Genomic DNA, 115,343 nt, shown 5'->3' on the forward strand with positions numbered 1-115,343 from the left:
CTTGCGGTCACCAGCACCTGAAGCTGGCGTGTCTACCAATTTCACCATCTGGGCATTCATCGCGAGCGTTGCCGCTGTTGATGTGGCGCACTATACGGAGAGCAATTTGATCTGTAAACCCCTGATTTTAAATTTAATTAATCAGAGTCCCAGAATGCAAAAAACCCGCTTTCGCGGGTTTTGTGTGAGCTTTGAAATTGAACTAATCTCAAGCTCGAAATTGGTGCCCAGAAGAAGACTCGAACTTCCACGACCTTGCGGTCACCAGCACCTGAAGCTGGCGTGTCTACCAATTTCACCATCTGGGCAGTATCGGCAACGTTGTCCGTCGTCGATGGCGCGCACTATACGGAGCGTCTTCTTAACTGTAAACCCCCGGCACCAAAAAAACCTGAAAAATTTCACCAGCGGTATTTAAATCAACATCCTGGTGTCGATATAGGGCTTTAGATGAGGCGTCTTAGCCTGAAATTTCCCGTTTCATTACGCCTATGCCAAACTAACCCGCATATAGACAAGGTGAAAACTCTCTAATGGCCGATTGGCAGTCCCTCGATCCCGAGGCCGCTCGTGAAGCGGAAAAATATGAAAACCCCATTCCTAGCCGCGAACTGATCCTTCAGCACCTTGCTGATCGAGGTTCGCCTGCTAACCGCGAGCAACTGGTCGAAGAGTTTGGTCTGACCACGGAAGACCAGATCGAAGCCCTGCGCCGCCGTCTGCGCGCCATGGAGCGCGATGCTCAACTCATCTATACCCGTCGCGGCACTTATGCGCCGGTGGACAAGCTCGACCTGATCCTGGGCCGCATCAGCGGTCACCGCGACGGTTTCGGCTTCCTGGTGCCGGACGACGGCAGTGACGACCTGTTCATGAGTCCGGCGCAAATGCGCCTGGTGTTTGACGGCGACCGTGCGCTGGCGCGTGTTTCCGGGCTGGATCGTCGCGGTCGCCGCGAAGGCATGATCGTCGAAGTGGTGTCCCGTGCTCACGAGACCATCGTCGGTCGTTACTTCGAAGAAGGTGGTATCGGTTTCGTCGTTGCGGATAATCCGAAGATCCAGCAGGAAGTGCTGGTGACACCGGGTCGTAACGCGAACGCGCAGATCGGTCAGTTCGTCGAAGTGAAGATCACTCACTGGCCGACACCACGCTTCCAGCCGCAAGGCGATGTGGTTGAAGTCGTGGGCAACTACATGGCGCCGGGCATGGAGATCGATGTTGCCCTGCGTACCTACGACATTCCTCACGTCTGGCCGGATGCCGTGCTCAAGGAAGCCGCCAAGCTCAAGCCGGAAGTCGAAGAGAAAGACAAAGAGAAACGCATCGACCTGCGTCATCTGCCGTTCGTCACCATCGACGGTGAAGATGCGCGCGACTTCGATGATGCGGTGTACTGCGAAGCCAAGCCGGGCAAGCTGCGCCTGTTCTCCGGCGGCTGGAAGTTGTACGTGGCGATTGCCGACGTTTCCAGCTACGTGAAGCTCGGTTCGGCACTGGATGCCGAGGCTCAGGTTCGCGGCAACTCGGTGTACTTCCCCGAGCGTGTGATCCCGATGCTGCCTGAGCAGCTGTCCAATGGCTTGTGCTCGCTGAACCCACAGGTCGATCGCCTGGCCATGGTTTGCGAGATGACTATCTCCAAATCCGGCGAAATGACCGATTACTGCTTCTACGAAGCGGTGATCCACTCCCACGCCCGCCTGACCTACAACAAGGTCAGCGCGATGCTGGAAACGCCCAAAGCCAGCGAAGCCCGCAAGCTGCGTGGCGAATACACTGACGTGGTGCCGCACCTCAAGCAGCTGTATTCGCTGTACAAGGTATTGCTGGCGGCTCGTCACGTGCGCGGCGCGATCGATTTTGAAACCCAGGAAACCCGGATCATCTTCGGCTCCGAACGCAAGATCGCGGAAATCCGTCCGACCATTCGCAACGACGCCCACAAGCTGATCGAGGAATGCATGTTGGCGGCCAACGTGGCCACCGCCGAATTCCTCAAGAAGCACGAAATTCCTGCGTTGTACCGCGTTCACGACGGCCCGCCGCCGGAGCGCCTGGAAAAACTGCGCGCATTCCTCGGCGAACTCGGCCTGTCCCTGCACAAAGGCAAGGATGGCCCGTCGCCTAAGGATTACCAGGCACTGCTGGCCGGGATCAAGGATCGTCCGGATTTCCACCTGATCCAGACCGTGATGCTGCGTTCGTTGAGCCAGGCGGTGTACAGCGCCGATAACCATGGCCACTTCGGCCTGAATTACGAGGCGTACACCCACTTCACCTCGCCGATCCGCCGCTATCCGGACTTGCTCACGCACCGTGCGATCCGCAGCGTGATCCATTCGAAGCAGGACACCCCGCACGTTCGCCGTGCCGGTGCGATGACCATTCCGAAGGCGCGCATCTATCCGTACGACGAAGCAGCCCTGGAGCAGCTCGGCGAGCAGTGCTCGATGAGCGAGCGCCGTGCCGACGAAGCGACCCGCGATGTCGTGAACTGGCTCAAGTGCGAGTACATGAAGGATCGCGTGGGCGAGTCGTTCCCGGGTGTGATCACCGCCGTCACCGGCTTTGGTCTGTTCGTCGAGTTGACCGACATTTATGTCGAAGGCCTGGTGCATGTCACCGCGCTGCCGGGCGATTACTACCACTTCGATCCTGTGCACCACCGCCTGGCCGGTGAGCGTACCGGCCGCAGTTTCCGCCTGGGCGATACCGTTGAAGTGCGGGTCATGCGCGTCGATCTCGACGAGCGCAAGATCGACTTCGAGATGGCCGAAAAAACCATCAGCGCGCCGATTGGCCGCAAGAAGCGTGGCGCCGAGACCGCAGCACCTGCCGCTAAAACCGAAGCGGAGCCGGCACCGGCGAAAACCGGCCGTCGTCCCGCCAAGGAAAAGGCGGTCGAGGCTTATCGTCCGAGTGATGCCGCGGCGAAAAACGCTGAAGTGCGCAAGAGTCGTGAAATGAAGCAGGCGTTGCTCGCCGGCGCGAAAAGCGGCGGTAAAGCGGCGTCTGCGGGAAAGACCGGACGGTCGGCGCCTGAAAAGGCTGCCGGCGGCAAGCCAGCCAAACCGAGCAAACATCGTAAAGGTCCGCCAAAAGCGGGCTCGGCCCCAGCCAAAAGCGGCGGGGCGCGTAAACCTAAGGCCAAGTCATGAGTCAGTTGGAAAAGATCTATGGCGTGCACGCTGTTGAAGCGTTGCTGCGTCACCACCCCAAGCGCGTCAAACAGATCTGGCTGGCCGAAGGCCGCGGTGATCCGCGGGTGCAGACGCTGATCGAGCTGGCCAACGAAAATCGTGTGCAGGTCGGTCAGGCCGAGCGTCGTGAAATGGACGCCTGGGTTGAAGGCGTGCACCAGGGCGTGGTTGCGGAGGTCAGTCCGAGCCAGGTGTGGGGCGAGGCGATGCTCGACGAGCTGCTCGATCGCACCGAAGGTGCACCGTTGCTGCTGGTGCTCGACGGCGTGACCGATCCGCACAACCTGGGCGCCTGCCTGCGTTCTGCCGATGCGGCGGGTGCGCTGGCGGTGATCGTGCCGAAGGACAAGTCCGCGACTCTGACGCCGGTCGTGCGAAAGGTTGCGTGCGGGGCGGCGGAAGTGATTCCGTTGGTGGCCGTGACCAACCTGGCGCGCACCCTGGAAAAACTCCAGCAGCGTGGCCTGTGGGTCGTGGGTACTGCGGGGGAGGCCGAGGTCAGTCTGTATGACCAGGACCTGACCGGTCCGACCATCCTGATCATGGGTGCCGAAGGCAAAGGCATGCGCCGCCTGACCCGCGAGCATTGCGATTATCTGGTGAACTTGCCGATGGCCGGTAGCGTCAGCAGTCTCAACGTATCCGTGGCGACGGGCGTATGCCTGTTCGAAGCGCAGCGTCAGCGTAGCGTCAAAGCCAAGGCTGCCGCCAAGAAGCCCTGATTGAAACACCAACTGTAGGAGCCGGCTTGCTGGCGATATCGGAGTAACATTCAGCATCAATGTTGAATGTAGTGCCCCCATCGCGAGCAAGCTCGCTCCTACAGTGTTTTGTGGTGTGGCATGAATTGAAGGTTGTTCAAATAATCACCAATTCCCTTGCGCCTCCCACGCCCCTTCTCTACAATTGCGCCCCTTGCTGTGATGGCAGGCACCAACGTGTCTAGCGTCCGCAAGTCCATAAGTGTCATTCACTCCTTGTCTGACCGCTTTTGAGCGGCAGGCTACAACCCGTAAGGAGCATTCATGCGTCATTACGAAATCATCTTTTTGGTCCACCCGGATCAAAGCGAGCAAGTCGGCGGCATGGTTGAGCGTTACACCAAGCTGATCGAAGAAGACGGCGGCAAAATCCACCGTCTGGAAGATTGGGGCCGTCGTCAACTGGCCTACGCAATCAACAATGTTCACAAGGCTCACTACGTGATGCTGAACGTTGAGTGCACTGGCAAGGCCCTGGCCGAGCTGGAAGACAACTTCCGCTACAACGATGCAGTGATCCGTAACCTGGTCATCCGTCGCGAAGAAGCCGTTACCGGCCAATCCGAGATGCTCAAGGCTGAAGAAAACCGCAGTGAGCGCCGTGAGCGTCGCGACCGTCCTGAGCACGAAGGCGCTGAAAGCGCTGATAGTGATGACAGCGACAACAGCGATAACGCTGACGAGTAATCCACGGACCTTTTAAGGAGCCTATCAAATGGCACGTTTCTTCCGTCGTCGTAAATTCTGCCGCTTCACCGCTGAAGACGTGAAAGAGATCGATTACAAAGATCTCAACACTCTGAAAGCTTATGTATCCGAGACCGGCAAAATCGTTCCAAGCCGCATCACCGGTACCAAAGCACGTTATCAGCGTCAGCTGGCCACCGCTATCAAGCGCGCCCGCTTCCTGGCCCTGCTGGCCTACACCGACAGCCACGGCCGCTGAGACCGGGCAGTCGACACGTAGCAAAGGATTGAATGTATGCGTGCCTTAGCTGAGTTCATCATGCGGGGCCGTATGCAGGCCACTCTCGTAGTGGCTGGATGCGCGGCATTGCCGTTGTTGTATTGGTTGGGTGCTGCCGCCGGATGCCTTGTGCTCCTGCGGCGCGGATTGAAGGACGCCCTGGGCGTTCTTGCTCTGGGACTGCTGCCAGCGTTGATCTGGTGGCTTTACTCCGACGACCCACGGGCACTTCTGGTGCTGCTGGGGTCTGCGAGCCTTGCGTTGGTTTTGCGCGCAAGCGAGTCCTGGAACCGCGTGCTGCTGGTCAGCATAGCGATGGGAGTGGTGTTTTCAGTGGTGCTGGGGGCGGTTTTTGGTCCCCAGATCGAGATGCTGGCGCAGGCTTTGATAAAGGTCATGCCGTCGCTACTCGGTGAGGTCTACCAGCAAATGTCGGTAGACGAGCAAGCGCGTTTCGCGTCCCTGATTACACCGATCCTGACCGGCCTGATTGCGGCGTTGTTGCAAATCGTCAGTGTGCTGAGCCTGATTGTCGGGCGCTACTGGCAGGCGTTGTTGTACAACCCCGGTGGTTTTGGTCGCGAGTTTCGCGCCGTCCGAATCCCGCTGGGTCCCGCGATGTTGCTGCTGGCGGGCATGGTTGTGACACCGAACCTTGGTGTCCAGATGTCCATGCTGGTACCGCTGTGCAGCGTACCGCTGGTTTTCGCCGGGCTGGCCCTGATTCACGGGTTGGTGGCGCAAAAGCGACTGGCCAAATTCTGGCTGGTGGGGTTGTACGTCACGCTGTTGCTGTTCATGCAGCTGATCTATCCATTGCTGGTGGTCTTGGCCATCGTCGACAGCCTGATTGATTTTCGCGGTCGTCTCGCGCCGAAAGACGCCGATGACGCGAACGGTGAAGGTTAAAAGTTAAGAGGATTTTCACATGCAACTGATCCTTCTGGAAAAAGTCACCAACCTGGGCAACCTGGGTGACAAAGTGAACGTTAAGGCTGGTTACGGTCGTAACTACCTGCTGCCTTACGGCAAAGCTACCGCTGCGACCCCAGCCAACCTGGCTGCGTTCGAAGAGCGTCGTGCTGAGCTGGAAAAAGCCGCAGCAGATCGTAAATCGTCGGCTGAAAGCCGCGCTGCCCAACTGGCCGAGCTGGAAGTGACCATCACTGCCACCGCTGGCGACGAAGGCAAGCTGTTCGGTTCGATCGGTACTCACGACATCGCTGACGCACTGACCGCCTCTGGCGTTGAAGTAGCGAAAAGCGAAGTTCGTCTGCCGAACGGCACTATCCGTAACGTAGGTGAATTCGACGTAGCCGTGCACCTGCACGCCGAAGTTGAAGCCACCGTACGCGTTGTCGTGGTAGCAGCTTAAGCAGCACTTGTCGGCTGGCACCCTCGGGTGCTTGCCGGTAACATCGGGCACGATCCTGTTCACAGGTCGTGCCCTTTGTCTTTCTGGTAACGCCCGTTTTCAATCCCTGCTTTTCCTCAAACAACCAAGTGGCCATGAACGAAATCTCTGCTCCCGAGCAATACGATCTGCAAACCGCCGCGCTGAAGGTGCCGCCCCATTCCATCGAAGCCGAACAGGCTGTACTCGGTGGTCTGATGCTGGACAACAACGCCTGGGAGCGCGTGCTTGATCAAGTCTCCGACGGCGATTTCTATCGACATGACCACCGTCTGATTTTCCGTGCGATCGCCAAGCTGGCCGATCAGAACATGCCGATCGATGTCGTGACCCTGTCCGAGCAGCTGGACAAGGAAGGTCAGACCTCGCAGGTCGGCGGCCTTGGTTACCTGGGCGAACTGGCGAAAAACACGCCTTCGGTCGCCAACATCAAGGCCTACGCGCAAATCGTTCGTGAGCGGGCCACCCTGCGTCAGTTGATCGGCATCAGCACCGAAATCGCCGACAGCGCCTTCAACCCGGAAGGTCGTACCGCCGCCGAGATTCTCGATGAAGCCGAACGGCAGATCTTCCAGATCGCCGAGGCCCGGCCGAAAACCGGTGGCCCGGTGGGTGTGAATGACCTGCTGACCAAGGCCATCGATCGCATCGACACCTTGTTCAACACCGATAACGCCATCACCGGCCTGTCCACCGGTTATACCGACCTCGACGAAAAGACCAGCGGCCTGCAGCCGGCGGACTTGATCATCGTCGCTGGCCGTCCGTCCATGGGTAAGACCACCTTTGCCATGAACCTGGTCGAAAACGCCGTATTGCGCAGCGAGAAGGCGGTTCTGGTTTACTCGCTGGAGATGCCAGGCGAATCGCTGATCATGCGTATGTTGTCGTCGCTGGGGCGCATCGACCAAACCAAGGTGCGTTCCGGCCAACTGGAAGATGACGATTGGCCACGCCTGACCTCGGCGGTCAACCTGCTCAATGATCGCAAGCTGTTCATCGACGATACCGCCGGCATCAGCCCCTCGGAAATGCGTGCACGAACCCGCCGCCTGGTGCGTGAGCATGGCGAAGTCGGCCTGATCATGATCGACTACCTGCAACTCATGCAGATCCCGGGCTCCAGCGGTGATAACCGGACCAACGAGATTTCCGAGATCTCCCGGTCCCTGAAAGCCCTGGCCAAGGAATTCAACTGCCCGGTCGTTGCGCTGTCCCAGCTGAACCGTTCCCTGGAACAACGCCCGAACAAGCGCCCGGTGAACTCCGACTTGCGTGAATCCGGAGCGATCGAGCAGGACGCCGACGTGATCATGTTCGTGTATCGCGACGAGGTGTATCACCCTGAAACCGAGCACAAGGGCATCGCCGAAATCATCATCGGCAAACAGCGGAACGGTCCGATCGGCTTTATCCGCCTGGCCTTTATCGGTAAATACACGCGATTCGAGAACCTGGCGCCGGGTAGCTACAACTTCGACGACGACGAATAACCTGTGGGAGCGGGCTTGCTCGCGAAAGCGGTGTGTCAGGCAGCATCAATGTCGACTGAAACACCGCCTTCGCGAGCAAGCCCGCTCCCACATAAGTTGCGCGCAATTTCCGACCACAGCCGTCGGAATTGGTCAAAATTTGTGCTATATTCCGCGCCCGCGAAATTCAATGAAAGCCAACACCGGTTATCGACATGCAAGCAGCCAAACCGTTATTTGACTATCCGAAGTACTGGGCCGAATGTTTCGGACCAGCACCATTCCTGCCGATGAGCAGGGAGGAGATGGATCAGCTCGGCTGGGATTCCTGCGACATCATCATCGTCACCGGTGATGCCTACGTCGATCACCCGTCGTTCGGCATGGCGATCATCGGCCGGCTGCTGGAGTCCCAGGGCTTCCGCGTCGGGATCATTGCCCAGCCGAACTGGCAGTCCAAAGACGACTTCATGAAGCTCGGCGAGCCGAACCTGTTCTTCGGTGTCGCGGCCGGCAACATGGACTCGATGATCAATCGCTACACCGCCGACAAGAAAATCCGTTCCGACGACGCCTACACCCCGGGTGGCCTGGCGGGCAAGCGTCCGGATCGCGCGAGCCTGGTCTACAGCCAGCGCTGCAAAGAAGCGTACAAGCACGTGCCGATCGTGCTGGGTGGCATTGAAGCGTCCCTGCGCCGCATCGCCCACTACGATTACTGGCAGGACCGGGTACGTAACTCGATCCTGATCGACGCCTGCGCCGACATCCTGCTCTACGGCAACGCCGAGCGTGCGATCGTCGAAGTCGCGCAGCGCCTGTCCTACGGTCACAAGATCGAAGACATCACCGATGTGCGCGGCACCGCGTTCATCCGTCGCGACACACCGAAAGACTGGTACGAAGTCGACTCCACGCGCATCGACCGTCCGGGCAAGATCGACAAGATCATCAACCCGTACGTGAACACCCAGGACACCCAGGCTTGCGCCATCGAGCAGGAAAAGGGGCCGGTTGAGGACCCACAGGAAGCCAAGGTCGTGCAGATCCTGGCCAGCCCGAAGATGACCCGCGACAAGACTGTGATTCGTCTGCCGTCGGTGGAAAAGGTCCGCAATGACGCAGTGCTCTACGCCCACGCCAACCGCGTGTTGCACCTGGAAACCAACCCGGGCAACGCCCGTGCCCTGGTGCAGAAGCACGGCGAAGTCGACGTCTGGTTCAACCCGCCACCGATTCCGATGACCACCGAAGAGATGGACTACGTCTTCGGCATGCCTTACGCACGTGTTCCGCACCCAGCGTATGGAAAGGAGAAGATCCCGGCCTACGACATGATCCGTTTCTCGGTGAATATCATGCGTGGCTGCTTCGGCGGCTGCACTTTCTGCTCGATTACCGAGCACGAAGGCCGGATCATCCAGAACCGTTCCCACGAATCGATCATTCGTGAGATCGAGGAAATTCGTGACAAGGTTCCCGGTTTTACCGGCGTGATCTCCGACCTGGGTGGTCCGACGGCGAACATGTACCGCATCGCCTGCAAGACCCCGGAAATCGAATCCGCGTGCCGCAAGCCGTCTTGCGTGTTCCCGGGTATCTGCCCGAACCTGAACACCGACCATTCGGCGCTGATCCAGTTGTATCGCAGCGCCCGTGAATTGCCGGGTGTGAAGAAGATCCTGATCGCCTCCGGCCTGCGCTACGACCTCGCGGTCGAGTCCCCGGAATACGTTAAAGAGCTGGTGACCCACCACGTTGGTGGCTACCTGAAGATCGCCCCGGAACATACCGAGGAAGGTCCGCTCAATCAGATGATGAAACCGGGCATCGGCAGCTATGACAAGTTCAAGCGCATGTTCGAGAAGTACTCCAAGGAAGCCGGGAAAGAGCAGTACCTGATTCCGTACTTCATCGCCGCCCACCCGGGCACCACCGACGAAGACATGATGAACCTGGCCCTGTGGCTCAAGGGCAACGGTTTCCGTGCCGACCAGGTGCAGGCGTTCTACCCGTCGCCGATGGCCACCGCCACCGCGATGTACCACTCGGGCAAGAACCCGTTGCGCAAGGTCACCTACAAGAGTGACGCGGTCACCATCGTCAAGAGCGAAGAGCAGCGTCGCCTGCACAAGGCGTTCCTGCGTTATCACGATCCCAAAGGCTGGCCGATGCTGCGTGAGGCGTTGACCCGCATGGGCCGCGCGGACCTGATCGGGCCGGGCAAGAACCAGTTGATCCCGCTGCACCAGCCGTCCACCGACAGCTACCAGAGTGCCCGTCGCAAGAACTCCACGCCGGCGGGCAGCCACAAGGTTGCAGGGGAAAAGACCACCAAGATCCTGACCCAGCACACCGGCCTGCCTCCACGCGCCAGCGATGGCGGCAATCCGTGGGACAAGCGTGAGCAGGCCAAGGCGGCGGCATTCGCGCGCAACCAGCAGGCGGCCAAGGAGCGCAAGGAAGCAGCCAAGGGCAAAGGGCCCAAGCCTGCGCGCAAGCCGGTCGTGCCGCGCTAAACCTCGCTTGAGCTGAACAGAACGCCAACCTTCGGGTTGGCGTTTTGCATTTCTGTACCGATGACACCTGTGGCGAGGGGATTTATCCCCGACGGGCTGCGAAGCAGTCCCAACAACCGGCAACCACAAATGATCAGGTGAACGACTCTGCGACTGCTTCGCAGTCGAACGGGGATAAATCCCCTCGCCACAGGTTTGGTGCTCGCCACCATCCCCTCGCCACAAATCCGTGCAATCGTCTCCAACCAATTTCCCGCATCGCCCGATTTTGGTGCTGTACTGCCTCCTGCAACGGGAGAAAGCGCCAGCACTGCTGGATGGCATAAGTCTTGCGCGCTTTCCAATACGCTTAGGGCTCGCAGGAGGCACGCCGTGTCGATTCATGTCGCATTGCACCACGTCACACATTACCGCTATGACCGCGCTGTCGAGTTGGGTCCGCAGATCGTTCGCCTGCGTCCCGCCGCCCATAGCCGCACGCGGATACTGTCCTATGCGCTGAAAATTTCGCCCGAGCAGCATTTCATCAATTGGCAGCAGGACCCCCAGGGTAATTACCTGGCACGGCTGGTGTTTCCGGAAAAAACCAACGAGTTGCGGATCGAGGTCGATCTGTTGGCGGAAATGGCGGTGTTCAATCCGTTCGACTTTTTCCTCGAGCCCTACGCCGAAAAGATTCCCTTCACTTACGCGACCGACGAGCGCAAGGAGCTGGCGCCGTACCTGGAAACCTTGCCCCTGACGCCAAAGTTCAAGGCTTATCTGGACGGCATCGACCGCTCGCCATTGCCGGCTGTGGATTTCCTCGTCGCGCTCAACCAGCGTCTTAGCGAAGATATCAACTACCTGATCCGCATGGAGCCGGGCGTGCAAACGCCCGAGCACACCCTGGAGCAGGCCTCCGGTTCCTGTCGCGATTCGGCGTGGTTGCTGGTGCAACTGCTGCGTCACCTGGGGCTGGCCGCGCGTTTCGTGTCGGGTTACCTGATCCAATTGACCGCCGACCTGAAAAGCCTCGACGGTCCTTCCGGGACTGAAGTGGACTTCACCGACCTGCACGCCTGGTGCGAGGTGTACCTGCCCGGTGCTGGCTGGATCGGCCTGGATGCAACCTCAGGGCTGTTTGCCGGTGAAGGGCATATTCCGTTGGCCTGTAGTCCCGATCCCTCTTCTGCGGCACCGATCAGTGGCTTGGTGGAACCGTGCGAGTGCGAGTTCAGCCATGAAATGTCCGTGGAGCGGATCTGGGAAGCCCCGCGGGTTACAAAACCCTACACCGAAGAGCAGTGGCTGGCGATCCAGGCCCTGGGCCGGCAGATCGATGCCGACCTGCTCGAAGGCGACGTGCGCCTGACCATGGGCGGTGAGCCGACCTTTGTGTCCATCGACGACCCGGACGGTGCCGAGTGGAACACCGCAGCGCTGGGACCGAACAAGCGTCGACTGTCCGCCGAACTGTTCCAGCGCATGCGAAAGCGTTATGCCCCGCAAGGCCTGGTGCATTATGGCCAGGGCAAATGGTATCCCGGTGAACAACTGCCGCGCTGGTCGCTCAATTGCTATTGGCGCCGCGACGGCGTGCCGATCTGGCACGACAGCGCGCTGATTGCCGACGAGCAACAAGATTATGGCGCCGATGGCGAGTTGGCCGGGCGTTTTCTGGCAAGTGTCGCCGAGCGCTTGAACATTCCTACGCGCTTTGTGTTTCCAGCCTACGAAGACAATTTCTATTACCTCTGGCGCGAAGGGGCTTTGCCGCAAAATGTCAGCGCCGAAGACTCTCGACTCGAAGAGCCGCTGGAGCGTGCGCGTTTGCGCAAAGTCTTCAGTCAGGGCCTCGACAAGGTGATTGGCCAAGTCCTGCCGTTAGCGCGCACCGCCAAGGGTGATCAGTGGCAAAGCGGCCGCTGGTATCTGCGTGACGAACATTGCCGCCTGGTGCCGGGAGACTCGCCATTGGGCTATCGTCTGCCGCTGGGTTCGCAGCCGTGGGTGAAGGCGGCGGAGTATCCGTTCATTCACCCCAATGATCCCAACCAGGATTTCCCGGCGCTGCCTGGCACTGAGCAAATGCAGCGCCAAGGTGCGGCGGCGCTGATTGAAGATCGGGCCCCCAAGGTCGATGAATCCGCCGATTGGCTGACCCGCACCGCCTTCTGCGCCGAAGCGCGGGAAGGCCGGTTGTACCTGTTCATGCCGCCGCTGGAGCGGGTCGAAGACTATCTGGAGTTAGTGACAGCCATCGAAGCCACGGCCCGGGAGCTCGATTGCCCGGTATTGCTGGAGGGATACGAACCGCCGGGCGATCCGCGCCTGGGCAACTTTCGCATCACCCCCGATCCTGGCGTGATCGAAGTCAACGTGCAGCCATCCGCGACGTGGGACGAGTTGGTCGAACGCACCGAGTTTCTTTACGAAGAAGCGCGCCAGACCCGACTCACCACCGAAAAATTCCTGGTCGACGGCCGACACACCGGCACCGGTGGGGGCAACCACTTCGTACTGGGAGGCGCGACACCGGCGGATTCACCGTTTCTGCGGCGTCCGGATCTGCTGCGCAGCCTGATCAGCTACTGGCATAATCATCCGTCCTTGTCTTACCTGTTTTCCGGCCTGTTTATCGGCCCGACATCCCAGGCTCCGCGGGTCGACGAAGCGCGCAACGACGCCTTGTATGAACTGGAAATCGCCTTCGCCCAGATGCCCGGGCCGGGCGAGGAGTGCGCGCCCTGGCTGGTGGATCGCCTGCTGCGCAACCTGTTGATCGATGTGACCGGCAATACCCATCGCGCCGAGTTCTGCATCGACAAGCTCTATTCACCGGATGGCGCGACCGGTCGCCTGGGCTTGCTGGAACTGCGTGCCTTTGAAATGCCACCTCATGCACGCATGAGCCTGGCCCAGCAGCTCTTGCTGAGGGCGTTGGTTGCACGGTTCTGGCGTGAGCCTTATGCACCGCCGAAGCTGGCGCGCTGGGGCACCGAGCTGCACGACCGGTTCCTGTTGCCGCATTTTATCGAGCAGGATTTTGCTGACGTTATTGCCGATCTCAATGTCGCCGGTTATCCAGTGCGGGCAGAGTGGTTCGCGGCGCACCTGCAGTTCCGTTTTCCCAAGGTCGGAGACTACGCCGTCAATGGCATCGCCCTGGAACTGCGCCAGGCACTTGAGCCGTGGCATGTGCTGGGCGAGGAGGGCGCGGTCGGCGGTACGGTGCGTTACGTCGACTCGTCCCTGGAGCGCCTGCAGGTCAAGCTCAGTGGATTGCCGCCACAACGCTACCTGCTGACTTGCAACGGCATACCCGTGCCGTTGCAGCCCACTGGGCGCGTCGGCGAATTCGTCGCCGGTGTGCGCTTCCGTGCCTGGCAACCGGCCAACTGCCTGCAACCGACCATCCCGGTCCATGCGCCGCTGGTGTTTGACCTGCTCGACACCTGGATGGGGCGTTCGCTGGGCGGTTGCCAGTATCACGTTGCCCATCCTGGCGGGCGCAACTACGAGGCATTGCCCGTGAACGCCAATGAAGCCGAGAGCCGGCGAATGGCGCGGTTCTTCCGTATCGGACACACGCCGGGGAAACTTCCGATACCGAAGATGGAAATTAACGACGAGCTGCCGATGACGCTCGATTTACGACGTTTCTAATTCGTACACGACGCCCGGATTTTTCGTCTATCCGGGTGTCATGAGCGTGCGTTAGTCTGACCGATCACTGCTGTCTGCCGAGCTTTCCATGCCTGACTTGCTAGACCGCTACCCGCTGACGGCGGGCACCTATCACGAACTGCTCGATGACAGCGGTGCCATTCGGCCGCACTGGCGTCGACTGTTCGACCAGTTGCAGCGCAGCACACCCGCGCAGTTGGTGCAGCGTCAGGCGTTGCTGACGCGGCAAATCCAGGAAAACGGCGTCACCTATAACGTCTATGCCGATCCCAAGGGCGCCGATCGGCCATGGGAGCTGGACTTGCTGCCCCATGTGATTGCCGCCGATGAGTGGGAGCAATTATCGGCCGGTATCGCCCAGCGTGCGCGCTTGCTCAATGCCGTACTGGCCGATCTCTATGGCCCTCAACGCTTGATCGCCGAAGGTCTGCTGCCGGCTGAACTGGTATTTGGCCACAACAATTTCCTCTGGCCCTGCCAAGGCATCAAGCCGCCTGACGGTGCTTTTTTGCATCTGTTCGCCGTTGATCTTGCGCGCACGCCCGATGGCCGCTGGTGGGTAACGGCCGATCGCACTCAAGCGCCGTCCGGGGCTGGCTACGCCCTGGAAAACCGCACCATCGTGTCCCGGGCCTTCCCCGAGTTGTACCGTGATTTGAAGGTGCAGCACCTGGCGGGGTTCTTTCGCACCCTCCAGGAAACACTGGCGCGTCAGGCGCCAAGCGACGATGAGGTACCGCTGGTGGTCCTGCTGACGCCGGGGCGGTTCAACGAAAGCTATTTCGAACACCTGTACCTGGCTCGCCAGCTCGGCTATCCGTTGGTGGAAGGTGGCGACCTCACGGTGCGCGATGCCACGGTCTACCTGAAGACCCTGAGTGGCTTGCGCCGGGTCCACGCGATCATGCGTCGGCTCGACGACGACTTCTGCGACCCGCTGGAATTGCGCACCGACTCGGCCTTGGGCGTTCCGGGCCTGCTCGAAGCCGTGCGCCAGGGGCGGGTGCTGGTGGCCAACGCACTCGGCAGTGGCGTGCTGGAGTCGCCAGGCTTGCTGGGTTTCCTGCCGAAGATCAACCAGTACCTGTTTGGCGAAGAATTGATCCTGCCGTCCATTGCCACCTGGTGGTGCGGTGAGGCGCCGGTGCTGGCCCAGGCCTTGGAAAAACTACCGGAATTGCTGATTAAACCGGCGTTTCCGTCCCAGAGCTTTGCTCCGGTATTTGGCCGCGACTTGAGTGAAAAACAGCGTCAGGTACTGGCCGAGCGCATGCAGTCGCGGCCCTATGCTTATGTTGCGCAAGAACTCGCGCAATTGTCCCAAGCGCCGATATGGCAAGCCGAGGACGGTCAACTGCAACCCCGGGCCATCGGCATGCGTGTGTATGCGGTGGCCAGTCGCGACGGCTATCGGGTGTTGCCGGGTGGCTTGACCCGAGTGGCCGCGCAGGCGGATGCCGAGGTGGTATCGATGCAGCGCGGCGGGGCGAGCAAGGACACCTGGGTGCTGGGCGAACGTCCACCGAACGGCGAACAGTGGAAAGCCCAGCGCAATATCGGCGTGCATGACCTGGTGCGCCGCGATCCTTACCTGCCATCGCGGGTGGTGGAAAACCTGTTCTGGTTCGGCCGTTACTGCGAACGCTGCGATGACAGCGCCCGATTGCTGCGAATCATGCTGGCTCGTTATGTCGACGGCGATGACCCGCAGGCCCTGGAGGCTGCGGTCGATCTTGGCGAACGATTGATGTTGTTGCCTGACGAAGGTGAGCTGCCGGAGCGATTGCTGGCGGCGATACTCGGCGATGACTGGCCGTTCAGCCTGCGTTCCAACTTGCAACGTTTGCAATGGGCGGCCTCGCAAGTGCGTGGCAAGCTCTCGCGGGAGAATTGGCAGGCGTTGGTGGAGCTGCAACGTGAAGCGATGGAGCTTGAGACCGAAGAACCGGACTTCGGCGAGTTACTCGACTTCCTCAACCGGCTAGTGATGTCCCTCGCGGCGCTGTCCGGTTTTGCCCTGGACGACATGACCCGGGACGAAGGCTGGCGATTCCTGATGATCGGTCGGCGGATCGAGCGCCTGCAATTTCTAAGCGCTAGCCTGGCAGCGTTCCTGCGTGGCGCCGGGACTTTCGATCAGGCCGGGCTGGAGTGGTTGCTGGAGCTGGGCAACAGCAGCATTACCTATCGTTCGCGGTACCTGGCGGTGGCGCAATTGATCCCGGTACTCGACCTGTTGTTGCTTGATGAGCAGAACCCGCACGCGGTGCTGTTCCAGTTGAAGCTGGTGACCCGCACGCTCAAGCGCCTGTGCGACGACTTTGGCGTACCTCGCGAAGCGGGCCTGCCACAGTTGGTGGAGCGTCTGGCGCGTTTCGATCTTGGCTGCCTGGAAAACCCGTTGTTTGGCGCTGCCAGCGTGCGCGCCGCCGTCGAAGGGCTGGCCGATCTGCTGCAAGAGATTGCCGATGCCAGCGGGCAGGTATCGGATCGCCTGGCCTTGCGTCACTTCGCCCACGTCGATGATGTCAGCCAGCGCACGGTGTCCGTCTGATGAGCGCTCACTACCAGATTTTCCACGATACCCATTATCACTACGACAGTCCGGTGTCCCTGGCCCAGCAACTGGCGCATTTGTGGCCCAGGCCTTGTGCATGGCAGCGTTGCTGCGACCAGCAGTTGCAGATCAGTCCGGAGCCGACTTCACGCCGAGATGAGCTGGATGTGTTCGGAAACCCTTTGACCCGGTTGGCGTTCGAGCGCCCCCATGATGAACTGCTGGTCAATGCCAGCCTGACGATTGAGGTACTGCCCCGGCCCCGGGTCGATTTCAATCGATCCCCAGCATGGGAAGACACCCGCAACGTACTGACCTACAGCAGCCAGCCGCTTTCGCCGCAATTGCTCGAAGCCTGCCGATACCGGTTCGAATCACCTTATGTGCATCTGAAGCGCAATTTCGTTGAATTTTCCGAGAGCTGTTTTCCGGCGGAGCGGCCGCTGTTGCTCGGGGTCCAAGCCTTGATGGAGAAAATCTTCAGTGAGTTCACTTTCGATGCCGAAGCGACGCAGGTAGCGACTCCTCTGGTGGAAGTGCTGGAGCGACGGCGCGGGGTTTGCCAGGATTTCGCCCACCTGATGCTCGCATGCGTACGCTCGCGTGGGTTGGCTGCGCGCTATGTCAGCGGCTACCTGTTGACTCAGCCGCCGCCTGGTCAACCACGATTGATTGGTGCCGATGCGTCCCATGCCTGGGTGTCGGTGTTTTGTCCGGTGTCGGGCTGGGTGGACTTCGATCCGACCAACAATGTGCAACCGGCGCTGGAACACATCACCCTGGCCTGGGGCCGGGACTTTTCCGATGTGTCGCCGTTGCGTGGAGTCATTCTGGGGGGCGGCAATCATGATCCCGAAGTTCGGGTCACAGTGATGCCGTTGGAGTAACGAAGATCTCAATGTGGGAGCGGGCTTGCTCGCAAAAGCGATCCTTCGGTTACATAAATACTGGATGTGCCGCCGTCTTCGCGAGCAAGCCCGCTCCCACAAAGGAATATGCAGTATTTCGGAATGGACAGTGAGGGCCGGCAGCATCGCCGCCAACCCCGGTCACAGATCCGTGGGCCCGATCAAATCATCCGGCCCGGAGGGGACTCAGGCGTCGGGCGCCTGATCTTTCGGTGCCTCTACATCACTTTCTGCCGCCACTTCACCTTCTGCATCCGGGTTCAGTGCCGCTGCGTCTTCTTCAGCCATTGCTTTCTTGCGCTGAAGCTTTTCCTCTTTCTTCTGTTCCTTGGCCAGGTCTCTCTGACGTTTGGCGAAGGAGTAATTGGGTTTGGCCATGGGCGATCCTCTGGGGTCGAAGGTGAGGTTTGAGCGGCGCGTATTCTGCCCTGTATCGGTGTCGAGTCGTTAGTCGGGTTTTTGCTCGACCCATTTTGGCGCAACGGTCGGTTGCCAACGATCCAGAGCGTCGAGCAGCGTCTGTGGCGATTCGCTCACCTGCAGCATGTCACGGTGTGCCGCGCGAACGAAGCCTTCGCCGACGATATGATCGAGAAAACCAGTGAGTTTGCTGTAGAAGCCGTTCACTTCCAGCAAGCCCAACGGTTTGCCGTGGTAACCCAGTTGGCCCCAGGTCCACACTTCGAACAACTCTTCCAGGGTGCCCAGGCCACCGGGCAACGCGATGAAAGCATCGCTGAGTTCAGCCATCCGCGCCTTGCGCGCATGCATGCCGTCGACCACTTCAAGGCGGGTCAGGCCACTGTGGCCGATTTCCTTGTCCTTTAAGCTCTGGGGAATGATGCCGATCACTTCGCCACCTGCCGCCAGTGCCGCATCGGCGACGACGCCCATCAGGCCAACCGCCCCGCCGCCGTAAACCAGGGTCAGCTTGCGTTCGGCCAAGGCCTGGCCAAGGGCCACGGCCGCTTCACGATAGGCGGGGTGGGTGCCAGTGCTGGCGCCGCAGAATACACAAACGGATTTTAATGACATGCCTTGCTCCAGGGTCGATCAGGACCACAGGTTAAAGGCAGGCGCGCTACGCTCCAAGGGCTAAACTTCGCGTTTGGGCGTTTCACAGGTTCCGCTGGCACCGCAGGCATACGCGGCGAGCAAGCTGCACAACAGGGTATTGATAGACATGACAGGCGCTCTGAAAAATGAGGACGCTCTGATGATAGGGCCGGGGCAGACACCTGGCTGGTAGATTGTCTCGATCGGTCCAATAGCCCGAAAGTTGTATACAGTTTTTGCTTCAGGTCATAGGAACTTGCGAAGTTTTCAGGCAGTCTTCTGTTCATTCGCATGTCCATTCACCCTGCCTTGGAGATTCACCATGTTTGCCAAACTCGTTGCGGTATCCCTGTTGACACTGGCCAGCAGCCAATTGATGGCTGCCGAGTGCAAAGTCACCGTTGACTCTACTGACCAAATGTCCTTCAACACCAAGGCCATTGAAATCGACAAGAGTTGCAAGACCTTCACCGTTGAATTGACCCATTCTGGCAGCCTGCCGAAAAACGTCATGGGCCATAACCTGGTGATCAGTAAAGAAGCCGACATGCAGCCGATCGCCACCGACGGCCTGAGTGCTGGCATCGACAAGAACTACCTGAAGGAGGGTGATGCCCGCGTCATCGCTCACACCAAGGTCATCGGCGCCAAGGAAACCGACTCGGTGACCTTCGACGTGTCCAAGCTCGATGCCAACGAGAAATACGGCTTCTTCTGCTCGTTCCCGGGCCACATCTCGATGATGAAAGGCACTGTGACCCTGAAATAAGCAGGTTCACCGCGTTATCGTTCTTCGCGAGCAGGCTCGCTCCCACAATTAGACCGCGATCAAATGTGGGAGCGAGCCTGCTCGCGAATGGGCCATCGGCTTCAGCAAATGTGCTGGCCAAAGAAAAGCCCGCTGAGAATCACTCCTCAGCGGGCTTTTCATTCAGTCACGCCTCAAGGCGCAAATGGCATCACGCGCTTGTGATGAGTCTTGTTGTACGTGTCGACAATGATCTTGAACGCTTCCTCGCGCACCGGCTCGCCGTGCAGGAAGGCGTCGATCTCAGCGTACGTCACGCCATGGGACGCTTCATCCGGTTTGCCCGGGGACAGGTCTTCAAGGTCGGCGGTTGGGATTTTCTCCACCAGCGCCTCCGGCGCGCCGAAGCTGCGGGCGATGGCACGGACCTGGTTTTTCACCAGGCCACTGAGCGGTGCCAGGTCGCAGGCGCCGTCACCGAACTTGGTGAAGAAACCCATCACCGCTTCCGCGGCATGATCGGTGCCGATCACCAGGCCATGGGCCGCGCCGGCGATGGTGTACTGGGCGACCATGCGCATGCGCGCCTTGGTGTTGCCGAGCACGAAGTCCACCGACACCGCGTGTTTGCCTTCGAATGCCGCGACTTCGTTGGCCAGGGATTTGACCGCCGGGCCGATGTTCACCGTGTGGCGCTCATCCGGCTTGATGAAATCCACGGAGGCCTGGGCGTCATGTTCATCGAACTGGGTTTCGTACGGCAACCGCACGGCGATGAATTTGTAGGCGGCATCACCGCTGCGCTGACGCAGTTCACGGATCGCACGCTGGGCCAGCAGCCCGGCAGTCAGGGAGTCGACGCCGCCACTGATGCCCAGCACCAGGGTCTTGAGCCCGGAATTGACCAGGCAATCCTGGATGAAGGTAATCCGCCGGGCGACTTCCGCTTCGAGGGCAGCTTCGTCGGCGAACGGCGGTTGAACCTTGAGCTGTTCAGCAATCTCACGCTGTACGGCTTGCATGAATTCACTCCTTGCTAGAGGGGGGCAGGAACTTGGAAAACGTGTCGCAGATAAGCGACGAAATTCGGGTCTTTGCAGTGAGTCTTGCCGGGCTCGTCGGAGATCTTCGCCACCGGCGCGCCGTTGCAGGCGGTCATTTTAAGCACGATGCTCATCGGTTCGACACCCGGAATATCACACGTCAGGTTGGTGCCGATACCGAAGCTGACGTTGATTCGACCCCGCAACGCCCGAAAAATCTCCAGGGACTTGGGCAGTGTCAGGCTGTCGGAAAAGGTCAGCGTCTTGCTCATGGGGTCGATGCCGAGTTTGTGGTAGTGCGCGATGGCTTTTTCCGCCCAAGCCACCGGATCGCCCGAGTCGTGGCGCAAACCGTCGAACAGCTTGGCGAAAAACAGGTCGAAATCGCCCAGGAATGCATCGATGGTGATGCAGTCGGTCAGCGCAATCCCTAGCAGGCCACGGTATTCGCGGACCCAGCAATCGAGGGCGGCGATCTGGCTGTCGATCAGCCGCGGGCCGAGTTGCTGGTGGGCCATGATCCATTCGTGGGCCATGGTGCCCAGCGGTTTCATGTCCAGTTCCCGGGACAGGTGCACATTGCTGGTACCAACGAAGCGCCCGGGGAAATCATGCTTGAGCACGTTCACCACTTCTTCCTGCACGCGGTAGGAAAAACGACGACGGGTGCCGAAATCGGCTACCTGCAATTCGGACAGTTCGTCGCTGCTGGCGTTGGCGGTCAGCCAGTCGAACTTGCGATAGAGCTGCTCGCGGGCCTGTTCCAGGACAATCTCCCGATAGCGATATCGGTTACGCACCTCACTGACGATTGCCAGAATCGGTACCTCGAACAGGATCACGTGCAACCACGGGCCCCGCAAGCGGATGAACAATTCGCCGTTTTCGATGCCGGTGTGGATATAGCGCAGGTTGAAGCGAAACAGCCCGAGAAAACGCAGGAAATCCGGCTTCAGGAAGCTGATGCGCTCCAGAAAACTCAATTGATCGGCGCTCAGGCTCAATTCGGCCAGCCGTTCGATCTGGAAGCGGATCTCTGCCAGATACGGGCGCAAATCTTCGCTGTTACGGCAACGAAACTCCCATTCGACCTCTACGTTCGGGTAGTTGTGCAGCACCGCCTGCATCATCGTCAGTTTGTAGAAGTCGGTGTCGAGCAGGTTCTGCACGATGCGATCGGCAAACACACTCTCGCTCATAACGGGGGTTCTCCACATGGAATAAGGCTAGTGGCGCATATCGGTGGTGGGTATTGCCAGCGATTTTTGCACCGCCCTACACCTGCTCCAGCATCCACTTGACGAAATCGCGCACCTTGGGCACTTCCGCCGAATGTTCCGGGTACGCCAGGTAATAGGCATCGGTGCTGGGCATTGCATGCTGCCAGGGAATGACCAGTTTGCCGTCGGCCAGTTCCTCTTCCACCAGAAATCGCGGCAGCAATGCCACGCCGCAGCCGACCTGCGCCGCGCGGATGCACATGTAGAAGGTTTCGAAGCGCGGGCCGTGGTAGCTGTGTTCGGTGTGGTAGCCCTGGCTGTCGAACCAGTCGTGCCAGGCCTGGGGGCGGGAAGCGTTTTGCAGCAGGACCAGGTCGGTGAGTTGTGTCGGGTCGGTGAATGGCGTGTCGGGCAGGCTGCCTGGCGCACAGACCGGCACCAGCTCTTCGCTGAACAACTTCAGGCATTCGGTACCAGGGCGTGAACCCTGGCCGAAGTAGAACGCCAGGTCGCTGCGCCCCTGTAGCAGGTCGTCGGCTTCCTGCTCATTGCACAGGTCCAGGTGGATCGACGGATGGCGCAGGCGCCAGCCCTTGAGGCGTGGCACCAGCCAGCGAGCGCCGAAGGTCGAGGGTGTCGAGACGCGCAAGACTTCGGTTTCACCACCGTAGGAACGCAGGTAATGGGTCGACATCTCAACCTGGGTGAGGATTTTTCGTACCTCCACCAGGTACAGATCGCCCGCTGGCGTCATTTGCAGGCGTCGGCGAACCCGGCGAAACAGCAGGTGCTGCAACAGCTCTTCCAGTTGCGCCACCTGTTTACTGACGGCGCTCTGGGTCAGGTTCAGCTCTTCCGCGGCCCGGGTGAAACTCAGGTGGCGGGTCACGGCTTCGAAACACTGCAGCGCAGCGATCGAGGGCAAATAGCGTTTGTTCAGCATGGGCGGTCCTTTGTACTTGTCTCTTTATTGCCAACAATGCACAGCATGAATAAACGGAATGATATCTCTCTTAATGGTCGTTTGTTGAGTAACCTCGGGAGCGCTAAAACTACAGGTCTGATCAGTCGTGATTCGGCGGCTGCACACGTTCCGTTTTTTGCTTGAGGAGTGACCCATGGTTGCCGCATTGCTTGATCGTCTTGGTGTGAACCCGGCCCTGTACCAGAACGGCAAAGTGCCGGTGCATTCGCCAATCGATGGCAGCACGATTGCCGCCGTCAACTGGGAAGGTGCCGCCGAAGTCGAGCAGCACATCAGTCGTGCAGATCATGCATTTGAATTGTGGCGCAAAGTGCCGGCGCCGCGTCGCGGTGAGCTGGTGCGGCAACTGGGTGACATCCTGCGCGAATACAAGGCCGACCTCGGCGAATTGGTGTCCTGGGAAGCGGGCAAGATCACCCAGGAAGGCCTGGGTGAAGTTCAGGAAATGATCGACATCTGCGATTTCGCCGTCGGCCTGTCCCGCCAACTGTACGGCTTGACCATCGCCTCCGAGCGTCCTGGGCACCACATGCGCGAAACCTGGCACCCGCTGGGCATCGTCGGCGTGATCAGTGCCTTTAACTTCCCGGTGGCGGTCTGGGCCTGGAACGCCACGCTGGCGCTGGTTTGCGGCAACCCGGTGATCTGGAAACCGTCGGAGAAAACCCCACTGACCGCACTGGCCTGCCAGGCACTGTTCGACCGCGTGCTGAAGAATTTCAGCGATGCGCCACCGCACTTGAGCCAAGTGGTCATTGGCGGTCGCGATGCCGGTGAAGCCCTGGTCGATGACCCGCGTGTCGCGCTGGTCAGCGCTACCGGCAGCACCCGCATGGGCCGTGAAGTGGCGCCAAAAATCGCCGCGCGTTTTGCCCGCAGCATTCTCGAGCTGGGCGGCAACAATGCGATGATCCTTGGCCCAAGCGCCGATCTGGACATGGCCGTTCGCGCGATCCTGTTCAGTGCCGTCGGCACCGCCGGTCAGCGCTGCACCACGCTGCGCCGCCTGATCGCCCATGAATCGGTGAAGGAAGAAATCGTCACCCGCCTCAAGGCCGCCTACTCCAAAGTGCGCATCGGCCACCCGCTGGAAGGTAACCTGATCGGCCCGCTGATCGACAAGCAAAGCTTCGACAACATGCAGGACGCACTGGAGCAGGCGCTGAGCGAAGGCGGTCGGGTGTTTGGCGGCAAGCGTCAGCTTGAAGACAAATTCCCGAATGCCTACTACGTTTCGCCGGCCATCGTCGAAATGCCGGAGCAGAGCGATGTGGTCTGCCATGAAACGTTCGCACCGATTCTCTACGTGGTCGGCTACAACGATTTCAACGAAGCCCTGCGTTTGAACAACGCTGTACCGCAAGGCCTGTCCTCGTGCATCTTCACCACCGACGTGCGTGAAGCCGAGCAGTTCATGTCGGCGGTGGGCAGTGACTGTGGCATCGCCAACGTCAACATCGGCCCGAGCGGCGCGGAAATCGGCGGTGCGTTCGGTGGTGAGAAAGAAACGGGCGGTGGTCGTGAGTCCGGTTCCGATGCATGGCGCGGGTACATGCGTCGTCAGACCAACACCGTGAACTATTCGCTGGAGTTGCCGTTGGCGCAGGGTATTACTTTCGACTGACTGTAGGAGCGAGCTTTTGTGGCGAGGGGATTTATCCCCGCTGGACTGCGCAGCAGTCCCATTTTTTGGGGCCGCTTCGCAGCCCAACGGGGATAAATCCCCTCGCCACATAGATCATCCACATTGAATGAAATGTGTTGGTTAGGTTTCTGTTGGAGTCTGGCAATGCCGTTACGCGAAGAGTGTCTGTGGGAAAAACTGACGCCGCAAAGGCCCGACAACTCGGCGCTCAAGGGTGAGGTGAAAGTCGATGTCTGCGTCATTGGCGCAGGGTTTACCGGGCTCTCGGCGGCGGTGCATTTGTTGGAGCAGGGCAAAACGGTGTGCGTGCTCGAAGCACACCGCGCTGGCCACGGCGGTTCGGGGCGCAACGTCGGGCTGGTCAATGCCGGCATGTGGATTCCCCCGGACGAGATCGAAGCCGGGTTTGGCGAGGCGGTCGGCAGTCAGCTCAACCGAATGCTCGGCGCAGCACCTTCATTGGTGTTCAGCCTTGTGGACAAGTACAACATCGATTGCCAGTTGCGCCGCGAAGGCACGCTGCACATGGCGCACAACGCCCGTGGCGAAGCTGACCTGCGCAGTCGTGAAGAACAATGGAAGCGCCGTGGCGCCCCCGTCGAATTGCTGACCGGTAAAGCGTGTGAGCATGCGACAGGCACCCAAAAAATCGCCGCGGCATTGCTCGACCGTCGTGCTGGCACGCTCAACCCGATGGCCTACACCACCGGCTTGGCCAAGGCGGCGATGGGCTTGGGCGGTCAGTTGTTCGATCATTCCCCGGTGACCCATCTCGAACGGCAGGGGCAGCGTTGGTCGGTGCAAACTGCGCAGGGGTCGGTCCTGGCCGAGCAAGTGGTGATCGCTTCCAACGCCTACACCGAAGGTGACTGGACCGAGTTGCGGCGCAATTTCTTCCCCGGTTATTACTATCAGGTGGCCTCGGTCCCGCTGACCGAAGACGCGGCCCGGCAAATCCTGCCCGGTGGCCAGGGCTCCTGGGACACCCGCCAGGTGCTCAGCAGCATTCGCCGGGACAAGGACGGGCGCCTGCTGCTTGGCAGTCTCGGCAATGGCAATCAGAAACCGGCCTGGTTTCTCAAGGCCTGGGCCGATCGCGTGCAGCAACATTACTTTCCTTACCTCAAGCCGGTGGAGTGGGAGTGCACCTGGACGGGTCGCATCGCCTTCACCCCTGATCACTTGATGCGCCTGTTCGAACCGGCACCCGGAATAGTGGCAGTGACCGGCTACAACGGCCGGGGCGTGACCACCGGGACGGTGGTCGGCAAAGCCTTTGCCGATTACTTGTGTAACGGAAATCCTCAAGCGCTACCGATTCCCTTCGCGCCCATGCAGCCATTAGCCGGGGCAGGATTGCGCAGTTGTCTATACGAGGCCGGGTTCTCGCTGTATCACGCGGGCCAGTGCTTGCGGATCGTGATCTGAATGTGGATTTTCGTTGTTGAAAGCGGCGCTTTTTTGATCAGCAGCTAGCCTGTAGTGGTGCGGGTTGTAGCAGTCCCGCACCAGCAGTGTGCACTTCGGTGACGCACGTTGTTACAGGCTGGTTGCACGTCGTTTAGTGCCGCGGTTGCAATGATGGCGCAGTTGGGTTGCGCCTCAAAAAAATAATGGTTTCACCTTCCGCGGTTTAGACGGTTGCACGCCCAATGAAAATGGGTCCGAGACAGTCGAAATAATAATAAAGCAGCGACTTTTTTCAGAATAAAAAACCGATGGCACGGCCCTTGCTCTGAGCAGTCAGTGAAGTCGCAGTGCCAATTAAAAAAACCATGGAGCACCACCTCATGTCCCAGACGTTTTACAAGAAAGGCTTTCTGGCCCTCGCAGTGGCAGCTGCGTTGGGTGTTTCTGCGTTTGCTCAGGCTGACATCAAGATCGGCGTAGCGGGTCCAATGACGGGCGCCAATGCGGCATTTGGCGAGCAGTACATGAAGGGTGCACAGGCAGCAGCCGATGCGGTCAACGCAGCAGGTGGCGTGAACGGGGAAAAAATCGTACTGGTCAAGGGCGATGACGCCTGCGAACCGAAACAGGCTGTGACGGTCGCCAAGGACCTGACCAACCAGAAAGTCGCCGGCGTGGTCGGTCACTTCTGCTCCTCGTCGACCATCCCGGCCTCCGAGATCTACGACGAAGCGGGCATCATCGCCATCACTCCAGGCTCTACCAACCCACAGGTAACCGAACGCGGCCTGAGCGCCATGTTCCGCATGTGCGGTCGTGACGACCAGCAAGGCATCGTGGCCGGCGACTACATCGTCGACGTGCTCAAGGGCAAGAAGGTCGTGGTTCTGCACGACAAGGACACCTACGGCCAAGGCCTGGCAGACGCCACCAAGGCCCAACTGGTCAAGCGCGGCGTAACGCCAGTGCTGTATGAAGGCCTGACCCGTGGCGAGAAAGACTTCAGCACCATCGTGACCAAGATCCGTGGTGCCGGCGCTGACGTCGTCTACTTCGGTGGCCTGCACCCGGAAGCCGGTCCTCTGGTTCGCCAGCTGCGTGAACAAGGCCTGAAAGACGTCAAGTTCATGTCCGACGACGGCATCGTGACCGACGAACTGGTGACCACCGCTGGCGGTCCGCAATTCGTGGATGGCGTGCTGATGACCTTCGGTGCCGACCCACGCCTGCTGCCAGACAGCAAGACCGTGGTAGACGCTTTCCGCAAGGCCGGTACCGAGCCTGAAGGCTACACCCTGTACGCCTACGCTTCGGTGCAGACCCTGGCGGCTGCCTTCAACGGCGCCAAATCCAACAAGGGCGAAGAAGCGGCTGCGTGGCTGAAGAAAAATCCGGTCAAGACCGTCATGGGCGAGAAGACCTGGGACAGCAAGGGCGACCTGAAAGTCTCCGACTACGTGGTATACCAGTGGGACAAGGATGGCAAATACCACCAGCTGGAAAAACAGAAGTAAGGGCTGACTCAATCACCTGAACCCCACAGATCCTCGTGGGAGCGGGCTTGCCCGCGATGGCGGACTTGCAGGAGACAACTTTGTCGAATGTTCAACCGCTATCGCTGGCAGGCCAGCTCCCACAGGGGACGGTGTGGGACGGGCTGATCGTGACTGACATTGCTCCGACGTATATCTGTATTTTCCTTAGAAGAACCGCACCGGCAGGTGGACAGGTTCTCATTGCGTGAGATTGCGTTATGGATGGTATTTTCCTGCAGCAACTGGTCAACGGCCTGACCCTCGGGTCGGTCTATGGCCTGATCGCCATCGGCTACACAATGGTCTATGGCATCATCGGCATGATCAACTTCGCCCACGGCGAGGTTTACATGATTTCCGCTTACCTCGCGGCAATCAGTCTGGCTCTGCTGGCATACTTCGGTATTGAATCCTTCCCTCTGCTGATGCTCGGCACCCTGATCTTCACCATCGTCGTCACGGCGGTGTATGGCTGGGTCATCGAGCGCGTCGCCTACAAACCCCTGCGTAACTCCACCCGACTGGCACCGCTGATCAGCGCCATCGGTATCTCGCTGATTCTGCAAAACTATGCGCAGATCGCCCAGGGCGCCAAGCAACAAGGTGTTCCAACCTTGCTCAGCGGAGCGTGGCGCGTGGAAGTCGGCACAGGTTTCGTGCAGTTGACCTACACCAAGGTGTTCATCCTGGTCGCAGCGTTTGTCGGGATGGCCCTGCTGACCTACGTCATCAAGTACACCAAGCTCGGCCGCATGTGCCGTGCAACCCAGCAAGACCGCAAAATGGCTTCGATCCTGGGGATCAACACCGACCGGGTGATTTCCTATGTGTTCATCATCGGTGCAGCGATGGCGGCCCTGGCCGGCGTGCTGATCACCATGAACTACGGCACGTTCGACTTCTATGCCGGCTTCATCATTGGCATCAAGGCGTTCACCGCCGCGGTGCTCGGCGGGATCGGCTCACTGCCAGGCGCCATGCTGGGCGGGATCATCCTCGGGATTTCCGAGTCGCTGTTCTCTGGCCTGGTGAACTCGGACTACAAAGACGTTTTCAGCTTCTCGCTGCTGGTTCTCGTACTGGTCTTTCGGCCCCAAGGCCTGCTCGGCCGTCCTCTTGTGTCGAAGGTGTAAGCGATGTCCTCAACCACTAAAAAAACCATTGATATCAAGAAAAGTCTGGTTGACGCGATTCTTGCCGGCCTCATTGCCCTGATCGTGTTCGGGCCGATTGTCGGTGTCGTTCTCGATGGCTACGGCTTCAACCTGGAAACTACCCGCGTGGCGTGGATTGTCGCCATTGTCATGGCCGGTCGCTTTGCCTTGAGCATGTTCCTGCAAACCCCCAAGGGCTTGAGCATCCTCGAAGGTTTTGAAAGCACGGGTTCCGGGGTGCATGTGCTGGCGCCGGATTACAAATCGCGGTTGCGCTGGATCATCCCGTTGATGATCGTCATCGCCGTGGTGTTTCCGTTTTTCTCCAACTCCTACCTGCTGGGCGTGGTCATCCTCGGGCTGATCTATGTGCTGTTGGGGCTTGGGCTGAACATCGTAGTGGGCCTGGCCGGCCTGCTCGACCTCGGTTACGTGGCGTTCTACGCCATCGGCGCCTATGGCCTGGCGCTCGGTTATCAGTACCTGGGGCTGGGCTTCTGGACGGTGCTGCCCCTGGCGGCGATCACCGCCGGGCTGGCGGGTTGCATCCTCGGGTTCCCGGTGCTGCGCCTGCACGGCGACTATCTGGCGATCGTGACCCTGGGCTTCGGTGAAATCATCCGGCTGATCCTCAATAACTGGCTGACCCTGACCGGTGGTCCGAACGGCATGCCGGCACCACTGCCGACCTTCTTCGGCCTGGAATTCGGCAAGCGTGCGAAGGACGGGGGCGTGCCGTTCCATGAGTTCTTCGGCATCGCCTACAACCCGGACGTGAAGTACTACTTCATCTACGCGGTACTGTTCATGGTCGTACTGGCTGTGTTGTACATCAAGCATCGCCTGACTCGCATGCCCGTTGGCCGTGCCTGGGAAGCGCTGCGCGAAGATGAAATCGCTTGCCGTTCCATGGGCCTGAACCACGTGCTGGTCAAGCTCTCGGCATTCACCATCGGCGCTTCGACGGCCGGCCTGGCCGGCGTGTTCTTCGCCACCTACCAGGGCTTCGTCAACCCCACCTCGTTCACCTTCTTCGAATCGGCCCTGATCCTCGCCATCGTGGTGCTCGGCGGCATGGGCTCGACCATCGGCGTGGTGATTGCGGCCTTCGTATTGACCGTTGCCCCGGAACTGCTGCGTGGCTTCGCCGAATACCGCGTATTGCTGTTCGGCATCCTGATGGTGTTGATGATGATTTGGCGACCGCGCGGCCTGATTCGGATCAGCCGTACCGGTGTGGCCCCGCGTAAAGGAGTAGCGCCATGAGCGAAGTCGTACTCTCCGTAGAGAAGCTGATGATGCACTTTGGCGGCATCAAGGCGTTGAATGATGTCAGCCTGAAGGTCAAGCGCAACTCGATCTTCGCCCTGATCGGCCCCAACGGCGCCGGCAAGACCACGGTGTTCAACTGCCTGACCGGGTTCTACAAGGCCTCCGGTGGCAAGATCGAACTGAACGTGCGGGGCCAGCGAACCAACGTCATTAAAATGCTCGGCGAACCGTTCAAGCCTACCGATTTCGTCTCGCCAAAAAGCTTTATCAGTCGCCTGCGCTACAAGATGTTCGGCGGCACCCACTTGGTGAACCGCGCCGGGCTGGCGCGGACTTTCCAGAACATTCGCCTGTTCAAGGAAATGTCGGTGCTGGAAAACCTGCTGGTGGCCCAGCACATGTGGGTCAACCGCAATCTGCTGGCTGGCATCCTCAACACCAAGGGCTACCGCAAGGCCGAAAGCGATGCGCTGGACCACGCCTTCTATTGGCTGGAAGTGGTGGACCTGGTGGACTGCGCCAACCGCCTGGCCGGTGAACTGTCCTACGGCCAGCAACGTCGTCTGGAAATCGCCCGGGCCATGTGCACCCGTCCGCAGATCATCTGCCTCGACGAGCCGGCCGCCGGCCTCAACCCTCAGGAAACCGAAGCGCTGAGCGCGATGATCCGGCTGCTGCGCGACGAGCATGATCTGACCGTGGTGCTGATCGAACACGACATGGGCATGGTAATGAGTATTTCCGACCACATTGTGGTGCTGGACCACGGCGTCGTGATCGCCGAGGGCGGTCCCGATGCGATTCGCAACGACCCGAAAGTGATTGCCGCCTACCTGGGTGCCGATGAAGAGGAGGTGGTATGAGCAAACCCATCCTCGAACTCAAGGACCTGGACGTGTTCTACGGGCCGATCCAGGCCCTGAAGAACGTCTCGCTGCACATCAACGAAGGGGAGACCGTCAGCCTGATTGGCTCCAACGGCGCCGGCAAGTCGACCCTGCTGATGTCGATCTTCGGTCAGCCGCGCGCGGCGGACGGACAGATCCTTTACCAGGGCGTGGACATCACCCACAAGTCGTCGCACTACATCGCCTCCAACGGCATTGCCCAGTCGCCGGAAGGACGGCGGGTGTTCCCCGACATGACCGTCGAGGAAAACTTGCTGATGGGCACCATCCCCATCGGCGACAAGTACGCCAAGGAAGACATGCAACGCATGTTCAAGCTGTTCCCGCGCCTTGAGGAGCGGCGCACCCAACGGGCGATGACCATGTCCGGTGGCGAGCAGCAGATGCTGGCCATCGCCAGAGCCCTGATGAGCCGGCCGAAATTGCTGTTGCTCGATGAGCCGAGCCTTGGGTTGGCGCCCATTGTGGTCAAGCAGATCTTCGCGACGCTGCGAGAGCTGGCCAAGACCGGCATGACCATTTTCCTGGTCGAGCAGAACGCCAACCACGCGCTACGGCTGTCGGACCGAGCCTATGTGATGGTCAACGGCGAGATCCGCATGAGCGGTACAGGGAAGGAGTTGTTGGTCAACGAGGATGTGCGTAACGCCTATCTTGGCGGGCACTAAACCTTAGCGTCCAATGAAAACGCCCTGACGAAATCAGGGCGTTTTTTTTCGCCCCTGTAAAAGCAGGTAGGAGCTGTCGAGTGAAACGAGGCTGCGATTTTTTGATCTTGTTTTTTAATAATCAAGATCAAAAGATTGCAGCCTGCGGCAGCTCCTACAAGAGCGGTGGTGTGAGGTAACTTCAAATTGTGGAAAACAAAATTGTCGAGCTCCTGAAGTGCGACATAAAGCCGCCGCAATTAGTTGTTTTTTCACAGTTTTGACTTGTCCCCGTTTGCTGTGGAACTGGCTGTGAATAACGTGGGAGTAGCTGGCTGAGCGCCTTTGAATCCGTGGCTTGCAGCGCGATGGTTGTTTTTTGATCAGGCGCTTTTTCTTGTCTTCAAGGCAGCGTTGTCAACCTTTTTCTTAGCGTGAAACGTGCGCCTGAATGCAGTGAACAAGCCTGTGGATAAGTCTGTGGTTAAACTCTGGAAAGACCTGGCTGAGGGCCGTAGTTACTGGCTTGGCGCCATCGCAGGATTGACCGCGCGGTCGGGAAATTGACCCTGGGCTACACGGCAGGCCGATTGGGGTCAAGCAAAAAAGTTTCAAATCGGTCCGCAAAGCCTTGTGGATAGCGGCTTTCAGCTTTTCCACTTGCCCCCGGAATATGTGGATGGGGCTGTGGATAAGGTGCGTGCATATGGCTGCAAGCCACGGCCGGCAAGGCGTTGCAAGTTTTGTTCGTTTTTTGTACAGAAAGCGCGCCGGTTGCCGCTGTGCGCAAGGCCGGGCATGCTGCCTGCTGATTTTCTATTCCAATGGCTGCCGATCAGCCGTAGCAAGGAGAACACCATGTCCAACACCCTGTTTATTACCGGCGCGACTTCCGGTTTTGGTGAAGCCTGTGCCCGTCGTTTTGCCGAGGCTGGCTGGAAACTGGTGCTGACAGGGCGTCGTGAAGAGCGCCTTAACGCCCTGTGCGCCGAACTGTCGAAGCAGACCGAGGTGCACGGCCTGGTGCTTGATGTGCGTGACCGCAAGGCCATGGAAGAAGCCATTGCCAACCTGCCGCCATCCTTCGCCAAGCTGCGTGGACTTATCAACAATGCTGGCCTGGCCTTGGGGGTCGATCCGGCGCCCAAATGCGACCTGGACGATTGGGACACCATGGTCGATACCAACGTCAAAGGCCTGATGTACAGCACCCGCCTGCTGCTGCCACGCCTGATCGCTCACGGTCGCGGCGCCGGTATCGTCAACCTCGGCTCCATTGCCGGCAACTACCCCTACCCGGGCAGCCATGTGTATGGCGCGAGCAAGGCGTTCGTCAAACAGTTCTCCCTGAACCTGCGCTGTGACCTCCAGGGCACCGGCGTGCGGGTCAGCAACATCGAACCGGGCCTATGCGAAAGCGAGTTCTCGCTGGTGCGCTTTGCCGGTGACCAGGAGCGTTACAACGCCACCTACGCTGGTGCCGACCCGATCCAGCCGCAGGACATTGCCGAGACCATTTTCTGGGTCCTCAATGCCCCGGCGCACATCAACATCAACAGCGTCGAGCTGATGCCGGTGAGCCAGACCTGGGCCGGGTTTGCGATTGAGCGCAGTGGTGGCAAGGCGTAAGACCGCGTTACCGCCCTTCGCGAGCAGGCTCGCTCCCACAGGGACTTTGGTGAACCTGTGGGAGCGAGCCTGCTCGCGAAGGGGCCGGAACTGACAACGCCGGACATCAGCTAGACTCCTCACCCAACAACCTCGCCGCGCCCTGCGGTTCAAGGTTTTCGAGGAGACCATGTGAGCAATCGAGGCGAGCAGGCGCTGCTCAAGCAATCGACCTTCCTGATGCTGGTGGTGACATTCGCCGGGATCATCACCGGGTTTGCCTCGGGTGCCCAATCCATCCTGTTCGATGGATTCTTTTCGCTGGTAGCAACCTTCATCAAGGTCCTGATGCTGATCACCGCCAGGCTGATCGCCAAGGAAAGCAATCAACGCTTCCAGTTCGGCTCCTGGCACCTGGAACCCATGGTGCTGGTGATCGAAGGCAGTTTCCTGTTGCTGGTCGCCATTTATGCCTTTCTCAACGGCGTGTTCGGCATCATCAGTGGTGGACGCGAGGTCGAGCTTGGCTTGGTGATCTTCTATGCGGCGGTATTCACCGTCGTCGAGCTCATTTATTTTTTCTACGTCCGCCATCGCAATCGCACGCTCAAGTCATCGCTGATCCAGTTCGACAACATCAGTTGGCTGGTGGACGCGATGCTCTCGGCCGGCCTGTTGGTGAGCTTTCTTATTGCGCTCCTGCTAAAGACCCAGGGCTACGAAAAATGGGCGTTGTATGTCGACCCGATGATTCTGATTCTGCTGGCCCTGGGCATGCTCCCTCCGGCGTTCAAGATCATCGGCCCGGCGTTACGCGATGTGCTGGGAATCGCCCCGGATCAACTGGATGACAAGGTGCGCCAGGTGATGGAAGAGGCGAAGACCGAGCATGGTTTCGACGACTATGTTTCCTACGTGCAGAAGCACGGTCGGGCGTGTTTTATCGAAATTCACATCGTGTTGCCGACAAATTATCCGCTGCGCAGCGTGGCGCAACTGGATGCGCTACGAGAGGAAATCTCCGCGAAGCTCGGCAAGCCTGATGCGGCGAGGTGGCTGACCATCAGTTTTACCGGGGATCGCAAGTGGATTGCGTGAAACCCGGTGAATTCTTCGCAAGGTAGGTGCGAGCGGTGCGGCGACCTGACTTGCCCGCGAAAGCGACCGTTCAGTCAACCAAGATACGCCGCCAACCCGCGATAACAGGTCGCCAAGTGATAGGGCGTAGTTGACGGCATGTCCCGTCGGCTCACTTCACCGTGTTCGTCACGGCATTCGTACCAGCCGCCCGGGTGCAGCGAGCGCTGCTGCAACGCCTGCAATTGGCGCAGCACCGAAGCCTCACTGCCCGGACGCAGGGTCAAGGCGCGCAGGTATTCGGCCTGGGCCCAGATCCGTTGAGTCGCGTCCCGTGAGCCGCCATCCGGACCCAGGTCCAGCATGGCCCGCACGGCACCGGTGTGTGGGTCGACGCCCATTTGTTCGGTGAAGGCAAAAGCGCGATCCAGTGAAGCATGTAGTGGTGAGCCACGCAGCAGATCGGACGACTCGAGCAGGAAATACCACTCGAACTGATGCCCGGGTTCGAACCAGTTATCCACAGCACCCAGCGGTTTTTCCATCAACACGCCGTGCTGCGGCTCGATAAACCGCAGCTGCATCCCTGTGCATAAGTCCACGAGCGCCTGTTGCACAGCGAGGTCTTCACGCACCGACAACGTGGCAAGAAAGGCTTCAGCCAGGTGCATCAACGGATTTTGCAGCGGTCCGCTGTTCAACGATGACCAGTCACGATCGAGGCTCGCTTCGTAGAGGCCGTCGCCGCTGGCGAAACGTTGCGCGATCACTTCCAGGGCCGCGTTGAGCACCGATTCCACCAGCGGCTCGCGGACTTTGTCCCAGTAATGGGCGCAGGCGAACAGAATGAATGCGTGGGTGTAGAGGTCTTTACGCTGATCCAGTGGCGCGCCCTGCGAGTCGATGCTGTAGAACCAGCCGCCATGCTCGGCATCGTGGAAGTGCCGCTGCAAGGAACGGAACAGCGCTGCCGCGCGCTCTTGAGCGCCTGGCACCTGGCCGATCAGGCTGGCAAACAGATACAGCTGCCGCGCGCAGGCCATGGCCCGGTAGCGTTGTGGAGGCAACGGGTGGTGCTCGGCGTCCAGCGCCTCATAGGGCAGCGCCAACTCGGCATTCCAGCCGGGACCTTGCCATAGCGGCACGATCACGTCCTGGAAGTGCTGTTGCACCGAGGCAAACAGGGCGGTCAGTTCAGGCAGGGAGGCGGAGCGGGAAACAGGCGGCATTGGCTGGCGTCGTCACGGCAGGGTTGATTGCGCGACATGTTAGCAGGCCTTAGAGCTGCGTTGTCTCTCAGGCTCGCTCCCACAATGAAACTGTGTACGCAGGGCAAATGTGGGAGCGAGCCTGCTCGCGAAGACGCCATCACGGGCAATAGAGATTTAGCTTGCCAACAACCACACTCCGGTCGCCGCCGAAGCCGCCCCCGCTAGTCGAACCAGCGGAGCAGCAACTCGCGGCAACACCCGCACCACCGCATAACCTGCGGCATGTAATGCTGCTGTTGCCACTATGAAACCAGCGGCATACGTCCAAGGGCTCGTCATGTCCGGCAACTCCAGGCCATGGGCCACACCATGGAACAGCGCAAACAACGCCGTTGCGGCCATTGCCAGGCTCAAAGGTGGACGCACCGCCAAGGCCACCGCCAGGCCCAGCGCCAACACAGACGCGGCAATGCCACCTTCCAGCGCCGGCAGTTCCAGTCCTTCAAAACCCAGCAGCCCGCCGATCAGCAGGGTGACAACGAAGGTGCACGGCAGCGCCCAACGCGCAGTGCCTTTGTGCTGAGCCGCCCACAGGCCGACCGCGAGCATTGCCAGCAGATGATCGAGTCCACCGAGCGGGTGGCTGATGCCCGCGACCAAGCCATTGTCCCCGTGCCCTGGGTGGGCCAACGCAATGGCCGGTGTCAACAGCAGGGTCATGGCGCCCAGAATGCGTTTCAGTGTCATGCAGTAGCTTCCTTGTTGATAAGTCATGCTCAGGCTGCCGTCAGCAGTCCCTGGCGTTCGATGAAAGCGATGATCGCGTCCAGGCCCTGGCCGGTTTTCTGGTTGCTGAACACGAACGGCTTGCCGTTGCGCATACGCGTGGTATCGCTGTCCATCAGCGTCAGCGAAGCGCCCACCAGGGGGGCCAGGTCAATTTTGTTGATCACCAGCAGATCGGACTTGCAGATTCCCGGCCCGCCTTTGCGCGGCAGCTTGTCGCCAGCGGACACGTCGATCACGTAGATGGTCAGGTCGGACAGCTCCGGGCTGAAGGTGGCCGAGAGATTGTCGCCACCGGACTCCACCAGGATCAGGTCCAGCCCCGGAAAACGGCGGTTCAATTGATCCACGGCTTCAAGATTGATCGAGGCATCCTCGCGGATCGCCGTGTGCGGGCAACCACCGGTTTCCACGCCGATGATGCGTTCCGGCGCCAGCGCTTCGTTGCGCACCAGGAAATCAGCGTCTTCGCGGGTATAGATGTCGTTGGTCACCACCGCCAGGTTGTAGCGTTCGCGCAGGGCCAGGCACAGGGCCAGCGTCAGGGCGGTTTTACCGGAACCGACCGGGCCGCCGATACCGACGCGCAAGGGTTGTGTGTTCATGTGATTCTCCAAAATAACAGGCCCTAGGAACGGAACAGACGGCTGTACTGGCGCTCGTGGGCCATGCACGCCAGGGACAGGCCAAACGCGGCGCTGCCAAAATGTTCGGGAGTGGTTCGGGTGGCATCCTGCTGGGCCTGCTGCAGCAGCGGCAGCAGTTCACTGGTCAAGCGCTGCGCAGCCTGCTGGCCCAGTGGCAGGGTTTTCATCAGTACCGCCAGTTGGTTTTCCAGCCAGCTCCAGAGCCACGCGGCCAGTGCGTCCTGCGGGCTGATCTGCCAGGCGCGCGCGGCCAGCGCCCAGCCCAGGGCCAGGTGCGGTTCGGGTCGTTGTGCAAGGAAAGCGCGGGCCGCTGAGTCGAGTTCAGGCAGGCCATTGAGCAGTTGCTGCAAGGAGTAGCCCATTTGCCGGCTTTCCTGATGCAGTTCGCGGGTTTCCCGGCTGGCACGGTGTTCTTCGCAGCGCTGCAGCAGTTCGCTCCAGTTTTCCTCACTCGCCGCCACGCAATGGGCAAGCAGCAGCGGCGCCTCGAAGCGGGCGAGATTGAGCAGCAACTGATCGCTTATCCAGCACCGCGCGCTGTCGGGATCGTGCACTTGGCCGTTGTCCACCGCCATTTCCAGGCCTTGGGAATAGCTGTAGCCGCCAATCGGCAATTGCGGACTGGCCAGGCGCAGCAGGGCCCATGCAGGGTTCATGGGCGCACGCCGAACTGATGCAGTTTTGGCGGGTAGTTGAAATCTTCGTCGCCGTGGCGGGAGTGGTGGTGACCGCCGCCGTAGGCGCCGTGTTCAGGTTGAAAGGCCGCTTCGATGGGTTCGGCTTGCGCGCCAAGTTGTTCGAGCATGGCCTTGAGCACATAGTCGTCGAGCAGGCGCAACCAGCCGTCGCCCACTTGCAGGGCAACATGGCGATTACCCAGGTGATAGGCGGCACGGGTCAATTCGTAGGCATTGGCGCAGGTGACGTGCAGCAATTGCTCGGGGCGGGCACAGACGCGCACCACGCGGCCGTCTTCGGCTTGCAGACATTCGCCGTCATACAAAGGCGGTTGACCGCGCTCCAAAAACAAACCGACGTCCTCACCTTCGGCACTGAAACAGCGCAAGCGGCTTTTGCTCCGGGCCTCGAAGTTCAGGTGCAACTCGGCGGCCCAGTCGGGTTGAGGGTCGATTCTGCGATGAATCACCAGCATCGGAAAGCTTCCAGCAGTGGACAATACTCAGGCTAGAGCAAGGGGCTTGCCAATCTGGGAGCGTGTAGGAAATACCTGTAGGCAGCGTAGGAAAAGTTTCGAGGTGCTCAGGATTTTGACTGAAATTGGTGCGCAGCTTTTTCAAGCTGCACCAATTTGCGGCGAACAGGGCATGGCGGCGCGGCCCGTGAGGAGCTGCCGACGACTGCGATCTTTTTAAGCGTTACTCGGTACTTCCAAGCCCCTGCCAATGTTTGAGGCCGATAAAGATGAACCGCAGCTGCTGGGTGATCTTTGCTTGCGGCGTCAAATGTTCAGGAAGCGCGTCGGCTGGCGGGTCGATGATGTCCGGCAAAGTGGCGAACACGCTCTTGACGATCAGGTCGGCCATGACGCTCAAGCCGGCCATGTCCAGGTGTTGCAGTTTCGGCATCAAGGACAGGTCGGCAGCCAGGTCCGAACTGATGTTCTCGCGCAAGCGACCAATGGCCAGTCGTACCGGCAACGAGCCGCCGTACTGTTCTCTGGCGAGGAACAGGAATTGCGAACGATTGGCCGACACCACATCGAGAAATATCCGCACGGACGCGTCGATAATGCCGCCCATGACAAACTCGTTGTGCCGCACCAGGCGAATGGTTTCACGGAAGGTCTGGCCGACCTCGCTCACCAGCACCAGGCCGAGTTCATCCATGTCGGCGAAATGCCGATAGAAGCCGGTGGGGACGATTCCAGCGGTTTTTGCGACTTCACGCAGGCTCAGGCTGCCAAATCCTCGGCCGCCCTCCATCAAGTGGCGGGCCGCGTCCATCAAGGCGTTGCGGGTTTGTTGTTTCTGTTCGGCGCGGGGCAGCATCGCAATGACGTTTTCTGAAAAGGACTGCGGCGCACTCTAGCAAATCGGCTTTGCCGGCGTCGAACGACATAGGCGGGATCTGGCGGGGCGGTGCGACTTCTACAAAAGGCAATGACCAGAAAATCAAAAGCCCAATCTGTTGATTGGGCTTTTTTTCAAGGCCGCCATGGGCTTAGCTCATAGCGCTGTTGCGTTCGATGACACGGTCACCACCGCCTTCAGCAATGGTTTGACCTGGAGTGCGGTCGGAACCGTCAGCGGCAACCGTTTGACCTTGTGGAGTCTGGTCGTAGCCGTCTTCAGCGATCAGGCCTTTTTCTCTCAGGCGATCGTTACCACCTTCGGCGACAGTTTGCCCTGGGGTGCGGTCGGAGCCATCAGCGGCGATGGTTTGACCCGGAGTGCGGTCGGAGCCATCAGCAGCGACGGTTTGACCTGGGGTACGGTCGGAGCCATCAGCGGCAACGGTTTGGCTGAACACCGAGTGAGTGTCTTTCACTTGCGGAGTGGCCTGGTCAGCGGCCGGCAGCGCAAAAGCGGTGCTGGCCAGCATTGAAAGTGTGAGGCTAAGCAGAAGTTGGCGTTTCATGATGGGTGCTCCGTAGGAGTGCGATAAATTGGGTACGAAGGCAATGCTACTCTTGATAAGTCGATATAAAAGTTCATAAACGCAATGTTAATAATCAACGGAATTGATTGTTCTCTACAGCCCTTCTAAACCGGGCCTTTGCGGCGCACCGAGGTGGGTATTTTCGACTCAACCGCGCCACGCAAAAGTGCGGCCCCGGTAACGCTGTCCGGGAGGAGGGGCGCCATGTTCAATCGCCAACGGCGGCAAAATCGGATTTTCAATTAAACCTGCGGGCCATTTGCCAGTCGTAGATTCCATGACGGGCCGGTTCTGGCCCCGCGTTTCCACTGAGCATCGCGATCGTGACGCTCAGTCGTATCAGGAGCTCTGTGCAATGACGCGCACTCGTAAAATTCTCGCCTGGATCGTGACCAGCCTTGTTGTCCTGCTGGCCGTGCTGGTGCTGGTCATCGTGTTCTTCGACTGGAACCGGATCAAACCGTCCCTCAATGCCAAAGTATCCGAAGAACTGCACCGCCCATTCGCGATCAACGGCAATCTGGCGGTGGTTTGGCAGCGCGAGCGCGACGAGGGTGGCTGGCGTGCCTGGGTGCCCTGGCCGCATGTGGTGGCCGAGGATCTGAGCCTGGGCAACCCGGACTGGTCGAAGGCGCCGCAGATGGCCAGCCTCAAGCGCGTCGAATTGCGCATTTCGCCGCTGGCCTTGTTGGCGCAGCGTGTGGTAATCCCGCGCATCGACCTCACCGAACCCAACGCCGCGTTGCAGCGCCTGGCCGACGGTCGTGCCAACTGGACCTTCAAGTTCGACCCGAAAGACCCGAACGCCGAGCCTTCGTCCTGGGTAGTGGAAATCGGGGCGATCGGCTTCGACAAAGGACATGTCACTCTTGACGACCAGAACCTGAAGACCCAACTGGACCTGCTGATCGACCCCTTGGGCAAGCCGATTCCCTTCAGCGAAATCGTTGGCGACAAAACGGCGAAAACAGCCTCCGGGCAGGGCAGTGCGCCGCAGGATTACGCGTTTGCACTAAAGGTCAAAGGCCAGTACCACGCTCAGAAACTCACGGGACAAGGCAAAATCGGTGGGCTGCTGGCGCTGCAGGACGCGGCTCGGCCGTTTCCGCTGCAGGCGCAAGCGAAGATCGGCGACACCAGCGTGGAGTTGGCCGGCACGCTGACCGATCCGATGAATCTGGGCGCCCTGGATCTACGCCTGAAACTGGCTGGCACCAGCCTGGGCAACCTCTATCCCCTGACCGGCGTGACCCTGCCGGATACGCCGCCGTATGCCACCGACGGCCATCTGATTGCCAAGCTGCATGAGCCGGGCGGTGCGGTATTTCGTTATGAAGCGTTCAACGGTACGATCGGCTCGAGCGACATCCATGGCAGCCTGGCTTACGTCGCCGGCCAGCCCCGCCCTAAACTCAGCGGGTCGCTGCTATCCAATCAATTGCTGTTCGCCGACCTGGCCCCATTGATTGGTGCCGACTCCAACGCCAAGCAAAAAGCCCGCGGCGGCGAGAGCAAGCAGCCGGCGGACAAGGTACTGCCGGTCGAGGAGTTCAAGACCGATCGCTGGCGCGATATGGATGCGGATGTCGAATTCACTGGAAAGCGCATCGTTCATAGCGAAAAGTTGCCGTTCAACGACCTCTACACCCACCTGGTGCTCACCGATGGCGTGCTCAGTCTCGAACCGTTGCGCTTCGGCGTGGCCGGCGGCAAGCTGGATGCACAGATTCGCCTCAACGGGCGCACCGAACCGCTGGAAGGGCAGGCGAAACTGACCGCTCGGGGTTTCAAGCTCAAGCAGTTGTTCCCGACCTTCGAACCGATGAAAACCAGCTTCGGCGAACTCAATGGCGATGCCGACATCACCGGGCGCGGCAATTCGGTGGCCAAGTTGCTGGGCAGCGCCAACGGCAGGTTGAAAATGCTGATCAACGACGGCGCCATCAGTCGCGAGCTGATGGAACTGGCGGGCCTGAACGTGGGCAACTATGTGGTCGGCAAGATATTTGGCGACAAGGAAGTGAAAATCAACTGCGCCGCTGCCGACTTCGATATCAAGGCCGGCCTGGCCACTACGCAACTGTTCGTCTTCGATACCGAGAACGCGATCGTCTACATCGATGGCACGGCGAACATGGCCACCGAGCAACTGGACCTGACTATCACGCCGGAATCCAAGGGCTGGCGGTTGATCTCGCTGCGTTCGCCGCTGTATGTGCGGGGTAAATTCATCAAGCCAGACGCCGGGGTGAAAGCCGTCCCCTTGATGTTGCGTGGGGCCGGAATGGTTGCGCTCGGTGTGATTGCGGCGCCGGCGGCGGGGCTGTTGGCGCTGGTGGCGCCGAGCGGGGGAGAGCCGAACCAGTGCGCGCCGTTACTGGAGCAGATGAAGGCGGGCAAGGCCCCCAAGACGGTAAAGAACTGAGTTGACGCTGAAATTGCTCTAATCGCTCACGATTCGGACTTCGGGAGCGATTAGAACAACGGGTTGTTCCACTCTTTCAATTCGCGCTGGGTGAAGCGTTGAAATGAAACAAGTCGGTTTGCAATTTGTTGCCCAATTTGTTGATGAGGGGCTCTCTGAACTGACTGTATTGACGTTCATCCAGTGAACTGCGTAACAGACGAATATTACTGTTCCCATTCTTGATTGTCGTGAGTACAGGTTGATTCAAAATGTCAGTTGTAATTTCCTCTCCGGCCTCGAAGGAGATTTGCACGGTCAACAAGGTTTTATTGCTACGCACGATGGTCAACAAGACTGCAGTTGAGACGAGTTGGTCTTTGCTGTCAGCGTCTTTAATATGACAGGTACTATCGTAAGCGTTGGCCTGAAGCCTGGCGATGAGAGCCTCAATCGCCGAGGCGTTTGCCGGGAGTGTTTCCAAATCAGAAAAGAAGCTGAGCAGCGCTTGCTCTTCCTTTTCCGAGAGAGCGTTTCCCGTGCATTCAATGACGATGCTGGACAAACGTGCGGCACGGAAATCAAGATGCCGAACTTCCCGGCTGTTGAGGGTCCAGCCAAACCTGTTCAGGATTTGAGTGTATGTTTGCCACCACGCCTCCTGGTCCTTGCCTGCCCTTGTCGCCAAGAGACTCGCGTACAGCGTGGAGTGCAAGATATCGTTTTTAAAACTGTCAGAGTGCATGCCGCAGAATAAAATTATGTTGCCGTTGCTCAGATAAGCGTCAAGGTTATTTTTGTTCATGGTGAATTCTGCTGAGAGGATAGCGCGCGAATAGATGTTTAAATCGGCAGTGTATTGCCGATTTAAACATCATGAAATATTAAAAGTCCGGAAGGTCAATAATGTATTTTTTTCCTGCCTCGGTGAATTTGTCATACAGCGAGTCACTCAGGCGGGAGAAAACCTTTCTGTCCAGATAGGCGCGCGTCGCGCCTGATTTAATGGAGGTGGACTGACTCGTCGATTTCCAGAACAGAATGCCCCGGGTGCTTTCCTGTGCGTTCATGGACACGTAGTTAAGGACCATGTTCGGCTGCCCGCTAGCGTCCAGGAAGACGGGAGCAATTTCGAATTTGTTCGTTTTGCCGGTATCTTTATTACTATTGAAGATCTCTATTGTCCGTTGGCCTTTCTTCACCTCTACCAGCGCTTTTTGTGCGACATATGCCAGTGTGGACGCGGCTTGTGGACCCAGCAAGCCTGCTACGATCTCCACGGCAATCTGGTCCATCGTGAGGCCGATTCTTTTGATAGTGACATCCTTTAATTGCTTGTTTTGAATGACCCAGCCCAGTTTGCTCAAACCATCAACATAATATTTATACCAATCCGAAAGTTGCTCCTCCTTAGGGTATTTCTTGGAGGCAGCATTCTGCATGACTAGCTTGCAGAGGTTGACATCGTCAATAATCTCTGTGGATATACCAGGGAAAAACGTATTAATTGTATCCGGCATGACGCTTGCGGTTGGTTTGCTTTCATCATGTTTGACCGCGCCTTGCTCATTTTCAAGGTTGGCGAAGGACCGTGTTATCAGGGTTGGCAGGGGTGCGAGGGGGGCCAGGGATTCGATGAATTCGAGCCGCTCTTCAATGTACATAAGTATTCCTTTACTTGGGTTATATAAGCAACCGATGGGTTGTAGTTGTTATAATAGTTGCGTCCTTGGCGAAGTCTATCGACTCATTGTAACTTCTGGTTTTTGAGGGTGGACTAAAACGGTGGTGCTGAAAGGAAGGCGCTATATTTCCAGCTTTTGTGTGAGGCTGTTTGTATTAGGTGCTGCAAACTATGAAGTTCTTGGTAATTTGCAACAGCGCTTGACGTTACTTACGACAAGGCATATCCGGATACCATTGCCTCTTCCCGCAACCACGCAAAAAACGCCCGGACTGGCGGATGTCGCTCACGCCCCGGCACGCACAGGGCGCTGTAACCGGCGCCGTCCACCTGCACGTCGCCCCGATAAGGCAAAAGCAACCCACTGGCGACACTTTCCGACACCAGAATATTGCTCGCCAGCACCAGCCCCTGACCGGCAATCGCCGCTTGCAGGGCGTAATGCTCTTCATCGTATTCGCGCACGATGGGCTGGCCCGCCAGCCAGTTTTCGCCGGACTGTGCACACCAGGCCTCCCAGCCATGGGCGTAGAGTTTGGAATTATGCCAGTGCACGCTGATCAGCGTGGGCGTGGGCGTGTGCCGGGCAGCGAGGGCCACTTGCTCGGGCGAGCCGTAAACGCCGAAAGACTCGTCGAACAGGCAAAGGCCGTACAGGTTCGGATAGTCATCGAGGCTGTAGCGCACCACCAGGTCGACACTGGCGTCCTGATGCAAATCGATGACCTCGCAATGGGTGTCCAGGCGCAGGCTGATGTTGGGGTGTCGGGCATAGAAACGCCCCAGACGCGGCACCAGCCACAAGGCGGCAAAGGCGGCGGTGGTGGAGATCGTCAGGCTCGTGCCGCTGCGATGGGGGCGCAGGGTGTCGACGCTTTGCGCCACTTCCAGGAAGGCGCCATGCAGGCTGTGGAACAAACGCTCGCCGCCTTCGGTCAGTCGTACCTGGCGTGGCAGCCGCTCGAACAGTTGCACGCCGAGCCAGGTTTCCAGCGAGCGGATCTGATGGGACACCGCCGTCGGAGTGACTGACAGTTCTTCAGCGGCGGCCTTGAAACTCAACAGGCGTGAGGCGGATTCAAATGCGCGCAGGGCGGTTAATGGCAACGAGGCAAACATGCAATCTCCATGGATGAAATGGATTCATCCAGACTGATTTTTGTTCAGTTGATCGGGTGCGGCTGTAAGCGCCAAGCTGCGAGCCACATGCAGTTTGAGTTTAATCCCAAGGAGAGTCAGATGAGTACAGTTCTTGCGATTCATGCCAGTCCACGGGGTGATCGTTCGCACTCCCGGCGTTTGGCGGAAGTCTTTCTATCGGCCTGGCAGGCCCGTCACCCCCAATCGAAACTGACCCGCCGCGAAGTCGGCCGAGCGTTGATTCCACCGGTCAACGAGGCGTTCGTGGCCGCCGCGTTCTACCCCGAACCCGACGCGCGTCCCTTGTCGATGCAAGCGGACCTGGCGCTTAGCGATACGCTGGTCGAGGAGTTGCTCGGGCACGACGTGCTGGTGATTTCCACGCCCATGCACAATTTCAGCGTGCCCAGCGGCCTGAAAGCCTGGATCGACCAGATCGTGCGGCTGGGGCTGACCTTCAATCACACCCTGGATAACGGTATCGCGCAGTATGAGCCATTGGTGCAGGGCAAAAAGGCCTTGATCGTGACCAGTCGCGGCGGATTTGGCTTTGGCCCGGGCGGCGAGCTGGAGGCGATGAACCATGCAGATACGCTTCTACGCACGGCGTTGGGTTTCATCGGCATCACCGATGTCACCGTGATCGCTGCCGAAGGCGAGGAGTCCGAGGCGCGCACGTTCGAAGTCTCTGCCGCCGAAGCGGAGCAGCGCTTGCTGGCCCTGGCCAGGGAGTTCTAGATGGCCTGGCTGTTTTTGCTGATCGCCGCCGGGTTCGAAGTCACCTTCGCCATGGGCATGAAGTACGCCGAGGGCTTCACCCGGCCCTGGCCATCGCTGATGACTGTTGTGGCGGCAGTGGGCGGGATTTATTTCCTGACCCTGGCCATGCGCGAATTGCCGGTGAGCATCGCCTACCCGATCTGGACCGCCATCGGTTCGCTGGGCACGGTGTTTCTCGGCTTTGTCTTGCTGGGTGAGAGCCTGACAGCGGTCAAACTGCTGTCGGTCGGGCTGATCGTGGCCGGCGTGGTGGGGCTGAAGTAGGGCGGATGACCTAGACTGGTCGTCGGTTTGTCATGTTCGCTGGCGAAGCTTGGCGGAAGTCTTGCAATCGCCAGGCGTCACCTCACCGATCACAAGGATGTTCGCCCATGTCGCAAGATTCGGCCACGCGTTACCCGCTGGTGCTGGTCCCGGGAATGCTCGGGTTTATCCGTTTGGTGTTCTATCCGTATTGGTACGGGATCGCCGAGGCTTTGCGCCAGGGTGGTGCGGTGGTGTTTGCGGTGCAGGTCTCGCCGCTCAATTCCAGCGAAGTGTGCGGCGAGCAATTGTTGGCGCGCATTGAAGAGATTCTGCGTGAGACCGGAGCTGAAAAGGTAAATTTGCTAGGGCACAGCCAGGGCTCGTTGACCGCGCGCTACGCGGCAGCCAAACGCCCGGATCTGGTCGCCTCGGTGACCTCGGTGGCCGGGCCTAATCATGGTTCGGAACTGGCCGACTATCTGCACAAACAGTATCCCCATGACAGCGTCGGAGGGCGTCTGGTGATCTTTCTGGTACGGTGCGTTGCAACGCTGATGAGCCTGCTGGAGACCGGCTATCGCGGACCGAAGTTGCCGGTGGATATCCTTGCGTCCCATCATTCGCTCACTACTGCAGGCGTGGCACGGTTCAATCAACGTTTTCCACAGGGGCTGCCAGATACCTGGGGCGGGCACGGACCGGAAGAGGTGAACGGTGTGCGTTACTACTCCTGGTCCGGCACTTTGCAGCCGGGCAAGACCAATCGTGGGCTTAACCTGTTCGATGGCACCAACCGCAGTTGCCGGTTGTTTGCCAAAACCTTCGTACGCGAGGCCGGGCATTGCGACGGGATGGTCGGGCGTTACAGCTCGCACCTCGGGACCGTGATTGGCGACGAGTACCCGCTGGACCACTTCGACATCGTCAACCAGTCGTTGGGGCTGGTGGGCAAGGGGGCAGAGCCGATCCGGCTGTTTGTCGAACATGCGGCCCGCTTGAAAGCCGCCGGGGTCTAGACCACGTCAGGCCACACTGGCCTTACAACCCAATACCGTCGTCCAGCGCTCGGAGAGAATCACCCCGCCCAGCGTCAACATCCCGCCCACCAGGTGGTACAGCGCCAACTGCTCATGCAGCACCACCGCTGCAATGAGCGCGGTAATCAGCGGCAGCAAATTGAAGAACAGCGTGGTCCGGCTGGGTCCCAGACGCACCACGGCTTGCATCCACGCCAGCGGTGCGACCATCGAGGCCAGCAAGCAGGCGTAAAGCACCAGGGGAATATTGTGCAGGGTCGGGCCGATTTTCGGTGAGGCGAGAAACATCGGAAACAACACCACCACCGCGACCAGTACCTGCAAATACAGCAACACCAATGGCGGCAAGCGCAGCTGCCATTTTTTCAGCAACGTGCTGTAGATCGCGTAGGCCAGGGTGGCGATCAGCATCATCGCGTCCCCCAGGTTCACCCCATGTTCCAGCAGCACACCCAGGCTGCCGGACGAGACGACCACCAACACGCCGGCAAACGACAACACCGCCCCCGCCAGTGCGCCGATGGTCAGGCGCTGGCCAAGGCTGATGATCGCCATGGCCAGCGACATCAGCGGCATCAATGACAGGATGATGCCCATGTTGGTCGCGGAGGTCAGGCTGGCGGCGAAGTACGCCAGGCTTTGGTACACCGCCATGCCGAGCACGCCGAGGACAAAGATCTTGCCCAGGTTCGGGCGAATCGAGGGCCAGTGGGCAATGACAGGTTTGAGCATGAAGGGCGTGAACAGCAAGCCGGCCAGCAGCCAGCGGTAGAAACCGATCTCGGCAGGGTAAATCGCCCCGGCCGACATTTTGGTGATCACGGTATTGCCGGCCCAGATGAAAATGGCCAGCAGGGGATAAGCGTATTGCATGGGAAAAACCAGAACGTTGATGGGGGGGCATTATCCTCTGTCTGGCTAACTGCCTATACTTCAATCCAGACAACCTGCCCCTCATGACGGACAGCATGAACAGTAAACCCATCGATCTACTGGATTTCAGTGAGCTGCCTGCCCCGGTGTATTTCCGCTACGCCGACTTTGATGCTCATCGCTACGCCTCGGCTCACCGTCATCCTTGGGGCACCCTGGAGTATTCGGCCCATGGCGTACTGCGCATGGACATCGGCGGCAGCCGCTTCATGTCACCGCCACAATACGCGATATGGGTGCCGCCGCAGACCGAGCACAGTTTCTACAGTCATCAGCCGATCAACTACCGTGCGGTCTGCCTGGCTGCGCCGGTATGCCGTGATCTGCCGGCGCAAGCCTGCACGCTGGCGATAAGCGACATTCTCAAAGCGATCCTCAAAGACTTTGCCGCTCGCGATGTAAAGATCCCCGAGCATGAAGCCGACAAACGCCTGGCCCAAGTGTTGGTGGATCAACTTCGACAGGCGCCGGTGCATGAGCGCTACTTGCCGTACGCCAGCAGTCCTGGCTTGCACGGCATTCTGGAGGCCTTGCAGGCAGGGCCGGGAGACAACCGGCCATTAGCGCATTGGGCCGCGACCATCCATGTCAGCGAACGCACCCTGGCGCGGCAATTCATCCGGGAGTTGGGCATGAGTTTTGGCGAGTGGCGGCAGCGGTTACGATTTCTGGCGTCGATCGAAGCGCTGGACAGCCACCGCAGCATTCAGGAAATCGCATTCGACATGGGTTACAGCACCGGCTCGGCATTTATCGCAATGTTTCAACGCCAGGCAGGTTGCACGCCGGAACATTATCGCAGGCACCGGGGGTTTTGATGGTCGGGACGGTGGTTTTACGTGAAGGTTATGCATGTAAGTTTTCCAGGTATTTCTGCGTGATCAACCAATCGTAGTTGTTTGCTGGTACGGACTTACTTGCGGGGCGTTACACATGTTTTGTCTGAAATGTACGCCATGAAGCTTTTTGGTCTCGCGGTATGCTCCAGCCTGAATTGACTAGATCGTAATGGAGTGATCAGGCATGGAGCATTCAGTTCTGGTTCGCGAGCAGGCAGAACCCATCAGGCAAGAAAAAAGTATCCATCATGATTTTATAAAAAGGGCTGTGCCAACATGGGTGGCCGGCGCTTCGTTGAAAAGAGTGAGTGCGCTGAAGCTGGGTCTTTGCGGTATTCCTCAGTGGAGCAAGGACGCGCCTGCGGTATTACACAGCAGTTTGAAAAATTCCATGACAACAAGCTGGCATGCGCAAAATGATGTCGACCGCATGCTGGCGCAATTGCAGGATGTTTACGAGTTTGCCGAGCCGTTGCTGATTCAGGCCTTGAAAACACAATACGGAATTGATGTCGATGTCAGGCGTACATATCTGAAGTTGTTCGCTCCGACAAGTGTGCCCCTGTGGGCGACCAGCGTTGTGCGGGGAGCCGGCTCTCGCACGGTCTCAATGCTGGATGCGGCTTTGCATAACTTTGCACATCATGAAGTGCTGCTTCCTGACTCGCAGTTTATTTCAAAGCCGGATGAGCTGGGTCGTTTCGAAATACTGAATATCAGAAACAGGATGTCTATTGAGCAGTTCAAGACCCTGAGTCGGGAACTGGATCTTGGCGCGCAATACCAAAAACATCTCGAACAGTATTTGCGCCCCACCGATGGCCTGGCCCAAGGGGTGTTGCAGCACAAAATCATCAAGAGCCAGAAGGCCGCGCTGAACGCCGCCACCGACCTGGCCTTGATGCGCAAAGATATTTCAGCCCACGGCTATCGGGTGGTCAAGGGCATGCTTGAAGGGCTTCAAGGCATGAAGCTGCAAGGCCTGCCGGTTCGTTACTATCACCTGACGGTGCTGGACACCCGCATGCACGGCATCGTGCTGATCGCCGGTGATCTGGATGCGCCCGTTGTCGGGAGGCGACTCATTACCTATGTACCTCACGACCCTGAGCATCCATTGAAAGAATATGCGTCGATGCAAGAGTTCGTGCTTGAGCTGACCCGCCAGTTGCGCGACGCCAGCTCGACCCCTACGCGTGATGGCCTTCCCTCCAAACGCAGTTACCAGGAATTTTTCAGCCGCTTCGTTGCTCATCAGCAACGCGGACATTTCTTTGCCGAGCTCAACAGTCGCCTCGTCGAGATCAGGCAGCATGAAAAGGAATGGGGCGTGGATCGGCCCGTCTGGCGTGAAACTGCGGTGGAAAACCCGCGCCTTCATCTTGGTACGCTGAAATTTCAGGACGATACCGAAACCCGCTTCAATGGCGACCTGTGGGTGTATCTCTACCAGGTGCAGCAAAACAAAATCCTCAACGACGCACGGGAGATGGTGATTTCCACTGCCGATGCCGATCGAATAGAGCGTCAAGCCTGGTTCGATAACCTGACAAAGATGCTGGCCGATATCTTCAACGCCGCGTTGCTGGTGGTGACGCCGTTCGTGCCATTTCTGGGCGAAGTCATGATGGCCTACATGGTCTATCAGCTGGCAAGCGAAGTGATTGAAGGCGTCGTCGATCTGGCTGAGGGGATTTATCTGGAAGGCGCCGAGCACTTGATAGGCTTCGTTGAAAGTCTGATCCAGCTGGGTACGTTCGGTGCCGGTATGAACCTTGTTTCAGAGGTGGCGCTGCCCAAGCTCTCATCATTCATCGAAGGGGCCAAGCCTGTCACTTTGGCCAACGGTGACAAGCGGCTGTGGGGACAGAACCTTGAACCCTATCAGCGCAATCCGGCGTTGTCCGCCGATTCAAAGCCTGACGAACACTGGCTGCATCGGCACGAAGGCAAGTCAATTCTCAATCTCGATACGCGCTACTTCGAACTCAAGAAAGACCCGAAGACCGGCAAGCATCGAGTGCAGCACCCAACCCGGCCGGACGCCTATCAACCCATGGTCGAGAGTAATGGAGAAGGTGCCTTCGTCATCGAGGGTGAGCAGCCTCACTTGTGGGATGACCATACCTTGATGGCCCGACTCGGCCAGCCAATGGCAAAGTTGATCGACGCGTTCGATGACATTCGCACGGTGAGTCGCTGCGATGTCAATGCGATCCGTCGAATGTATGTCGACAAGGAGCGCGCTTTACCTTTGTTGAGCGATACGGTGACGCGTTTCCAGATCGACCAGGATATCCAGGCATTTATCCGACAGATTGGCAGTGATCATCCGCAGGATTATTTACAGGCCGACCCTGCCTTTCAGTTTGAGCTGCTGGACGGCCTGTGGCCCGGCTCGGCAATCGAACTGACAGGGGCCGATGGCGAAGTTCTGAGGGTTATAGGTCAGGCCGACGCTGCACCCGTAACGATACGAAAGGATCGCTTGATCGAAGGTGACTTGCTTAAAACGCTGTTATCCCATCTTGATCAGGCTGATACAAAATTGCTGATGGGCCAGGCCCCAGGCGCATCGGAATCTACCATCGACGCGAATGCCCGACAGTTGAGGCTTGAACTGGCGAAACAGGCAAAAAACAGGCAAACATCGCTATTCGACGTACGTTACCGTCAGCTCGAAAAGGCCCGAAGCGCCAAGAGTGACTCGGTTAGAAATATCCAGGACCGAGTGCCAGGTCTGCCGGGCACCGTTGCGCAAGAGTTACTGGCGATTGCCACTGACTCGGAATTGCGGGATATCGCGCAAGCAAAGCTGTCCGACAGACTTGAAAACCTCGCGCAATGGGCTCTTCGGGATGTGCGCAGCGCCCGTGCTTATGAAGGGTTGTATCTGGATTCGGTCGACAATCCCGATACCCGCAGGCTGGTCTTGCACTCACTGGAAAACCTCCCCGGCTGGAATCCCGATGTGCAAATAGATGTTTGCCGGTTCGATTTTGGGGGAGCCTTGCTCGACAGCATCGGCAAGGAAAGCGCCACGATTCGACGCACCCTCGTCGAGCGCGAAGACTTGACCTTCCAGGCTTATGACGATGAAGGCAACCTGTTGGGCACTGCTGCAGACTTCTACTCGTCGATTTTGCAAGCGCTTCCGAATGCCGAGCGCAACGCCCTGAACATGGGCGTAGGACAAGGGCGGCAACTGAAAGAGGCAATTGGCAACCGGGCACTCAAGCCGTATCGACTAAGCCAGATACTTTCAGAGCTGCCCGTTCTTGCCCCATCCACTTTCGACCCCCGGGTCATGCGCCTGCGTGGCGGCGCTCCGACTGGAGAAGGCGAGGCCGCCACGTTGCAGGAGGTCGCGGATCTGTATCCGGAACTCGTCGTGGGAGCCTTTCATCCTTCCGTTTCGGCGTTCGACAGGTATGACTACTTGCGTGGCTTGAAGCTGATGCACGACACCTTTCCTGATGAATACTTTCATTCATTGTGGCAGGCGTTATTCGAGGCCAACACAGCCGGGGACGCACAAGCCAATGCCAACGTGGTGCAGAGCATCGAAGCCTTGCCGGACCTGGAAAAGCTGATGACGGACGAGCAATTCACGCCATTGATCGAGCAGATGTTCACCCGGGAGGGCCTGATCCCGCTGCAAGAATCCAGGCGCAACCTGGCCATGAATGCGAGAAATCTGGAGCGCACCGGACGGGCCGACGAGTATCAGGCGCTGTTGCGTTCGGTTCAGCAAAGCGCGCAAGCGCTAACCCCGAAACTGGCGGACTTGCGAAGCTATGGCAACCAACTGTCGAAAAACGTAGCGACGTCCGACGAACCGATCCAGGTTTCGCCGCGAACCATGGGCGACTTGAAGTTGGCGCAACAGGCTATCTGCCGCGCCAAGGAGCTCATCCCATTATCCGGCAACCAATTGCCGAGCATGTGGGAGAAGGGTGGTTCGGCAATAGCGAAGATCAAGGGGCTGCGGGAGATGAACCTGCAGGAAGGCGGTTTCACCGCGAAGCTGACTGTCGCTGAAGCCGCGCGTAAAGCCATTGAGATCAAGGGCGGTAATTGCTCGGAAAACTCCAAGGTGACGTTTTCGATACTTGCCAGCCAGCCCCGGACCTCCAGTATTCACATCGTCAAGGCCACCGAGCTTGACCATCAATATGTGGTCATTGGCGATGACTTGAGCAATCCCGAAGCACTGGTCGTCGCCGATTCCTGGCCGGAATTCCCTTCGGCGCATCTGGCCAGCAAGGGCTGCTTCGAGTTTGAAATGCCGCCAATGCAGACACTGGAGCCCGGTCCGGCCATCGCCGAATACGCGTTTGTCAATGACATCCCGCCCGGTCCGACGCCGTTACCCGCTGTTTCCGAGCCGAACACGTTCAGGCAGATAAAAATCAACAAGCTCTATAAAACAGGAGCCTTTGCCCAGTGGACGTCAGTGAATGAGTTGGGCCTGACCTACCGTGTCGAAGGCGGTACTCCGGTTTCGTTCGAGCGGTTGCCCGCGTCGGTAATCGAAAATCGGGTTGATGCTTACAACCGCTACTTGAACGCATTCAAAGGTCTTCTGCCTGAGCAGGCGGACGCTGATTGAGCACTGGCGGGTGAAGGTGTAACAGCTCTTGTCTACACTGGCCTTGAGGCCGCGCCGCTCGGGGCGGCAACAAGGAGCAAACGCCATGAAGATGTTGCGAGTCCCTTTGTTGATGATCGGTTTGCTGTTGTGTTCCCAAGGCTTCGCCGCCACTGAACAACAGAACAAGATGACCAGCTGTAACGCCGACGCTACCGCCAAAAGCCTCAAGGGCGATGAGCGCAAGGCCTTCATGAGCAATTGCCTCAAGGCGACTCCGGCAGCCAATGATGCCGGCAAGGTCTTGACGCCTCAGCAGGAGAAAATGAAAACCTGCAATGCCGATGCGGCAACCAAGGCCCTCAAGGGCGATGAGCGCAAGGCGTTCATGAGCGATTGCCTGAAGAAAAAATAGACACTCCCCTGTAGAAGCAAGGTTTGCCGGAAACGTACGACGTGATCTGGCAGGCAGGATGCCTTCGCCGGTGAACCAGTCCTGGGTTTGCCTCGACGCGGGTCCATACAGGTATGCACAATCCCTAGTGCTGCCATCGGATCGCTGGCAGACTGCCAATCCTTCTACGCCGTTCGTTTTGAGGCTGTATGCCAACGTTTTCCCAACGTCATGTTTTGCTGGTCATTAGTTGGATCATCATTTTTGGTGGGCTGCTGCTGGTGCTCCCGCTGCGGTTGCTGCCCAGCCTGCTGGCCGGGTTGCTGGTGTTCGAACTGGTCAACATGCTCACCCCGCAATTGCAGCGCCTGATCGAAGGCCGGCGTGCGCGGTGGCTGGCGGTGGCATTGCTGGGGACATTGGTGGTTAGCGTCCTGACGCTGATTTTCGCCGGAGCCATCAGCTTTCTGCTGCATGAAGCGGAAAATCCCGGTGCTTCCCTGGACAAGTTCATGGGGGTGGTCGATCGCGCACGCGGGCAATTGCCGCCGTTCATCGATGCCTATCTGCCCGCCAGTGCCGCCGAGTTTCGCGTGGCAATTGGCGAATGGATGAGCAAGCACCTCAGCGACTTGCAGCTGGTAGGCAAGGATGCGGCGCACATGTTTGTGACGTTGCTGATCGGCATGGTGCTGGGGGCGATCATTGCCCTGCAGCGAATACCTGACCTGACCAAACGCAAGCCATTGGCCGCCGCCCTGTTCGATCGCCTGCACTTGCTGGTCCAGGCGTTTCGCAACATCGTGTTCGCCCAGATCAAGATTTCCCTGCTCAACACGTTCTTTACCGGGATATTCCTGGCGGTGGTGCTGCCGATGTTCGGCATCAAGCTGCCCCTGACCAAGACCCTGATCGTGCTGACCTTCCTGCTTGGCCTGTTGCCGGTGATCGGTAACCTGATGTCGAACACCCTGATCACGATTGTCGGCCTGTCGCTGTCGATTTGGGTGGCGCTGGCCGCGCTGGGTTACCTGATTGTCATCCACAAGCTCGAGTATTTTCTCAATGCGCGGATCGTCGGCGGGCAGATCAGTGCCAAGTCGTGGGAGTTGCTCCTGGCAATGCTGGTGTTCGAAGCCGCGTTCGGCCTGCCGGGGGTGGTGGCAGGGCCGATTTATTACGCGTACCTGAAGAGTGAGCTGAAGCAGGTGGGGATGGTTTGAAGCAGATCAAATTGTGGCGAGGGGTTCTGAATCAGTCCATCGACCCGTAACGCTTGGCCGCTTCAATCGCCAGACCACTGCCGATGCTGCCAAAGATATTCCCTTCCACATGCCGCGCATTCGGCAACATCGCCGAAACGCTGTTGCGCAGGGCTGGAATACCACTCGACCCCCCGGTGAAGAACACCGTGTCCACCTGATCGACCCGCACGTCGGCCTGGGTCAGCAACTGGGTGACGCTATTGCGCACGCGCTCCAGCAGGTTATCGATGGCCGATTCGAACAGTGCACGGCTCAGCTCCACGCTCAAGCCGGCTTCGATACGGTCCAGCGGCACGTGGCGGTGGTCGGCGTGGGTCAATTGGATCTTGGTTTCTTCCACCTCCATGGCCAGCCAGTGCCCGGCGCGCTGTTCGATCAGTTTGAACAGGCGGTCGATACCACCGGTGTCCTCGATGTCGTAGCGCATGCTGCCCAGAGCCAGTTGCGACTTCTGCGAATACACCGAGTTGATGGTGTGCCAGGTCGCCAGGTTCATGTGATGGCTGGTCGGCATGTAGGCGCCGCTTTTCATCCGGCTGCCATAGCCGAACAGCGGCATCAGGCCTTGCAAGCTCAATTGCTTGTCGAAGTCGGTCCCGCCGATGTGCACGCCGCCCGTGGCGAGAATGTCATCCTGACGGTTATCCATACCTCGACGCTGCGGCGACAGGCGCACCAGCGAGAAATCGGAGGTACCACCGCCGATGTCGACGATCAGTACCAGCTCTTCCTTCTCGATGGTCGACTCGTAGTCGAACGCGGCGGCAATCGGTTCGAACTGGAACGAGACTTCCTTGAAGCCGATCTTGCGCGCCACGTCCACCAGGGTGTCTTCGGCCTCTTTGTCGGCCATTGGGTCATCGTCGACAAAAAACACCGGACGGCCAAGCACCACTTCTTCGAATTCCCGACCGGCGGCGGCTTCGGCACGGCTCTTGAGCTGACCGATGAACAGGCCCAGCAGGTCCTTGAAAGGCATCGCCGTGCCAAGAACACTGGTGTCGTGCTTGATCAGCTTGGAGCCCAGCAGGCTCTTGAGCGAGCGCATCAACCGGCCTTCGTAACCTTCCAGGTACTCGTGCAGCGCCAACCGGCCGTACACCGGGCGACGCTCTTCGATGTTGAAGAAGACCACTGAGGGCAAGGTGATCTTGTCATCCTCCAGCGCAATCAGCGTTTCCATGCCAGGGCGCAGCCAACCGACGGTGGAGTTGGACGTGCCAAAGTCGATGCCCACGGCACGGGCTGGAGATGCGTTGTTCATGTCTTTGCGGTTCCGGTTAAAAAACGGCCGCGCAGTGTATGTCAGTGCGCGACAGATTCGAAGGCCGACTATCTGCTAATTCCTGGAAACAATGTCTTGAAAGATGGCCCGTGACCCCCAAACTACCCTGCATCAAGCCGGTAGCCGCGTAGCGCTCGAAAGTCGCACCGCCTGCTGCCGATAAACTTCTCACGCGCTGCCCGGTCACAACCTTGAGATCGGTCAACGTCTATGCTGCAAACAGGCGCATGCTGTGGCAGGTGGCGCGATTTCGATAACGGATGGTGATTCCCGCGATGGACTTCAAAGACTATTACAAGATTCTCGGTGTGGAACCGACGGCGGACGACAAGGCGATCAAGGCCGCCTATCGCAAGCTGGCGCGCAAATACCACCCTGACGTCAGCAAGGAAAAGGACGCCGAGGCCAAGTTCAAGGACGCCTCTGAAGCCTATGAAGCGCTGAAAAGTGCTGACAAACGCGCCGAATACGACGAATTGCGCCGTTATGGCCAGCATGGCCAACCATTCCAGGGACCACCGGGCTGGCAGAGCCGTGGCGGCTTTGGCGGTGGCCAGGACACTGGCGATTTCTCGGACTTCTTCAGTTCGATCTTCGGTAATCGCGGCCCCGGTTTCGGCGGTGGCGAACATTCGCGTCGCAGCACCGGACGTCGAGGGCAAGACGTGGAAATGGAACTGGGAGTTTTTCTGGAAGAAACCCTGTCGACCGAGTCGAAGAAGGTTACCTTTCAGGTGCCGCAATACAACGCGGCTGGTCAACATGTGAGCAACACCAGCAAAAGCCTGAACGTGAAGATCCCGGCGGGCGTGGCCGATGGCGAGCGCATTCGCCTGAAGGGCCAGGGTGCTCCTGGTGTTGGCGGCGGAGCCAATGGCGACCTGTACCTGATCATTCGTTTTGCGCCACACCCGAAATTCGACGTCGAAGGCGAGAACCTGATCATCACGCTGCCGCTGGCACCGTGGGAACTGGCATTGGGCACCGAAGTCGCCGTGCCGACCCTGACCGGCAAGATCAACCTCAAGGTCCCTGCAGGCAGCCAGAACGGCCAACGCATGCGTGCCAAGGGCCATGGCCTGATGAACAAGGCGGGTGAACGCGGTTATCTGTTCATCCAGTTCAAGGCCGTAATGCCCAAGGCCACAGACGATGAAGTCAAGGCGCTATGGCAGGAACTGGCGAAAAAAGCCGCCTTCAATCCACGAGAAAATTTCTGAACCCAGCGACGGAGTAGCCCATCATGAGCAGCCCCCTGACCGTTCAACTGGACTTGGCAGAATTCTGTGAGGCGACCGACCTGTCGGACGTCTACGTGATCGAAATCGTCGAACACGGCATCCTCGAACCTCAGGGAGGGCAGCCCAAGGATTGGCGTTTCACCGATTACGAACTGACCCTGGCCAAACGCGCCGCCAAGCTGCGGCGCGATCTGGAGCTGGAGTGGGAAGGGGTTGCGTTGGCGCTGGACTTGCTGGAAGAGGTTCAGCAGCTGCGCGCCGAGAACCGGATGCTCAGGCAACGGCTGGGTCGGTTGGTGGTGGAGTAGACGCTGGCGCAGACGGCGCCTGCAAGCAATTGCGCGGCAACACCACCGTAAACAGGGTGCCATCGGTTTCGTTTGAACTCACTTCGATCGTGCCGGCGTGGGCATCCACCACTTCCTTGACGATAAACAACCCCAAGCCGAGGCTGGTCGATGGCTGGCCCAGTTCTTCCTCTGCGCTTCGCACCAGCGGATCGAAGATCGTGCCGATAGCATTCGCGGAAATCGGCGTTCCGTAGTTATGGACCGTCAGGCGAACCGTGTCGGATTCACCATGGAGAGTCACTGTCACATCGCGTTTGTTGAGGCCATGCTGCAGTGCGTTGCCGATCAGGTTTTGCAGTAACTGACCCAGCCGTCCGGCATCCCAGACGCCTCGAGTGTCACCTTCCACCCTGACCGTCGGATCGCACTCCGGGTTGCCGGCGCAGGCTTCGGCAATCGCCGCGTGTGCGGCATCGGCAAGGTCCATGGGTTTCGGTTCAATCGGCAGGCTCTTACCCAGGCGACTGCGTACCAACTCCAGCAAGTCGCTAACCATCACCGCCATGTGTCGAGCGCTGCGCTTGATGTTGTTCGCGCAGGCCAACGCATCGCCGTCCAGGGTGGTTTTACGCATCAGCAATTCGGTCGACATGCTCATCGCTTGCAGCGGCGCGCGCAGATCGTGTCCGAGTATCGCCAGGAAGATATCTCGTGAGCGGTTCATCTGTTCGGCGTAGGCCGACGTGGATTCTGCGAGTGCTTCGTCGATGGCTTCATTGAAGCGGACCATGTCCTGGAAGTAGGCCAGGTCCGGCGACTCCAGGCTGTCGACCCACAGGCGAATCACGCAGGCCCGCAAATGGCGGAATTCGCTGGTCATCTGCACCAGGTCGAAACCTACCGTATGGCGCAATTCACCATGGCTGGCACCGGCTTCGTCCAGGCTCGGGGTTTTCTCCGGGCCTTCGCCCCTGGCCTTGGCCAGTTGTTCGCTGGCGGACTGGGGTTTGCTCATGTCCCGAGCGGCTGCCAGCAGAATCTCCCTGGCATGGTCGCGCAAGGCTGTTCGATCCATGTTTTCGGCGGCCGGGGTGATGGTTCTGGCGAACTTCTCCCATTCATCGACGATACGGTCCACGTGTTGCCTGATGAATTCGGGGAGGCGCATGACCAGGTTCCTGCTTGAATGATCGGGTGATCTTAGCCTTTTTAACCCTGGGGTAAAAACTACCGCTGGGAATCCGGATCACCTCCCGGGGGCAGAAGGGTGGTAATTAATTATGTTTCCTGTTCTCAAGTTCAATGTTGATTCGGCTTTTTCGCCTGCTTCCCAACAGTTTTTTAAGCTTTTGTTATTGGTGAGGATGAATAAGCTGAGTGTTCTGTTCATCGCATAGGGAATTGCGAAAATGACTGCAGCATCAGTAGGCGCCATATCGGATTCTGTTCCGAAGGTGGCGGGTTTGACCGACAACATTCATGCGAATTATTTCGCGGAACATATTCCGGCGCTGATTAAAAATGCGTCTGTTTCAGGACTGAAATCGATAATGTCGCTCAATCCTGTTTTTCCGGATTGGTACATCCAGGCTTCGCAGATTGATCGTCGATATTTGCACGAGCTCATAGAGGAGCGCTGTCGTCTGCAAGATGCTGTTTCTGACAGGGTCGATAAGCTGCAAACGGACATCAAGGATTTCGCCAAACCCTTACTGGCTAAGGCCATCAAGGATGAGTTGAATATCGAGTTGGACGTCGATACGACCTCGTTGCGTCTCTATGTTCCCGCCCCATTGGGGTTCGGCATCGATACCCAGGCCAGTCGGGTAAGGCAATCGACCCTGCTGGAGGCCTCGCTGCATAACTTCGAGCCGTCCGAAACAGTGCATGGCGCTTTTAGCGACGGATCCGGTATTTTTGTCAAAGACGCTGAGGGGGAACTCCAGCGCGATGAATTAACTGTCGAAAAATTTGCCACGTTATGTCGCAAACTCGATATCGGCGCGCAATATCAGCAACATATCAGGTCGTTGTTGGTACCCGCTGACAACGCAGTGCGCGAAAGACTTGAGCAGGACTACATGGCCCATGAGAAGGCGGCTTTCAATGAGGCCATGCTCATCGCGTTATTGAAAAACGACCTGGATTCCCATGCCTACGGCGTATTGAGAGAAGTGCGCGATGGCCAGGAAAACATCCTGTATAAAAACCGTCCATTAAAGGCGCATCGGCTTTCACTGTTAGGCACGCGGCTGACAGGTATCGTCCTGTTCAGTGCAGTGGCCGACCCTTCGAAAATAAAAGAAGCAATCGACCAACTGCTGCCAGAACACTTGCAAGTCCTGCTGGACTGGTCTCGCCGCCTGGCGGTCTTGCCGGGGCAGGAATTTGACCAGTTCAAGATACTCCAGGCCTTTTTTGCCAATGGCCCGACCGGTGTGGTCGAGGAAATGCTTCGTCGAAACGATATCCATGAACAAAGTCGTCTGGACGGCACATTGATCGCCTACATCCCCGATGACCCGGATCATCCCCTCAAGCAATACGCCTCGTTCACCGACTTCATGAAGGCCCTGACGAGCCAGTTGCGTTCTACGCAGTACCAGGCGTTTTTCAGTCGGTTCGTGCCGCACAAAGATAAGGGGCGCTTCTTCGCACGCGTCAACGAGCGCTTTACCAGGTTCACCTGGAGGCAGCGCGAGCCTCTGGACATGGGCCCGTGGTGGCGCGAGACCGCGGTCGAGAACCCTGATGCCGAACCGATCAGCAACGTGATCGAGGGTGATTTCTGGCAACAGTTCTGTCTCTGGCGCCGAGACAAGGCGATTGCCGATGCGCGACACATCGCCGTACCCACTGGCGATGAAGACGCCACTGAGCGCTGGAAACGCCTGACCAGTTATCTGAACATCGGTTGGAACGTCTTCAACTTCGGCGCCATGCTGGTTCCGGGATTAGGAGAAGCCGTGCTGGCGGTGATGGTTGGCCAAATGATGCTTGAGACCCTGGAGGGCATCGAAGACTGGAGCAAAGGCGACAAGGAAGAGGCCTCGGCGCATATCACCGGGGTACTGATCAACTTCGCCCAACTGGCCCTCATGGGAGCCGGGCATGTGTTGCCCGGCGGGGGGCCGGTGGCGGTCAAGGCGTCCCCCTTCATCGACCAACTGAAAAAGGTCGAGTTGCCCGATGGCAACGCCCGCCTGTGGAATCCAGACCTGGCTCCCTACGACCATAAAGTGGTTTTGCCCAAAGACTCGAAACCCAACGATCGGGGACTTCATCGACATGACGATCGGGACATCCTGGTGCTGGGTGACAAGCATTTTGAGGTAACGGAAAACGCGCAGACCGGACAACCACGCCTCAGGCACCCGTCCCGGCCGACGGCCTATCAACCAAGGGTGGAACATAACAGTGCCGGTGCCTGGCATACCGAACTCGATCGTCCACTCGAGTGGGATAAAACCAGTCTGATGCGGCGCCTGGGCCCTTCTGTCGATGCATTCTCCGATGAAACACTGGAACAGATCCGTATCGCCAGCGGTGTCAGAGAGGATGTGCTGCGTAAGCTGCAAGTGGACACACAGCCATCACCGGCGTTGTTGGCCGACACCCTCAAGCGTTTCAAGGCCTATGCCGATGTAAATAAGCTGGTGGACCAGATACGCCTCAATCAAGTCGCGCAGCAATGGGCGGATCACCTGCCACCCTTGATGACAGAGTTTCGACGGTGGCCTGATTACAAGGCTATCGAGCTTTTTCGCGGGCCGGAGTTGTGGGGCGATTCCATTGTGCACGGCAATCAGGACGCTGTGCCCGCACACCGAGTGAAGGTGACCTTTGCTGAACTGAAGGCCGGCAAATTGGCTGATCGTGTGCTGGACGCTTTCAGCGAAGAGGAGATCCGGCAAATACTCGGGCGCGATATCGGCACAGACAGGCAGGTACGCATCGATGCGCTGCAGGAGCGCCTGGCCCTGCACGCAGAGGCGCAGAAAAAACGCCTTGTCGAGTCGTTCTACAGGCACGCAGAGGTCGAGACCGATCCTGACGTGGTCTGGCTTCAAGACGCGTTCCCGCAGCTGCCGACCAGTGTCGCCAGAGAATTGCTCGCGGGCGCCCCGCCAGAGGAACTGTCGGTAATGGCCGAACGCGTGCGCGTTTCGTTGCATCTGCGGCAGCAGGCCCGTGCGGCGTTGCTGGAGGTGCGGCTTAACCGCGCTTATGAGGGGTTGTTTCTCGAAGAACTGCACAACCCGGACACCGGGCGGCTGCTGCTGCGAACCCTTGAGTCGCTGCCAGGCTGGTCCAAAGAGGTGCGTATCGAAGTGCGTAACCGCGCCATCACAGGCGCGCTCGATGGCAGCATCGGTGCGGTTGACGCGCCGATCCGCAAGGTGCTGATCAAGAACGAAGACGGCTTGTATGAGGCGCGCGACGAAGACGACCGGGAACTGCATGGGCCCGACAACCTTTTTGCCGCTGTCCTGCATGCCTTGCCCAATGCAGAGCGCGATGCACTGGGTTACCAGATCAATCAATGGCAAACCCTCAGGCAAGCCGTTCAACGCTCTCCACTGAACCACGACAGTTTCAGGCCCAGCCTGGTGGACAATCCTCTGCGAAAACCGCAGTACGACCCGCAAACCATGAAGCTGCGTGGCGGCATGGAGGGCTTTTCCCAGCTTCGACGCGTCGCCGGTCAACTGACCGAGCAGGAGCGCGTGCAGTCGCTTCGCCCCGGCTGGAGCGAAACCGATATCCAGACCTTTCTGGAGCACAGCGACAGCGGGTCTACGCCCGAGGAGCGGGCAGGGGCTCTCGAAGCCGAGTTCAACCATCTCAACAGCAGCTTTCGGCGCTGGCTGGATTCACCCCTCGACTCATTCAGCCTCAGCCCGGAAGGCGTTTCACAATGGCAGTCGCGAAACAGTGTCTACAGGGCTATCAGAAACTGCTGGCAACGCACCGGCCCGCGGGAGCTGGATGCCCTGGGAAATCCGCGAGGCTGGGTGCTCGATCTGAGCGACATCCCCATGGGCTGGCACCTGGAGACGATGCCGAAGCTGGAAGCCAACTTCGAGCATGTCACCCGGCTGAAGTTGCCAGCTACCGGCCTGACTGACGACAGCGCCGCGTTCCTCGACCATTTCCCCAGGTTGCGCTCCTTGAACATGAACAACAATGGGTTGACCCGTCTGCCAGCCGCTGTGGGGCGAATGCGATTTCTGACCGAACTGTACCTGGCCAACAACCGGGTCGTATTGACGGTAGAGGCGGTTGACGACCTACGTGATCTCATTCAGCTCGAATCCGTGGATCTGCGCGGCAATCCCCTGGGCCAGATGCCAGACATCGGTCGTATGCCCATGCTGCACACCTTGATTCTGTCGGACACCGGGATCAATACCTGGCCCAACGGCCTGTTTTCCGTGCAGCGTTTACGGCACTTCTATCTGGACCTGCAGCGCAATGTCATCACCGATGTGCCTCAGGTGGTGCCCGGTTCCGTAGACGCCGAGCTGCTCGCCAGAACGTTGATCAGTCGTGAGCCACAGTGGCTGTCGGAGGCGAACCTGGAGCAGCTCAGAGACTACATTCGCTCCGTTGGCCTGGACCCTGACCGGCCTTATCCGTCCCGTGGCGTGCGTGACAGTCTCGACTGGGAGGAAGGCATGACGCGAGCACAATGGGTAGACCGGCAGCCCATCTGGAACGAGGTGGAAGATGAGATCGGTTCAGTGCCGTTTTTTGATCACGTCAGACGGCTTACCCAATCGAGTCACTTTAAAAATGACCGGGCCTTCAGGCTGGATATGACCGCCAAGCTCTGGCGGATGCTGGAAGCCATGGAAAAGAACAGCGAACTGCGCAACGAGCTTTTCAAGCTGGCGCGCGAGCCGGTCAACTGCGTCGACGGCGGGGCGTCGCTGTTCAATACCATGGGCCTTGAAGTGCTGATTCACGAAGCCTACGAGCTGGCCAACCCGAGTCTGGTCGAAGCCGAACTGGTGTTGCTGGCCAGGGGTAAATCCCGCCTGGATGAATTGAGCCGGATCGCCCACAAGGAAATTGCCAGGCGACTGGAGGGTGGCGAGGATTTCATGCGGATTGACGAGCAAGGGGATGCCAGCGGATCGATCGATGAAATCGAGACTCACCTGGCCTATATGACAGACCTTGCCGACCGACTGGATTTGCCGTGGCAATCGCGGGACTTGCAGTTCAGAGCGCATTCGGGCGTCACCGCGCAGATGATCGAAGATGCGTATACACGCGTGCTGGCGCTGGAAGAGGGCGATTTGCTGCGCGATTCGATCAGCGAGCAGCCCTTCTGGGAATCTTACATTCAGGGTTCCCACCGCAGTGAGTTCAAGGCCATCAGGCGTCAACTCGATGCGACGACCGAGTTCTACATGGCGTTGGAAAGGCGGGCGACCGAGTCGCTGTCCGTGGAGGAAAAAGCGCAGTTGAAAGAAGAGATCAGGGTGCTCGGCGCAGAGCTTGGCAAACCGGAAAGCGAGTTCGCTCCCGGTCGCGTCATGACCGGCCAGGAGTATGAAGCCGAGATGAACGTGCTCAACGACCGCAAACAGACGTTGCTCAAGACATTGACCCAGCAGGCGATGGACCGGGCAAAACTGCAGCGGGTGGAAATCCCCTTCACCGTGCAGCCTTGACTGTCAGGCCGGCACGAAGACTGACGACCTTCGTGCCGGCATACCGGTCAGAAGAGAAAATAGCGCTGGGCCATCGGCAGCACATCCGCCGGTTCACACCACAGTAAAACGCCGTCAGCCTTGACCTGATACGTCTGCGGGTCGACCTCGATGTCCGGCAGATAGTCGTTGTGGATCAAGTCGGTTTTCTGCACCTCGCGGCAACCTTTGACCACAGCGATTTTCTTCTTCAAACCCAGCGCCTCGGGAAGACCTCCCTCCTGCGCCGCCTGGCTGATAAACGTCAGGCTGGTGGCATGCAGCGAACCTCCGTAGCTGGCAAACATCGGACGGTAATGTACCGGTTGAGGTGTCGGTATCGACGCGTTGGCATCGCCCATCAGGCTGGCCGCGATGGCACCCCCCTTGAGGATCAGCGTTGGTTTGACCCCGAAGAACGCGGGTCGCCATAGCACCAGGTCCGCCCATTTGCCCACTTCGATCGAGCCCACTTCATGGCTGATGCCATGGGTGATTGCCGGGTTGATGGTGTACTTGGCAATGTAGCGTTTGGCGCGGAAGTTGTCGTTGCCTTCGCCGTCCTGGGGCAGCGGGCCGCGTTGCTTTTTCATCTTGTCGGCGGTTTGCCAAGTGCGCGTGATCACTTCACCGACGCGGCCCATGGCCTGGCTGTCGGAGCTGATCATCGAGAATGCGCCGAGATCGTGAAGGATGTCCTCGGCAGCGATGGTCTCGCGGCGGATTCGGCTTTCGGCGAAGGCTACGTCTTCGGCAATGCTCGGGTCCAGGTGGTGACAGACCATCAGCATGTCGAGATGTTCGTCGATGGTGTTACGGGTGAACGGTCGGGTCGGGTTGGTCGAGCTCGGCAGAACGTTGGCGGAGCCGCAGGCCTTGATAATGTCCGGGGCATGGCCGCCACCGGCGCCCTCGGTGTGGTAGGTGTGGATGGTGCGGCCCTTGAACGCGGCCAAGGTGGTTTCGACGAAGCCCGATTCGTTGAGGGTGTCGGTGTGAATGGCCACTTGTACGTCGTACTGGTCGGCGACGGTGAGGCAGTTGTCGATGCTCGCCGGGGTGGTGCCCCAGTCTTCGTGGAGCTTGAGGCCAATGGCGCCGGCCTTGACCTGTTCGATCAGCGGCTCGGGCAGGCTCGCGTTGCCCTTGCCGGTCAAGCCGATGTTCATCGGGAAGGCGTCGGCGGCCTGGAGCATGCGCGCCAGGTGCCACGGCCCGGAGGTGCAGGTCGTGGCATTGGTGCCGGTGGCCGGTCCGGTGCCGCCGCCGATCATGGTGGTGACACCGCTCATCAGCGCTTCTTCGATCTGCTGTGGGCAGATGAAGTGGATGTGGGTATCGATGCCACCGGCGGTAAGGATCATGCCTTCACCGGCAATGACTTCGGTGCTGGCACCGATGGCGATGGTCACGTTGGGTTGCACGTCCGGGTTGCCGGCCTTGCCGATGGCGGCAATGCGACCGTCCTTGAGGCCGACATCGGCCTTGACGATGCCCCAGTGGTCGATGATCAGTGCATTGGTGATCAGGGTGTCGACGACCTCGGCGGCGAGCAGCTGGCTCTGGCCTTGACCATCGCGGATCACTTTACCGCCACCGAATTTCACCTCTTCGCCGTAAGTGGTGAAGTCCTTTTCCACTTCGATCCACAGCTCGGTGTCGGCCAGGCGAACCTTGTCGCCGACAGTGGGGCCGTACATGTCGGCGTAGGCTTGACGGGAAATTTTCATCACAGTTCCTTGCACAAATTGATCGTTCCCACGCTCTGCGTGGGAATGCCGCCATGGACGCTCTGCGTCCGCTTTGTGTGACGCGAAGCGTCACGGGATGCATTCCCACGCAGAGCGTGGGAACGATCGGTTAACCAAGGTCACCCATGATCCTGCCGGCGAAGCCGAACACCCGGCGGTGCCCGGCCAGATCGACAAGCTCGACCTCGCGGCTCTGTCCCGGCTCGAAGCGCACGGCGGTGCCGGCGGGGATGTTCAGGCGCATGCCGCGACTGGCGGCGCGGTCGAAGGTCAGGGCGTCGTTGGTTTCGAAAAAGTGGTAGTGCGAGCCGACCTGGATCGGACGGTCGCCGCTGTTGGCTACTTTCAAACTGAGGGTCCGTCGACCCACATTGAGTTCGATGTCGCCGGACTGGATCTGGTATTCACCGGGAATCATCAATGGGCTCCCTGGAGAATCTTGTAGTAGAGGGCGGTGGGTTTGTAGCAGCCGCTTGGGTCGCAGGCGTAGTCGGGGATTTCACCGACGCGGGTGTAGCCCAATGCCTTGTAGAAGTCTTCAGCCGGGGAGCCTGCCTCGGTATCGAGGTAGAGCATGCCGCGTTTGTGTTGCAGGGCAGCCTGCTCCAAAGCCGTCATCAATTGCTGGCCCAGGCCTCGACGACGCGCATGCTCGCGCACCAGCAATTTCTGCACCTCGGCGCGGTTCAGGCCATTGGCCTTCTGGCATAGGGTCAGTTGTACGCTGGCCTGCACTTGTTCGTCCTTGACCACTACCCACAACAACACGTTGCCCTTGTTCAGGTTCTCCTGAACTTCATCGAAATACGCGCGGGCCTGCGTAGCATCGAGGTCGGCCATGAAGCCGACGCTGGCGCCATATCCGACGGCGTCGAGCAGCAGGTCAATCAATCCCTGGCGATAGTGCGCAAAGCTTTCAACGTTGACGCGTCGCAGTTGAGCGGGGTTCATCGGGTATCACTCCTTGTTGGCGGCCGGAGGCTGCGCGCCAGGATTGAGGGTCAGTTGCATGAAGGTCAGGTCCAGCCAGCGACCGAACTTGGTGCCCACCTGAGGCATCTGCCCGGTGGTCACGAATCCGATGCGCTCATGCAGGCGAATCGAGGCGGCGTTGCCGCTTTCGATGGCTGCGACCATCACGTGTTTGCCGCAGGCCCTGGCGCGCTCGACCAGGGCATCCATCAGTTGCGGCCCAAGGCCGTTGCCGCGCTGGTCACTACGCACGTAGACCGAATGCTCGACGGTATGTCGGAAACCATCGAACGGTCGCCAGTCACCAAACGAAGCGTAGCCCAACACGTTGTTCTCGCTGTCGACGATGACCAGGATCGGATACCCCTGGGATTGCCGGGCGCTGAACCAGGCCTGGCGGTTGCCGAGGTCGACCGCCTGTTCGTTCCAGATCGCCGTGGTGTTGAGCACCGCATCGTTGTAGATATCACGGATGGCCGGCAGGTCGGCATGCACGGCATCGCGAATGGTGTAGGTCATGGTGAAGCCTCAAGCGATCGGTTGATGGACGGTGACCAGTTTGGTGCCGTCGGGGAAGGTCGCTTCGACCTGGATCTCCGGGATCATTTCCGGGATGCCTTCCATCACTTGTTCGCGGCTGAGCAGGGTGGTGCCGTAGTGCATCAGCTCGGCCACGGTCTGGCCGTCGCGGGCGCCTTCGAGCAAAGCGGCGGAGATGTAGGCCATGGCTTCCGGGTAGTTGAGTTTCACGCCGCGGGCCAAACGCCGCTCGGCGACGAGGCCGGCGGTGAAGATCAGCAGCTTGTCTTTTTCACGTGGGGTCAGGTCCATCGTAGACATCCAGTTTCGGCAGTTAAAAAGGTTTTTGCAGGAGCGCTGTTCAGGTGCTCCATATTCTCGGTGGCACGGCTTCGCGGCCAAGCAACGCAGGCCTGAGCAACCGCCATAATTCAATCAACCAGCCGCGCGCCAACAGCGCCTCGCTGGCCAGGCAGCGGGCTACGAGCAACCCCGGCAACTGAGTCAAATCCCCGCGCACGTCATTGGGCAGCGAACGGCACTGCTCCAGCAATTGGCTATCAATCTCGCCAGTCACCAGTAACGTGGCGAAGACCGGTTGCCCGTCCAAGCCAATCGGCGAATCGAGCAACCCGTCACCGCCGACGATGCGCTGGCGTTCATGCCAGAGCAACTCGCCGTCGCGGCGGATATCCAGTTGTGCCTGGAAGTGGCCGAGATCGAAGCGTTCGCCACTGGCCGGGCGACCCAGTGCCACCACGTCCCAGTAGAACAGCCGGGCATCGCCTTGCAGATCAATGGATGTGCTCAGCTCGGCGCGGGCATCGCTGAAGATGATCGTCTCTTGCGGCAGCCACTCCAGTGTTGCCCCTTGGGCCACTTTCAGGTCGAGTTTCTGATAAGCCGGCGCTGCTGCGCGATACCACTTGGCGGCGCCGGGACTGGTGATTTGTGCCCACGCCGCGTGGCCGACGCTGGCGCTGATGTCCAGCCGGTCTCCACCGGCAATCCCGCCCGGCGGATGCACAATGATGTGCTGGCACACCTCGGGGCCTTCTGCATACAGGTGCTTCTGCACGCGCAGCGGGCCTTTGTGCCGTCTATGGACCGGACGCGTGTTGTCGCCGAATCGGGCGTAGCCCAGCTCCAGCTCGGCATGCCAGCTCGGGGTAAACAGGGCAGCAGGAAGAGGTAAATTCATATTTTCTGATTATCGTCGGGACGCCACAGATTAGATCGTAACCAGGCCGCGTACACCCTCGGCTTCCATGTTTTCTCCACGGCCCTGCTGCACGATCTCGCCACGGGACATCACCAGGTAGTGATCGGCCAGTTCGGCCGCGAAATCGTAGAACTGCTCTACCAGCAGAATCGCCATGTCGCCGCGCGCCGCGAGTTTCTTGATCACAGCGCCAATCTCCTTGATCACCGACGGCTGGATGCCTTCGGTGGGTTCGTCGAGGATCAGCAGCCGTGGACGGCTGGCCAAGGCTCTCCCGATTGCAAGCTGCTGCTGTTGGCCACCGGACAAATCACCGCCGCGTCGTTGCTTCATTTGCAGCAACACCGGAAACAGCTCGTAGATGAACGCCGGGACCTCCTTGGCCTCGGAGCCTGGGAATCGCGACAAACCCATCAGCAGGTTTTCCTCCACGGTCAGGCGGCCGAAGATTTCCCGGCCCTGCGGTACGTAGGCGATGCCGGCATGCACCCGTTGGTGCGGCTTGAACGTGGTGATTGGCTTACCCTCCCAATTGACCGCGCCTTCCTTGGCCGGCAACAACCCCATCAGGCATTTGAGCAGGGTAGTCTTGCCCACGCCGTTACGGCCGAGCAGGCAGGTAACTTCACCGACCTTCACGTCAAACGTCAGGCCGCGCAGGATGTGGCTACCGCCGTAGTACTGGTGCAGTTTATCCACTTGCAACATGTTCAAATTCTCCCGGTGATCGTTCCCACGCTCTGCGCGGGAATGCATACCGTGACGCTGCGCGTCACCCTAGCGCAGGAATTGAACCCTGCATTGTCAGTGGGACGCGGAGCGTCCCGGGCGGCATTCCCACGCGGAGCGTGGGAACGATCAAGCCTAGCGACCGAGATACACGTCGATCACCCGTTCGTTCTCCTGCACCTGTTCCAGCGACCCTTCGGCCAGCACGCTGCCCTGGTGCAACACGGTGACGTGGTCGGCGATCGAGCCGACGAAGCCCATGTCGTGTTCCACCACCATCAGCGAATGCTTGCCGGCCAGGGTCTTGAAGAGTTCGGCGGTGAACTCGGTTTCCGCGTCGGTCATGCCGGCCACCGGCTCGTCGAGCAGCAGTAATTGCGGGTCTTGCATCAACAACATGCCGATTTCCAGGAACTGCTTCTGGCCGTGGGACAGCAAGCCGGCGGGGCGATTGACGGAGGAGGTCAGGCGAATGGTGTCGAGCACCTCGGCGATACGGTCTTTCTGCTCACCGCTCAAGCGCGCCCGCAGACTGGCCCACACCGATTTGTCGGTTTTTTGCGCCAACTCCAGGTTCTCGAACACGCTCAGGGCTTCGAACACCGTCGGTTTCTGGAACTTTCGGCCGATACCGGCCTGGGCAATCCGTACTTCGCTCATTTGCGTCAGGTCCAGGGTTTCGCCGAACCAGGCCTTGCCGTGGGTGGGGCGGGTCTTGCCGGTGATCACGTCCATGAGCGTGGTCTTGCCTGCGCCATTGGGGCCGATGATGCAGCGCAACTCGCCGACCCCGATGTACAGGTTCAAGTTGTTCAACGCCTTGAAGCCATCGAAGCTTACGCTGATGTCTTCCAGGGTCAGGATGGTGCCGTGGCGGGTGTTCAGGCCTTTTCCGGCACGTTGGCCGAGGCCAATGGCATCACGGCTGCTGCCCGCGTCCCTGTTGGGTTCCAAGGGCGGAAAAAACGCCGGTTCGAGCATGAACTCAGCCGTTGCAGTGACTCTCATTGTTCACCTCTTTTCTTCAGCAAACCGATCACGCCCTTGGGCAGGTACAGGGTGACGATGATGAACAGCGCGCCAAGGAAAAACAGCCAGTATTCCGGGAAAGCCACGGTGAACCAGCTCTTCATGCCATTGACCACGCCCGCGCCCAGCAATGGGCCGATCAAGGTGCCGCGACCACCGAGGGCTACCCAGACCGCCGCTTCGATCGAGTTGGTCGGCGACATTTCACTCGGGTTGATGATGCCCACCTGCGGCACGTACAACGCACCGGCGAGGCCGCACAACACCGCGCTCAACACCCACACGAACAACTTGAATCCGCGCGGGTCATAGCCGCAGAACATCAAGCGATTTTCCGCGTCGCGCAGTGCGGTCAGCACTCGGCCAAACTTGCTCTGCGCCAGGCGCCAACCGATGTACAGACTCGCCACCAGCAACAGCACCGTGGCGAAAAACAGCACCGCACGGGTGCCAGGTTCCGTGATGCCAAAGCCAAGAATGGTGCGGAAGTTGGTGAAGCCGTTGTTGCCGCCAAAACCGGTTTCGTTGCGGAAAAACAGGAGCATGCCGGCGAAGGTCAGGGCCTGGGTCATGATCGAGAAATACACGCCCTTGATCCGTGAGCGAAAGGCGAAGAAGCCGAACACCAACGCCAGCAATCCCGGGGCCAGCACCACCAGGCACATGGCCCAGAGGAAGCTTTCGGTGCCGGTCCAGTACCAGGGCAATTCGGTCCACGACAGGAACGTCATGAAGGCCGGCAAGCCATCGCCCGAGGCCTGGCGCATCAGGTACATGCCCATGGCGTAACCGCCGAGCGCGAAGAACAGGCCATGGCCGAGGGACAACAGGCCGGCATAACCCCAGACCAGATCAAGGGCGAGGGCGACGATGGCGTAGCAAAGAATCTTGCCAACCAACGTCAGTGTGTAGGCCGAGACATGGAAGACGCTGTCCGGCGACAACAACGACAGCAACGGCAACGCCAACAGTAAAACAAGGATTACCGCACCGACGGCAATCGTGACTTTGGGACCGGCCTTTTGGCTGGCAGTGAGCATCAGGGGCTGGTTCATCAGTCGATCACCCGTCCTTTCAGTGCGAAGAGGCCTTGCGGACGTTTCTGGATGAACAGAATGATCAGCGCGAGGATGAGGATCTTGCCGAGCACGGCACCGATTTGCGGTTCGAGGATCTTGTTGGCGATCCCCAGGCCGAACGCGGCCAACACGCTGCCTGCCAGTTGCCCGACACCGCCGAGCACCACCACCAGGAACGAGTCGATGATGTAGCTCTGGCCGAGGTCCGGCCCGACGTTGCCGATCTGGCTCAGCGCCACGCCGCCGAGTCCGGCAATGCCCGAGCCGAGACCGAAGGCGAGCATGTCGACGCGCCCGGTGGGCACGCCGCAGCAGGCCGCCATGTTGCGATTCTGGGTGACGGCGCGCACGTTCAGGCCCAGGCGCGTCTTGTTCAGCAGCAGCCAGGTGAGTACCACCACAAACAACGCGAACGCGATGATCACGATTCGGTTGTACGGCAGCACAAGATTGGGCAGCACTTGAATCCCGCCGGATAACCACGCCGGGTTGGCCACCTCGACGTTTTGCGCGCCGAACACCAGGCGCACCAACTGGATCAGCATCAGGCTGATGCCCCAGGTAGCGAGCAGGGTTTCCAGCGGGCGGCCGTAGAGGTGGCGAATGACCGTGCGCTCCAGCGCCATGCCGATCCCGGCGGTGACGAAAAAAGCCACGGGCAGCGCGATCAAGGGATAGAGCTCGATGGCCTGCGGGGCGAAGCGCTGGAACATCAGTTGCACGACGTAGGTCGAGTACGCTCCGAGCATCAACATTTCGCCGTGGGCCATATTGATCACGCCGAGCAGGCCGAAGGTGATCGCCAGTCCCAAGGCGGCGAGGAGCAGGATCGAGCCGAGTGACATCCCGCTGAAGGCCTGTCCGAGCATTTCGCCGATCAGCAGTTTGCGTTTGACCTGGGCCAGGCTGGTTTCGGCAGCCGTGCGCACGTTGGGGTCGGATTCAACGCCCGATTCCAGCAGACTCTCCAGGCGAGTGCGGGCCAATGGATCACCAGTTTCCCCGAGCAGGCGCACCGCAGCGAGGCGCACGGCCGGGTCGGTGTCCACCAGTTGCAGGTTGGCCAGCGCCAGGCTAAGTGCGGCGTGAACGCCTTCATCTTTTTCGCCAGCGAGTTGCTGGTCGAGGAATTTCAGCTGCGCGGGTTTGGCGCTTTTCTGCAATTGCTGCGCAGCGCCCAGACGAGTTTTGGCATCGGCGGCGAGCAATTGATGGCTGGCCAGGGCGGTGTCGATCAGACCCCGCAGGCGGTTATTCAAACGCAGTGTTTTCGGTTGGCCATCGACCGTCAACACCCCTTGTTGCAGGGCGTGGATCAGCTCGATACGCACCGGATCGGGTTGCGCCGCCCAGGCTTCCAGCAGTTTTGCCTGTTGCACGGGATTGGCGGCAACGAAGTCTTCGGCATCGCCAGCGAAAGTGGCCATGGGCAGTAAAAGTGCGATGGCGAGGATAAAACGGTAAAGGGCAGTGGGCATATCGTTAGCCTTACTCGGTCAATGTGGGAGCGAGCCTGCTCGCGAAAGCGGTCTGACATTCACCATCAATGTCGACTGTCAGGGCCTCTTCGCGAGCAGGCTCGCTCCCACAGGGAACTGTGCCGGGCCTGAGCTGTACGGTCAGGCCCGGCATCCATTGGCTCAGTTGCTCTTCACCGCATACTCCGGCTTCTTGTCGTTGCCCGGGATGAACGGGCTCCACGGCTGGGCGCGGATCGGCCCTTCGGTCTGCCATACCACGTTGAACTGACCGTCGGCCTGGATCTCGCCGATCATCACCGGCTTGTGCAGGTGGTGGTTGGTCTTGTCCATGGTCAGGGTGTAGCCGGACGGCGCCGCAAAGGTCTGGCCGGCCAGCGCTTCGCGAACCTTGTCGACGTCGGTGGACTTGGCTTTTTCGGCGGCCTGCGCCCACATGTGGATGCCGACGTAGGTGGCTTCCATCGGGTCGTTGGTCACGGCTTTATCGGCGCCTGGCAGGTTGTGTTTCTTCGCATAGGCTTTCCAGTCGGCGACGAATTTCTTGTTCGCCGGGTTCTCCACCGACTCAAAGTAATTCCATGCTGCGAGGTTGCCCACCAGTGGCTTGGTGTCGATACCGCGCAGTTCTTCTTCGCCCACCGAGAAGGCCACGACCGGCACGTCAGTGGCTTTCAGTCCCTGGTTCGCCAGTTCCTTGTAGAACGGCACGTTGGAATCGCCATTGACCGTCGAGATGACCGCCGTCTTGCCACCCGCCGAGAATTTCTTGATGTTAGCGACGATGGTCTGGTAGTCGCTGTGACCGAACGGCGTGTAGACCTCTTCGATGTCCTTGTCGGCCACGCCTTTGGAATGCAGGAACGAGCGCAGGATCTTGTTGGTGGTCCGCGGGTAGACATAGTCGGTGCCGAGCAGGAAGTAGCGCTTGGCACTGCCACCTTCTTCGCTCATCAGGTATTCCACAGCCGGGATCGCCTGCTGGTTTGGCGCTGCACCGGTGTAGAACACGTTCGGCGACATCTCTTCACCTTCGTATTGCACCGGATAGAACAGCAGGCCATTGAGCTCTTCGAACACCGGCAGCACCGATTTACGCGACACCGAGGTCCAGCAACCGAATACCACGGCGACCTTGTCCTGGGTCAGCAGCTGCCGGCCCTTTTCAGCGAACAGAGGCCAGTTCGACGCCGGGTCCACCACCACCGCTTCAAGCATCTTGCCGTTCACGCCGCCCTTGGCGTTGATCTCGTCGATGGTCATCAGTGCCATGTCCTTGAGCGATGTTTCCGAGATCGCCATGGTGCCGGACAACGAATGCAGGATACCGACCTTGATGGTCTCGGCGGCCTGGACAGTCCAGGTCATGCCCATCGCGGCAATGCTTGCCGTGAGTGTGAAAGCCTTGATCAAACTGCGTCGCTTCATTGTGCGATCTCCATGAACGTTGGATATTTTTCTTGGTTGGCAGATGCGGACTACTGAAGGGTCTTTAGCAAAGGCTGTGCCTAACGCCAGAAGTGCTTTACCTGAGGAGGAAAACCGTTCGGCGAGTGCTCCGCCTGCACCGTGAACGAGCACGACAGCGCAGGCGGGGCATGGCCATGCGCCCAACTGGTGCCGAGCGTGGCAAGTAGTAACTATGTACCGCCCGGGCAATGTGTTCCGGTGCAAGAGTGGGGCTCTATCAATGAATCAAAGGAGTACCACTTCATGGATGAACAATCACAACAGCCTTACACGGCAGGTGCGGGATCTGCACTGCATGTGCTGGCCAGGGAGTTCCTGTCGGCTGACGATGCCGCGCGTTATGCCCATGAGCGAGTCGGTCGCCGCCGCGACAGCGGGTATTTCGGCTATATCCTTCAGCGAAGCGATCGGCGATTTGTCATAACCGAACCGGCAGAGCAGCCCGTCAGTGTCGTCTCTCATCACCAGGTGATTCCCGACGACCACGTCTTGCACGGTCGCTTCTATTCTCACCCTGCGCTTTCGACGCTCGACGCCGGCAAGGTCGCGCAGCTGAAATGGTCCGTCGAGGACGCAACGACGAGCTTGCTGATGTTCAGCGTCACGCAGTTGCGCAACATCCTGGCGAGCGACTATCCGGCCTATCTTTCGGGGGCCGAGGACAGCCTGATAGCTTTCACCCCTGGCGGACCGCGCACGTTGAGCTTGCTTGGGCAACTGGGGACCGCGCTGGCACCGGGCGAACTTGCCCGAGGGATCGAGACGGGGGCCGTCAAACCGGAACAATTGGTCGTGGAGGCCGCGGCTGCCGGCGATTTGCAGGTCCTCATCAGCAACGGCCGTTGGCGACCACGGGGTAAAGTCACCGGTGAGCGCGTCCCCGGCCCCTGGGAACGTACCGTGCCGGAACGGGTGTCCTTTGGGGCGGTGTTCCCGTCAGCCGATGAGGCAGCCCTCGATCGCTATTCCAGGGACGCGGGACACCACGACGAGGAACAGACCTGGTTCGGGTTCATCCTCAAGCAACAGGGCAAGGAGGAATACGTCGCCACCGAACTGGTCCCGGTCGGTGGTGTGCGGGACAAACTTTATTCATTGCGCAGTTTGTTCAGCGAGTCCAGAACCCTGGAGACTATCTACCCCGAGTCATTTATACCGCATTCCTATTTTTACTCGCGTCAGCGCGTCAAGCATGCGCGAGACGAATCCAGGCGCTGGTTGGCCCAGCACTTCATCGTGCCGCGCGATCTTTATGTTGTGGTTTACAACTCAAGAAGACGTCCGGTAGTGGAGGGGAACACACCTATTCCGCTCTACCTTTCGACCCAGGATGGGGCGCTGCTCAAATATGTCCCGCGCAAGGGCACCAAGCTGTTCGACAACGACGTCCCGAACATGGGCCTGGAAGATATTCAGGGTAACCTGGCCAGCGGCAAGCTCACTTCGACCGACTACGTCAGAGTGGTCGCGAACAGCGGCGCCTTGCAAGTCATGCGCACCAGTCTGTGCTGGGACAGGAAAGGGGTGATCGGCGCCTACTGGACACCCAGTCAGTACCTGGAGCGCCGAGCGTTGAGTCCGGTTTTCCTCTCAGCCGATGACGCTGCGCTGCATGCCCGCTCGCAAATACCGCAAGGCAAGACAGGCGCATACGGCGGCCTGGTCCTGAAGCGTGCCGACGGGTTCTTTGTTGCGACCGATCCTGTCGAAATCCCCCAGGAGGACTTTGACATCAATTGGATATTCCCCGATGAGTCAGTCACTTCCGGGCAGTTTCCGGCGGGCTGCACGATCGTTGGACGCTACCGCTCAAGGGTAGCGCGTGCGCTGCCTGTCGTCATGTCGCCGGTTGATAAGACGCTTTATCTCAACATGTTGTCGGTTGATGTGGTCTACACGGCTTTCACCCGCAAGGAACAAACGCTCGACGAGTACTTGTTTGCACCCGAAGGATCGACCATTCGTTATCGAGTCGGAACGTGGGAGCGAATCCGCGCCGACCTGAGCCAGGTATTGAGTGCATCAGGTAAACCGGCTCGCGACCTGGATGGGGCCTGGATCAAGGAGCAGATCCATCTGGGCCTGTTGTCACCGACAGACTGGGTAAACAAACTGGCCAAGTCCGGTTACCTGCAAGTGGTCGTGGGGAGCCGACTGTGGGGCTATCCGCGTGCGGTGTTGGAGTTTGTGCCATTTGCAACGGCGATTCGCCCAAGCGGTCGCAGGGATGCCGTGGCCGAACCGGCCTACAGTCCCCTGCATATTCGCGAGCAGGATGCCGCGCGCTTCGCTCATGAGCAGGCGGGCAATCGTTCCGCGCTGAGTTTTGGATTCCTGCTCAGGAATGTTCGCGACGGTTCTTTCATGGCAACCTTGCCCGTCGAAGCGCTGAACGCCAGGTTCGACTACCAACGTATCTTTCCCGGTGCATTACCTTACCGCTTCGTCTCCAGCGGAATGTTCATGTGTGGTGCACAAGCGCCTCAGAATTTGCCGGACGAAGATTATCGGCATTTCTTTTCACCCATGGATGTGAACCTGGCACGTGTTGTTGCCTACACCGCCCAAGGCTACCGGTCGATCTACTTCTCCTGTGCCGACGGTGCCTTGTTACATTTGCAGCTAGACGCCTTCGATCCCGTTGAGACACTGGATAAGTTCGGGCAGGTCGAGTTCAGGGACAATCCGTTCGCATCACTGGCGCAGGCGCAGGATGACTGGCGCGATATCGAGCAGGGCAAGTTCAGCCTGACCCGTTACATTCGGCGCATGGCGGTGGCGGGGCGACTGGAGGTCCTGGTGACAAGTCCCTACTGGTCGTGTCCGGGGATTGTGGGCAATGACTGGGTTCCACGCATGCCTGCTGGTTCCGACGAAGAACGCTGGGCAAGCAATCCGGTCCTGCCTATAGGGCCCGTGTTTCACCATCCCGACGATGCGGCTCGCCATGCTCACCTTCGAGCGGCGAATGTCGGTGGGCAGCCAGCGGTGCTGGCCAGCGCGGTGCTAGGCAAAATCGCGACCCGTTCATACGTCGGCCTGGAACCAGTAGTGGATTCGCCTTCCTCCTATGAGGCGCTGCAGCGAATCTTCCGCATCGCGAGCGACCCATCGACCACGCCCAGGAACAAAGCACCGCACTTTCCTGACGGTTATTCGCTGGTGGCCAGCCACGAGATGGTCCTGTCGACCGCCATCCCCACCGTCCCGGTGGAGGTGGACTATGCATCCGCTGCGTCGGTCTATGCACACACACATGCCTTGAAAGCCAAAGGGTTTGATATTGACGCGTTCTACTATTCGACGCGCCATGGTGCGCTGCTCAAATACGCACCCAGCCACACCCCGGAAGAAGGCCGGTTTTTACTCACCGGTCGTTTTGTTTCATCCGAAGACTTTGTTCTAAGGTTGGCGGTCGTCGGCGTGCTTAGAGTGCTCAAAACGGCAGCTGACTGGCACCAGCCGGGTCGACTTGGACGAGACTGGAAAATCGCTCGCCAACAGGTGCCCGACGCCTCCGACAAACCCACCCGGGATGAGTTGTAGTTTTTTGCTGGACACCGATGTGCCCCTTCAGCGACTGACGCCGAAGGGGCTTCACGCTTGCCCGGGTATCCTCAAGTGGCGGAGTCGGGTTCGGCTTGCCGATTGAGGCGTGCCAACAGCAGCTTGTCCAACACCCACACCACCACCAATGAAGCACCCACCAACGGAAACGCCACCGCCAGGGCGAACATGATCACCATCGCGGTTTTCCATTTCGGCAGGTCGTGGCGCAGCGGTGGGACACCTAGCTTGCCTTGCGGACGGCGCTTCCACCAGATCACCACGCCGCTGACCGCACTGAGCAGAATCATCAGGCAGATCAGCAGGACAATGATCTGGTTGAGCGTGCCGAACATCTTGCCTTCGTGCAGCATCACGCCGATTTCCGTGGCGCGGGCGACGGCGCCGTAGTGCTCGTAGCGGACGTCGGCGAGGACGTCGCCGGTGTATTGATCGACATGCAGGGTGGCATCGTTGCGTGGGTCATCGGCGAACACGGCGATGGTGAACACGCCGGTGGCCGTGGTCGGGAACGTGATGCTGTAGCCCGGTTCAACCTTGCGTTGCACGGCGATGTCCTGCACGTCCTGCAGGCTGATGGTCGGCGCGGCCGGGCCGGCTGGCGCTGCATCGTGGGCCATGTGTTCGGCGTGATCGCCGGACATCGGCATCGGTGTATTTTCCATGGCCCACGGCACAGTCTGGCGGGTGGCGCTGTTGAGGCTGCGCGCTTCGACGTCGGACTTTGGCACGTTGTCCCACATTGCCGCCGGAAAGATGTTCCAGACGGCGGCGTATTGCTGGCCCCAGAAGCCGGTCCAGGTCATGCCGCTGAGCAGCATCACCAGCAGCAACGAGGCGCCCCAGAAGCCGGTGACGGCATGCAGGTCACGCCACAACACCCGGCCTCGACTGTTCAGGCGAGGCCAGAGAATGCCCGCGGCCTGACCACGGGGCCACCACAGGAACACCCCGGACACCACCAGCACCACCCCCCAACCAGCGGCCAGTTCCACCAGTCGGTCACCGACGGTGCCGATCATCAGTTCGCCGTGAATCGCTCGCGCGACCGCCTGCAGGTTCTTCTTGGCGTCTTGTTCGCCGAGAATGTCACCGTGATACGGGTCGACGAACACATTCAGCTCGTTACCACCGTTGAGCACGACAAACTGGGCACTGCGCTGGGGGTTTACCGGCGGCAGGTATTGTTTGATCGTGCCTTGTGGATAGGCGGCCTTGACCCGGTTGAGCAGGTCATCGGCCGGCACCGTGTGGTGTCCGGCTGGGACGTTGATCAGGCTGCTGTACATCAGTGAGTCGAGTTGCGGTTTGAACAGGTAAATGGTGCCGGTCAGGGCTAGCATCACCATGAATGGCGCAACGAACAATCCGGCATAGAAATGCCAGCGCCAGGCCAGGTTGTAGAAATTCACTTTGGGCTGTTTCATCACGTGTGCTCCGCATTGGCGAAATCATTTGTCTGTAAAAAGATCGCAGCCTCGTTTCACTCGACAGCTCCTACAGGGGGCTGCGATCTTTTGACTTTTGTTGTTAGAAACTCATATCAATCCTGGTCCAGAGCGTGCGCCCCGGTTCCTTGATGGCTTGCGGGTCATTGGCCGGGTAACCGAAACCGGCGTTGCCGGCCAGGTTCAAATGTTCGGCGTAGGCCTTGCCGAACAGGTTGTCGACACCGCTGCTGACCTTCCAGTGCTGGTTGATCCGATAGGCACCGTTGAGCGAGAACACGGCAAACCCCGGGGTCTTGTCGAAATCCTTGCCGACCACGTTGCCTTTGTTCAGGTCGATACGGTTTTGCGCGGCAACCAGTCTCCACAGCGCGCCAGCGCTCCAGTTGTCTTCGCTGTAGGTCAAGCCGAAGCGGGCGTCCAGCGGCGGCATTTGTGGCAAGGCATTGCCATCGCTGCTGTTCTTGCCCCAGGCGTAGGACAGGGTGGCGTCGGCTTTCCAGTGTTCGGTGAGCCGGTAGGCAGCCCCCAGTTCGCCACCCATGATTCGCGCGTCGATGTTCTGCGCTTGCGAGGTCATCCCCATCATGCCGGTCGTGTAGTCGAACAGGATGTAGTCACGCACCTGGCCGATGTAGGCCGAGGCCCAGGCCTCGAGATCTTCGGCTTTGTATTGCAGGCCGAAGTCGATCTGGGTGGTTTTCTCAGGCTTGATCGAATCGAAGGCATTCACCGATCCGGCGGGGCCGGAGTTGGGCGAAAACAGTTCCCAGTAGTCCGGGAAGCGCTGGGTGTGGCCCAGGCCCGCATACAGTGTGGTCGGGCTGCCGGCCAGGTCGTGTTCGTAGCGAATGAAGCCACTGGGCAGCGTATCGGCACGCGTGTCGTCGGCGGTTGGGTTGGGGCGGGTCATCATCCCCGAGCCGATGGTTTGCCGGTAATCCTTGGCCGAAGCGCGGTCCAGGCGTGCGCCGGTAATGAGTCGGTCACGCTCGACGGCGTACCAGGTCAGTTCGCTGAACACTCCGTAATTGTGGAAGTCGGCATCCTTGGTGTACGGCTGGTCCTTGTAGGTGTCGATGCCCATGGCGCTGCGTTGACGGTGTTCGTTGGTCTGCGCATCAATGCCGCTGATCAACTGTACGTCGGCCCAACGCCAGGTGGCCTTGACTCGCGCGCCGAGGGTGCGCCGGTCCACATTGGAGGCCATGGGGCCGGCCATCATCCCGGTGCCGGAAGGCGTGCGCAGCGTGTAGTTGTCCATCACATGGTCGGCGTAGTTGTAGTAGACCTGCGCCTCGAGCTGTTCCAGCACGTCGCTGATGTTGGACTTTTCGAAGCGCAGGCCGAGGCTCTCGCGCTTGAACTGCGAACCGTCCATGCTGCGTCCTGCGTATCGTGCCTCGCCGTCACCCTTGCCAGCGGTCAACTCCAGCAGGGTATCGGTGTCTGGGGTCCAGCCGAGCGCAACGTCGCCGTTCCATTTGTCATAACGCGATGCCACGGTGTCGTTGTTGCCATCTTTATAGTCGTCGGCTTGGGCGGTGTTGCCGATAACCCGCACATAACCCAGTGGCCCGCCGGCGGCTGCGTCCACCAGCTTGTCAAAGCGGCCATTGGAGCCGGCCAGCACACTGGCGTTCACCCGGTTGCCGAGCTGGCCGAAATTTTCCGGTTCGCGGTCGAACAGGATGGTGCCGGCCGAGGCACCCGGTCCCCAAAGCACGGTCTGCGGACCTTTGATGACGGTCAGCTGGTCGTAGGTTTCTGGGGAGATGTACGAGGTCGGTGCGTCCATCCGACCGGGGCACGCGCCGAGCATCATGCCGCCGTTGGTGAGGATATTCAGGCGCGAGCCAAACATGCCGCGCAATACCGGGTCGCCGTTGGTACCGCCATTGCGTACCTGGGCAAAGCCCGGAATGGTTTTCAGATAGTCCGACCCGTCGCTGGCTGGCACGGGTTGGCGCGGCTCCCTGGGGTTGGTGACGATGGTCAGTGGCGAGTTCGGGGCAATGGCGGTGATGACCGTCGGGGTCAATTCTTCACTATGACCTGCGTGTTCATCGGCCAGCGCGCAAGGCGCGAGCAAGGCACCGCACAGGAGGGCGGTGGCGTGCCTGAAGCGAATGCTGGATGCGTTCGGGGCAAGGGGGGCTTGGGCAGCGCTCAAGCAGGGGACAGCAGCAAACCTGGACATGACAATTTCCATCGAACAGTCGTAAACGACACGGTCGCTCCTGGAGGACCGTGTGACACCTGAGGTGGGTTGTTTACGCGACGACGGGCGGGGCGCGGGTGCGGGCGCCGGGGAAGAAGGCTTGCCGGGCATGGCCCTGGCGAGGAGATGGCGTGGTGTACGTGTTGGCGGGCGGGGTATCGAACGCTGTGAATGCAGCGCCACCGGTGAGCGCCGGGCAATTGAACAGCAGGCTGCAATAGCCGCATTTTTCCCAGATTGCGTGGTGTCCGGACGCTGGCGGGCAATGCTCGGCCGTTGGTTGAGCGGCGTGATCGGCGTGATCCATCGCCGACATGTCCATGCTCATGTCCATCGACATGTTCATGCCCATGTCCAGGGGCATGGAGGTACGCTGATCCATCGGCATCGACTGAGAAATCAGTGGGCCGATAAAGATCATCAACATGGCGAACAGGCTGATCCAGCTGCCGCGCGTCAGGCTCAAGGGCTGACGACGGTGGGCGGATGACCTGGTGCCTGGCGGGCGCATGGGCGGCCTCAGCTCAGCGGATTATTGAGCGTGAGCGTGCTTTTGCGTGGCCTCGGGCGCCTGCTTCTGCACCGCCACTTCGACCGTCACGTCACCGGACTTCTCGAAGTGCAGGGTCAGCGCAAAGCGCTTGCCATCGCTAAGCAGGCTTCGGTCTTTCAGCCCCAGCAACATGACGTGGTAGGCCATCGGTGCAAAGGTGACATCGCCACCCGCGGGGATTTCGACGCTCGGTACCGGCTGCATTTTCATCAGGTCGTTTTGCATCACATGCTCATGCAATTGCGCTTCACCCGAGATCGGCGAGTCGACACTGAGCAGGCGGTCGGCGGTCTTGCCTGCATTGTGGATCACGAAATAGGCCGCGATGGTCGGCGCATTGGGCGGCAATTCCTGCGACCAGGGATGAGCGATCTGCAGATCGCCGAGCGTGTATTCATGGGCATTGGCAAAGCAGGCAGGCAGCAGCAACGCGGCCAGAACGATAAGTCTGTTCAACATGGCAGTTCTCCAGGCGATTCAAAACGCAGATCAATTGCGAGATGTCATCACACCAGAGGCGAGGCACGGGGGTTGAGGCTGGGCCATTGCTGGCGGGGTGTCGGGATATTGAATGCGGCGGGAGGCAGGCTTCGATTCGCTTCGAACTGCGTGTAATACAACCGTGGCTCATGTCCAGGCAACGCCACCAATGGCGCGGAGCCGCTGCAGCACCAGCAATGTTGCATGTTGGAATGATCGTCGTTTTGCGGGGCTTTTTGTTCGATATCGCCCAGGGAGATCGCCACCATCCGGGTGCCGCTGGACGAGCAGAAACTGCCCCACAACACTTGTTCGGCTGGCGCCTTCGCCGTCTGCGCCATCGCTCCGGACATCGGCATGGCGAGCATGTTGAACAGCACTGCGAAGCAGGCGATCCAGGCAATTGCGAGCCGTTGTCGGGACATGGGACAAATCCGGTGGGTGGGCGATCAGGCGCAGCTATTTAGCCTGATCAGGGCCGATAAGTAAAAACACCGCGTGCGGTGTGGTGTCGCAGCACGAAGTTCTCATATCCATCATGATAGCTGCGAATAGCGAAATGCCAGTGTCACTTAAACTTGTCTGTCGTCTTTTAAATGGGTGTAAGTAAATGCTGGTGGATTTTTAGACTTTAACTTTTGCATCGCTATCAATGACGCCATCGCGGGCAAGCCCGCTCCCACAATTATCGGCATCGGACACATAATCAATGCCAGACAGAAAACCTGTGGGAGCGGGCTTGCCCGCGAAGACGTACTAAGGCGTTCACAATTCTCAGATAAAAACCTGTTCTGTCATTGCTCGCAACACCTCGACCACCGACCCAAACTCGCGCTCTACCACCGGCGACACCGGCCGCTTCAACACCAGCACCGGCACCCCCCGCTCGCGCGCCACCTCCAGCTTCGGCTCAGTGGCGGTGCTGCCGCTGTTCTTGCTGATCAGCACGTCGATCTGCCGACGTTCGAACAAGGCGCGTTCCTCGTCGATCAGGAACGGTCCGCGTGCACCGATCACTTCGCAACGATCATTGCCGGGGTAAACGTCCAGCGCGCGCAAGGTCCAGAACTGCTCCGGCGGGATTTCATCCAGGTGTTGCAAGGGCTCGCGACCCAGGGTGAACAGCGGTCGACGGAAGGGTTTCAGCGCTTCGATCAACTCGGCCCAATCACTGACTTCGCGCCAGTCATCGCCGGCCTGCGGTTGCCACGCCGGACGTCGCAACGCCCAGCAGGCGATAGCGCTCAACCGAGACGCCGTCGCGGCGTTTTGACTGATCCGGGCGGCGTAGGGATGGGTAGCGTCGAGCAGCAGATCAATCCCTTCATCGCGTATGAATTGCGCCAGCCCTTCGGCACCGCCATAGCCGCCGACCCGAACCTGGCAGGTCAGGTCCGTCGGCACTCGACCGACACCCGCCAGGCTATAGATGTGTTGCGGGCCGAGGGTTCGGGCAATGGCCAGCGCCTCGGTCACGCCGCCCAGCAACAGAATGCGCTTCATTGAAAAGCTCCTGCATGGCCAACAATTGCGCCCTGGCGATCGATGGCAAACACTTCGACCTGAACCTGCGCCGGCACCACGCTGCGGGCGAAGTCCAGGGCGTGCTGGCAGACCGCGTCACCGAGGGCGATGCCGGCGGCGCTGGCCATCGCCAGGGCCTGTTGACTGGTATTGGCTTCACGGATGCCTTGCTGCAGCGCCGTATCGGCGCCGACCGCGGCCGCCCATTCGGCCAGTTGCGGCAGATCGATGCTTGAATGCCGACTGTGCAGGTCCATGTGCCCGGCCGCCAGCTTGCTGATCTTACCGAAGCCGCCGCACAGGCTGAGTTTTTCAACCGGGACCTTGCGCAGGTGTTTGAGCACGGCACCGACGAAATCGCCCATTTCGATCAGGGCGATTTCCGGCAGGTTGTAGACCCTGCGCATGGTGTCTTCGCTGGCGTTGCCGGTACACGCGGCGATGTGCAGATAACCGTTGGTCTTGGCCACGTCGATGCCCTGGTGGATCGAGGCGATATAGGCCGCGCAGGAAAACGGCCGGACAATACCGCTGGTGCCGAGGATCGACAGGCCGCCGAGTATGCCCAGGCGCGGGTTCATGGTTTTCAGCGCCAGGGCCTCACCGTTCTCGACATTCACCGTGACCTCGAAACCGCCGCGGTAGCCGAACTCGTTGGCAAGCAGCGTCAGGTGATCGCTGATCATCTTGCGTGGTACGGGATTGATCGCCGGCTCGCCAACGCCCAGCACCAACCCCGGGCGGGTGACCGTACCAACACCACGCCCGGCATGAAAACCGATACCCGGCTCACTGCGCAGGCACACCTGAGAGTAGAGCAACGCGCCATGGGTTACGTCGGGATCGTCTCCGGCATCCTTGATCGTCCCTGCCTCGGCGCCACCGTCGATCAGGCGGCAGAACTCCAGGCGCATCTGCACCTGCCTACCCTTTGGCAGCACGATGTGCACGGCGTCCGCCGAAGTGCCACCGAGCAGCAGGCGAGCCGCCGCCAGGCTGGTCGCGGTGGCGCAGCTGCCCGTGGTCAGGCCGCTGCGCAGTGGTGCGGGTTGTTCGGCGGTTTCGTCACGCATCGAAGGGTTTGACCACGTCCAGCAAGGTAATCGGCAACGCCTGGCGCCAGGTGTCGAAGTCGCCCAGGGGCTGCGCCTGGGCGATATGAATACGCGTCAGCTCGCCCCCGCGCTGTTCGCGCCAGGCCATCAGGGTCATTTCACTTTGCAGCGTGACCGCATTGGCAATCAGGCGGCCGCCAGGCTTGAGCGCTGCCCAGCAAGCGTCGAGCACGCCTTCGCGGGTGACGCCGCCGCCGATGAACACCGCGTCCGGACGCTCGAGTCCCACCAGGGCCTGCGGAGCACTGCCGCGAATCAGTTGCAAGCCGGGCACGCCAAGTGCGTCGCGGTTGTGCTCGATCAACAGCTGCCGACCTTCGTCGGCCTCGATGGCCAGCGCCCGGCAACTGGGATGAGCGCGCATCCATTCAATGCCAATGGAGCCGCTGCCGGCACCGACATCCCATAACAACTCACCGGGAACCGGTGCCAGTCGAGCGAGTGTGATGGCGCGCACATCGCGTTTGGTCAGTTGGCCGTCGTGCCTGAAGGCGGAGTCCGGCAGGCCGGCCAGTCGCGACAGACGCGGCGCGTTTGCTTGTGCGATACATTCTATGGCGATCAGGTTCAGGTCGGCGACAACCGGGTCGGCCCAGTCGTTGGCCGCACCGTCGATGCGTCGTTCGGCCTCACCACCCAAATGTTCAAGCACGCTCAGGCGGCTCGGCCCGAACCCGCGTTCGCGCAACAGTGCCGCGATCGCGGCGGGACTTTGACCGTCATTGCTCAGCACCAGCAGACGAACGCCACTGGACAGCTGCGCATTCAGCGCCGCGATGGGGCGAGCGACCACCGACAGCGTCACCACATCCTGCAACGGCCAGCCCATTCGCGCGGCGGCAAGTGAGCAAGAAGATGGCGCGGGCAAGACCAGCATTTCACTGCTGGGTACTTGCCGAGCGAGGCTGGCGCCCACACCAAAGAACATGGGGTCACCGCTGGCCAGCACGCAAACGGGCTCACCGTAGCGCTCCAGCACCGGCGCCAGCGAAAACGGGCTGGGCCACAATTGCCGTTCACCACGAATACACACCGGCAGCAAATCCAGTTGCCGCTGACCGCCAATGATCCGCGAGGCGCCCAGCAGGGCGTGCCGAGCGTTCTTGCCCAGCCCCTTGAAGCCGTCTTCACCGATGCCTACCACTGTCAGCCAAGGGGGCATGCCATTCCTCTTCTATCGACCAAAGCCCAATCATCTCCGCGGCCAGGTCCGTCTCGACCGGCGCGGTGGGGCATCATAACGCGGCGTCGGTTACATTCGCCCGTCGTCGTCGATGAAATCGCGTTCAAGGGCGATGGCTGCCCTGCAAAATAATGGGGATTTAATCGGGTAGTCTTAAAGGTTGTTTTTTAGCAGGTCGAATCTCTTCATTCTGATCTCACGACGCTTTTTATCAATAAGCGTTCTTTTTGTTTCAAGCATTCTTTTATCCAGTTTGAGATAGGCTCGTTGCTGGATGATTGTGGCGGAGCGCTTTTCCGATTCGACGTACAGGAAGTTACTTTCATTGGTAGACGCTACCAATTCAAGATTGAACACCGCAATTTCCAGAAAGCCCTGGGCGTCATAGCGGGCGGGAATGACCTGAAAGTGCCGACCCAGGAGACTTTCCTGGTCCAGAGAGAGCAGCGCGGGTTTGTCCGGCTTGAGTGCGTCGAGCGTGTCGATCATCGCGTTACCTTGTCGGCTGTCGGGCATCTTCCCGGCGCTCTCGACCAGGAAATCCGCAACGCTTCTCAAGACATCGTGTCGGGTGCGGGTAAAGATTGCATCCTGGAAGACAGACCACCCTAGGAAGCTCAGCGTCGTCATGTATTCATTCAGCCACTTTGTCGAATCGACAAAGCGACTGCAGGCCGTGTTGGCGGATTGGGTGGCGATCTGTGTGCAGTGGGTCAGGTCGTCATGATCCGCAAGTGATATGTCCTCAATGCTTGAAAGCAGAGTGGGACCAGTCAATACGCCGGAGAAGTTCCTACTGTTCATATTCAGTCCTTGAATAAAATTTTAGTGGAGGAAGTGGTTTTCCTGGTGGAGAAAGTACAACAGCCTGCCGGCGGCTAAAATCACGATGGCTTGAAGAACTGCTACTTGCTGTTAAATACGCTGTGCAGTTGTCTTTTAAACGCAAGTGCCGATGCGCGTATCAGACTTCCAGCGAAGCGACCGTTGACCTTTGAGCGAGCGCGCTTCGTCGTCAATCCACTTGAGCTTTTTCATCCCGCCGGACAAAGCAGGCATAATGCGCCCCTTCGTCCCGTTGCCGGTCATCCCCGTGAATTCACCCCAGACATCCAGTCCCTTGCGCCCATCGGCCTGTCCCGGTTTGTTGCGTGTCGTGCAGGCGCTGGATGGCGGTATTTGTCGGATCAAACTTGCCGGCGGGGCTATTCGTGCAGATCAGGCTGTGGCGGTGGCTGATGCCGCCGAACAATATGCCGGTGGCGTAATAGAGGCGACCAACCGCGCCAATCTGCAAATTCGCGGAATTGGCCAGCAGTCCACCGCGTTGATCGAGAGTCTGCTGGCCGTCGGGTTGGGGCCGGTCAACGTCGCTGGCGATGATGTGCGCAATCTGATGCTCAGCCCCAGCGCCGGCATTGACCCACACATGCTGATCGACAGCAGGCCCTTGGCCCGAGAAATTCTCGACAGCTTGCAAACCCATGTGCGCTTCCATGAGTTATCGGCCAAATTCGCCGTGCAACTGGATGGCGGTGAAGCCTTGGCAATGCTTGAGCATCCCCATGACCTCTGGCTGAGTGCGGCTGATCGAAAGGGCGAGCCTGTGCTGGCCTTCGGTCTGGCGGGGTGCCCCACCGATGCGCCGTTGGCAGCGGTATCGCTGCGTGACGGACATGCGTTGGTGATGGCGGTGCTGGAGTTGTTTCTCGAACTTGCACGGCCGGATCAGACCCGGATGCGACATCTGCTGACTGAGCATTCGCTGGATTCACTGTTGCAACGGCTGGCCGAGCGCGTGCCCTTGTTTGCCATGGAGTCATGGCAGCGCCCGACTGCACGTGCGCGATTGCACATCGGCAGTCATCCGCAGCGTCAGGAAGGCCTTGTCTATGTCGGTGCGGTGCCTGCGCTGGGACGACTGAACCCGACGATGCTCAAGGGGGCAGCTCATCTGGCCGAGGCGTTTGGTGATGCCAGCCTGCGCCTGACCCCTTGGCAAAGCCTGTTGCTGCCAAATATTCGCCATGAAGATTCACCAGCCCTGCGTCAACAACTGCAGGCATTGGGTTATCTGGTCGACGCCGACCAGTCCCTGGCCCATCTGGTGGCCTGCACCGGATCGGCCGGTTGCGGCAAAGGCTTGGCGGATACCAAGGACGACGCGCGGCAACTGGCCGAACGGCTGCATGATCAATCCGCACAGGTGCAGGTTCACTTGTCTGGCTGTTCGCGCTCCTGCGCGTGCGCACACACGGCGCCCGTCACATTGTTGGCGACACGCCCTGGTCACTACGACCTCTATTTTCGCGATGCCGCGCAGCCAGGTTTCGGCGCGCTGCACGCTCGCAATCTTACTATTGAAGCGGTCGCGGCTTTGCTCGATGCCCGCTCACGGAGCCCCCTTGATGCTTGATTACATCCGCGACGGTCAGGAGATCTATCGCAATTCCTTCGCGATCATCCGGGCCGAGGCCAACCTCGAACGCATTCCGGCCGATCTGGAAAAACTCGCAGTCCGTGTGATACACGCTTGCGGCATGGTCGATGCTATCGATGGCCTGCAGTTTTCCACGGGCGCGGGCAAGGCCGGGCGCGATGCGCTGGCCGCCGGCGCGCCGATTCTGTGTGATGCGCGGATGGTGTCCGAGGGCATAACCCGTGCGCGTTTGCCAGCGAACAACCCGGTCATCTGCACCCTGCGTGATGAAAGCGTTCCGCAGCTGGCGCGTGAACTGGGCAACACCCGTTCCGCCGCGGCACTGGAACTGTGGCGTCCTCATCTGGAAGGCAGTGTCGTGGTGATCGGTAACGCGCCGACAGCGCTGTTTTACCTGCTTGAAATGCTCGACGCCGGTGCGCCGAAACCGGCGTTGATCCTTGGTTTTCCGGTGGGCTTCGTTGGCGCCGCCGAATCCAAGGCAGCGCTGGCCGCCGACAGTCGCGGCGTGCCGTTCGTTATCATGCAAGGTCGGCTGGGCGGTAGTGCCATGGCCGCCGCCGCCGTCAATGCCCTCGCCACGGAGATCGAATGATGCAGCAACCTGGACGTTTGATCGGCCTTGGCGTGGGGCCGGGTGACCCGGAACTGATTACGGTCAAGGCGCTGCGCCTGCTGCGCGAATCGCCGGTAGTGGCGTACTTCGTCGCCAAGGGGAAGAAGGGCAACGCCTTCGGCATCATCGAAACGCATTTGCAGGACGCCCAAACCTTGTTGCCACTGGTGTACCCGGTGACCACCGAAGCATTGCCGGCACCGCTGTCCTATGAGCAAGTGATCAGCGATTTCTACGATGCCGCCGGTGAAGAGCTGGCAGCGCATCTCGATGCGGGTCGTGACGTGGCAGTGATCTGCGAGGGCGATCCGTTTTTCTACGGTTCCTACATGTACCTGCACGATCGGCTGGCGCAACGGTATGAAGCCGAAGTGGTGCCGGGTGTCTGCTCGATGCTCGGCGGCGCTTCGGTACTGGGAGCGCCGTTGGTGTATCGCAACCAGAGCCTGTCGGTGCTGTCCGGCGTGCTGCCCCACGAGGATCTCAAGCGTCGCCTGGCTGACGCCGATGCGGCGGTGATCATGAAGCTGGGCCGTAACTTTCCGAAAGTTCGCCAGGTGCTGGAAGAACTCGGATTGGCCGAGCGAGCGCTGTATGTGGAGCGTGCGACCATGGCCAACCAGAAGATCGTGCCGCTGGATCAGGTCGAGCCTATGTCGTCGCCGTACTTCTCGCTGATCATCGTTCCCGGTGAAAGGTGGCAAGGCTGATGACTCGTCCAGCTCCGGCCATTGTCATTCTCGGCAATGGCAGCCTCGCCACTGCGCGCAGCATTCAACAACTGTACCCCGGCGCCTTGATCCACGGCCTGGACGAACGCGTCGTCGGTGCCGATCGCACCTACCGCGAGTTCGGCGCGACATTGCGTGAGCTTTATCAACAAGACACGCCGATCATCGCCCTGTGCGCAGCCGGTATCGTCATTCGCACCCTGGCGCCGTTGCTGCTGGAGAAGGGGGCCGAGCCACCCGTGCTCGCCGTCGCCGAAGATGGAAGCGCCGTGGTGCCGCTGCTCGGTGGTTTGGCAGGCGTGAACGTGCTCGCGCGGGAGGTAGCTGCGGCACTGGACGTGTCAGCGGCGATCACCACCAGTGGCGAATTGCGTTTTGGTACCTGCCTGCTGAATCCACCCAGCGGTTATGCCTTGGGTGATCTTGAGCTGGGCAAGCGCTTCGTTTCCGATTTGCTCGCCGGCGAGTCGGTGCGAATCGAAGGGGCGGCGCCTTGGTTAGTGCAGGCGCAGTTACCGGAAAACCCGCAAGCGCGGCTGGCCGTTCACGTCGGTCATGCCGAGCGTACGCCGGCTGCCAATGAGCTGCTGATTTATCCACGCAACGTGTTGGTGGCGGTCGCTGCTGGAATAGTCGATGTTCCAGGTGCCGTTCGCGAGGCTTTGCATCAGGCAAAAATCGCCGTGCAGTCGTTGGCCTGCCTGCTGGCTGCCGATAGTGAAATGTCGAGTGCAACACTGCGTGAAGCGGCGCTTGAGCTGGGTGTGCCGCTGCGTTTTGTCGATGATGTTGGCGCAGCCAGTCAGCTGGTGCGTAACGCCATCGACCAGCCCGTTTCCGTGTTTGGCGATGAGGCCGTTGCGATCGCGGTTGCCAAGCAGCCTTTGGACCCCATGTCGATTGGCCGTCCTCGCGGTCGCCTGGCGGTGATCGGTCTCGGCCCCGGCGCTGCCGAGCTGATGGTGCCCGCGGTCAAGGCGGAACTGGCCCGCGCCAATGACGTTCTCGGTTACGAAACCTATGTGCGCATGGCAGGACCGTTCCGTGCGGATCAGGTCCTGCACTGCACCGACAACCGTGAAGAAATGCAGCGTGCCCGCCACGCCTTTGAGCTTGCGGCGCAGGGTCGCTGCGTAGTGGTCGTCTCTTCCGGGGACCCCGGTGTATTTGCCATGGCCGCAGCGGTGCTGGAGGCACTGCATGAGTCCCGCGATCCAGCATGGCACAACGTTGATCTGGAAATCCTGCCGGGCGTTTCGGCATCGCTGGCAACGGCTGCCCAGGCAGGCGCCCCATTGGGGCATGACTTCTGCGTGCTGTCGCTTTCGGACAACCTCAAGCCTTGGGACATCATCGAAAAGCGCCTGGACCTGGCGGCGCAGGCCGACCTGGCGATGGCTTTCTATAACCCGATCTCGCGTTCCCGGCCTTGGCAGTTAGGGCGTGCACTGGAAATCGTCGCCCTGCATCGCGCTGCTGACACCCCCGTCGTGTTGGGACGCGATGTAGGGCGCCCGGGGCAGACGTTGCGGGTCACGACACTCGGTCAATTGACGCCGGATCAAGTCGACATGCGAACCATGGTGTTGGTTGGCTCATCCACGACTCGCGTATTTGCTCGGCCTCAGGGGTCGTTGTGGGTGTACACGCCACGTAGCTACGGTGACAAGTTGGTCGATATCAACTAGACAAGTCGCGGCCATATAGATCGGATTATTCGGGTTGTTTCGCTCGAATAATCCGTCTGTTCGCGGAGTGGTGCAGGCTTACATATATCGACATTTAATTGGGTTTGTTACTCGACGAGGGGGTGGGTTAGATTCGTTATTACGCCCAGGAGGGCTGTCGACGAACTAAAGGAATGTTGAATATGGAAAGTTTTGAAGATTCAAGCGCTCTCAAGGGTTGCACTGATTTGGGAAGGGCGCGTATTGCCAGGGCCAAGGCACTGCTGGTTAACGCTCCCCGTGCAAGAGGTCTAGTGGGCTCCGCTGATTTGGCGGCTTCGAGTCCCACCAAGGAACTGGATGCTTTGGTTTTAGGTAATTCACTCATCGGTTACGGCGATGGTATTTCGCTGGAGAACATGATGATTATCGAAAACCTCATCAGTTTTTCGAAGCTGGAGGCCGATCACGAAACTAAAAATGATCCGAACCCTGCGGCCTGGCATCGAGCATTTATCAATTGCATGTTGGATATGGGATGTTCTGTCCCCATCCATGCGAGCCTGGAATACAAAAAGCAGTCTGGCTCGGGCACGATGAAAAATGTCGTCACGTCCATTGTCCAGGCAGGGATTGCTGCGGCAGTAGCCGCCATTCCCGGTGCAACGGTGTTGAGTGCCGTGGCAGACTCCACCTTGACGGCTTTGGAAAAGGAACCTGATACAGTCAAGTTATTCAATTACGATGTAGTGACAGCAAAAGGTGTGAAGCTGGCCATATTGCCATGTGAGCAAGCGAAGAATGGTCTCATTATTGTTTCTTTTTCTTCTATTAATCATGAGAGCAATACGTTTGGTGGTGAGGTTCTTTTCTTTGATCTTAAAGTCACTAACGTTGATATTTACCAAGGCTCGAACTTTCTCACCTTTAATCCTTTTGCCTATGCTGAAATAAAAGATGATATTGAGTCTGTCCTTGGGTTGCGGCGCAAAGAGATACGCAGCAAACGATTTGCGCGACACAGGAAGTAAAAGATAGCCAGCCTTCGCCAGAGGTGTTTGCCTCTGGTTTGCACGATGGATATAGACATATGGACTATTCGATTTACATCAGTGGATGCTGCATGCTGGCTTTATCAAATGAATTGTCGTTCGCCACGAAGCAAGATGTAATTGATGCTTTGCTTTTTACTCAGCTTGCTGCCGATGAAGAATTTCCTGACGAACCGAACGGCCTGGATTGGTTCGAGGCTTACAAAAGTATCTTGTATGAGTGTGGCTGGGTCTGCGATCGGCAAAACGTGACGACCGGTGCGTTTACATCCGTTGCTGAAAAGACGTTTTCGTTGAGAGAGGCGTTTGCGACGGTCTTTGAAAACAATCTGGATAGAGAGCTGGCGACTGTTTTACTGGCCGTGATGGATAAGGTCGCCGCGTTGCCGGACAAACTGAACCTGGAGCAGATCTTCCGCCAACAGGCAGCGCTGAATGTGAAGGGGATGAAGCGCATCAGGGCGTGCATTGGTGTGGTCAATGAACGTGGGACCTTGAATAGCGCTTGGGTTTTTTTTGATGCCCGCGGATCAGTCGGCAGGCTATTGACGGGGCGTGAGTTTGCTTTCAGTGATCTGCATGGCGCGGTGAACGCCTATTTTTACACCGCTCGTTTCAATGCAGGCGTCTATGGCGAGTACAGGGCGGATACCGTGCAGTGGTTAGGTGCACGGCGGCAGTCTGAACATCTCGAGATCGCCAGCCTGACGAATTAGCAGGTCCTGGCAGGTGCCTTGTGCAATCTCAGGGCACCAAATACCCCTTCACCCCGGTAAAGATAATCTGCGCCGCCAACGCACACACGAACAAGCCCATCAGCCGGCTGACGATCTGCAAGCCCTGATCGCCGAGAATGCGTTCGATACGGTCGGACAGGTACAGCACCACGCCGACGGTGAAGCTGGCCAGGGCAATACTGACAATGGCCGTGAGCTTATCGTCCCAGTGCGGCTGACTTACGCCCATCACCAGCAGGGCGCCAATGGTGCCGGGGCCGACGGTCAGCGGAATGGTCAAGGGTACGATGGTCACGTCCTGCTGCACATTATCGGTCTGCACCGCCGACTTTCCTTGCGCCATCCCCAACGCCGAGATGAACAGCACGCTGCCGGCGCCGATCCGGAAGGCGTCCACGGTAATGCCGAATACGCTGAAAATCACGCGTCCGAACAGATACAGCAGGACGCTGGAGACCAGGGTGGCGATGGCCACCTTCCACGCCAGTCGGCGTTGTTCCTTGCGCGAATAACCGCGGGTCAGGCTGATGAAGCAGGACAACACGAAGAACGGGCTATAGAGCACCAACATCTTCAGGTAAACGCTGAACAACACGTGGAGCATGGGGCAGGCTCACTGGTGGGGGGAAGTCGAGGGGAGTCTAACAGGCGCCGCGGAGTCTGTCGGCTCAGGACGTGGGCGTCGTCGCGCGGTTCTGCTGATCGCGCTGGGCAACCCAGTGTTCGATCAATTCGCGCAACTGCGAAAGCTCGACCGGTTTGGCCATGTGCCCATCCATGCCAGCCTGGCGTGCACGCTCCTTATGCTCAGCGAGGATGTGCGCGGTCAACGCTACCACCGGGGTGCGGGATCTTTGATTGCCGACTTCCCAGGCGCGCAGTTGCTGGGTCGCCGAAAAGCCGTCGAGGATCGGCATTTCGCAATCCATCAGAACCAGGTCGTAGCGATGCGCCTTCATGGCCGCCAAGGCTTCTTCGCCGTTGCTGGCGGTGTCCGGTTGCAGGTTGAGCTTGCCCAGCATACCGCGGATGACCTTGGTCGAAATGCTGTTGTCTTCAGCGACCAGAATGCGGAAATCACTGGGTACCTTGATCGGTAGCGGCGGACCGGACGGCAGGTGTTGCGGCACCGCCAGTCCTTTGTTGCGCTGGGTCAGTTCATCGGCCAGGGTGGTCTTGAGCGTATAGCCGGCCACCGGTTTGGCAAGGATGCGTTTGATCCCCGAATTGCGCGCGATGATCTTGCTCGGCGCATTGCTGATGCCGGTCAGCATGATCAGCAGGATGTCGTGGTTCAGGCTCGGGTCTTCCTTGATCTTGGCGGCCAGTTGCATGCCGGTCATGCCAGGCATGTTCTGATCCAGCAGGACTATATCGAAGTAGTCACGCAGGTGCGCCTTGGTGCGCAACAGCGCCAGCGCCTCCTTGCCCGAGGGCGCCGCGCTCACGTTCAGGCCCCAGGCGCTGCATTGCTGCACCAGCACTTTGCGGCAGGTGTCGTTGTCATCCACCACCAACACCCGTGCACCCTGCAGGGGGCCATCGAGGTCGCAGGTTGGATGCTCCAGGCGGTCCGGGTCCAGGGGCAAGGTCAGCCACAAGGTACTGCCCTGGCTGTTACCACTCTTGATGCCGAATTCACCTTGCATCAGGCGGATCAGCTGACGGGCGATCACCAGCCCCAGATTACCGCCCAGGTGGTTGGTAGAGAGAAAATGCTTGCTGTGCAGTTCAGCCTGCATCAGCGCGTCGCGCTCTTCGACGTCCATCGGTTCGCCGCTGTCCTGCACGGCGATGCGCAAGCGTGGATGGCTGCTGCGTTCGTCGAGGGCGACGACGATCAGGATCTCGCCTTCGTCGGTTTTCTTCAGCGCGTTTTCCAGCAGGCTCAGCAATGTCTGGCGCAGGCGCGTCGGGTCACCGCTGATGACGCGTGGTACTTGTGGCTGAATGAAGCTGATCAGTTCGACGTTCTGTTGCTCGGCCTTCGCGCGGAAGATGCTCAGGCAGTCTTCGATCAGTGCGTTGAGGTCGAATTGCACATCATCCAGTTCGATCTGTCCGGACTCGAGTTTGGAAATGTCGAGAATTTCGTTGATCAACGTCAGTAGTTCGTTGCCTGCGCTATGGATGGTCTGCACATAGTCGCGCTGCTTGACTGACAGTGGCGTGCCCAGCAGCAACTCGGTCATGCCCAGCACACCATTCATCGGGGTGCGGATCTCGTGGCTGATTTTCGCCAGGAACTCGGCCTTGGCATTGATCTCGGCGTTGCTGGCCGCCAGGTCACGACTGATGCTGAAACGCGCTTCGGTGATGCTGCGCTGGCGTTCGCTCAGGGCAATGCTCATCAACAGGCCACTGATGCAGATGAACACCAGCAGGGTGGTGATCAGGTCATGGGGTTCGATCAGGGTCAGCCCCAGCAAGGCGGGCAGGATGATCAGGGTGCCCAGGTTGAACACCACCATGGCCGCCACGAACAGTCGCGCCGGGCGATAACCTTTTTGCCAGTGATAGGTACTGACAAACAGCATGGTCAGGCCCGCCAGGGCGACCAGGGCGTAAGTGATGATGTTCAGCGGCAGCGTGTTGACGAACAGCAGCAGCAGGCTGCAGATCATGATGAACAGGATGTCGCCCACGATCAGCTTGTTCAGCGGATGCGGTCCGAGGGGCTTGAAGAAGCGATAAGCGAATATCAGGCCGCTGGGGGCCGTCAGCAGCAAGGCGAGGTAGGCGCCGGGCGTCTGCACGGCCTGCCAGTCCGGGATCCAGGGCCCCGCCAGGTTCAACAACAACACCAGGCTGAGCCCCAACAAGGCTTCGCACACCGCCAACCAGACGCTGCTGGTCGAACGCGTATAGGCATAGCGGATGAGGTTGTGCAGGATCAGCATGCCGATGCAGCCCAGTAGTAATCCGTAGATCAGCGTCTGGTTCTGGTTGGCTGCGGTGATGACCGCCGATTGCAAGGTGATGTAGGGCCGCAACTGGTGTTCGGAAACCAGTCGCAGGTAGACGTCCAGGGTCTTGTCGCTTTGCGGCAGCGGCAGCATGAAGTCGCTGCTGGGCAAGGGGCGGTCCGCCAGGGGTTGCTCGTTGCCTGTATGTGATTGGTCAATCAGCCTGTCGCCGTCCAGCACATACATGTTGAAGTGCAACAGATCGGGTGCGAACACCCGCAGCAATTGTTCATGCTTGCCCGGTGCGAGGCGGAAGCGCAGCCAAAGCGCACCGTCGGGCTCGGCCGCCGTGAGGTGGTCGAGTTCGATGGGGCTGAATTGGTTGGTGTAGCGAGCGGAGCGGATGTCGCTCAGCTGCAGGTCACCCTGTTCGTCGAGCAATACCGCCCAACCACTGCCTTGCGCGGCGTGGGCCGGGAGCATGCAGAGCAAGGTCAGCAACGTGACGGTTAGACTTATGGCAATCCTGAGCCAGCGCACGGCGAAATCCCTTCGTAGGTTAATGCCAGAATATAACTATGCGCGGCGCCGGAATAGCCAGGCAAGGGGGGTAAGCCCCTGCCTGTCGCAATTGTTGCCTTATTCCTGTTCGCCGCGCTCGCGGGCAATGGCGCGGTAGCCAATGTCCTTGCGATAGAAACAGCCTTCCCAATCGATCTTGGCCGCCAGTTTGTACGCCTGTTGTTGCGCCTCATCGACGCTGGCGCCCATGGCCGTAGCGCACAGCACCCGGCCACCAGCGGTCACGACTTGACCGTCCTTGAGCGCGGTACCGGCGTGAAAGACTTTGCCGTCCAGTGCCGCCGCCGCATCCAGGCCATTGATGGCCACACCCTTGGCGTAGTCACCAGGATAGCCGCCTGCCGCCAGGACGATGCCGACGCTCGGACGTGGATCCCATTGCGCTTCGACCTTGTCCAGGGCCTGCGCCAAGGCTGCCTCGACCAGCAATACCAGGCTCGACTGCAAGCGCAGCATGACGGGTTGGGTCTCCGGGTCACCGAAGCGGCAGTTGAATTCGATGACCTTCGGGTTGCCAGTCTTGTCGATCATCAGGCCCGCATACAGGAAACCGGTGTAGACATTGCCTTCCTCGGCCATGCCGCGCACGGTCGGCCAGATCACCAGGTCCATGACGCGCTTGTGTACTTCGCTGGTGACAACCGGGGCAGGGGAGTAGGCACCCATGCCGCCCGTGTTCGGACCGGTATCGCCGTCGCCGACGCGCTTGTGGTCCTGGCTGGTGGCCATCGGCAGGACGTTCTTGCCGTCGACCATGACGATGAAGCTGGCTTCTTCGCCGTCGAGGAACTCTTCGATCACCACGCGCGAACCGGCGTCGCCGAAGGCATTGCCTGCCAGCATGTCACGCACGGCGTCCTCGGCTTCGGCCAGGGTCATGGCGACGATCACGCCTTTGCCGGCAGCCAGGCCATCGGCCTTGATCACGATCGGCGCGCCTTTTTCACGCAGATAAGCCAGGGCTGGCTCGATCTCGGTGAAGTTCTGGTAGTCGGCGGTCGGGATCTTGTGACGAGCCAGGAAGTCCTTGGTGAAGGCTTTCGAACCTTCAAGCTGGGCAGCGCCAGCGGTCGGGCCGAAGCAGTCCAGGCCGCGGCTGCGGAACAGATCCACCACACCTGCGACCAGTGGCACTTCCGGGCCAACGATGGTCAGGGAAACGTTTTTCTCGGCAAAGTCCGCCAGTTGCTCAAGGGCCAGTACGTCGATGGCGACGTTCTCGCATTTGGCTTCGATGGCGGTACCGGCGTTACCCGGTGCCACGAACACCTTCTGCACTCGAGGATCCTGAGCGACTTTCCAGGCCAGGGCGTGTTCACGGCCACCGCTGCCAATGATCAAAACATTCATTTCAAAAACCTCGGATGACGCTAATTCTGGAGGCAGCACTGATGCTGCTTTTGTGGGAGCGGGCTTGCTCGCGAAAGCGGTGTATCAGTCACATCAATGCTGAATGTGCTGCCGTCTTCGCGGGCAAGCCCGCTCCCACAGTTGATCGAGTACTTAGTGACGGAAGTGGCGCATGCCGGTGAATACCATGGCGATGCCAGCTTCGTCAGCGGCGGCGATCACTTCGTTGTCACGCATCGAGCCACCTGGCTGGATCACCGCCGTGATACCGACCTTGGCCGCATTGTCCAGGCCATCGCGGAACGGGAAGAAGGCGTCGGAAGCCATGACCGAGCCGGCTACCTGCAAGCCGGCATGTTCAGCCTTGATCGCAGCAATGCGCGCAGAGTTCACACGGCTCATCTGGCCGGCGCCGACACCGATGGTCTGACGGTTCTTGGCGTAGACGATGGCGTTGGACTTGACGTACTTGGCGACTTTCCAGGCGAAGATCAGGTCATGGATTTCCTGTTCGGTCGGCGCACGTTTGGTCACGACCTTCAGGTCATCGGCGCTGATCATGCCGATGTCGCGGCTCTGCACCAGCAGGCCACCGTTGACGCGCTTGTAGTCCCAGGCAGCGGCGCGATCGGCCGACCACTCGCCACAGGCCAGCAGGCGCACGTTGGCCTTGGCGGCGACGATGGCGCGGGCTTCTTCGCTGACGCTCGGGGCAATGATCACTTCGACGAACTGACGCTCGACGATGGCCTTGGCGGTCTCGGCGTCCAGTTCGCGGTTGAAGGCAATGATGCCGCCGAATGCCGATTCGGTGTCAGTAGCGTAGGCCAGGTCGTAAGCCTTGCGAATGCCGCCTTCGGCGTCCGGGCTGACGGCCACGCCGCACGGGTTGGCGTGCTTGACGATCACGCAGGCAGGCTTGACGAAGCTCTTCACGCATTCCAGCGCGGCATCGGTATCGGCCACGTTGTTGTAGGACAGCTCTTTGCCTTGCAGCTGGGTCGCGGTGGCGATGCCGACTTCGGCAGGCTTGGCTTCAACGTAGAACGCCGCACTCTGGTGCGGGTTCTCGCCGTAGCGCATTTCCTGGGCCTTGATGAACTGGCTGTTGAAGGTGCGCGGGAATTCGCTGCGACCTTCAGTGCTGAGGGTGTCGGCAGCCTGGTTCACGGTGCCCATGTAGTTGGCGATCATGCCGTCGTAGGCGGCGGTATGTTCGAAAGCCTTGAGCATCAGGTCGAAACGCTGGGCGTAGGTCAGGCCGCCGGCCTTGAGATTTTCCAGGACGCTGGCGTAATCGCTGGCGTTGACCACGATGGCCACGTCCTTGTGGTTCTTGGCTGCCGAACGAACCATGGTCGGGCCGCCGATGTCGATGTTCTCGATGGCAGTCGGCAGGTCGCAACCTGGTTTGGAGATCGTTGCTTCGAATGGGTACAGGTTGACCGCTACCAGGTCGATCGGCTTGATGCCGTGCTCGTTCATGATGGCGTCGTCGATACCGCGACGACCGAGGATCCCGCCGTGGATTTTCGGGTGCAGGGTTTTCACCCGGCCGTCCATCATTTCGGCGAAGCCGGTGTAATCCGCGACTTCCACTGCGGCAACGCCGTTGTCCTGCAGCAGCTTGAACGTCCCGCCGGTGGAAAGGATCTCGACACCCAGGGCTTCAAGCTCCTTGGCAAATTCGAGGATCCCGGTCTTGTCGGAAACACTGATCAAGGCGCGGCGGATCGGCAGGCGGGTAGTCTGGTCGGTCATCTCAATTTCCATCAAAAGCAAAGGAGTCAGCAAAAAAGGCGACCGGTCTTACGCGGGCGCCTTTCTGGTTTGATTGAATGCTTACAGCAAATCGTACTGCTTGAGTTTCTTGCGCAGCGTGCCCCGGTTCAGTCCGAGCATTTCGCTGGCCTTGGTCTGGTTGCCCTTGACGTAGTTCATCACGCACTCGAGCAGGGGAGCCTCGACTTCGGAGAGCACCAGGTTGTACACATCCGTGACGGCAGCGCCCTCAAGGTGGGCGAAATAATTGTGCAGCGCCTTCTCGACACTCCCGCGAAGGGTCTGGCCTTCTTCGCTTGGCGTATTGAGGTGCTGTTTCAAATTCACGTTGTCGCTCACGGGCGTTGTTCCACTCACTAAAGTCTCGGTCATCATCGTCATGCGGCCACCCACTCTCCGTCCCCTGTCAGGCTCTTGTAACGCCCGGCAAAGAACTCCCGAACGTTGGCGCATTGTGCTTCCGTACCATCCAAACGATTGAAGTGGGCGCGAAACTCCCTGGCGCCCGGCAAGGTTGCGAGATACCAGCCCACATGCTTTCGAGCAATGCGTACGCCCATCACGTCTCCATAGAAGGCGTGCAGCGCAGCCAGATGCTCTAGCAGAATGCGTTCCACCTCGATCAGGTCCAGCGCCGGGAGCTTCTCGCCGGTACGCAGGAAATGGTCGATCTCGCGAAAAATCCATGGCCGCCCCTGGGCAGCCCGGCCTACCAACAGGCCATCGGCACCCGTCGCGTCGAGCACGTACCGGGCCTTTTCTGGCGAATCAATATCGCCATTGGCGAAGACCGGCATCGACACCGCCTGCTTGATCGCGGCAATGGTGTCGTACTCGGCTTCACCGGTGTACAGGTCGGCACGGGTGCGTCCATGCACCGCCAGGGCCGTAATGCCTGCCTGTTCAGCGATCTTCGCCACCGTCAGGCCGTTCTTGTTGTCCAGGTCCCAACCGGTCCGGATTTTCAGGGTAACCGGCACATCGACCGCGGCCACGACGGCCTGCAGGATCTCGGTTACCAATGCTTCATCTTTCAACAGTGCCGAGCCTGCCGCCTTGTTGCAGACTTTCTTGGCCGGACAACCCATGTTGATATCAATAATCTGTGCACCCAGCTCGACGTTGGCCCGGGCGGCATCCGCCAGCATCTGTGCGTCACCACCGGCGATCTGCACCGAGCGTGGCTCGGGATCACCTGCATGGATCATGCGCATGCGCGACTTGCGGGTGTTCCACAGACTCATGTCGCTGGTGACCATCTCCGAGACGACCAGCCCCGCGCCCAATCGCTTGCACAGCTGGCGAAAGGGTTGGTCGGTGACGCCCGCCATCGGGGCGAGAATCAAGCCGTTGTGTAATGTATATGGACCGATGCGTACCGCCGACATAGGACTTCCCTGGTGTGGGGCCGGATCATGAGAGTTCGAAAAAGGGTTGGCATGATACCCGCTCTCGATGACTGGATAAAGGCTGAATTGAACAAAATCTGAACAGTTATTCTGTTATTGCCAGCGGTTTGGTCCGGGCGGGCAAAGACAGGAAGTCGTCGTCAATTGTCGGTCAGTGAAGCGTTTCACTCGGGCGAGTGGAAGCTCAGGCTGTAATTTACCGCTTTGGCGCCAGGATCGAGGATGTCGAGGGCGATGTGGATTGGCGTTTGCGGAGGCATTTCCACCTTGCCTTCAAGATCGCCGTTGAGGTACTCGCCGGGTTTGAAGCGGCGGCTGGCGATCAGGTGGCCGTTGAGATCGGCAAAGCGTAGCTCCAGCAGCGGGAAAGGCTGAGAGAATGGCGCGCGGTTATAGATGATTGCATCGACCACCAGGGCGCCGCTGAACTCAGGATGGCTGCGGACCACCAGGTTGCTGCTCTTGATTTTCGCGATGTCGACCTTGGAGGGCACCGTGCAGCCGATTTGCGGGCACAGTTGCTGGAACCAGGGGCGGTACTGGTCCTGGCGCGCCAGCTCGTCGAAATGGTAGGCGACGTATTGGCCTGCAAGTGCGCCGGCTCCCAGCAGGATCAATAATAGCCAAAACAGTCGACGACCCCATGGCGAGCGGCGTTTCTGCCAATCCAGCTGCAGCGGATCGTCGGTCAGGTCCTGCAGCACTTCGGCACGAACCCCGGGTTCGCTGCGTTCGCGACGCTTGCGCGGTGGCTCGATCGAAGGCAGGTCGTCGTCGATCTCTGCGGTCGCCGTCATGCGTTCGTGATGTACCGGGGCGACGAGCGGATCGTTCAGGCGCAGCTGCGGGGGCTGCGGTTCGTCGTCCAGGTCCACCGGTTCCAGTGATAGCGACGGTTCAGTGCGCGACGGCTCGTTCGGTGGCTGCGGTGTATCAAGCACGTCGAGCGCGTCAAGCGTGTCGGCCGCTTGGGCGCGATCGGCGGCCGATTCGCTGAACAGGCTGTCGGGCCATGGGGCTTCGTCGTGCTCGGCACTATCGCGGCGAGCGCTGAGCGTGTCTTCGCGGTGTCGGCCGAACTCGGTCGTCGGCTGGATTTCCCGCTGTTCAAGCCGGGCGAGTTCTTCGTCCAGGTCGAGACTGTCCAGATCCAGCTCGGCAGCGCTCCATTGTTTCTGGCTGATGGCGCGCTGCTGCGGCGGTTCGACGGTTTCCAGCGGGGCTGGCGTCGGTGCGGGTGCTTCCTTGCCGGCCTGCTCCAGCAGCTGCTTGGCGGCGTTGAACACCTGCAAGCATGAGCCACAACGAACGACCCCGCGCGCCACGCTCAACTGGGCATGGTTGACGCGGAAGCTGGTTTGGCAATGCGGGCACTGGGTGACGAAGCTGTCGGTCATGCGGCGATCCGGTAGATGCAGGCGTCCATTCTAGCGCCGACGGCCAGTGATGCGCACCCAGCCATCGCGATTGGCGATCGGGTCCAGATCGAAATCCTTGGCATAGGCTGCGGCCACTTCATCGCCTTGCTCGGCAAGAATGCCCGAAAGCGCCAGGCGACCGCCCGACCGGACCAGGCCCGACAACTGCGGCGCCAGCGAAACCAGCGGGCCGGCCAGAATATTGGCCACCAGCACATCGGCCTGAACTTGCGGCAGATCTTCGGGCAGGTACAGCGGGAACAGCTCGTCGGCGATGCCGTTGCGCCCGGCGTTGTCACGAGAGGCTTCCAGCGCCTGCACGTCGATATCGGTGCCCACGGCCTGCTTGGCGCCCAGCAGCAGCGCGGCAATCGCCAGAATCCCCGAACCGCAGCCGAAGTCCAGCACGTTGCAGTCCTTGAGGTCCTGACCGTCGAGCCATTCCAGACACAAGGCGGTGGTTGGGTGAGTGCCGGTGCCGAAGGCCAGGCCCGGGTCCAGCAACAGGTTCACGGCGTCTGGCTCGGGGGCTGCGTGCCAGCTCGGCACGATCCACAGGCGCTGACCGAAACGCATGGGTTGGAAGTTATCCATCCAGCTGCGCTCCCAGTCCTGATCTTCGATGACTTCACTGTGATGCTCAGGCAGCGGGCTGCCAGTCAGCAACTCAAGGTGAGCCAGGACCGGGCCTGGCTCGGTGCCGCCTTCGAACAGCGCCAGCAGGTGAGTGTGGGACCACAGCGGCGTGGTGTTAAGTTCGGGCTCGAAGATCGGCTGGTCTTCGGCGTCCATGAAGGTCACCGACACGGCGCCCACTTCAAGGAACGCGTCTTCGTAGGTTTCGGCTTGTTCTGGGCTGATGGCGAGACGAACTTGCAGCCAAGGCATGGCGGGCACCTTTGAAAAATATTGATTGCAGCCTAGCGGTCTGCGAGAAGCGCGCAAGTTTACGCGAGCGCGGAGGTTTTGTGGGAGTGGCTTGGTCCCAAGCATCAATGCATACCCGGTGGGAGCGAGCTTGCTCGCGAAAACGGTGTACCAGTCAACATTGAAGTTGAATGTGCTGGTCTCTTCGCGAGCAGGCTCGCTCCCACAGGAAATGTGTTGTGGCTCGGATGAAATGTCCAGAAACAACAAAGCCGCCCAGAGGCGGCCTTGTTGATCGGGTCGAAGCTTAGTGCTTCTCGCCAGCCAGCTTGTGCTCGAGGTAGTGAATGTTCACGCCCCCTTCGCAGAAACCAGCATCGCGGGTCAGGTCGCGGTGCAGCGGGATGTTGGTCTTGATCCCGTCGACCACGATCTCGTCCAGCGCATTGCGCATGCGCGCCATGGCTTCGTCACGGGTTGCGCCGTAGGTGATCAGCTTGCCGATCAACGAATCATAGTTCGGCGGAACGGCATAACCACTGTACAGGTGCGAGTCGACGCGAACGCCGTTGCCGCCTGGTGCGTGGAAATGCTTGACCGTGCCAGGGCTTGGCATGAAGGTCTTCGGGTCTTCGGCGTTGATCCGGCATTCCAGCGCGTGACCGCGGATGACCACGTCATCCTGGGTGAACGACAGCTTGTTGCCGGCGGCGATGCTGAGCATCTCCTTGACGATGTCGATGCCGGTGACCATTTCCGAAACCGGGTGCTCTACCTGGACACGAGTGTTCATCTCGATGAAGTAGAAGCGGCCGTTCTCGTACAGGAACTCGAAAGTGCCTGCACCACGGTAACCGATGTCGATGCACGCCTTGACGCAGCGGGCGAGAACTTCATGGCGAGCCTGTTCGTCGATGCCCGGTGCCGGTGCCTCTTCAAGCACCTTCTGGTGACGGCGTTGCAGCGAGCAGTCGCGGTCGCCCAGATGGATAGCCTGGCCCTGGCCATCGGACAGAACCTGAACCTCCACGTGACGCGGGTTGGTCAGGAACTTTTCCAGGTAGACCATCGGGTTGCCGAACGCTGCGCCCGCTTCGGAGCGGGTCAGTTTCGCCGAGGAAATCAGGTCTTCTTCCTTGTGTACCACGCGCATGCCGCGACCACCGCCGCCGCCAGCGGCCTTGATGATCACCGGATAACCGACTTCGCGACCAATGCGCAGGGCGGTTTCTTCGTCTTCCGGCAGCGGGCCGTCGGAACCTGGAACGGTCGGTACGCCGGCGGCGATCATCGCGTGCTTGGCCGAAACCTTGTCGCCCATCAGGCGGATGGTTTCAGCTTTCGGGCCGATGAAGGCGAAGCCGGAGTTCTCGACCTGTTCAGCAAAATCAGCGTTTTCCGCAAGGAAACCGTAGCCTGGGTGAATGGCGGTGGCGCCAGTCACTTCGGCCGCGGCGATGATGGCCGGGATGTGCAGGTAAGAGTGGGCCGCCGATGCCGGACCGATGCAGACGGATTCGTCTGCCAGGCCCAGGTGCATCAGTTCCTTGTCCGCCTTGGAATAAACGGCGACGGTCTTGATGCCCATCTCTTTGCAGGCGCGCAGAATCCGCAGTGCAATCTCACCGCGGTTGGCGATCAGAACTTTTTCCAACTTCGCAGTCATCAAAGGCGCTCCGCGGTTCAAACGATGGTGAACAGCGGTTGGTCGTACTCAACCGGCTGGCCGTCTTCGACGAGGATGGATTCGATCACACCGCTGGTTTCAGCTTCGATGTGGTTCATCATCTTCATGGCTTCAACGATGCACAGGGTGTCGCCTTTCTTCACGGTCTGGCCGACTTCCACGAAGGACGGCGAGGTTGGCGAAGACTTGCGGTAGAACGTACCGACCATCGGCGAACGGGCAACGGTGCCGTTCAGTGCTGGCGCGGCGGCCGCCGCAGGTGCGGCAGCGGCAGCCGGAGCGGCGGCAGCGACAGGCGCGGCAGCCGGAGCAGGCATAGGCGCCGGTGCGTAGTACTGCTGGGCCGGGGTCTTGCTATGACGGCTGATGCGTACGGACTCTTCGCCTTCCTTGATCTCGAGCTCGTCGATGCCGGACTCTTCCAGCAATTCGATCAGTTTCTTAACTTTACGGATATCCATGAATCATCAACTCCCAAGGGTCGGTCAGGGGCGTTTAAGGCTTGTTGTTCAAGCTGTTGCCGGTCTTTCAAGCTGCTCTAGGGCGGCCTCCAGGGCCAGTCGGTAACCGCTGGCGCCAAGGCCGCAGATCACTCCCACCGCTACGTCGGAGAAGTAGGAGTGATGGCGGAAAGGTTCGCGTTTATGCACGTTAGACAAATGCACTTCGATGAATGGGATGCTCACCGCCAGCAGCGCGTCACGTAATGCGACACTTGTATGCGTAAAAGCTGCTGGATTGATCAGAATGAAGTCCACGCCTTCGCTGCGGGCAGCATGGATGCGGTCGATCAATTCGTACTCGGCATTGCTTTGCAGGTGCAGCAAATGATGGCCGGCTTCGCGGGCGCGGCGTTCCAGGTCCTGGTTGATCTGCGCCAGCGTGGTAGCGCCATAGGTGCCCGGTTCGCGGGTGCCGAGCAGGTTCAGGTTGGGTCCGTGCAATACAAGTAGCGTCGCCATCGGCTGTTCCTTGGTTATCCGTGTGCATTTGTCAGAACCCGGCGACTATGCCGCAAAGCCTTTGTGACTGTCCAGTTCTCTGCAATAGGCAGCACGATGACCGATGTTTGCGCGAGATATATGACTGCCTGATTAAATCCGGTCATTCGCCTTGGTGACACGATCGGCGAAATCCCTGGCAGTGATCTCGCCGATGACCCGCACATCGACTCGTTCGACACCGTCCTTGCCGAAAAACATCAAGGCTGGAGGGCCGAACAGTTGGTAGCGGTCGAGGAGGGCGCGTTGTTCGGCGTTGCTGGCGGTGATGTCAAAGCGGATCAGCCGATAACCCTTCAGGCGTTCGACGACGATCGCATCGTCAAGCACCTGGTGTTCGATGACTTTGCAGCTGATGCACCAGTCGGCGTACCAGTCGAGCAGTACCGGCGTGCCGGACGCCCGGGCTTCGGCGAGCACCCGGTCGAGGTCTGTCGCGGTGCTGACGGTTTGCCAGGCGCTGGTTTTTTGCGTGGGCACCTCGCCAACCACCACGGACGACTGGCCGATTGGGTTGAACGGATCGGTCTGGCCGCTAAAACCGCCGTACCAACAAGCCAGCGCATAAAACAGCAGGAACATTCCGAGCAATTGGCCCAGGCGTTTTCGCGGCGGCTTGTAGACGAACTCCAGTGCCCCGAGGAACAACCCGACGCCAGCGGCCAACAGGCCGATCAGCAGCAAGGTGATTTGCCCTGGCAGCACTCGGCTGAGCAGGGCAATCGCCAGGCCCAGCAACAACACGCCAATCGCGTTTTTCACGTAGATCAGCCACGGTCCGCTTTTCGGCAACCAGGCGGCACCACCGGTGGCCACCAGCAAAAGCGGTGCGCCCATGCCCAGGCCGAGCATGAACAGTTTCAGGCCGCCGCCCAGCGCATCGCCGCTGGCGCTGATATACAGCAGCGCACCGGCCAACGGCGCGGAAACACAGGGCGAAACCAACAGGCTGGAAACCACGCCCAATACCGCGGCGCCCCACAGCGAACCGCCTTCGGTGCGTCCGGCAATGCGGTCCAGCCGACTGCTGATGGCGTGCGGCAACTTGAGTTCGAAAACGCCAAACATCGCCAGGGCAAACAGCGCAAAAAACATCGCGAACGGCACCAGCACCCAGGCCGATTGCAGGCGTGCCTGCAGGTTCAGTTGGGCGCCGAACAAGCCCATGAGCGCGCCCAACAATGCAAAGCAGGCAGCCATCGGTAGCACATAGGCCAACGACAGGTTGAAACCACGCCAGCCGCCGACCTGGCCACGCAACACTACGCCGGAAAGGATTGGCAGCATTGGCAGCACGCACGGGGTAAAAGTCAGGCCCAGGCCCGCCAGGAAAAACAGCGCCAGTTCCCGCCAGTTCCAGGCGTGGGTTGTCGTCGGGCCGATGCCGTCGATGCCCAGGCGTTCGGTTTCCGGTGGGTAGCACAGGCCTTTGTCGGCGCAGCCCTGGTAGGTCACGACCAACGTGAAGGCGCGTTGATCGGTGCGCGGCAGTTCTACATCGAGTACGCCGTGGTAGACCTCGACATCGCCGAAGTACTCATCGTGCTTTTGTTCGCCCTTGGGCATTTGCGCCGGGCCGAGGGTGACATCGGCCGGGTCGGCGCGGAACTGGAAACGATGCCGGTAAAGGTAATAACCCTCGGTGGCGACGAAGCGCAGTTTGATCGATTGCGGCGTGCTTTCTACCAGGCTCAACTGAAAGGCTTCGCGCACCGGCAGGAAATCGGCACTGTTATTGATCGAGCCCAGGGTCGAACTGGGGCGACTCTCCAGCAAACCGGCGGCGGTGGCCGGCAGGGCGAGTACTAAAAGCAGCAGGCAAAGCAAACGGCGCATGACGATCTCGCGTATCGGAATTGGGGGGATGATAGCGGACAGTCGCTGGGTGTGCAGGCGGGGAGATTCGTGGTGAATGGTCTGACGCCTTCGCGAGCAAGCCCGCTCCCACAGGGTCATGCGCTATCTCTGTGAGAGCGGGCTTGCTCGCGAAGGCGATAGGTCAGACGCGGAAGGCCTGAACGGCTGTATGCAGTCGTCCACCCAACACCAACAGATTCTCCCCCTGCTCACGCCCTTGGCCGATACGCAGCAGGTTGTCCCCACCCAACTGGTGAATTCGCTCACTGTGATCGCGGATCTCACTGACGGCACCGCTTTGCTGGGCTGTGACATCGGCGATGCGTACCGCGGTATCGGAAATGGTCTGGATTGCCCCGACGATTCTATCCAGCGCACCGTCCGCCGCCTGCGCCTGGTTGGCGGTGGCTTCGGCATGTTCGACCTGCGCTCGCATGCCTTCGACCGATTGGCGCGCCGCGGTTTGCAGGCCGGCGATAAGGTTCTGGATCTCGGCCGTGGCCCCGGCGGTGCGTTGTGCCAGCGAGCGCACTTCTTCGGCCACTACGGCAAAGCCACGGCCCATCTCACCGGCCCGGGCCGCTTCGATGGCGGCGTTCAACGCCAGCAGATTCGTCTGGTCGGCAATCGAGCGGATCACCGTCAGCACGCCACCGATGGTCGCGGACTCTTCGGCCAGGTGCTCGATCATCTGCGCATTGCCCTGTACTTCTCCCACCAGCGCATGCAGGCCGGTAAGACTCAGGCCTATGACTTTCTGGCCATGTTCGACCGCCTGGCCAGCATGACGACTGGCCTCGGCGGCCTGGCTGGCGTCGCCGGCGACTTGCTGGATGGTCGCCTCCAGTTCGCCGAGGGAGTCGCGAATCATTGCCGTGTCGCCGGCCTGGTGTTCGGCACCGCTGTGCAGATCATTGCTCAGTTCCGCCAGGGTTCGACTGCTGCCGGCGACCTGTTCGGCGTTGCGACGAATGGTCCCCACCAGGTCCACCAGGTAGGCGCGCAAGCGGTTGAGCGAGGCTTCGATGTCATGCAGTTCGCGATTGGTGTTACCCAGTTGGATGTCCCGGCTGAAGTCGCCTTCCGCCCAGGTCGACAAGGCCGGTGCGAGATTGGTCAGGGTCCGGGCCAGGCGTCGTTGCAGGGTGTCGATCAGCAGGGCGATCAACAGAATCAAGCCGATCATTACCCCTTGCATCAAGCGCACCTCACTCTGGATCTCCCCGTGTTGGGCGCGTACTACCGGCTCCAGCCCGGCGATGGCTTGTTGCACGGCGGCGATTTTCAGGTGCGTTGCGGCACTGAGTTCGGCGCGTTTGTGGATTTGCTCGCGGGTGCGCGAAAGTTCCGCAGGGTAGCGGCCGAGCAGGCTGTTGAGCTCACGCTTGATCCCCACGCCGGCGTCTTCGGCAGCGGCTTTCTCGGTGTTCTCCAGGCCCATCATCGCGGCGAAATCATCGGTGTTCGATTCACTGCTGGCCGCCACGCCCAATAACGGCAGGGCATCCAGCTGTTCGGCCTGTACGCGGATGTTGGTGATTTCGCGCTCGACATCGGCGGCCAGTTCGCTGCGGCCGCTGCTGACCAATTTGTCCCGGGCCAGTGACAGTTTGCCCAGGTGCTGGGAGGCGCTGAGCAGCGGAGTCAGGTAGCTCGCGTTGCCACTGGCGTACTGGCTGAGTTGGTCAAGACTGGCCCCCAGCTCGCGTTCGGCTTGCAGGAGCAGGGCCTGTGGGTCACCGGCGAGCTTGCCGGCGGCCAGCAGATCGGTTTTGCTGAATTCATCCAGGTTCGTCAGGCTCGGCTGCAAGGTTTCAGCCAAGGCCGGTGGCAATTCGCCGAGTTCCTTGTGCAGTTTCTCGATGGCCTGGCTGGCGCCGCTCAAGCGCAGCGCATCGCCACTGGCGAGGTAATCCTCGATGTTGCGCGCCACGTCACTCTGGAATTGCTGGGACAAGCCCAGGTAGCGCTCCATTAATAGATAAGGGCGTTCGAGGGCTTTTTGCGACCACCAGAGTGTGGCACCAAGCGCCACGCACACGGCAACTAAAAGAAGGGTATTGAGATTGGTCAGCAGTTTCAGGCGCATCAAGGACTACCAACGGCAGAATGGTAAGTGCCTGAAGTTATTGCGTTTCTGTTACAGGGTTATGACTGTCTCGGTCTGTTCCGATGAAAAGGTGGCACTTTGCTTTGATGCCCGGAAGGCCTGCACCCGGTTGCGCCCCGCGCCTTTGGCACGGTACAGCGCCTCGTCCGCCTGGCTGGCCATCAACAGGCTGTCGGAGTGTTCGCCGAGGTCCACCACGCCGGCGCTGAACGTGCACCACAGGTCCTGGGGTTGCGCGGGATAATGAATCTCGGCAAAACGCTTGCGGATGTCATCGAGCACTTTGACGGCGGCTTCAAGGTCGGTATCGGGCATGACAATCGCGAACTCTTCGCCACCGTAACGGCCAATGAAGTCAGTCTTGCGCAAGCGCTGTTTGAGGAACAGCGCGAGGCTCTTGATCACCCGGTCGCCCATGGGGTGGCCGTGGCTGTCGTTGACGCGTTTGAAGTGGTCGATGTCGAGCATCGCAAAGCTCAGCGGTTTGCCCTCGCGGCGAGCGCGAAAGCTGCAGTCTTCGAGCAATTGCAGGATGTGCGTGTGGTTGTACAGGCCGGTGAGGCTGTCACGCACCATCCGCGCCTTGAGGTTGCGTGCCCGTGCCGCCCGGTTACGCACGGTGGTGATCAGGTGCCGGGGCTTGATGGGTTTGGTCAGGAAGTCGTCGCCGCCCTCGCTCATGGCATCGAGTTGCTTGTCCAGGTCGTCCTCGGCCGACAGGTAAATGATCGGTACGCTGACGTAGCGGTCGTTATGGCGGATCACCTTGGCCAGTTCCGTACCGGTGCAGGCCGGCATGTACATGTCGAGGATGATCAGGTCCGGTTGAAAGTCCGCCAGTTCGGCCATGGCCTGGATCGGCTCGATCAGTGTCCGGGTGATGATCCCGGCGCTGTTGAGCAGGCGCTCGGTGTGCAAGGCTTGGGCGCGCGAGTCGTCGATGATCAGCACTTTATAGGGCTCGTACTGGGCGACGCAGGTCAGTACTTCAATTTTTTCCAGCAGGCTCGACGCTTCAAGGGTGCCGGTGAGGAACTCCTGGCCGCCTGCGCGCACAGCGGCAAGGCGGGTCGGGGTGTCGGTTTCATGCAGGCTGAAAAACAGCAGCGGCAAACGCTGGTCGAGACCTTCCTGGGCTTCGGCCGCCAATTTCAAGCCTACGCCAGGGCCGCTGAAGTCAACGTCCATGACGATGGCGGCCGGTAGGCGCTCGACCATTGATGAGCGGAATGCCGGCACACTCTCCAGGGACTGGGCACTGAGCCCGAAAAACTCCAGCTGCTTGGCCAGTCGCTCGGCACGGTCATGATCCTGCAGCATCACATAGACGGGTTTGCGCAAGGGCGGCAGGAACGTTTGGTCCAGCTGATCGCCATGGCGCAGGCCGGTGCGCGACAGGCGTTGCATCAGTCGATTGAGGTCGCTGATCAGGCTGCTGCTGAGGCGTCCGCGATTGGCGTCGACAGCCTCCAGCGACAAGCCGATCTGGCGCGCCAGTTGCGAATGTTCCGGTTGTTCGAAGCGTTCGGCGAAGCGCAACAGGCGCAGGTTGGCCTCGCTCAGTTCCGCCAGTTCCTGGGTCGACCATTCATTGCGTTGCAGGCGTTGCCATATCTCAAGAATCTGACGTGCTTGATGAATTACCCGCTGGGCAAAGTGATGCTTGAGGCGCTCGCGGCTGGGGTCTTCTGGCTCGGTCATATCCTGACTACTGGTTAGGGGGTACGCTGAGGACGACTGGTGGCTCTATGCTAGCATCTCTTTTCCATTACATGAGTGTTGTACGTTAATAATCTGTGACACCCACCCATTCAGTTTCTGACCAATCAGTCGTCAATTGCCTGCCGGTTCTTGCGAAGGTCCCGGTAGTGCGGGGGCTGGTCAGCCTCGAGTCCGATCCTGAGGTCCTTGGCCCCCAGTACGCAGGGTTGCAGTGACCGATGGTTCGTTGCTGGAAACCGGAAAAATTTCCAGTCTTGGCGGGCTAGGGGATTCCCTTAGTCGTAGTGAGATAAATTTCGCTGTAAAGCCAACGGCGGGTGCCGGGAAAAGGCACGTTGTTGTATGGTTGTGGTCGAATCGATGAACTCAAGTAATTGAAAGGATATCGCCATGCTGGACTGGAAGAACCGCGCCGGTAGCGCGCCTGAACGTGCCGCTGAACCGAAGTCGGCCACCCGCAGTTATTTGGGCGGCCTGGTGTTCAGCCGGGCGCTGGCCACGTTGATTGGCATCTACCTGCTGGTGACGATTGCTCTGGGTTGGTACTGGAGCGCGGAACCTGCCCTGTTTCCGGTGCAGCAGAATGCGCAGTTGGCCGCTGAAAGAGACGGCAAGCAGATGGTGGTCGGCTACACCACGGTGGAAACCCTCAAGAGTGTCGCCGGGACCCTGCTGAACAAACCGGGCGGCTATATTTCCAACGACCGCCTGCCGCCAGGCCTGTGGATGGACAACATGCCAAGCTGGGAATACGGCGTGCTGGTGCAGGTGCGCGATCTGAGCCGGGCGCTGCGCAAAGACTTCGCCCGTTCGCAATCGCAGTCCACTGAAGATGCCGACCTGGCCAAGGCCGAGCCGCGCTTCAACTTCGATAATAAAAGCTGGGTGCTGCCATCCAGTGAGTCTGAGTTCCAGGAAGGCATCAACTCCCTGACTCGCTATCAGACTCGCCTGTCCGATCCGAACCAGAAGAGCGCTCTGTTCTTTGCCCGTGCCGATAACCTGAACAACTGGCTGGGTGATGTCGGTACCCGCCTGGGTTCGCTGTCGCAACGCCTGTCGGCCAGTGTTGGCCGGGTCAAGCTCAACACTGCGCTGAAGACCGAAGTGGTGGCCCCTGGACAGGTGCCGCAGGTTGATGAAGAGATCGTCGAAACCCCGTGGCTGCAGATCGACAACGTGTTTTACGAAGCCCGTGGCCAGGCCTGGGCGTTGTCGCATTTGCTGCGTGCCATTGAAGTGGACTTCGCCGATGTCCTGGCCAAGAAGAATGCCACGGTCAGCGTGCGCCAGATCATTCGGGAACTGGAAGCGTCGCAGGAAGCGGTCTGGAGCCCGATGATCCTCAATGGCAGCGGTTTCGGCGTGCTGGCCAACCACTCGCTGGTGATGGCTAACTACATCTCGCGGGCCAACGCCGCGGTGATCGATTTGCGTCAACTGTTGAATCAGGGCTGAGCCATGGCCGATAGCTCCATCGACAACCTGCGCGAGGCCGCCCATCGGGCGGCCTCGGATGCCGAAGAGATCGCCTGGGTCGACGAGCAGGACAATCTGCTCGGCTCCCTGGTCCGGTCCGACTTGCGCGAGCGCGGGCTTATCGGGCGCGGTACCTACATTATGTTGTTCAACTCCGCCGGTGAGCTTTGTGTACACCGGCGCACGTTGAGCAAGGCGATCTATCCAGGTTACTGGGACGTGGCGGCGGGCGGCATGGTGCTCGCCAGCGAAACCTATGCCGAGTCGGCCGCCCGGGAATTGGAAGAGGAGCTGGGGGTGAGCGGGGTGGAGTTGACCGTTCATGATCATTTTTTCTTCGAGGACACGGGCAATCGCCTCTGGTGTTCGGCCTTTTCGGCAGTGTGGGACGGCCCGCTGATCCTGCAGCCGGAAGAGGTGCTGGAGGCGTGCTTCATGCCCATCGAGCAGGTGCTACGGGATATCGAGCAAAAGCCTTACTGCCCGGACTCTTTGGCGGCATTGAAACGCTATCTCCGTGCCCGTGGCGAAGACGTCGCAAAAGAGGCATAAATTGGCGCCGATTGGCTCTTAGCAATCGGCGTTTTTGCCGTTACACTGCGCGACCTTTTCAAACTGAACCGGTATTGCTGTTTGTAGGAGCTGCCGCAGGCTGCGATCTTTTGACGTTGCTTTTAATTCAACATCAAAAGATCGCAGCCTCGTTGCACTCGTCAGCTCCTACAAGGAAGCTTACCGTTTCAGTAGCGCTGCCCCTGCCTGAGTGGGGCTTCGCGGTCGATGGCACCTGCCCAGGTTGCCGCGACCAGTCTTTGTCCTCCCAAGAGGATTGCCGGTGGCCAAAAAAGCCGCATCCTTCGCCGCCCTTGGTGGCCTGGTATTTTCCACCGACGCAGGTCGTCATTGCCCGGAATGCAGTAAACCGGTAGACGCCTGCATCTGCAAACAGACCGTTATCCCGGCCGGCGACGGCATTGCTCGCGTGCGTCGCGAAAGCAAGGGTCGTGGCGGCAAGACGGTGACCACCATCACCGGCGTGCCCTTGGCCGAAGACGCACTCAAGGAACTGGCGACCACGTTGAAAAAACGCTGTGGTACCGGTGGAGCGTTGAAAGACGGGATCATTGAAATCCAGGGCGATCATGTCGAGCTACTCTTGGCAGAACTGATCAAGCACGGATTCAAGGCAAAGAAGTCCGGCGGCTAGCAGCCTCTGTGAAAACCACCCGCGGCTTGATCCAGACCTGCCTGACTGCAGGCCTGGCGTCGTCACCATGGTTTTCACAGAGCCTGTTCATGACCGGTTTCTAAACTCACTGCGGTCGGCGAGGTCTATCCCTTCGTTGACGAACCGTCATTTTCATTCTTTAGACTGCGCCGGCCTGACATCAGGCGACGCACTATGACTTCTTTATAGGGGACTTCAATGTCCGTAAGACGCACACGCAAAGACGATGGCAGCCAATGGACAGTTGCGGACAGCCGCAGTGTTTACGGGATTCGCCATTGGGGGGCCGGGTATTTCGCGATCAATGACGCCGGTCGCGTCGAAGTTCGTCCCAACGGTCCGAGCAGTTCACCAATCGATCTGTTCGAGCAAGTCGACCAGTTGCGCAAGAGCGGCCTGTCCTTGCCATTGCTGGTTCGGTTCCCGGACATCCTGCAAGACCGCGTGCGTCAGCTCACCGGTGCGTTCGACGCCAACATCGAGCGCCTGGA

95 protein-coding genes and 1 tRNA gene (1 of these 96 running past the window's edge) are annotated in these 115,343 nt (G+C 59.7%); 43 read left to right on the top strand and 53 right to left on the bottom strand.

The annotated features are described in order from the left end of the window. Positions 1–221: 221 nt before the first annotated feature. Positions 222–308 (bottom strand) — tRNA-Leu (locus QLG10_RS14110). A gap of 225 nt (positions 309–533) precedes the next feature. Between QLG10_RS14110 and rnr the strand changes: the two genes are divergently transcribed. The 11 genes from rnr to QLG10_RS14165 all read left to right on the top strand — a co-directional run bounded on the left by rnr (position 534) and on the right by QLG10_RS14165 (position 17,449). Further along, a complete protein-coding gene (rnr, locus tag QLG10_RS14115; protein ID WP_110753979.1) occupies positions 534–3,161 on the top strand; it encodes a ribonuclease R in 2,628 nt (875 codons plus the stop codon). After that, entirely contained in the window at positions 3,158–3,925 is a 768-nt protein-coding gene (gene rlmB, locus QLG10_RS14120; RefSeq protein ID WP_110753977.1) for a 23S rRNA (guanosine(2251)-2'-O)-methyltransferase RlmB, read from the top strand. Before rnr ends, rlmB begins: the two co-directional genes overlap by 4 nt. Positions 3,926–4,228: 303 nt before the next feature. Further along, a complete protein-coding gene (rpsF, locus tag QLG10_RS14125) occupies positions 4,229–4,651 on the top strand; it encodes a 30S ribosomal protein S6 (RefSeq protein WP_003217491.1) in 423 nt (140 codons plus the stop codon). Between the two features lie 28 nt (positions 4,652–4,679). After that, positions 4,680–4,910: a 30S ribosomal protein S18 gene (gene rpsR / locus QLG10_RS14130; protein WP_002551829.1), complete on the top strand. Its 231-nt coding sequence runs from the start codon at positions 4,680–4,682 to the stop codon at positions 4,908–4,910. A 36-nt stretch (positions 4,911–4,946) separates the two neighbouring features. Beyond that, positions 4,947–5,840, top strand: coding sequence for a hypothetical protein (locus tag QLG10_RS14135; RefSeq protein WP_020797699.1), 894 nt, complete (start codon positions 4,947–4,949; stop codon positions 5,838–5,840). A 19-nt stretch (positions 5,841–5,859) separates the two neighbouring features. Next, positions 5,860–6,306, top strand: coding sequence for a 50S ribosomal protein L9 (gene rplI, locus QLG10_RS14140; RefSeq protein ID WP_008058981.1), 447 nt, complete (start codon positions 5,860–5,862; stop codon positions 6,304–6,306). Positions 6,307–6,440: 134 nt separating this feature from the next. Then, complete coding sequence (gene dnaB, locus QLG10_RS14145) at positions 6,441–7,838, top strand: replicative DNA helicase (protein WP_008058980.1); 1,398 nt, start codon at positions 6,441–6,443, stop codon at positions 7,836–7,838. A 194-nt stretch (positions 7,839–8,032) separates the two neighbouring features. Continuing rightward, complete coding sequence (locus QLG10_RS14150) at positions 8,033–10,336, top strand: YgiQ family radical SAM protein (protein WP_020797698.1); 2,304 nt, start codon at positions 8,033–8,035, stop codon at positions 10,334–10,336. Positions 10,337–10,708: 372 nt separating this feature from the next. Then, complete coding sequence (locus QLG10_RS14155; RefSeq protein WP_248678250.1) at positions 10,709–13,984, top strand: transglutaminase family protein; 3,276 nt, start codon at positions 10,709–10,711, stop codon at positions 13,982–13,984. Between the two features lie 88 nt (positions 13,985–14,072). After that, the gene (locus QLG10_RS14160) at positions 14,073–16,559 is read left to right on the top strand and encodes a circularly permuted type 2 ATP-grasp protein (RefSeq protein ID WP_248678251.1); all 2,487 of its coding nucleotides are present in this window, start codon (positions 14,073–14,075) and stop codon (positions 16,557–16,559) included. Beyond that, positions 16,559–17,449 (top strand): transglutaminase family protein, encoded by an 891-nt coding sequence (locus QLG10_RS14165; RefSeq protein ID WP_110753966.1) that lies wholly within the window; start codon positions 16,559–16,561, stop codon positions 17,447–17,449. Before QLG10_RS14160 ends, QLG10_RS14165 begins: the two co-directional genes overlap by 1 nt. 207 nt (positions 17,450–17,656) lie before the next feature. On the opposite strand, the gene QLG10_RS14170 is transcribed toward QLG10_RS14165, so the two are convergent. Beyond that, on the bottom strand, positions 17,657–17,848 hold the full coding sequence (locus QLG10_RS14170) for a hypothetical protein (RefSeq protein WP_020797694.1): 192 nt from the start codon (positions 17,846–17,848) through the stop codon (positions 17,657–17,659). Positions 17,849–17,917: 69 nt separating this feature from the next. Then, positions 17,918–18,505, bottom strand: a complete 588-nt coding sequence (locus QLG10_RS14175) for a TIGR00730 family Rossman fold protein (protein WP_110753964.1) — start codon at positions 18,503–18,505, stop codon at positions 17,918–17,920. A 343-nt stretch (positions 18,506–18,848) separates the two neighbouring features. On the opposite strand from QLG10_RS14175, the gene azu reads away from it, so the two are divergent. Further along, positions 18,849–19,295 carry an azurin gene (gene azu, locus QLG10_RS14180; RefSeq protein ID WP_020797692.1) on the top strand — a complete coding sequence of 149 codons (447 nt, stop codon included), beginning with the start codon at positions 18,849–18,851 and terminating at the stop codon, positions 19,293–19,295. Positions 19,296–19,468: 173 nt separating this feature from the next. On the opposite strand, the gene nadE is transcribed toward azu, so the two are convergent. The 3 genes from nadE to QLG10_RS14195 form a co-directional block, all read right to left on the bottom strand. After that, on the bottom strand, positions 19,469–20,296 hold the full coding sequence (gene nadE / locus QLG10_RS14185) for an ammonia-dependent NAD(+) synthetase (RefSeq protein WP_110753962.1): 828 nt from the start codon (positions 20,294–20,296) through the stop codon (positions 19,469–19,471). A 14-nt stretch (positions 20,297–20,310) separates the two neighbouring features. After that, positions 20,311–21,516, bottom strand: coding sequence for a nicotinate phosphoribosyltransferase (gene pncB / locus QLG10_RS14190; protein ID WP_110753960.1), 1,206 nt, complete (start codon positions 21,514–21,516; stop codon positions 20,311–20,313). Positions 21,517–21,592: 76 nt separating this feature from the next. Then, positions 21,593–22,480 (bottom strand): LysR family transcriptional regulator, encoded by an 888-nt coding sequence (locus tag QLG10_RS14195; protein ID WP_020797622.1) that lies wholly within the window; start codon positions 22,478–22,480, stop codon positions 21,593–21,595. A 175-nt stretch (positions 22,481–22,655) separates the two neighbouring features. On the opposite strand from QLG10_RS14195, the gene QLG10_RS14200 reads away from it, so the two are divergent. The 9 genes from QLG10_RS14200 (at position 22,656) to QLG10_RS14240 (ending at position 33,799) form a co-directional block, all read left to right on the top strand. Beyond that, positions 22,656–24,146 (top strand): aldehyde dehydrogenase family protein, encoded by a 1,491-nt coding sequence (locus tag QLG10_RS14200; protein ID WP_020797621.1) that lies wholly within the window; start codon positions 22,656–22,658, stop codon positions 24,144–24,146. 165 nt (positions 24,147–24,311) lie between these two features. Further along, positions 24,312–25,595, top strand: a complete 1,284-nt coding sequence (locus QLG10_RS14205) for an FAD-binding oxidoreductase (protein ID WP_110753958.1) — start codon at positions 24,312–24,314, stop codon at positions 25,593–25,595. A 362-nt stretch (positions 25,596–25,957) separates the two neighbouring features. Beyond that, a complete protein-coding gene (locus QLG10_RS14210) occupies positions 25,958–27,091 on the top strand; it encodes a branched-chain amino acid ABC transporter substrate-binding protein (protein WP_020797619.1) in 1,134 nt (377 codons plus the stop codon). A 239-nt stretch (positions 27,092–27,330) separates the two neighbouring features. Further along, a complete protein-coding gene (locus QLG10_RS14215; protein ID WP_008058951.1) occupies positions 27,331–28,245 on the top strand; it encodes a branched-chain amino acid ABC transporter permease in 915 nt (304 codons plus the stop codon). A 3-nt stretch (positions 28,246–28,248) separates the two neighbouring features. Further along, positions 28,249–29,532 (top strand): high-affinity branched-chain amino acid ABC transporter permease LivM, encoded by a 1,284-nt coding sequence (gene livM, locus QLG10_RS14220; RefSeq protein WP_110753956.1) that lies wholly within the window; start codon positions 28,249–28,251, stop codon positions 29,530–29,532. Next, positions 29,529–30,401 carry an ATP-binding cassette domain-containing protein gene (locus tag QLG10_RS14225; RefSeq protein WP_020797617.1) on the top strand — a complete coding sequence of 291 codons (873 nt, stop codon included), beginning with the start codon at positions 29,529–29,531 and terminating at the stop codon, positions 30,399–30,401. The genes livM and QLG10_RS14225 overlap by 4 nt, the downstream gene beginning before the upstream one ends. After that, on the top strand, positions 30,398–31,114 hold the full coding sequence (locus QLG10_RS14230) for an ABC transporter ATP-binding protein (RefSeq protein ID WP_020797616.1): 717 nt from the start codon (positions 30,398–30,400) through the stop codon (positions 31,112–31,114). The genes QLG10_RS14225 and QLG10_RS14230 overlap by 4 nt, the downstream gene beginning before the upstream one ends. A gap of 837 nt (positions 31,115–31,951) precedes the next feature. Beyond that, complete coding sequence (locus QLG10_RS14235) at positions 31,952–32,722, top strand: SDR family oxidoreductase (protein ID WP_110753954.1); 771 nt, start codon at positions 31,952–31,954, stop codon at positions 32,720–32,722. Between the two features lie 171 nt (positions 32,723–32,893). Beyond that, positions 32,894–33,799 carry a cation transporter gene (locus QLG10_RS14240; RefSeq protein WP_110753952.1) on the top strand — a complete coding sequence of 302 codons (906 nt, stop codon included), beginning with the start codon at positions 32,894–32,896 and terminating at the stop codon, positions 33,797–33,799. Positions 33,800–33,873: 74 nt separating this feature from the next. Here the strand turns inward: QLG10_RS14240 and QLG10_RS14245 are convergent, their stop codons facing one another. The 7 genes from QLG10_RS14245 to QLG10_RS14275 form a co-directional block, all read right to left on the bottom strand. Continuing rightward, positions 33,874–35,007: an AGE family epimerase/isomerase gene (locus QLG10_RS14245; protein WP_282487564.1), complete on the bottom strand. Its 1,134-nt coding sequence runs from the start codon at positions 35,005–35,007 to the stop codon at positions 33,874–33,876. A 156-nt stretch (positions 35,008–35,163) separates the two neighbouring features. Further along, complete coding sequence (locus QLG10_RS14250) at positions 35,164–35,736, bottom strand: HupE/UreJ family protein (protein WP_110753293.1); 573 nt, start codon at positions 35,734–35,736, stop codon at positions 35,164–35,166. Between the two features lie 29 nt (positions 35,737–35,765). Next, a complete protein-coding gene (gene ureG, locus QLG10_RS14255) occupies positions 35,766–36,380 on the bottom strand; it encodes an urease accessory protein UreG (protein WP_008058937.1) in 615 nt (204 codons plus the stop codon). A gap of 23 nt (positions 36,381–36,403) precedes the next feature. Continuing rightward, positions 36,404–37,078, bottom strand: a complete 675-nt coding sequence (locus tag QLG10_RS14260) for an urease accessory protein UreF (protein ID WP_110753292.1) — start codon at positions 37,076–37,078, stop codon at positions 36,404–36,406. Continuing rightward, positions 37,075–37,575 (bottom strand): urease accessory protein UreE, encoded by a 501-nt coding sequence (gene ureE, locus QLG10_RS14265; protein ID WP_282487566.1) that lies wholly within the window; start codon positions 37,573–37,575, stop codon positions 37,075–37,077. Before ureE ends, QLG10_RS14260 begins: the two co-directional genes overlap by 4 nt. A 223-nt stretch (positions 37,576–37,798) precedes the next feature. Beyond that, positions 37,799–38,431, bottom strand: coding sequence for a TetR family transcriptional regulator (locus QLG10_RS14270; protein ID WP_020797609.1), 633 nt, complete (start codon positions 38,429–38,431; stop codon positions 37,799–37,801). Between the two features lie 172 nt (positions 38,432–38,603). After that, the gene (locus QLG10_RS14275; RefSeq protein ID WP_020797608.1) at positions 38,604–39,020 is read right to left on the bottom strand and encodes a hypothetical protein; all 417 of its coding nucleotides are present in this window, start codon (positions 39,018–39,020) and stop codon (positions 38,604–38,606) included. Positions 39,021–39,396: 376 nt separating this feature from the next. Here QLG10_RS14275 and QLG10_RS14280 point away from each other — a divergent pair, with 376 nt between their 5' ends. Continuing rightward, positions 39,397–41,466, top strand: coding sequence for an AsmA family protein (locus QLG10_RS14280; protein WP_248678257.1), 2,070 nt, complete (start codon positions 39,397–39,399; stop codon positions 41,464–41,466). A 76-nt stretch (positions 41,467–41,542) separates the two neighbouring features. Here the strand turns inward: QLG10_RS14280 and QLG10_RS14285 are convergent, their stop codons facing one another. From QLG10_RS14285 to QLG10_RS14295, 3 genes are all read right to left on the bottom strand, one after another. Further along, positions 41,543–42,250, bottom strand: coding sequence for a hypothetical protein (locus tag QLG10_RS14285; protein ID WP_282487567.1), 708 nt, complete (start codon positions 42,248–42,250; stop codon positions 41,543–41,545). A gap of 79 nt (positions 42,251–42,329) precedes the next feature. Further along, complete coding sequence (locus tag QLG10_RS14290) at positions 42,330–43,109, bottom strand: hypothetical protein (protein WP_110753287.1); 780 nt, start codon at positions 43,107–43,109, stop codon at positions 42,330–42,332. 230 nt (positions 43,110–43,339) lie between these two features. Then, complete coding sequence (locus tag QLG10_RS14295) at positions 43,340–44,248, bottom strand: LysR substrate-binding domain-containing protein (RefSeq protein ID WP_282487568.1); 909 nt, start codon at positions 44,246–44,248, stop codon at positions 43,340–43,342. Between the two features lie 120 nt (positions 44,249–44,368). Here QLG10_RS14295 and QLG10_RS14300 point away from each other — a divergent pair, with 120 nt between their 5' ends. From QLG10_RS14300 to QLG10_RS14310, 3 genes are all read left to right on the top strand, one after another. Then, positions 44,369–45,007 carry an NAD(P)H-dependent oxidoreductase gene (locus QLG10_RS14300; RefSeq protein ID WP_282487569.1) on the top strand — a complete coding sequence of 213 codons (639 nt, stop codon included), beginning with the start codon at positions 44,369–44,371 and terminating at the stop codon, positions 45,005–45,007. Then, positions 45,008–45,313, top strand: coding sequence for a multidrug efflux SMR transporter (locus QLG10_RS14305; protein ID WP_110753284.1), 306 nt, complete (start codon positions 45,008–45,010; stop codon positions 45,311–45,313). 107 nt (positions 45,314–45,420) lie between these two features. Further along, complete coding sequence (locus tag QLG10_RS14310) at positions 45,421–46,311, top strand: triacylglycerol lipase (RefSeq protein ID WP_110753283.1); 891 nt, start codon at positions 45,421–45,423, stop codon at positions 46,309–46,311. Between the two features lie 6 nt (positions 46,312–46,317). Here QLG10_RS14310 and QLG10_RS14315 read toward each other — a convergent pair whose 3' ends face one another. Further along, complete coding sequence (locus QLG10_RS14315; RefSeq protein WP_282487570.1) at positions 46,318–47,205, bottom strand: DMT family transporter; 888 nt, start codon at positions 47,203–47,205, stop codon at positions 46,318–46,320. Positions 47,206–47,300: 95 nt separating this feature from the next. Here QLG10_RS14315 and QLG10_RS14320 point away from each other — a divergent pair, with 95 nt between their 5' ends. The 4 genes from QLG10_RS14320 to QLG10_RS14335 all read left to right on the top strand — a co-directional run bounded on the left by QLG10_RS14320 (position 47,301) and on the right by QLG10_RS14335 (position 54,312). Beyond that, entirely contained in the window at positions 47,301–48,083 is a 783-nt protein-coding gene (locus QLG10_RS14320; protein ID WP_282487571.1) for a helix-turn-helix transcriptional regulator, read from the top strand. Positions 48,084–48,288: 205 nt separating this feature from the next. Next, complete coding sequence (locus QLG10_RS14325; protein ID WP_282487572.1) at positions 48,289–52,716, top strand: DUF6543 domain-containing protein; 4,428 nt, start codon at positions 48,289–48,291, stop codon at positions 52,714–52,716. Positions 52,717–52,801: 85 nt separating this feature from the next. Beyond that, positions 52,802–53,110, top strand: coding sequence for a PsiF family protein (locus QLG10_RS14330; protein ID WP_110753279.1), 309 nt, complete (start codon positions 52,802–52,804; stop codon positions 53,108–53,110). Between the two features lie 188 nt (positions 53,111–53,298). Beyond that, positions 53,299–54,312: a hypothetical protein gene (locus tag QLG10_RS14335; protein WP_110753278.1), complete on the top strand. Its 1,014-nt coding sequence runs from the start codon at positions 53,299–53,301 to the stop codon at positions 54,310–54,312. 31 nt (positions 54,313–54,343) lie between these two features. Here QLG10_RS14335 and QLG10_RS14340 read toward each other — a convergent pair whose 3' ends face one another. After that, positions 54,344–55,618 carry an Hsp70 family protein gene (locus QLG10_RS14340; protein ID WP_110753277.1) on the bottom strand — a complete coding sequence of 425 codons (1,275 nt, stop codon included), beginning with the start codon at positions 55,616–55,618 and terminating at the stop codon, positions 54,344–54,346. Between the two features lie 296 nt (positions 55,619–55,914). Here QLG10_RS14340 and QLG10_RS14345 point away from each other — a divergent pair, with 296 nt between their 5' ends. Both QLG10_RS14345 and QLG10_RS14350 read left to right on the top strand, forming a co-directional pair. Next, positions 55,915–56,859, top strand: coding sequence for a DnaJ C-terminal domain-containing protein (locus QLG10_RS14345; protein ID WP_282487573.1), 945 nt, complete (start codon positions 55,915–55,917; stop codon positions 56,857–56,859). A 23-nt stretch (positions 56,860–56,882) separates the two neighbouring features. Beyond that, positions 56,883–57,188 (top strand): chaperone modulator CbpM, encoded by a 306-nt coding sequence (locus QLG10_RS14350; protein WP_110753276.1) that lies wholly within the window; start codon positions 56,883–56,885, stop codon positions 57,186–57,188. Here the strand turns inward: QLG10_RS14350 and QLG10_RS14355 are convergent. After that, positions 57,154–58,338, bottom strand: coding sequence for a sensor histidine kinase (locus QLG10_RS14355; protein ID WP_282487574.1), 1,185 nt, complete (start codon positions 58,336–58,338; stop codon positions 57,154–57,156). The genes QLG10_RS14350 and QLG10_RS14355 overlap by 35 nt on opposite strands. Before the next feature lie 382 nt (positions 58,339–58,720). On the opposite strand from QLG10_RS14355, the gene QLG10_RS14360 reads away from it, so the two are divergent. Continuing rightward, positions 58,721–63,853, top strand: a complete 5,133-nt coding sequence (locus QLG10_RS14360) for a DUF6543 domain-containing protein (RefSeq protein ID WP_349016956.1) — start codon at positions 58,721–58,723, stop codon at positions 63,851–63,853. A 47-nt stretch (positions 63,854–63,900) separates the two neighbouring features. Here QLG10_RS14360 and ureC read toward each other — a convergent pair whose 3' ends face one another. The 11 genes from ureC to urtA form a co-directional block, all read right to left on the bottom strand. Then, positions 63,901–65,601 carry an urease subunit alpha gene (gene ureC, locus QLG10_RS14365; RefSeq protein WP_110753273.1) on the bottom strand — a complete coding sequence of 567 codons (1,701 nt, stop codon included), beginning with the start codon at positions 65,599–65,601 and terminating at the stop codon, positions 63,901–63,903. 130 nt (positions 65,602–65,731) lie between these two features. After that, a complete protein-coding gene (locus QLG10_RS14370) occupies positions 65,732–66,040 on the bottom strand; it encodes an urease subunit beta (protein WP_188264818.1) in 309 nt (102 codons plus the stop codon). Then, positions 66,040–66,573, bottom strand: a complete 534-nt coding sequence (locus QLG10_RS14375) for a GNAT family N-acetyltransferase (RefSeq protein WP_110753272.1) — start codon at positions 66,571–66,573, stop codon at positions 66,040–66,042. The genes QLG10_RS14370 and QLG10_RS14375 overlap by 1 nt, the downstream gene beginning before the upstream one ends. 6 nt (positions 66,574–66,579) lie before the next feature. Continuing rightward, on the bottom strand, positions 66,580–67,113 hold the full coding sequence (locus tag QLG10_RS14380) for a GNAT family N-acetyltransferase (protein ID WP_033041287.1): 534 nt from the start codon (positions 67,111–67,113) through the stop codon (positions 66,580–66,582). A gap of 9 nt (positions 67,114–67,122) precedes the next feature. Next, a complete protein-coding gene (ureA, locus tag QLG10_RS14385; protein WP_007937143.1) occupies positions 67,123–67,425 on the bottom strand; it encodes an urease subunit gamma in 303 nt (100 codons plus the stop codon). Positions 67,426–67,474: 49 nt separating this feature from the next. Beyond that, on the bottom strand, positions 67,475–68,314 hold the full coding sequence (locus QLG10_RS14390; RefSeq protein ID WP_168757154.1) for an urease accessory protein UreD: 840 nt from the start codon (positions 68,312–68,314) through the stop codon (positions 67,475–67,477). 30 nt (positions 68,315–68,344) lie between these two features. Then, positions 68,345–69,043: an urea ABC transporter ATP-binding subunit UrtE gene (urtE, locus tag QLG10_RS14395; RefSeq protein ID WP_110753270.1), complete on the bottom strand. Its 699-nt coding sequence runs from the start codon at positions 69,041–69,043 to the stop codon at positions 68,345–68,347. Between the two features lie 156 nt (positions 69,044–69,199). Next, positions 69,200–70,072: an urea ABC transporter ATP-binding protein UrtD gene (urtD, locus tag QLG10_RS14400; RefSeq protein WP_282487576.1), complete on the bottom strand. Its 873-nt coding sequence runs from the start codon at positions 70,070–70,072 to the stop codon at positions 69,200–69,202. Continuing rightward, positions 70,069–71,148, bottom strand: a complete 1,080-nt coding sequence (urtC, locus tag QLG10_RS14405; RefSeq protein WP_188264821.1) for an urea ABC transporter permease subunit UrtC — start codon at positions 71,146–71,148, stop codon at positions 70,069–70,071. The genes urtD and urtC overlap by 4 nt, the downstream gene beginning before the upstream one ends. After that, positions 71,148–72,650: an urea ABC transporter permease subunit UrtB gene (urtB, locus tag QLG10_RS14410; RefSeq protein ID WP_282487577.1), complete on the bottom strand. Its 1,503-nt coding sequence runs from the start codon at positions 72,648–72,650 to the stop codon at positions 71,148–71,150. Before urtB ends, urtC begins: the two co-directional genes overlap by 1 nt. Positions 72,651–72,812: 162 nt before the next feature. Beyond that, complete coding sequence (gene urtA / locus QLG10_RS14415) at positions 72,813–74,078, bottom strand: urea ABC transporter substrate-binding protein (protein ID WP_020797581.1); 1,266 nt, start codon at positions 74,076–74,078, stop codon at positions 72,813–72,815. A 285-nt stretch (positions 74,079–74,363) separates the two neighbouring features. On the opposite strand from urtA, the gene QLG10_RS14420 reads away from it, so the two are divergent. Continuing rightward, entirely contained in the window at positions 74,364–77,666 is a 3,303-nt protein-coding gene (locus QLG10_RS14420; RefSeq protein ID WP_282487579.1) for a hypothetical protein, read from the top strand. Between the two features lie 71 nt (positions 77,667–77,737). Here the strand turns inward: QLG10_RS14420 and QLG10_RS14425 are convergent, their stop codons facing one another. The 9 genes from QLG10_RS14425 to QLG10_RS14465 form a co-directional block, all read right to left on the bottom strand. After that, a complete protein-coding gene (locus QLG10_RS14425) occupies positions 77,738–79,114 on the bottom strand; it encodes a PepSY domain-containing protein (protein WP_110753265.1) in 1,377 nt (458 codons plus the stop codon). Between the two features lie 103 nt (positions 79,115–79,217). Continuing rightward, positions 79,218–81,335: a TonB-dependent copper receptor gene (locus QLG10_RS14430; RefSeq protein ID WP_282487580.1), complete on the bottom strand. Its 2,118-nt coding sequence runs from the start codon at positions 81,333–81,335 to the stop codon at positions 79,218–79,220. A gap of 73 nt (positions 81,336–81,408) precedes the next feature. Continuing rightward, on the bottom strand, positions 81,409–81,867 hold the full coding sequence (locus tag QLG10_RS14435) for a DUF2946 domain-containing protein (RefSeq protein ID WP_110753264.1): 459 nt from the start codon (positions 81,865–81,867) through the stop codon (positions 81,409–81,411). 21 nt (positions 81,868–81,888) lie between these two features. Next, the gene (locus QLG10_RS14440) at positions 81,889–82,368 is read right to left on the bottom strand and encodes a copper chaperone PCu(A)C (protein WP_282487581.1); all 480 of its coding nucleotides are present in this window, start codon (positions 82,366–82,368) and stop codon (positions 81,889–81,891) included. Positions 82,369–82,415: 47 nt separating this feature from the next. Continuing rightward, on the bottom strand, positions 82,416–82,814 hold the full coding sequence (locus tag QLG10_RS14445) for a DUF2946 domain-containing protein (RefSeq protein WP_110753262.1): 399 nt from the start codon (positions 82,812–82,814) through the stop codon (positions 82,416–82,418). 349 nt (positions 82,815–83,163) lie between these two features. After that, complete coding sequence (locus tag QLG10_RS14450) at positions 83,164–83,892, bottom strand: cobalt-precorrin-6A reductase (protein WP_110753261.1); 729 nt, start codon at positions 83,890–83,892, stop codon at positions 83,164–83,166. Continuing rightward, positions 83,889–84,986, bottom strand: a complete 1,098-nt coding sequence (locus tag QLG10_RS14455) for a cobalt-precorrin-5B (C(1))-methyltransferase (RefSeq protein ID WP_110753260.1) — start codon at positions 84,984–84,986, stop codon at positions 83,889–83,891. The genes QLG10_RS14450 and QLG10_RS14455 overlap by 4 nt, the downstream gene beginning before the upstream one ends. Then, the gene (gene cbiE / locus QLG10_RS14460; protein WP_110753259.1) at positions 84,979–86,190 is read right to left on the bottom strand and encodes a precorrin-6y C5,15-methyltransferase (decarboxylating) subunit CbiE; all 1,212 of its coding nucleotides are present in this window, start codon (positions 86,188–86,190) and stop codon (positions 84,979–84,981) included. Before cbiE ends, QLG10_RS14455 begins: the two co-directional genes overlap by 8 nt. Positions 86,191–86,364: 174 nt before the next feature. Then, positions 86,365–87,015, bottom strand: a complete 651-nt coding sequence (locus QLG10_RS14465; RefSeq protein WP_282487582.1) for a hypothetical protein — start codon at positions 87,013–87,015, stop codon at positions 86,365–86,367. A 256-nt stretch (positions 87,016–87,271) separates the two neighbouring features. Between QLG10_RS14465 and cobG the strand changes: the two genes are divergently transcribed. The 6 genes from cobG (at position 87,272) to QLG10_RS14495 (ending at position 93,433) form a co-directional block, all read left to right on the top strand. Further along, a complete protein-coding gene (cobG, locus tag QLG10_RS14470) occupies positions 87,272–88,627 on the top strand; it encodes a precorrin-3B synthase (RefSeq protein WP_248678270.1) in 1,356 nt (451 codons plus the stop codon). After that, positions 88,620–89,246 carry a precorrin-8X methylmutase gene (locus tag QLG10_RS14475; protein WP_020797568.1) on the top strand — a complete coding sequence of 209 codons (627 nt, stop codon included), beginning with the start codon at positions 88,620–88,622 and terminating at the stop codon, positions 89,244–89,246. Before cobG ends, QLG10_RS14475 begins: the two co-directional genes overlap by 8 nt. Further along, the gene (locus QLG10_RS14480; RefSeq protein ID WP_110753257.1) at positions 89,246–89,977 is read left to right on the top strand and encodes a precorrin-2 C(20)-methyltransferase; all 732 of its coding nucleotides are present in this window, start codon (positions 89,246–89,248) and stop codon (positions 89,975–89,977) included. The genes QLG10_RS14475 and QLG10_RS14480 overlap by 1 nt, the downstream gene beginning before the upstream one ends. Continuing rightward, on the top strand, positions 89,977–91,686 hold the full coding sequence (gene cobJ / locus QLG10_RS14485) for a precorrin-3B C(17)-methyltransferase (protein ID WP_110753256.1): 1,710 nt from the start codon (positions 89,977–89,979) through the stop codon (positions 91,684–91,686). The genes QLG10_RS14480 and cobJ overlap by 1 nt, the downstream gene beginning before the upstream one ends. Positions 91,687–91,868: 182 nt before the next feature. Further along, positions 91,869–92,696 (top strand): hypothetical protein, encoded by an 828-nt coding sequence (locus QLG10_RS14490; RefSeq protein WP_188264829.1) that lies wholly within the window; start codon positions 91,869–91,871, stop codon positions 92,694–92,696. Between the two features lie 59 nt (positions 92,697–92,755). Then, entirely contained in the window at positions 92,756–93,433 is a 678-nt protein-coding gene (locus tag QLG10_RS14495) for a hypothetical protein (RefSeq protein ID WP_248678273.1), read from the top strand. A 28-nt stretch (positions 93,434–93,461) separates the two neighbouring features. Here QLG10_RS14495 and QLG10_RS14500 read toward each other — a convergent pair whose 3' ends face one another. The 14 genes from QLG10_RS14500 to QLG10_RS14565 form a co-directional block, all read right to left on the bottom strand. Further along, a complete protein-coding gene (locus QLG10_RS14500) occupies positions 93,462–94,058 on the bottom strand; it encodes a MarC family protein (RefSeq protein ID WP_282487584.1) in 597 nt (198 codons plus the stop codon). A 64-nt stretch (positions 94,059–94,122) separates the two neighbouring features. Beyond that, complete coding sequence (locus QLG10_RS14505; RefSeq protein WP_110753253.1) at positions 94,123–96,900, bottom strand: hybrid sensor histidine kinase/response regulator; 2,778 nt, start codon at positions 96,898–96,900, stop codon at positions 94,123–94,125. 99 nt (positions 96,901–96,999) lie between these two features. Next, positions 97,000–98,292: a phosphoribosylamine--glycine ligase gene (gene purD / locus QLG10_RS14510; protein WP_282487585.1), complete on the bottom strand. Its 1,293-nt coding sequence runs from the start codon at positions 98,290–98,292 to the stop codon at positions 97,000–97,002. A gap of 153 nt (positions 98,293–98,445) precedes the next feature. Beyond that, positions 98,446–100,053 carry a bifunctional phosphoribosylaminoimidazolecarboxamide formyltransferase/IMP cyclohydrolase gene (gene purH / locus QLG10_RS14515; RefSeq protein ID WP_110753252.1) on the bottom strand — a complete coding sequence of 536 codons (1,608 nt, stop codon included), beginning with the start codon at positions 100,051–100,053 and terminating at the stop codon, positions 98,446–98,448. An 81-nt stretch (positions 100,054–100,134) separates the two neighbouring features. Next, positions 100,135–100,455: a DNA-binding transcriptional regulator Fis gene (gene fis, locus QLG10_RS14520; protein WP_015093301.1), complete on the bottom strand. Its 321-nt coding sequence runs from the start codon at positions 100,453–100,455 to the stop codon at positions 100,135–100,137. Beyond that, positions 100,452–101,462: a tRNA dihydrouridine synthase DusB gene (gene dusB, locus QLG10_RS14525; protein WP_282487586.1), complete on the bottom strand. Its 1,011-nt coding sequence runs from the start codon at positions 101,460–101,462 to the stop codon at positions 100,452–100,454. Before dusB ends, fis begins: the two co-directional genes overlap by 4 nt. Before the next feature lie 185 nt (positions 101,463–101,647). Further along, entirely contained in the window at positions 101,648–102,880 is a 1,233-nt protein-coding gene (locus QLG10_RS14530; RefSeq protein ID WP_188264833.1) for a DUF3426 domain-containing protein, read from the bottom strand. Between the two features lie 30 nt (positions 102,881–102,910). Beyond that, a complete protein-coding gene (gene prmA / locus QLG10_RS14535) occupies positions 102,911–103,789 on the bottom strand; it encodes a 50S ribosomal protein L11 methyltransferase (RefSeq protein WP_110753250.1) in 879 nt (292 codons plus the stop codon). Between the two features lie 286 nt (positions 103,790–104,075). Further along, positions 104,076–105,434: an acetyl-CoA carboxylase biotin carboxylase subunit gene (accC, locus tag QLG10_RS14540; RefSeq protein WP_282487587.1), complete on the bottom strand. Its 1,359-nt coding sequence runs from the start codon at positions 105,432–105,434 to the stop codon at positions 104,076–104,078. Between the two features lie 17 nt (positions 105,435–105,451). After that, complete coding sequence (gene accB / locus QLG10_RS14545) at positions 105,452–105,916, bottom strand: acetyl-CoA carboxylase biotin carboxyl carrier protein (RefSeq protein ID WP_007971363.1); 465 nt, start codon at positions 105,914–105,916, stop codon at positions 105,452–105,454. A gap of 48 nt (positions 105,917–105,964) precedes the next feature. Further along, positions 105,965–106,417 (bottom strand): type II 3-dehydroquinate dehydratase, encoded by a 453-nt coding sequence (gene aroQ / locus QLG10_RS14550; protein ID WP_020797556.1) that lies wholly within the window; start codon positions 106,415–106,417, stop codon positions 105,965–105,967. A 132-nt stretch (positions 106,418–106,549) separates the two neighbouring features. Beyond that, positions 106,550–108,292, bottom strand: coding sequence for a protein-disulfide reductase DsbD (locus tag QLG10_RS14555; protein WP_282487588.1), 1,743 nt, complete (start codon positions 108,290–108,292; stop codon positions 106,550–106,552). 163 nt (positions 108,293–108,455) lie between these two features. Beyond that, on the bottom strand, positions 108,456–110,402 hold the full coding sequence (locus QLG10_RS14560) for a methyl-accepting chemotaxis protein (protein ID WP_248678275.1): 1,947 nt from the start codon (positions 110,400–110,402) through the stop codon (positions 108,456–108,458). A 51-nt stretch (positions 110,403–110,453) separates the two neighbouring features. Further along, positions 110,454–112,124, bottom strand: coding sequence for a PleD family two-component system response regulator (locus QLG10_RS14565; RefSeq protein ID WP_110753247.1), 1,671 nt, complete (start codon positions 112,122–112,124; stop codon positions 110,454–110,456). A gap of 411 nt (positions 112,125–112,535) precedes the next feature. Between QLG10_RS14565 and QLG10_RS14570 the strand changes: the two genes are divergently transcribed. The 4 genes from QLG10_RS14570 to speA form a co-directional block, all read left to right on the top strand. Next, the gene (locus tag QLG10_RS14570; RefSeq protein ID WP_008058805.1) at positions 112,536–113,603 is read left to right on the top strand and encodes a DUF2333 family protein; all 1,068 of its coding nucleotides are present in this window, start codon (positions 112,536–112,538) and stop codon (positions 113,601–113,603) included. Between the two features lie 3 nt (positions 113,604–113,606). Further along, the gene (locus QLG10_RS14575) at positions 113,607–114,176 is read left to right on the top strand and encodes an NUDIX hydrolase (RefSeq protein ID WP_110753246.1); all 570 of its coding nucleotides are present in this window, start codon (positions 113,607–113,609) and stop codon (positions 114,174–114,176) included. Between the two features lie 283 nt (positions 114,177–114,459). Further along, positions 114,460–114,831 carry a translation initiation factor Sui1 gene (locus QLG10_RS14580; RefSeq protein WP_007914613.1) on the top strand — a complete coding sequence of 124 codons (372 nt, stop codon included), beginning with the start codon at positions 114,460–114,462 and terminating at the stop codon, positions 114,829–114,831. Positions 114,832–115,050: 219 nt separating this feature from the next. Beyond that, on the top strand, positions 115,051–115,343 hold the 5' portion of the coding sequence (gene speA / locus QLG10_RS14585) for an arginine decarboxylase (protein WP_020797549.1). Its footprint extends 1,621 nt past the window's final position; 293 of the gene's 1,914 nt are visible here — the first part of the coding sequence; its start codon is at positions 115,051–115,053; its stop codon lies off the right edge, out of view.

Origin of the sequence: Pseudomonas sp. V98_8, from assembly GCF_029967975.1 — a bacterium.
Taxonomy (GTDB): Bacteria; Pseudomonadota; Gammaproteobacteria; order Pseudomonadales; family Pseudomonadaceae; genus Aquipseudomonas; species Aquipseudomonas umsongensis.

Bases quoted from the DNA above. Each gene is read 5' to 3' on its own strand.
- rnr (WP_110753979.1), top strand. From the start codon at position 534: ATGGCCGATTGGCAGTCCCTCGATCCCGAGGCCGCTCGTGAAGCGGAA.
- rlmB (WP_110753977.1), top strand. From the start codon at position 3,158: ATGAGTCAGTTGGAAAAGATCTATGGCGTGCACGCTGTTGAAGCGTTG.
- rpsF (WP_003217491.1), top strand. From the start codon at position 4,229: ATGCGTCATTACGAAATCATCTTTTTGGTCCACCCGGATCAAAGCGAG.
- rpsR (WP_002551829.1), top strand. From the start codon at position 4,680: ATGGCACGTTTCTTCCGTCGTCGTAAATTCTGCCGCTTCACCGCTGAA.
- QLG10_RS14135 (WP_020797699.1), top strand. From the start codon at position 4,947: ATGCGTGCCTTAGCTGAGTTCATCATGCGGGGCCGTATGCAGGCCACT.
- rplI (WP_008058981.1), top strand. From the start codon at position 5,860: ATGCAACTGATCCTTCTGGAAAAAGTCACCAACCTGGGCAACCTGGGT.
- dnaB (WP_008058980.1), top strand. From the start codon at position 6,441: ATGAACGAAATCTCTGCTCCCGAGCAATACGATCTGCAAACCGCCGCG.
- QLG10_RS14150 (WP_020797698.1), top strand. From the start codon at position 8,033: ATGCAAGCAGCCAAACCGTTATTTGACTATCCGAAGTACTGGGCCGAA.
- QLG10_RS14160 (WP_248678251.1), top strand. From the start codon at position 14,073: ATGCCTGACTTGCTAGACCGCTACCCGCTGACGGCGGGCACCTATCAC.
- QLG10_RS14165 (WP_110753966.1), top strand. From the start codon at position 16,559: ATGAGCGCTCACTACCAGATTTTCCACGATACCCATTATCACTACGAC.
- QLG10_RS14170 (WP_020797694.1), bottom strand. From the start codon at position 17,848: ATGGCCAAACCCAATTACTCCTTCGCCAAACGTCAGAGAGACCTGGCC.
- QLG10_RS14175 (WP_110753964.1), bottom strand. From the start codon at position 18,505: ATGTCATTAAAATCCGTTTGTGTATTCTGCGGCGCCAGCACTGGCACC.
- azu (WP_020797692.1), top strand. From the start codon at position 18,849: ATGTTTGCCAAACTCGTTGCGGTATCCCTGTTGACACTGGCCAGCAGC.
- nadE (WP_110753962.1), bottom strand. From the start codon at position 20,296: ATGCAAGCCGTACAGCGTGAGATTGCTGAACAGCTCAAGGTTCAACCG.
- pncB (WP_110753960.1), bottom strand. From the start codon at position 21,516: ATGAGCGAGAGTGTGTTTGCCGATCGCATCGTGCAGAACCTGCTCGAC.
- QLG10_RS14195 (WP_020797622.1), bottom strand. From the start codon at position 22,480: ATGCTGAACAAACGCTATTTGCCCTCGATCGCTGCGCTGCAGTGTTTC.
- QLG10_RS14200 (WP_020797621.1), top strand. From the start codon at position 22,656: ATGGTTGCCGCATTGCTTGATCGTCTTGGTGTGAACCCGGCCCTGTAC.
- QLG10_RS14205 (WP_110753958.1), top strand. From the start codon at position 24,312: ATGCCGTTACGCGAAGAGTGTCTGTGGGAAAAACTGACGCCGCAAAGG.
- QLG10_RS14210 (WP_020797619.1), top strand. From the start codon at position 25,958: ATGTCCCAGACGTTTTACAAGAAAGGCTTTCTGGCCCTCGCAGTGGCA.
- QLG10_RS14215 (WP_008058951.1), top strand. From the start codon at position 27,331: ATGGATGGTATTTTCCTGCAGCAACTGGTCAACGGCCTGACCCTCGGG.
- livM (WP_110753956.1), top strand. From the start codon at position 28,249: ATGTCCTCAACCACTAAAAAAACCATTGATATCAAGAAAAGTCTGGTT.
- QLG10_RS14225 (WP_020797617.1), top strand. From the start codon at position 29,529: ATGAGCGAAGTCGTACTCTCCGTAGAGAAGCTGATGATGCACTTTGGC.
- QLG10_RS14230 (WP_020797616.1), top strand. From the start codon at position 30,398: ATGAGCAAACCCATCCTCGAACTCAAGGACCTGGACGTGTTCTACGGG.
- QLG10_RS14235 (WP_110753954.1), top strand. From the start codon at position 31,952: ATGTCCAACACCCTGTTTATTACCGGCGCGACTTCCGGTTTTGGTGAA.
- QLG10_RS14245 (WP_282487564.1), bottom strand. From the start codon at position 35,007: ATGCCGCCTGTTTCCCGCTCCGCCTCCCTGCCTGAACTGACCGCCCTG.
- QLG10_RS14250 (WP_110753293.1), bottom strand. From the start codon at position 35,736: ATGACACTGAAACGCATTCTGGGCGCCATGACCCTGCTGTTGACACCG.
- ureG (WP_008058937.1), bottom strand. From the start codon at position 36,380: ATGAACACACAACCCTTGCGCGTCGGTATCGGCGGCCCGGTCGGTTCC.
- QLG10_RS14260 (WP_110753292.1), bottom strand. From the start codon at position 37,078: ATGAACCCTGCATGGGCCCTGCTGCGCCTGGCCAGTCCGCAATTGCCG.
- ureE (WP_282487566.1), bottom strand. From the start codon at position 37,575: ATGCTGGTGATTCATCGCAGAATCGACCCTCAACCCGACTGGGCCGCC.
- QLG10_RS14270 (WP_020797609.1), bottom strand. From the start codon at position 38,431: ATGCTGCCCCGCGCCGAACAGAAACAACAAACCCGCAACGCCTTGATG.
- QLG10_RS14275 (WP_020797608.1), bottom strand. From the start codon at position 39,020: ATGAAACGCCAACTTCTGCTTAGCCTCACACTTTCAATGCTGGCCAGC.
- QLG10_RS14280 (WP_248678257.1), top strand. From the start codon at position 39,397: ATGACGCGCACTCGTAAAATTCTCGCCTGGATCGTGACCAGCCTTGTT.
- QLG10_RS14285 (WP_282487567.1), bottom strand. From the start codon at position 42,250: ATGAACAAAAATAACCTTGACGCTTATCTGAGCAACGGCAACATAATT.
- QLG10_RS14290 (WP_110753287.1), bottom strand. From the start codon at position 43,109: ATGTACATTGAAGAGCGGCTCGAATTCATCGAATCCCTGGCCCCCCTC.
- QLG10_RS14295 (WP_282487568.1), bottom strand. From the start codon at position 44,248: ATGTTTGCCTCGTTGCCATTAACCGCCCTGCGCGCATTTGAATCCGCC.
- QLG10_RS14300 (WP_282487569.1), top strand. From the start codon at position 44,369: ATGAGTACAGTTCTTGCGATTCATGCCAGTCCACGGGGTGATCGTTCG.
- QLG10_RS14305 (WP_110753284.1), top strand. From the start codon at position 45,008: ATGGCCTGGCTGTTTTTGCTGATCGCCGCCGGGTTCGAAGTCACCTTC.
- QLG10_RS14310 (WP_110753283.1), top strand. From the start codon at position 45,421: ATGTCGCAAGATTCGGCCACGCGTTACCCGCTGGTGCTGGTCCCGGGA.
- QLG10_RS14315 (WP_282487570.1), bottom strand. From the start codon at position 47,205: ATGCAATACGCTTATCCCCTGCTGGCCATTTTCATCTGGGCCGGCAAT.
- QLG10_RS14320 (WP_282487571.1), top strand. From the start codon at position 47,301: ATGAACAGTAAACCCATCGATCTACTGGATTTCAGTGAGCTGCCTGCC.
- QLG10_RS14325 (WP_282487572.1), top strand. From the start codon at position 48,289: ATGGAGCATTCAGTTCTGGTTCGCGAGCAGGCAGAACCCATCAGGCAA.
- QLG10_RS14330 (WP_110753279.1), top strand. From the start codon at position 52,802: ATGAAGATGTTGCGAGTCCCTTTGTTGATGATCGGTTTGCTGTTGTGT.
- QLG10_RS14335 (WP_110753278.1), top strand. From the start codon at position 53,299: ATGCCAACGTTTTCCCAACGTCATGTTTTGCTGGTCATTAGTTGGATC.
- QLG10_RS14340 (WP_110753277.1), bottom strand. From the start codon at position 55,618: ATGAACAACGCATCTCCAGCCCGTGCCGTGGGCATCGACTTTGGCACG.
- QLG10_RS14345 (WP_282487573.1), top strand. From the start codon at position 55,915: ATGGACTTCAAAGACTATTACAAGATTCTCGGTGTGGAACCGACGGCG.
- QLG10_RS14350 (WP_110753276.1), top strand. From the start codon at position 56,883: ATGAGCAGCCCCCTGACCGTTCAACTGGACTTGGCAGAATTCTGTGAG.
- QLG10_RS14355 (WP_282487574.1), bottom strand. From the start codon at position 58,338: ATGCGCCTCCCCGAATTCATCAGGCAACACGTGGACCGTATCGTCGAT.
- QLG10_RS14360 (WP_349016956.1), top strand. From the start codon at position 58,721: ATGTCGCTCAATCCTGTTTTTCCGGATTGGTACATCCAGGCTTCGCAG.
- ureC (WP_110753273.1), bottom strand. From the start codon at position 65,601: ATGAAAATTTCCCGTCAAGCCTACGCCGACATGTACGGCCCCACTGTC.
- QLG10_RS14370 (WP_188264818.1), bottom strand. From the start codon at position 66,040: ATGATTCCCGGTGAATACCAGATCCAGTCCGGCGACATCGAACTCAAT.
- QLG10_RS14375 (WP_110753272.1), bottom strand. From the start codon at position 66,573: ATGAACCCCGCTCAACTGCGACGCGTCAACGTTGAAAGCTTTGCGCAC.
- QLG10_RS14380 (WP_033041287.1), bottom strand. From the start codon at position 67,113: ATGACCTACACCATTCGCGATGCCGTGCATGCCGACCTGCCGGCCATC.
- ureA (WP_007937143.1), bottom strand. From the start codon at position 67,425: ATGGACCTGACCCCACGTGAAAAAGACAAGCTGCTGATCTTCACCGCC.
- QLG10_RS14390 (WP_168757154.1), bottom strand. From the start codon at position 68,314: ATGAATTTACCTCTTCCTGCTGCCCTGTTTACCCCGAGCTGGCATGCC.
- urtE (WP_110753270.1), bottom strand. From the start codon at position 69,043: ATGTTGCAAGTGGATAAACTGCACCAGTACTACGGCGGTAGCCACATC.
- urtD (WP_282487576.1), bottom strand. From the start codon at position 70,072: ATGAGAGTCACTGCAACGGCTGAGTTCATGCTCGAACCGGCGTTTTTT.
- urtC (WP_188264821.1), bottom strand. From the start codon at position 71,148: ATGAACCAGCCCCTGATGCTCACTGCCAGCCAAAAGGCCGGTCCCAAA.
- urtB (WP_282487577.1), bottom strand. From the start codon at position 72,650: ATGCCCACTGCCCTTTACCGTTTTATCCTCGCCATCGCACTTTTACTG.
- urtA (WP_020797581.1), bottom strand. From the start codon at position 74,078: ATGAAGCGACGCAGTTTGATCAAGGCTTTCACACTCACGGCAAGCATT.
- QLG10_RS14420 (WP_282487579.1), top strand. From the start codon at position 74,364: ATGGATGAACAATCACAACAGCCTTACACGGCAGGTGCGGGATCTGCA.
- QLG10_RS14425 (WP_110753265.1), bottom strand. From the start codon at position 79,114: ATGAAACAGCCCAAAGTGAATTTCTACAACCTGGCCTGGCGCTGGCAT.
- QLG10_RS14430 (WP_282487580.1), bottom strand. From the start codon at position 81,335: ATGTCCAGGTTTGCTGCTGTCCCCTGCTTGAGCGCTGCCCAAGCCCCC.
- QLG10_RS14435 (WP_110753264.1), bottom strand. From the start codon at position 81,867: ATGCGCCCGCCAGGCACCAGGTCATCCGCCCACCGTCGTCAGCCCTTG.
- QLG10_RS14440 (WP_282487581.1), bottom strand. From the start codon at position 82,368: ATGTTGAACAGACTTATCGTTCTGGCCGCGTTGCTGCTGCCTGCCTGC.
- QLG10_RS14445 (WP_110753262.1), bottom strand. From the start codon at position 82,814: ATGTCCCGACAACGGCTCGCAATTGCCTGGATCGCCTGCTTCGCAGTG.
- QLG10_RS14450 (WP_110753261.1), bottom strand. From the start codon at position 83,892: ATGAAGCGCATTCTGTTGCTGGGCGGCGTGACCGAGGCGCTGGCCATT.
- QLG10_RS14455 (WP_110753260.1), bottom strand. From the start codon at position 84,986: ATGCGTGACGAAACCGCCGAACAACCCGCACCACTGCGCAGCGGCCTG.
- cbiE (WP_110753259.1), bottom strand. From the start codon at position 86,190: ATGCCCCCTTGGCTGACAGTGGTAGGCATCGGTGAAGACGGCTTCAAG.
- QLG10_RS14465 (WP_282487582.1), bottom strand. From the start codon at position 87,015: ATGAACAGTAGGAACTTCTCCGGCGTATTGACTGGTCCCACTCTGCTT.
- cobG (WP_248678270.1), top strand. From the start codon at position 87,272: ATGCGCCCCTTCGTCCCGTTGCCGGTCATCCCCGTGAATTCACCCCAG.
- QLG10_RS14475 (WP_020797568.1), top strand. From the start codon at position 88,620: ATGCTTGATTACATCCGCGACGGTCAGGAGATCTATCGCAATTCCTTC.
- QLG10_RS14480 (WP_110753257.1), top strand. From the start codon at position 89,246: ATGCAGCAACCTGGACGTTTGATCGGCCTTGGCGTGGGGCCGGGTGAC.
- cobJ (WP_110753256.1), top strand. From the start codon at position 89,977: ATGACTCGTCCAGCTCCGGCCATTGTCATTCTCGGCAATGGCAGCCTC.
- QLG10_RS14490 (WP_188264829.1), top strand. From the start codon at position 91,869: ATGGAAAGTTTTGAAGATTCAAGCGCTCTCAAGGGTTGCACTGATTTG.
- QLG10_RS14495 (WP_248678273.1), top strand. From the start codon at position 92,756: ATGGACTATTCGATTTACATCAGTGGATGCTGCATGCTGGCTTTATCA.
- QLG10_RS14500 (WP_282487584.1), bottom strand. From the start codon at position 94,058: ATGCTCCACGTGTTGTTCAGCGTTTACCTGAAGATGTTGGTGCTCTAT.
- purD (WP_282487585.1), bottom strand. From the start codon at position 98,292: ATGAATGTTTTGATCATTGGCAGCGGTGGCCGTGAACACGCCCTGGCC.
- purH (WP_110753252.1), bottom strand. From the start codon at position 100,053: ATGACCGACCAGACTACCCGCCTGCCGATCCGCCGCGCCTTGATCAGT.
- fis (WP_015093301.1), bottom strand. From the start codon at position 100,455: ATGACGATGATGACCGAGACTTTAGTGAGTGGAACAACGCCCGTGAGC.
- dusB (WP_282487586.1), bottom strand. From the start codon at position 101,462: ATGTCGGCGGTACGCATCGGTCCATATACATTACACAACGGCTTGATT.
- QLG10_RS14530 (WP_188264833.1), bottom strand. From the start codon at position 102,880: ATGACCGACAGCTTCGTCACCCAGTGCCCGCATTGCCAAACCAGCTTC.
- prmA (WP_110753250.1), bottom strand. From the start codon at position 103,789: ATGCCTTGGCTGCAAGTTCGTCTCGCCATCAGCCCAGAACAAGCCGAA.
- accC (WP_282487587.1), bottom strand. From the start codon at position 105,434: ATGACTGCGAAGTTGGAAAAAGTTCTGATCGCCAACCGCGGTGAGATT.
- accB (WP_007971363.1), bottom strand. From the start codon at position 105,916: ATGGATATCCGTAAAGTTAAGAAACTGATCGAATTGCTGGAAGAGTCC.
- aroQ (WP_020797556.1), bottom strand. From the start codon at position 106,417: ATGGCGACGCTACTTGTATTGCACGGACCCAACCTGAACCTGCTCGGC.
- QLG10_RS14555 (WP_282487588.1), bottom strand. From the start codon at position 108,292: ATGCGCCGTTTGCTTTGCCTGCTGCTTTTAGTACTCGCCCTGCCGGCC.
- QLG10_RS14560 (WP_248678275.1), bottom strand. From the start codon at position 110,402: ATGCGCCTGAAACTGCTGACCAATCTCAATACCCTTCTTTTAGTTGCC.
- QLG10_RS14565 (WP_110753247.1), bottom strand. From the start codon at position 112,124: ATGACCGAGCCAGAAGACCCCAGCCGCGAGCGCCTCAAGCATCACTTT.
- QLG10_RS14570 (WP_008058805.1), top strand. From the start codon at position 112,536: ATGCTGGACTGGAAGAACCGCGCCGGTAGCGCGCCTGAACGTGCCGCT.
- QLG10_RS14575 (WP_110753246.1), top strand. From the start codon at position 113,607: ATGGCCGATAGCTCCATCGACAACCTGCGCGAGGCCGCCCATCGGGCG.